The sequence below is a fragment of the Pantoea sp. B623 genome (assembly GCF_024814475.1).
GTDB lineage: Bacteria > Pseudomonadota > Gammaproteobacteria > Enterobacterales > Enterobacteriaceae > Pantoea > Pantoea ananatis.
On sequence record NZ_JANUXM010000004.1, the window covers coordinates 1,376,895 to 1,492,237 of the forward strand.

The window sequence follows — 115,343 nt, forward strand, 5'->3', positions numbered from 1 at the left end:
GCAACATTTGCTTACCGCCACGAATTTACATTGCTGCACGTCGCCCCCATATACTGTTAACAGTCGCAACGGGAGAGTCATCATGCAACGCGAAGAACAAGAACTGATTGAAAATCTGTTTAGCCGTTTGAAACAAGCTGAAAGCCAGACTGCGGCACGCGATGCTGCTGCCGAACAACTGATCAAACAACACCTGCAGGCGCAACCAGGCGCGCCCTACTATATGGCTCAGGCCATTTTGATTCAGGAAGCGGCACTTAAAAAACTGAATGAGCGGGTTCAGGAGCTGGAAAATCATCTGGCTCAGCAACAGGCTCAGCAACAGCAGCAGCCAAAAAGCAGTGGCGGGTTTTTATCCAGCCTGTTTGGCGGCGGCAGTCAGCAGGCCCAACCGGCTCAGCCATCGCCCCAGTGGAACAGCGCACCGCAACAGCCGCCGCAGCAGCCCTATGCCAGCGCACCTGCGCCCCGTGGCAGTGGATTTCTGGGCGGCGCACTGCAAACCGCCGTGGGCGTAGCAGGCGGTGTGGTCATGGCCGATATGCTGACCAGCATGTTCCACCACTCGCAGCCGGAAGAGATCGTTAACATCATTAACGAACCCCAGTCGCTGCCTCAGGTCGATGACAGCCTGAATACCTTTAATGGCGGGAACGATCAGTCGTTTCTCGATCAGGGAACAGGTGCCGACAATCAGTCCTTCCTGGATCAAAGCAACGGCTGGAGTGACACCTATGCCGACAATGGCGATCTGAATGACTTCGGCGGCAATGATTACGATGACGACGACAGTTTTGTTTGATTTAACGTTGTCGCTGTCTTAGCCAGCTGTCTAGTTCATTGGCAAACTGCTGGCGGTCCCGCGGGCTCATGGCGGCGGGACCGCCTGTCTGTACGCCGCTGGCGCGCATCGTGTCCATAAAATCACGCATCGTCAACCGCTCGCGTATGGTGGCAGGTGAATACCGTTCCCCGCGCGGATTCAGCGCCGACGCCCCTTTTTCAATCACCTCTGCGGCCAAGGGAATATCTGCCGTAATCACCAAATCGCCAGACTGCACACGCTTCACGATTTCATTATCGGCAACATCAAACCCAGCCGGCACCTGTAGCGTGCGCAACCAGGGCGATGGCGGTACGCGTAAAAATTGATTCGCAACAAAGGTGACCATGGTTTGCGTTCTGTCCGCCGCCCGGTACAGCACGTCTTTTATGACGTTTGGGCAGGCGTCCGCATCGACCCAGATAGACATTGGTGTTCCTTATTCTGGAAAATAGCGACGATGTTAACCTGTTTTGCAAAACGGGGTTAAGTAAAATTCCCCGGCTTCCGCTATGGCCAGATCTCGCGTTCAGAACGCACGTCAGCCCCCCGAATATCGTCAACGATGAAGGGAGTGCTCAACGCGCGTTCACCACAAAAACGTGCCGCCATCACTCTCTTTTGCCCTTTGGCACCGGCCGCCGTGCGTTACCGCTAACTTGTTATTAATCCTGTCTGCAGTAAGCTACAGCGTTGATAACGGTGAAAACAGGAAAGGAGACGGTGATGCTGGAAAAGAAAATCGGATTTATTGGCGGTGGCAACATGGCAAAAGCCATCATTGGCGGGCTGATAAACAGCGGGCAAATGACACCGTCAGCTATCTGGATTTACGACCGCAAACCGAGCACCAATCAGCAAATGGCCGAACAGTACGGTATTAACGCCGCGGAGAGTGCGGAAGCGCTGGCCCAGCACGTGGATATTCTGTTTGGTGCGGTCAAACCCAATGTGATCCTCAAAGTGCTGAAAGAACTGGCTAACAGCCTGAAAAAAGAGGCAGTAGTCGTTTCAATTGCCGCGGGCGTGACGCTGGATAACCTGGCTTCCGTGCTGGGGCACGATCGTAAGATCATTCGCGCAATGCCAAACACCCCTTCCCTGGTCGGTGAAGGCATGACCTCCGTTACGCCCAACGTGCTGGTTGAACAGAGCGAGACCGATGAAGTGGTCGCGATATTTGAGAGCTTTGGTCAGGCGGCGGTCGTCGATGAATACCTGATCCACTCGGTGGTTGGCGTCAGTGGTTCAGCTCCGGCTTACGTGTTTATGTTTATTGAAGCCATGGCCGATGCCGCCGTGGCGGGCGGCATGCCGCGCGCGCAGGCTTACCGGTTTGCGGCCCAGGCCGTGAAAGGCTCCGCACAGATGGTGCTGGAAACGGGTAAACATCCCGGTGAGTTGAAAGATATGGTCTGCTCGCCCGGCGGCACCACCATTGAAGCGGTGAAAGTGCTGGAAGAAAAAGGCTTCCGTTCAGCCGTGATCGAAGCCATGCAGCAGTGCATGGCGAAGTCGGACAAGCTGAGCCGCAGTTAACCGACATGTCTGGCAAACATGCCGTTTGCCAGACGGTTTTACGGGCCCATTATTGTGCAGAATGGTGGGCCTGATACCATGCCAGTGCCTGTTCCATCGTCATGGGCTCCTGCATCTTTTCGACCAGCGCGGCGGTCAGCGTGTAGAGTCCACACGAGAAAACCGCAGCCAGCCGCCCTTCCTTGCCGTAAAAGGCCATAAACGTCTTCTCTTCCAGCGATCCCACCTGCTGGTAGTCGTCCCAGTCTGTGGCATGACCAATATATTCATAGCGGGTACCATAATGCGCGGTCCAGAAAAACGGCACGCGGTCATAGTGATGAATATTTCCCAGCATATTCATTGCTGCGGTCTGGCCCTGCTGCTCTGCCACGCGAAAATGCTCGATGCGCAGCGGCCCCTGGGCGGAAGGATAGGTTGCAATATCGCCGGCTACCCAGACGTTTTCGGCCACGCGTAGCTGCTCATCCGTTTGCAGGCTGCCATCTTCAACCCGCGGCAGGTCGTGAATAAACGAGGTGGCCGGTTTAACGCCGGTAGCGAACAGCACCACATCGGCAGCGATCTGCTGACCGGTTTTTAACCGCACGCCCGTCACGTGGTTTTCGCCCTGAAGCGACGCAATCTCACCTTCCACAAATGTTACGCCGTTGGCCTGATGCAGTTGATGGAAATAACGGCCGATCGCCTCACCAAACTGTGCCGCAAACGGCAGCGCGTGACGTGCAATGACGGTCACCTCAACGTCACGGTTACGCAGCGACGAGGCCAGCTCCATGCCAATAAAGCTGTTACCGATAATCACAATCTGCTGGCTTCGATCGACGGCCGCTAGCAGGGACGCGGTATGCTGCTTGTTGCGCAGAATATGTACGCCCGCTAAATCAGCGCCAGCAATCGACGGCTTGGCAGGCTCTGCGCCCGTTGCAATTAATAATTTATCGAACTGCAACGTGCTATCGTCGGCAAACACCAGACGGTGCGCCTCATTATCAACTCGCTCAACGCGCTTTTGGATGCGCTCGACGTGATCGAGTATGTCACTGCCAAGCAGCGACGGCACATCATCGATATCCATTTTGCCTGAGGGAACAAATTTCGTCAGCGCCGTGCGGTCGTAAGGGGCTTCAGGCTCACTCTCTACCAGCACCAGGCGGCCCTTAAAGCCGTCGTGGCGTAATCGCCACAGTGCCGCACTCCCGGCCGCGCCCCCGCCCAGTACCACAAAGACCGGGGCGCTGGCACCGCTGCCCACTGGCGAAGCAGGCGACATCGCTTTAGGGTTAACCAGAATCTGGCCATTTTCGATGCGAACGGGATACTGTTTCAGGTCGGCCAGCGCCAGCGGCTCGCACATTTTACCGCTGCTCAGTTCAAACGCCGCTTTATGCCAGGGACAGATGAGCCTGTCGCCGCAGATAGCGCCCTGCTCAAGCGGCGCGCCTGCATGAGGGCATTTTGCCTGGAAAGCCTGGACGCTGTCAGCCTCACGGATGAGTAAAAACTCTGTTTCACCCAGCTTTTTTTTAACCGGCTGACGTTGCGGTAAATCCTTGAGAGCAATAACAAATTGATAGTTCACGACATGGCTCCTTTTCCAACCGTCACGGGTAAAAGCGCCGCGCCCGAACGCGCGCGGCGCAATCCCTTATAAACAGTAAGTGTGGCAAAGGATTGGAAAAGCTTGCGCCTCAATGGCGATTTTTTTCGCTAATCATCTGTTTCTTCAGTAATTAAAAGCGTGCTGCAGCGCACTGATGGCAGGCGATGAAGGGAGGCGGCCACCGAAATGGCCGGCTGAGTCTTAGCTTTTTTTGAGGCACTGACTCATAAAGGTTTTACGTGCATCACCGGTCAGCTTTTTATCTCCGGCCTGGAGATTACAGGTTTTCATTTTTATTTGTTGCGGCGACATGTCCGCAACTTTGCTGTCTTTCTTCAGGCAATCGCTCATAAATTGCTTACGCACATCGCCTTTTAACGATTGGCTGCTGGCATGTTCATTACACATCGCCATTTTTTGCTGCTGCGGCGTTTTATCTGCCGCGCTGGCGTGGCTGCTCATCATTATTCCTGCCAGGACTATCATCAGGATATTGCCTTTCATTGTTTTCACTCCGTTGTGATAAAGACAGTATTTATTCTGGCATGCCAGAAAAGAATCAGACGACTTTTGCTTTGGAATAATACAGAGATCGCACTTTTATTCTGGAGATCGGCGTGATTTCAGCTGTGGGGCCGGTGAAGTAATCGGGTGACAGCGTTTTTTAATAACGCGGCATTGTGATCGTTGTGATCCACGCCGGCATGAATCATGGCCGTATCAATGCTGTTGACGAGGGACTGATGCTGCTCAGGCGGCATCATGCGCAGCATTGCGGTGATCACGAGTTCCAGCGCTTCGATCTGCACGACCTGCTCTTTAGACGCTTCTTCTTTTTCTGCCAGCGTAATTAATAGCTCAGCAATCAGATTTTTCATGCCGGTGCCTCTTCAGCAGGGTGAGGAAAAAAATATCACCCGCCAGAATAAAAAAAAAGGAATTTTTTATTCTGTTTATCAGCACATTAAAATAACAGCGCGGGGGCGGTGTTATCTTATTCTATTTATTGTGAGCGAAACGTTTTTATTCCACTGACAAGCGAGGCGTCACCATTTTGTCATCATGGTAAGCGTCGATAAATGCCCTGTTTTTGTTGCCAGCACGTTCTGCTCTTAACTGGCAAAGCGTATCAGACGCTTCTCTGGCCACGGATTTGTCATCATGGTAAGCGTCGATAAATGCCTTGTTTTTGCTGCCAGCACGTTCTGCATTTAACTGGCAAAGCGTATCTGACACTTCTCTGGCCACGGAAAGACAGGGCAGGAAATCTTTCAGCGTCACCGCCTCTCGAAAGGTCAGATCCCGCAGTCGCATGCCACGAACCCTGCAGATTTCCTCTTCACACTACGCGTGTGTCGGGCGACGTTTCCCGAGGTAAGCACGATTTTTTTGCCTCTGCCCCGGGTTTTATCTGCGGTAATAATAAATCTATTAATCAGTTAACTACGTGCTAAAACCCTGACGTAACCTGGCGGCATTATTTGAAAATCACTCATCACATTTGAAAAATATTTCAGGTTGTTACTGACAAGACGTAACGGCAGACCTATGTTTAAAAAACCGCCAGATTCGTGCGGTACGTGGGTCGTTCTGATCAACGTAATGCGCCCGATTAAACCCTTGCCGTGCATATCGGGAGCCACTAACTCACCTGACTCTGCCTGCTGCGCATTCGCGTACCGGGCGGGCTGTCTGTTTGCGGAGATGGAGAATGAGAGTGCAATCTAACAGCGCCAGCCGTGCTATCACCGATTATTTCAACAGCCCGGACTGGAATGTCCCGCCAGAGTCGGATTTGCTGGCCGTTATTATGCGGGAACTGATGGAAGCCGGGCAGCCCACGACCAATAAAGCCGTTATCGCACGCGTGATCAATAAGCTGGAATTTGAAGGGGATGAGCAACGCCTGCAACGCTATCGTGCCCTGTTAGCCCGGCTGATGGAGGCGCGGCCCCACGAGTGAGCCGCTGTTAACCTACTTCGCCAGCCGGTACTGGTTGGCCTCGCTTACGCTGGCCCGACCGCTGCTGCGCTGAAACAGGCAAAGCTCTCGTCCCCGGCGGTTTTTCATGTGCTTCTGCGGATAGAGCCCTTCAAGCAGTAACGCGCTGTAGCCTACGCTGTCATCGTACTCGACAACCTGACCCAGTACTTTTACCTTGCTTAAGGTGCTGGCGTTGATGCACGCCTGCCGCATCACCTGCTGGCTTTTCTGCCATGCCTCCGGGCTTGAAGCCAGAGCAACCGGGCTGACCAGCAGCAAAAATAAGACTGAAATCCTCTGGAAATATTCCATGCGTTGCTCCTTCTTCGGGCTTAACCAGAAAAAAATTCCCGCCTGAGCGGGAATAAACAAGACGAGCATTGCATATTGATGTAACGAGGAAATCCTTACCCTGTTGATTGAACCGATCGATAACGGTTATCGCCTACCCACAGGGTACAGGCGTTATCTTCGCCTGACGCCATGACAACTCTATGACAATGCGCTGTTTATTTGCCACTTAACCGCAATAGACACGGCTGATATTACCGCTTTTGTCGGCCATAAAGTTCAGACGGGTGAAATTAAAGTCCATCGTTACCGCTGAATTCCACGGGATGGCACGCACTTTTTGCGTGAAACGCTGATTATCGATGGCAGACAACGGCTTGCCCACAAAGTGTTGATACTGAGATGCGCCACAGCTGTCCGCCTGCGCATCCAGCGGCACGGCGGCCTTGTCGGATTGTGTGGCCGACTGGCAGCCCGTCAGCAGTAAAAAACCGGCGGCCACCAGCGCTTTTCCATAATGATTCACGTGTTTTCTCCTCATGGACGTGTAAAACCTGACTCCGAAGAGTAACAAGCCTGTCAGCAGGTATGAACCGCTAAAATCAAACTTACCGCACAATACCAGGGATTAAATGCTAGGGAATGCGGTTATTGACAGATGAATCGCACTTGCTGGCTAAAATTACCGCGAGAAGCCTCTGATAGTATTTGCGGACTCCCCCATGACACGATGAGTTATTGAGGAAGCGCGAGTGGAACTGATCCTTTTTATTAGCTTTGCCCTCTTGTTGACCCTGATCGCGGTCAGCATCCGCTAGCCAGTCATCATGCCCTTGTTGCTGCACGTCTTGTTCTCAGGCTGCGGCGCAGGCGTCTGGCAGCCTGTTGCAACCCTCTCTGACAGTGGGTTTGCCTCCTGAATCCATGCACATCAAACCGGCATAACGCCCTGACGGCGTTGAACAAAAAATATTGTATCGTACGCTCTCTCGACAGCGATCCGACGCGTTGCTACTATGCGTTTATCATCGCTGGCTGGGTCGCCTATGAACACCAATTCCGACAGAGTGACGCTGACACTGTTTTATGTCGGCAGCTTTGTTGTCTATTACCTCGTTACCATGCTGATTACCCTGTTTCCGAATTACGGTATTCTGCGTAATGACGGTTTGCTGGTGCCTGTACTCTGCCTGTTCGAGTTTGCGGTCATCTATCCGCTGTATCGGTTCTACTGCCAGCGTCGTACGGATATTCCATTGGGCTTTTTACGCTCAGGTCAGACGTTACTTTTTATTGGCGCCCTGTTTATTTTAATGGCGGCGCAAACCCAGTACTTACAGCCTGAAGGCTGGCTGGTCGCGCAAACGCAGCAGGGACGCAGCTCGATGCTTATTCTGTTGCTCACCGCCGTCTTGCTGGCCCCGGTATTTGAAGAAGTGCTGTTTCGCGGCTTTTTGTTGCAGGGCTTTCTGCTCTGGGCACCCAACAGCCGTTTTGCCTGCATGCTACTGACCTCCCTGCTCTTTGCGCTGATGCATACGCAGTATGTTCACTGGGAAACCGTGGTAGCGCTGACGCTCTTCTCTCTGCTGCTTTGCTATGCCCGCCTGCGCAGCAATTCGCTGGCCTTGCCGGTCTTTCTTCATACGCTGAACAACCTGATTGCTATCCTGCCCGCCTGGTATTTCGCCTGACAGGCATCATTTTTTTATTGCCCCTCCGTCAATAACCTGCGAAAAATCAGCTAGTATCCTTTTTTAACCGCAGGGATGGATGGTCTGTAAGCCAATGATTACCATGCTGGATGTGGCCCGCAAGGCCGGAGTTTCTAAAGCCACCGTCTCGCGCGTGCTGGCGGGAAATCGTTACGTCAGTAAAAGTACGCAGCAAAAGGTCTATCAGGCCATTGCCGAAACCGGTTATCGCCCCAATCTGCTGGCGCGCAGCCTGGCCACGCAAAAGTCCCAAAATATTGGCTTAATTGTTACCCACTCGCTTTTTAACGGCCCCTACTTCAGCGAGCTGCTGTTTCAGGCTGCCACCCTGACCAATAACTACGGTCGCCAGTTAATTCTGGCTGATGGCAAAACCTGCGCTGACGACGAGCGCGCCGCAATTGAGTTTCTGCTCGACCTGCGCTGTGACGCGATCATTATCTATCCCCGCTTTCTGGACACCGAGGCACTGGATGCCATTATCGAGCAGCACGATATCCCAATTATGGTGGTGAATCGCCAGCTGCCGCGTCATCCGGCCCACTGTGTCTGGGCTACACATCAGCACAATACCTTTCAGGCGACGCGTTATCTGATCGCGCGCGGGCATCACGACATTGCCTTTATTCGTGGTATGACGGGTTCCCCTACCGCGGCCGCTCGCCTGGCAGGTTATGAGCAGGCCCTGGCTGAGCAGGGGCTTGCGGACAGGGCCTGCATCGTGCAGGGCGCGTGGACGCCGGCCAGTGGGATGGCGGCGGCAAAGCAGCTGCTGGACGCGGGCGTGACATTCAGCGCCCTGATGGCGAGTAACGATGACATGGCAATCGGGGCCGCGCTGGCGCTTCATGCCGCGGGAAAACGGCTGCCACAGGATGTTTCTCTGCTGGGATTTGATGATATCCGTATGGCCGAGTTTTTCCTGCCGCCGCTGACCACCGTGCATGTGCCGGTCGCAGAAATGATTCAGCACACGCTGGCGCAGCTGGTCGCCATGCTGGAAGGTCAGGAGGTGGAAGCCTTGCCGCCCTTTAGCGGCCATCTGATTGAGCGCGCCTCGGTCGCGGACGGGCCTCATAAGCGGTAAGTCGCGGCATCCCTGCCGCGCGGTCTTAGTAGTCCACCGACGCGTTCAGCGTTGCGCCGTTACTGCGAATCAGCTTCTGATACCAAAAGAAGCTTTTTTTGCGGTAGCGTGCCAGGTCCTTTAACGCTTTTTCATCGCGGTTCACATAAATAAATCCGTAACGTTTGCTGATGCCCTGATGGGTACTCACCAGATCAATAGCAGACCACGGGCAATAACCGAACAGCTCGACGCCATCGGCAATGGCCAGCTGCAGCTGAGCGATATGCTCACGCAGATAGTCGATACGGTAATCATCATGCACCTTGTTGTCGGCCGCCAGGGTATCAAACGCCCCTAAGCCATTTTCGGTAACGATGAGCGGCAAGGCATAACGTGCATAAATCTGGCGCGCGGTGATGCGAAAGCCTACCGGATCGATATACCAGCCAAACTGATTTTGCTGCAGATGCGGATTATTACAGCCCACGTAGACGGAGCGGTCGATGCCGGCCATTTGCTGATCGGCATGGGGCCGACTGTCGGGGTCATGATGTTCGCACTCTGCCCCGACGGTGGCCGAAGCATAATAGTTAAAGGCGATAAAATCGGGCTGACCGGCGGCGATGATGGCCATATCCTCATCCTCGATCGTCGGAAGCCAGCCGCGCTGTTTTAAGAAAGCCCATACCACAGGGTTGTAGCGCCCGTGAACGGCTAAATCCAGATAGAGCCAGTTACGGATTGCAGAGAAATTGTCCGCCGCCAGCACATCCTCTGGCCGCGAGCTTGCCGCATAGACGCAGGAGATATTCGGTGCCGGGCCAATTTTAGCGTCTGGCAAGCGTTCGTGGCAGGCAATCATCGCCTTTGCCTGCGCCAGCATCATGTGGTGATTTTGCTGATACAGGGTTTTCTGTGGATCGGCGGTGCCAGGCGGTAACGTCCCGATCACGTCGCCTTTCAAAATCATCATGTTCTGTTCGTTGATGGTCAGCCAGTATTTGACCTGGCTGCCATACTGCTCAAAACAGGTAATGGCAAAACGTTCAAACGCCGCTACCGTGCGGCGAGAAGACCAGCCTCCGTCCTGCTGCAGGGCCCAGGGCAGATCGAAGTGATAAAGCGTGACCAGCGGTGTAATGCCGTGCCGGCAAATCTCATCAATTAACTGCTGGTAAAAGGCCACGCCCGCCTCGTTTAACGCGCCGTCGCCTTCAGGATAAAGACGGCTCCAGGCGATGGAGAAGCGGTAGGTTTTTAGTCCCATTTCCGCCAGCAGGGCGATATCCTCTTTAAAGCGGTGGTAGTGGTCACTGCAAACGGTAAAATCCGTAATTGCCTGGCTGAACGTGGCTTTGTCGATAACCGACGGCCCTTTACCATCTGCATCCCATCCGCCCTCCACCTGATATGCCGAGGTCGAGGCGCCCCAGAGAAAACCGTCCGGAAATGCGGTCAGTGTCGAATGTTGCATAAAATCTCCTTTTTTAACGTGCGGCAAGCTCCCGACGCAGTTGAATAATTTCTTCTGCCAGCTCGCGGCAAAGCATCGCGTTCATCAGGTGATCCTGGGCGTGAACCATAATCAGGTTGACCGGGATTTTTCCGCTGCCCTCATCAGCACCGATGAGCCGGGTCTGTATCTGATGCGCCGCCTTTGCCGCCGCCGTCGCGGCGGTCAGCATGCTGTCTGCTCGTTCCCAGTTTTGCTGACGAGCTGCACGCAACGCTTCCATCGAGCAGGAGCGCGCTTCGCCCGCCTGAATAATCAGTTCGATTACCGTGCTTTCATCGATTTCCATGCATTACTCCTTTACCGGTTGTGCTGCACTCAGTTCCTGCTGCAGCAGTTGACGCTCGTACATTTTAAAAAACGGGTAGTAAATCAACGTGGCAATCGTCACCAGCACGGCAATCAGCACGATGACGCGCCAGTCCCAGCCGGTTGACCAGGCCGCACCAATTGGGGCTGGCGTGGTCCACGGTGCCAGCGAGATGACGTGGTTAATCAGATTGGTTTTAGTGGCGACCCAGGCAATGACGGCATTGACCAAGGGAGCAAGAACGAAGGGAATAAACAGAATGGGGTTCATCACGACAGGCGAGCCAAAAATAACCGGCTCGTTGATGTTGAACATACTGGGCACGATGCTGAGTTTGCCAATGGAGCGCAGATGGGCAGACTGGCTTCGCAAATAAAGTAATACCAGCCCCATGGTGGAACCGGAACCGCCAATTACGATAAAAAACTGCCAAAAGGGTTCGATAAACACATGGCTGACAGGCTCACCCGCATTCAGTGCCTGCTGGTTCAGGCCGAGATTGGTCAGCCAGAAGGCCTGCAAAATCCCGCCGACAATCACGGCACCGTGAATGCCTGCGAACCACAACAGGTGGCACAGCAAGACGGCGACCAGCACGGCGGGCAGTGAATCCGACGCGGAGATGATCGGAGAGAAGATCGCCATGATGGCCTGCGGCAGCAGCATGCCAAACTGTGCCTGTACCCACAGGCTAAGCGGAAATAAGGTAATAAAAATGGTAATGATGGGAATGAGCAGGTCAAAGGACTGACGAATTTTCGGCGGCACCTGTTCGGGTAATTTAAAGCCGATGTTGTGTTTCTGCAAAAAGTGCATCAGCTCCGTGGCAAAAAGCGCGACCAGAATGGCGGTAAAAATCCCCTCCCCGCCCAGCGATCCTACCGGCAGCATTTTGCCCGTTTGCGGTGCGGCCACGACCAGAAACGCCATCAGCGACAGGCTGGCCGCCATAAAGCCGTTCATCTTATAGCTGTTTGCCAGGTTGTAGGCGATAGCACTGGCGATATAGAGCGCCATAATGCCCATCGTCATGTTGTACGGCATCATGATTTGTTCTTCATGTGCCTTGACCATGCCGAGCCACCACTGTGCGAAGGCCCAACTGCTGTCTGCCGAAAAAGGAGGATGCGCAAACAGCAGCATGAAGGAACCCACAATCAGAAACGGCATTGAGGCAATAAATCCATCGCGGATGGCGATGACGTGGCGCTGGCTGGAGAGGCGCCCCGCCAGCGGACTGATGCGGTTTTCGATAACGCCGAATAACGATTCGCTTAAGCGGCTCATCCCTTAACTCCTGCTCAGGAAAACGAGAATAACGCTGCACAGGCAAATACAGGCCTGCGATATATTTTTCAGTTTCTTACTCATCAGGGATGAATAAGCTTAAGTGCATCACTTAATATCTTTTCACCCTTCATCATTCCGTAATCCATGCTGTTAATCACTGCGATGGGTTTACTGTGTTGTTGGGCGACAGGCTCAAAATCCGCCAGCTTATATTTAATTTGCGGCCCCAGCAGGCAGCAGTCATAGTCGGCAATAAGATCAGTAAACTCTTCAATTCCCACAGCTTTTATCTCTACCGCTATGCCTTGTTCTTTAGCGGCTTTTTCCATTTTCTGTACCACCATACTGGTGGACATTCCGGCGGCGCAGCACAGCAAAATCTTTGGCATTGTTAATTCCTCCGTGTGATGAATGATTAACGAATACACAGGGTAAAGATTTTCTGCAACCGGTTTCAGATTTGCATGTCAGAAGTGTGAGAAATATCAAAACGTACCGGCATCGCTGTTGAGCAATAAAACCTTCAACAGGCGCGATCATTTTCTGACCCTGAACATCGTCACGGCAGAGATAAAAATCGATGGGGTTGCGGCGTCAGAAATTAACGCGACGACGTGGCTGCGCGTGCTGTTAACAATAAGATTTCACTGCTGTTCAGGCGCGCAAGCCTTATAATGCGTCAGAGCAATCCGATACCGTCCAGCGTGATGAGTGCCCCGACGGCAATTAGCTATACTGGTTTTATAAAAAAGGAACACTCATCCATTTCGTGATGTGCGAACCGGGAGAAGGAGTCGGTTATGTTGATTGGTTTTGTATTGTTGGTAAGCGCCTGTGGACATGATGCCTGTGAAGCGTTGCCGGTGTCGGAGCGCATCTATCCAACGAAAGCCGCCTGTGAAGTCATGGCAAACCGCATTCATAAAGTCCGCCCAAACGTGGTGCTGCTTTGTGGTGAAGTGCATCGTTCAGATAACTGAACAGGCGCAAGGACACAAAAACAGGCAGACAACATTGCAAGGATGCCGTTTAGCGTTCAAAATATAAGCTGTTTTACACCAACACAGTCGTGAATCCCATGAAAAGTAGTCGTCCCCGCCGTCCAACTGGGCGTTGGGTTTATTACATTTTGTATGAAGGCATTCTGTGGCCCTGTCCGGTACGCTGGGAATGGGAAAGCGCCTATGGCGGTTGGCTTCCGTTCTACTATTCGCCAACATTTGAATTTGTGGCGGGCGATCCCGGCAAGGCTTACCGTATTGCGCGCAGCGACGTGCGGACTAAGCGTGGAGAAGAGATGTATGCCTGACGTGTCAGGTGGCGTTCCAGGGAAACCAGGATGCGGTAAGCAGAAAGTAGAGTAACTCCAGCAGCAGTACCACCATTAGCAGCACACCAAGCTTGTGGCGAGAAAGCCACGATTTCATGCGCATATTATCGCTGTCCCCTCATTCGACAACAGTACGTCACGCGTTACTGGCAAGACGAACCGCCTTTTCCCGTGTTTTGCAGAACCGCCTGCCCCTGCGACGATTGGATGCAGCACACGAAGATGCGCCCGCAGGCGCATCTGAATTCGGCACGATCACCGATGACATCACGACCAATTGCATCACGAAAAGTGACGCAGGATCGTCGTCAGTTGTTCAGGGTGTAGTCGAGCGTGATTTCTGCATTCAGCACCTGAGAAACCGGACAGCCTGCTTTGGCTTTATTGATGATTTCATCAAAGGTGTCGTTATCAATGCCCGGCAGAGAAACGGTGCTGGTTAAGGCGATTTTGGTGATCGCGAAACCTTCACCTTTTTTATCCAGCGAGACGTCTGCAGTGGTATCGATGCTTTCAGGCTTATGGCCAGCGTTACCCAACATCAGCGACAGCGCCATAGAGAAACAGGCCGCATGTGCCGCACCAATCAGCTCTTCTGGGTTAGTGCCTTTTTGTCCTTCAAAGCGGGTGTTAAAGCCGTAGGGCTGTTGATTCAGTACGCCGCTCTCGGTGCTGACTGTGCCTTTGCCTTTAATATCGCCTTCCCAATGCGCCGAGCCTTTCTTATGAATGGTCATGTCATTCCTCCTGTTGGTAAAGAAGGTAAGTATAGACAACGCATCTGATTTCGCAGCGGGCGACTATGCCGGACGCAGATTGGCTTCCTGCAGGAGCGCATTTGCCTGCACCAGCGAAGCCTGGGTGATATCGGCAATGCGCTTCGCGCCGGTTAAGGTCATCGCGACTTTCATCTCTTTTTCAATCAGCGTCAATAAATGCTCAACGCCGCGCTGTCCCTGTGTCGCCAGCGCATAGATAAAGGCGCGCCCCAGCAGGACGCTGTCTGCGCCCAACGCAATCATACGCACCACATCCAGTCCATTACGAATACCGCTGTCGGCAAGGATCGTGATATCGCCTTTGACCGCATCCGCAATCGCAGGTAAGGCACGCGCCGAGGACAGCACGCCGTCCAGCTGGCGTCCGCCATGGTTAGAAACCACGATACCGTCAGCGCCAAAGCGCACCGCGTCACGGGCGTCCTCAGGGTCCAGAATGCCTTTGATCACCATCGGGCCATCCCAGAAATCACGAATCCACTCCAGATCCTGCCAGGAAATGGAAGGATCAAAGTTCTTCGCCAGCCAGCCAATATAGTCCTCCAGGCCGGTAGGCTTGCCGAGATAGGTGGAGATATTCCCCAGATCGTGCGGCCTGCCCTGTAATCCTACATCCAGTGCCCACTTTGGATGGGTGATGGCCTGCCAGTATCGCCGCAGTGCGGCATTTTCACCGCTCATGCCCGAATGCGCATCGCGATAACGCGCGCCCGGCGTCGGCATGTCCACGGTAAATACCAGCGTAGAGCAGCCCGCCGCTTTGGCCCGCTCCAGCGCGTTGCGCATGAAGCCTCTGTCCCGCAGCACATAGAGCTGGAACCACATAGGGCGATTGATCTGCGGGGCAACCTCTTCAATAGGGCACACAGAGACGGTGGACAGCGTGAAAGGAATGCCTTTGCCTGCGGCGGCGCGGGCAGCCTGCACTTCGCCCCGACGAGCATACATGCCGCACAGCCCGACCGGTGCCAGCGCCACGGGCATTGACAGCGTTTCATTAAACAGGGTGGTTTCGAGACTGAGTTCGGACATGTTGCGCAGGATGCGCTGGCGCAGCGCCACCTCCGAGAGATCGGCGACGTTGCGCTGTAATGTGTGCTCCGCATAAGCCCCGCCATCCAGATAGTGAAACAGGAAAGGCGGCAAAATACGTTGTGCAGCGGCGCGGTAGTCACTGGCGGCAGAAATGATCATCAGTGTGTCTCCTTGTGGTTGTCCAGGTGATGGCCTGGTAAACGCGTAATACGCGCCTGTCTGGCTTCATCTTCATCAAGCGTTTTCATCGTGGTATGAACAAAACCAAGATGATCCATCGCCGCTAAGCGGGCGGCCTCGGCATCACCCAGTAAAATGGCGTCAAGCATTGCCCTGTGCTGAACGGTGAGGCGGTCGAAAATCGCCGGGCTGGTGTACATCAACCTGCGGCTGTGCAACATCGAGGACTGCAGCAAATCAAAAAATCCGCGCATGGTTTGTAGCAGCACCACGTTATGCGAGGCTTCCGCGATAGCGAGGTGAAAGCGCAGATCGGCCTGACCGGCCAGATGGGGATCGTCGCTCTCCTTTAACGCCAGCGTGGCGTCAAAAGCGTACTGCAGTCGTTCCTTATCTGACTCTGTTGCCCGAAGTGCCGCATGCCATGCGGTGCTGGCTTCAATCGCGTGGCGCGCTTCCAGAATGTCATAGCGGTAATCCGGATCGTTGGCCAACAGCTGACGAATCGGCTCAACAATGCGCTGTTCAGACCAGGGCTCCTGGGGCTGACGCAGCCAGGTGCCGTCGCCGCGTCGGCTCGTCAATATTCCGCTGCTGATAAGCTGCTGAATAGCTTCGCGCAGCGACGAGCGCGAGACGCCAAGCGCCGCAGCCAACTGGCGCTCGGCAGGCAAACGCATGCCGGGCTCAAGCTGATGGTCGCGAATATACTGTTGGAGCCGAACCCGCAGCGGATCGGCGGACGGCAGTAAGTTTGGTGTCATGGGATCATCCAGGGAAAAACGTAAGCCTGAAGCGTGGTAATGATGCCCACCAGGCAGGTAAATATCAGGCTGTGCTTGACGGTAAAACGGAACAGATCCGACTCCCTGCCTACCAGCCCGACGGCGGCACAGGCAATGGCTATCGACTGCGGCGAGATCATCTTACCGGTCACGCCCCCGGTGGTATTTGCCGCCACCAGCAGGATATCGGAAACGCCGATCTGCTGCGCGGTCGTCGCCTGCAAGGCGGCAAACAGGGCATTCGATGACGTATCCGAGCCGGTCAGAAACACGCCGAGCCAGCCCAGGAAAGGCGAGAAGAAGGTAAACGCATGGCCGGTGTGGGCCAATGCCAGCGCCAGCGTGGCAGAGAGGCCGGAGTAGTTAGAGATAAAAGCAAACGCCAACACCATCCCGATGGAGTAGATGGGCAACATGAGCTCTTTCAGGGTTTCTGCAAAGGTCACTACCGCAGTCCGGGGCTTCATCTTCAGGAAGATGATAGCCACGAGGGCGGCAACCAGAATAGCCGTACCGGTTGCCGAGAGCAGGTCGAGTTTAAAAATGGCCGGCCAGCTACTGGGCTGCGCGACCACCGGCGGCATTCTGGTTACCCAGCCATCAAGGCCGGGCACAGGGAGGCTGAGCACCGATTCCGCTAAGGCCCCGCCTTTTGCGAACAGCGCTTTAAAAGGTGGAATGCTCCATAACGTGACGGTTGCCGTCAGAAACAGGAACGGCATCCAGGCGCGCACCACCTGCCCTGTCGTGTATTTTTGCCGGTTCACAGGCTGGCCCGCGTGCGGGCTTTCTGTTTCGCTGAAGCGAAAGATGCGCACCGGCTGCCAGACGCGCAAAAACAGCGTCAGCGAAATGAGTGAGGCGAGCGAGGAGATAATATCGGGCAGCTCCGGCCCCAGAAAGTTGGAGCTGAGGAACTGGGCAATCGCGAACGATCCCCCCGCCACAATCACGGCGGGCCAGGTTTCTTTGACACCGCGCCAGCCATCCATAATCGCCATGATCCAGAACAGCACGACGATCGTCAGTAGCGGAAGCTGACGGCCTGCCATCTGACCGATGGCAAAGCTGTCCAGCCCGGTCACCTGGCCCGCCACAACTATCGGGATCCCCATCGCGCCAAACGCCACGGGCGCAGTATTGACGATCAGGCACAAGCCTGCGGCATAGAGCGGATTAAAACCGAGCCCCACCAGCAGCGCGGCCGTGATGGCGACCGGCGCGCCGAAACCTGCCGCACCTTCTAAAAAGGCGCCAAAAGAGAACCCCACAATCAACATCTGTAAGCGCTGATCGGGCGTGATCGATAAGATGGAAGCGCGGATGATGTCGAACTGACCTGTCTTAACCGAGATCTTATAAACAAAAACCGCCGCCACGATGATCCAGGCGATGGGCCACAGGCCGTACATAAAACCGTAAACCGTTGACGCCAGCGCCTGCTGTAGCGGCATGCGATACAGCAACAGCGCGACCAGCAGCGCAAGGACGACCGTGAGCGTGGCGGCCTGATAGCCTTTCATCTTTAACCTGATTAACGCAAAGAAGAAAAACAGAACAGGAAGCAAAGCAATCAGGCTGGAGAGCCAGATATTGTTGAGCGGATCGTAATTTTGCTGCCAGATCTGCATGCCATGATCTCCATAAGAGGATGAAAGCGATGCGCGATCGACAAACCCAGGTGGCGCATCTGTCACTTCAGCCGCGCCGATTGGTCCTACCAATCTGGTAATCAGCGCTTGCTTGCTACAGATACTTAACCCGCTGTTAACTCTAGGCAACAGTTACTGCACTATTTTTAACGTTATGTGAGCCGCTGAAAACGTTTTGCTGGTTTGGTAGGACCAATTACCGTTCAGGAAAAGCCTGTTTGTAGCTTTCTGGATGAAAACGCAGGTTCAGGCCGATCAGCATGACCGTTACGCTCCCCTGCAACAGCCAGATAGAGGAAAAGTGGCCCGTAAGTTCATGCAATTGCCCGGCAAGAAACGGCATACTGCCCGCGATAATAAAGCCGACGCCCTGCATGAATGCCACCAGACGCGCCCCGGCCTGAGGATGCGCCAGGTGGTCCAGCGCCAGCACCAGGGCAAGGGGAAATGCGCCGCCCAGGCCAACGCCTGCAATCCCTGCCCACAGCCAGGCTGGGTAGAGCGGTGCCACCAGCAGGCCTGTTAATCCGCAGAGCTGGAGTGCCAGCGTCAGCAGAAGCAGCGGTCGCCTGTCCGCCCCCCGCACCAGCAGGGGAAACACCAGGGCACCGGCAACCTGACAGGCAATCATCACGCCCAGCAGGCCGCCGCCCGCCTGCGCGCTCCAGCCCTGTTGATGATAAAAATCCGGCAGCCAGGCCACACAGATGGCGTAGCCGCCGTTTACTAACCCAAAGCTCAGCGCCAGCATCCATGCGCGCGTATTGCGCCAGACCGAGGGCATAACGGCTGATGTCTGCCGGGACGGGGACACCGTAGGAATCCTCCACCACAGCATGACGGCCAGCAGCGCAGGCACACTCCAGCTGCTGAGCGCACCCTGCCAGCCCAGGTGCGCACTGATCCACGGCGTCATCGCCGCGCCCAGCCCACCGCCGCCCATTAGCGCCGCCGCCCAAAGCCCGGTGATCATGGCGCTGCGCTGCGTAAAGCGCTGACGGATCAACCCCGGCATGGCCATTTGTACAATCCCGATGCCGATACCGCCAGGAACCGTGCTCCACACCAGCCAGGCGCCTTGCGCGATAAAAAACCGGCTGGCCAGCGCCAGTACTAACAGCGCCAGCCCGCTACACAGCATCCTACGTAGCGGGATACGTTGCAGCAGCGGCGCGCTCACTAAGGCTATTGCCCCCATCATCATCATGGGAATCGCGGGCAGAAGTGAGGCCGCCAGCGAAGATAATCCAATACTTTCCCGTAGCTGCTCCAGCAGTGGACTAACGGATGTCATCAGTGGCCGCATGTTCAGTCCGGCCAGTATCAGGGCGGCAATCATCAAAAAAGGGTCTTTTTTCATAGGGGATCCTGGAATTAAACGTTGTCAGCCTGACAGCAGCGATTACTATTTGGAAATGAAATAACAGGATGACAGGCAGTGGAAAAATGAATCGCCAGCCCATGTTTACGCCCCAACAGCTGTTGAGCTTTGTTGCCGTATGCGAAACCACCAGCTTTACCCGCGCCGCCGAACGGGTTCACCTGTCGCAATCGACGGTCAGCCAACAGGTGCGGCGGCTGGAAGAGATGGTCGGTAAAACGCTGCTGGCACGCTCGTCCCACCTGGTGCAGATCACGGAAGAAGGCGAAAAACTGCTGGGCTATGCCCGCCGGATCATTGCCCTGAACGGTGAAGCCCACGATGTACTGAGCGATAAGTGGCGCGATGGCATCCTGCGCCTTGGCGTTCCGGAAGACTTCGCCGCCCCCACAGCGGGACTGCTGGCGCGGTTCAGCCGCGAACATCCGCACCTGCGGCTGGATGTCATGAGCGGAATGCAGGTGGAACTGCGGCGCGCCTGGCAACGGGAAGAGCTGGATATCATGCTGATCAAGCAGCCTTACGGTGAGCGCCCACTGGCTTCGCGCCCGGAGCCGCTGCTGTGGCTGGACAGCGCCGCGCATCCCTGCTTCGAGCAGTCGCCGGTTCCGCTGGTGTTGTTTCCGCAACTGGGGCTGTACCGGGAGGAGATCTGCCAGACGCTGGATTTACTTGGTCGCAGCTGGCGGATTGGGTACAGCAGTGCCAGCCTGGTGGCACTCTCCGCCGCCAGCGCCCAGGGCTTAGGGATAACGCTGCTGCCGGCCAGCTGTCGCTTACCTTCGCATCGGGTTCTGGATAGCCAACAGGGTTTACCGGTGATTGATACGTTTGAGCTGGCGCTGTTTTGTCGTCAGCCCGAAGATGTGCTGCAGCGCCAGCTGGCGGATGCCCTGGCCGACTTCGCCGGTCTGAACTGGCAGTGATTTTTTAAATAGCAGGCAGTGGAAAACAACCCAGCAGAGAAAGCCGCAGTTTGTCAGATTAAAGACTCACTCACTTTCGCAGGAGTCGCTGATGCAGACCGCTTTACCTACCAGCCGCCGCCGCTTTCTCCGCCAGGGGGTTCGCCTGACCGCCGCCAGCAGTATGATCATGGCCGGAATGACCGCCCCGGGTATGGCCGCCAACCGCAGCGCACCGCCCGCGTCCTCTGGCAAAGCTTTGCCGCAAACCGATCACTACGTTTTACGTAATGTAGTGCTTGAAGAGGGCTTCGGACGTGACGGTGACGAGATTGTTGAGACGAAAACGGCGCGCTACGACATCACACTTCGCGATGGTCGATTTCATCAGATCAGTCCGGCCGGACAAGGTGACCGTTCACTGCCGTTTTGGGATGCGCAAGGTGCGCTGCTGCTGCCGTCTACGCAGGATATGCACATCCATCTCGACAAAACCTTTTACGGCGGCCCCTGGCAGGCACCGCGGCCGCGTAAAGGCAAAACGATTATGGACATGATTGCCCGCGAACAGGTGCTGATTCCACAGCTGCTGCCCACCTCTCAGGCCCGGGCCGAAGGGCTTATCGCCCTGCTGAACGCCATGGGCACGACCCGGGCGCGCAGCCATTGTAATATCGATCCGGTCAGCGGCCTGCAAAGCCTGGAACATCTGCAGGCCGCGCTGGCAAACCATCCCGATTTCCCCTGTGAGATTGTCGCCTTCCCCCAGCATGGATTGCTGCATTCTCAGGTTGATGGGCTGATGCGCGAGGCCATGCAATCTGGCGTGCAGTACGTTGGCGGACTCGATCCCACCCATGTGGATGGCGCGATGGAAAAATCCCTGGATGCCATGTTCCAGATTGCGCTCGACTACCAGCGCGGTGTCGATATCCATCTGCATGAAACCTCTGCTGCTGGCGTGCAGGCGATTCGCTACATGATTAAGACCGTGCAGAATAATCCCTCGTTACGCGGTAAGGTCACCCTCAGTCATGGTTTTGCGCTGGCAACCCTACAGGGCGCAGAGCTGGACAAGATGATTGCCGATCTGGCCGAGCAGCAGTTCAGCATTGCCTCCACGCTGCCCATCGGCAAGCTGACCATGCCCGTGCCACAGTTGCAGGCGGCAGGGGTAAACGTCATGACGGGCACCGACAGCGTGATCGATCACTGGTCGCCATTTGGCACCGGCAGCATGCTGGAAAAGGCCAATTTATATGCCCAGCTGTACGGGGGATCGGATGAATTCTCTTTAAGCCGCGCGCTGGCGATTGCGACTGATGGCGTGCTTCCGCTTTCTGCCAGCGGCGAACGCCAGTGGCCGCGCATCGGCGACAGCGCCAACATGATGCTGGTTGAGGCCAGTTGTTCGGCGGAAGCGGTGGCACGGATTTCTCCCGTGATAGCGAGTTTCTCGCGGGGTAAACCGCAGTTTGTGCGACAGCAGGTTTAACGCAGATGCGCCTCACTTTACGCAACGGCGCTAAAGTGAGGCGCGGACATCTCAGGCACAGCGATGTTAAGCCCGGCCAGCCTCCCTCTTTTTCGACATTAACTCCATCGCCAGCGCATAGAGCGGCGCGCCGTCAGGGGCAACAGGATCGTCTTCTGCATAACATCCGATCATAGAGGCAACTTTATCTGCCGATAAGGTTTCGCCATAAAGATGGAGCGTCAGGACAGCACGACCAACGATTTTTAGTACGTCTTCATGCAAGATCTGCGGGATATTATTCAATGAAAAAACCCTCTGCCAGTGGTTATATCGATCTATGTCGCTCAATATAAAGGAGTTACTCAATGATTTTTACAGGGGCTGAAGCCAATACTTTTACATTACTAATGCTATTTACCCTGTAAAAAAAACGGGCTTCACCGGTTAACTCAATATTCGCTCTTATAAACAAAAGATTATGAATTTATTAACGTTGTCAGACGGTTATCGGACCCGATCCTGGCGAATGTATTCCGCTGTCATTCATTAAAATAATCCACCTAACGCACATCATCTTCAGTTTATTCTTAAAAAAACTCGCGTGAAATGGATATTATTTATTCATAAGGTTAACGTTGCCGTTGCGCACGCTTTCTGACAGACTTGCGCACGCAATGATGCCCCCCACTTTTAGCCGCAGAGGCCGCACCCGTGACCGCTTTTTCCTCGCTTAATTCTCTTCCCGACAGCCAGCTCGATAACCTGCGCGAAATGGGCTATACCAGCATGACTCCGGTTCAGGCCGCCACGCTGCCCGCGATTTTAGACGGACGCGACGTGCGTGCGCAGGCCAAAACCGGCAGCGGTAAAACCGCCGCATTTGGCATTGGGTTGCTGCAGCATATCGACAGCGCTCACTTTCAGACGCAGGCGCTGATTTTATGCCCGACCCGGGAACTGGCCGATCAGGTCAGTAACGTCCTGCGGCAGTTAGCCCGCTTCACGCGCAACATTAAAATCTTAACCTTATGTGGCGGCCAGCCTATGAGCGCCCAGCGCGATTCGCTGGTGCATGCGCCTCATATCGTGGTCGGCACACCGGGCCGTATTCTGGATCACATTAAGCGTGAGACGCTGAAGCTGGAGAGCCTGCGTACGCTTGTACTGGACGAAGCCGATCGCATGCTGGAAATGGGCTTCCGCGACGATATGGAAACGATTATCGCTGCCACGCCAGCATCACGTCAGACGCTGCTGTTCTCCGCGACCTGGCCGGAAGGCATTGCCGCCCTGAGCCAGCGCTTTCAGCGTGAGGCGCTGAGCGTGGTCACGGAAGAAGTGAGTGAACTCCCTGCTATCGAGCAGCAGTTTATTGAAGCCAGCCACGGTGAAAAGCTGTCACTGTTGATCAGTCTGCTCAGCGAACGCCAGCCCTCTTCCTGCGTGGTGTTCTGTAATACCAAGCGGGAGTGCGATGATATTGCGGCTGCGCTCAATGCACGCGATATCAGCGCCCTGCCCCTGCATGGCGATCTGGAACAACGCGATCGCGAACGGGTGCTGATCCGTTTTGCCAACGGCAGCGGCCGCGTATTAGTCGCAACCGATGTTGCGGCCCGTGGGCTGGACATCAAGTTACTGTCGCTGGTGGTAAACTATCAGCTGGCCTGGGATCCGGAAGTGCACCTGCATCGCATTGGCCGCACCGCGCGCGCTGGCGAACAGGGCGCAGCGGTGAGCTTTGTCGCTGCAGACGAAATGGCACGCGCTCATGCTCTTGAAGACTTCCTGCAACAGAAGCTGCCCTGGGTTGCGGCCAGTTCGTTAAAGAAAAGCAGTAAAGCGTTACCGGCCGCCATGATGACGCTCTGCATTGATGGCGGGCGTAAAGCCAAAATCCGCCCCGGCGATATCCTGGGGGCACTGACGGGCGAGGCGGGTTACCGGGCTGACCAAATCGGTAAAATCGATCTCACCGCGACTCATGCATATGTGGCGATAGAAGCGGCCCAGGCTAAGCAGGCCCTGGTCAAGCTCAAGCAGGGCAAAATTAAAGGCAAGACCTGCCGCGCAGTCCTGTTAAAAGATTAAAAAAAGGGCGAGACTCACTCTCGCCCACGCTTTTATGGCTCATCTATCCGCGTCACGTGCAGCGTTGTTTTATCGCCTTTCCCCTGCACCTTGCCACTCACTCGCACTTTGTCATTAGCGGTATAGGTTTTACCACCGAACGTTTTTTCCGGCGCAATGAGGGTCACATGGCCGGTATCGTCACGAAACTGATAATTATCGCCCTTTAATTTTTTAACGATATAGCCTTCCAGCGTGACGTAACCGCCCTGGCGGAAGTCACGGATCTGATCGATGTGGGTTTGCCCGGTATCTTCCGATCCTTTGTAGCCCGCATCCTGTTTGCTCTGCGGCGGCGGCGTATCGCCTGTCTTAAAACCACCTTGCTCTGCATATGCACCAGACGTTGCCATGGCTAACAAGGCGGCCAGTAATACTTTTTTCATCTCGTACTCCTTTAAGGGAAGGTGTCCATGTTGAATAGTCACTGTTAAGCCTGGCACAAGAATATGCTGCCGTTAGATTTTCCCCTCTCACCTTTTTGCACTTGCTGCCGATAACTTCATCACAACCCTTTTCACCTGCTGCGCTGATGCTGAGGCAACAATGGATAATTTTCAGAAAGAGATCGACGAGAGAGCAAATCTCGCGTTATCGAACAAATTTGAGCTGCTGCTGTTTCGCCTGGGCTCTGACCAGTTAAAAGGTAAATCAGAGCTGTTTGGTATCAACGTATTTAAACTGCGTGAAATTGTACCGATGCCGCCGATTACCAAAGCCGCAGGCATGCGCTCGCCGTTGCTCGGCATGGCCAGTATCCGCGGACAGTTTATTCCGGTGATTGATTTACCGGCTGTCGCAGGCTGTGTTCCAGAAACGGGACTTAACCTGCTGCTGGTGACCGAGTACGCGCGAAACACCCAGGCGTTTGCCGTCGAGTCTGTCGAAAACATCGTGCGCCTTAACTGGAGCCAAGTGCATACCGCTGAAGCCGGGATCGGTGGCCGTAATATCACCAGTATCGCCTGCCTTGATGACGATGAACAAAAAAGCAATCTGGCCATGGTGCTGGACGTTGAGCAAATTTTGTATGACATCATCCCGTCTGTGCGCGGCGTTGAGCCGGAAGCCCCGAAAGAGCGTCAGTTCAAAATGAAGCCGGGTTCAGTGGCGATTGTGGCGGAAGATTCTAAAGTTGCCCGTCAACTGCTGGAGCAAGGCCTGAAGAGCATGGGTATTCCCGCCATCATGTGCAACACCGGCCTGGAAGCATGGGAAAAAATCAAAGAGATGCATCAGCAGGCTCAGGCCCAGGGTGAATCCATTCACGACAAGATTGCGCTGGTGTTAACCGATCTGGAAATGCCAGAAATGGACGGCTTTACGCTGACACGTAACATCAAGCGCGATACGACGCTGCGCCATATTCCTGTGGTGATCCACTCCTCGCTTTCTGGCAGTGCAAACGAAGATCACGTGCGCAAAGTCGGTGCCGATGGCTATGTGGCGAAGTTCGAACTGAACGAACTGTCTGACGTGATTTTTAAAGCAATGGAAGCCGCGAGCTAAGACGTAACGGGCAGCTTATCCCTGCCCAGTGAGGCTTGATATCCACCACTCGAGAATATAAGAATGCATAGTGAAACGCTTCCCGTCATTCGTAAGTCACTGTTTCGTGGGCGTGTCCGTCAGCTGAGCTGGATTGCAGCGATCGCTTTCTGCCTGCTGTTCTGGGGCGGCGTGCTTGCCCTGATGGTTTAGTCAATAGCAGCGGGAACGTTGCCGGAAGGGAAACAAAAAAGGCTGCCAGTGGCAGCCTTTTATTACGGTAAATGCAACAACGCTATAGAACTCTTTAGCCTTTTCAGAGCGCCTGAGGCTGGCTCTGAGCTGCAATCCTTGTCGCGTTAATTTGAACAACGACCGTTTTGCAAAAAATGCATTTCGCTCCATGCGGGTTGGCTCTTGTCACATCGAAATGTGATGTACGGTACTGCGAGCCACTACAGTGAGGACATTTAAAACGCGTAATTTTCAGTCCTTAGAGACCAACAACGTTCGCAGCAGCTGGGCCTTTGGCACCATTTTCTACTGTAAACTCAACTTGTTGACCTTCATCTAATGAACGGAAATCTGTGCCCTGAATTGCAGAGAAATGTACGAATACATCTTTGCTGCCGTCCTGAGGAGAGATGAAACCGAAGCCTTTCTCAGCGTTGAACCATTTAACGGTACCGCGGATTTTGTTAGACATGTTTAATTCCTTAATAATAGAGCCTTCCGGCGTAATGGCCTGAGAACAGATTTTAATCAGAACGTAAGAGAAGACTCAAAAAGAAGGAATGTCTCGCGACAGGCTTAGAGATGAGAACTGCTTTGGTTACTTACTTTGATAGTGTCTGTTAATCAAACCGACGATTCATTAGGTCATATCCTGCTGATGCATGCAAGGGTTATTTTAAAATAGTTGCGAGTGGGCCAGATGAACGTCATGCGCAGAAATCTGGCCCGTTCATGTGTTACGGTTTGCGAATATGCACGTGGTGCCCCTGCTCGCCTGCCGCCAGATCGTCGCGCAAAGTAAGAGCCGGTATCCTGTAATCGCCGTCGTTTTGCCGATAATAGGCGACAGGTTCGGTCACAAACAGATTATCCAGACGCTCGCCCAGCTCTGCACACAGTGCTGCAAAGCGCGCGCTGTCGGTGCGGCCGGTGCGATAAAGCGTAAAAGGCGGCAGCACGTCAAAACCGGGATAAAACAAGATGCCATGCTGAATGGGGAACAGAATGTCATCGATATGGCCGTTGATGCCGCGTGGGCTGTAGTGGGATTCCCATCCGCCCATCGTGACAACCAGCATCGCACGCTTCCCTGCCAGCGTTCCTTCGCCATAGCGGTCGCCCCAGTGCGTATCTGAGTGCTCCCCCACGCCATAGGCAAAGCCGCAGGCGTAAACACGATCGATCCAGCCTTTCATGATTGCCGGCATGGAAAACCACCAGAGCGGAAACTGTAAAATCACCGCATCGGCCCACAACAGTTTTTCCTGTTCCTGCACAATATCTTCACTCTGGAAGCCGCCTTCAAAAGCCTGGGTGGATTCTAAAGAGGGATCAAAGCGTTCTGCATTCTGGCGATGCTGCGTGTCTGCCGACGAGACGCGCGCCTCCCAGTTCATGGCATAGAGATCGGAAACGCGCACCTGATGACCCAACTGCTCCAGGTGGCTGACGGAGAAACGCGCCAGCGCGCCGTTAAGGGAATGGGGTTCAGGGTGGGCAACAACGATTAACACATTCATAAAATCACCTGCTTTGATGGGAATCTGAGATGTAGCCTGCATCCGAATGTGCTATCAGTAAAAGTAAATGAATGGATATTCACTATAGGCAAGACTGATACCATGAAACCCGATCTCAACCTGTTAATGACTCTAAATGTGCTGTTACAGGAAAACAGCGTGAGCCGGACCGCGCAGCGGCTAAATCTTTCTCAGCCTTCTGTCAGTGCCCGGCTTGAGCGCCTGCGTGAGTGGTTTAACGATCCCCTGCTGATTCCGGTATCTCATGGCATGCGCCCCACCGCGCGCGCCGAGGCGTTACGCCTTTCGCTTGAGCAACTAAGCGGCATGATCGATGAGGTGGTTGCTGCGCCAGGCCCGTTTATCCCTGCCGACGCCGTTCAAGAGTGGCGCGTAGCGGCCACGGATTACGGCGCACAGACGGCACTGGTTCCCCTGATGGCAGCATTACGTCAGGAAGCACCGGGCACCCGGCTCGCCATTCTGGATATGAAACCCGCGTTGATCGCGCAGCAGCTGGAAAAAGGCACGGTCGATCTGGTGCTTCATTTGCGTGACGGCGTGCCAGACGGGCTGCATATCCGCCCGCTATTTGAGGAGCGTTATGTGGTGGCAGGACGTCAGGGTCATCCCGCCCTGCATCCTGATATCACCGCTGAAGCGCTTTGCGCGCTGGAACATGTAGTGGTATCGCCCGACGGCGGCGGCTTTCGCGGTGTGACGGATAGCGTGCTGGAAGCCAGAGGGTTGAGCCGGAAAGTGGTGCTCTCCGTGCCCCACTTTTTGCTGATGGGCAGCGTGCTGAGCACCAGCGATTTGGTGGCGTTGATGCCGGAGAGAGTGGCGGCGATGATGCCAGGATTAATGACCGTGAAGCCCACGATGGCGATTCCGGGCTTTGAACTGGTGATGCTGTGGCATGAGCGATCGCACCGGGATTTGGGGCATCGGTGGTTGAGGGAAAGGGTGGTGGGGAGGTTTCAGGGTGGAGGTCACAAGTCATGACAAAGCCGCAGAAGCGAAGCGCTGGCTGACCTGGTAACAGGCAAAAAATCCCAGCAGCCGGGCTGGGATTGCTTACTTTAACGTAGCCAAAATGGGATATCACCAGACGATAAAGCATCATATTCTTCTACCGCTCGATCTCGATGCCCCATAAAATCTGGCATATCAGTCACAACTATTTTTACTGGTTTATAAACATTCCAGTCTTCATAAAACCCTTTCGCAGATTTTATGCAATACTCAATACCATCAAAATATTTTAAAAACCTTTCCTCAACGTCTTTTGGTAAAAGGACTCGTAATTTTTTTATTAATGATTGAGTTTTATCCAAGTCCTTAAGGTGAACATATCTAAGATAAAGTTGCTCCAGTAAATACCCATCTTCTTTATCAAGAACATTTTTATTTAAAATAGAAATAAATTCAATCATATCTGAAGGATAGCCAAGTTCAACTATAGAACTGCCACCATAAAACCCTATGTGTTTCATAAGAATTACCTTTTGAATTCAATTGCAGCTGGATCAATAGCACCATTAGATTTTTGGACAATTCCTTTAATAATTGCTCTCTCTTGCTCTAATGACACACTTTGTCCACGCACATCGATAATAACCCTCTGCTGCATTCCTGCAGGTAGATTCTCAGCACGTTGGATCGCTTGCTTAGACACATTACTAATCAGACCGCTCTGATTATTCGTAATATTATAGTTTTTCACTTCAACACTACAAACATTTCCCTGACACCAATCAGGGCGAACCCCACCTTTTGTCCCATATGGGACTTCTTTACCATCTTTGAAGCTGACTTGTTCGCGCCATCCATTGCCAAGATCTTTACCTACATCAATTTCTGATTGCCTGTGGCTGGGCCGTGAAGCCGTTGCTATCTCATCGCTGGCTTTGTTAACCAGCTTGGACGCTTCAGCAACATCACCACTGGTAAGCGCTTTCTCTGCCGCTTTCAGCATACCCGCGGCAACACGCTCTCCCGGTATCAGGGAAGCGGCCACGTAGAGATAATCCAGTGCTGACTGTGCTTCCGCTGCACTTTTTATCGTACCCACCACCGGCACAAAATCTGCACCCGTTGACGCCACATCTTTCAACGCTTCACGCCGTTCCGTGTACATCTTCACCGAGCAGGCTTCGGCGCTCATTCCGACGCAGTTTGCCTTCTTATAGCGCTCGTTTTCAGCCTCAACGTAATCAACCGCCTTCTGCTCCACCGTCTTGCCTTCAGACTGCGCCTGCGCAATATCTCCCAGCGCATTATTCTCAACCGCATTTTTCCCCGCCTGAGCGCCCGCTATGGCTCCTGACGCACTGCCATTTGCCAGACCGCCAGCAAGCCCCGCTGCCAGCGTTCCGAGTGCGCTGATAGTTTGCTTCTGCTCCTCGCTCAAATCCGTCCGCGCGATACCCGGATACATCTCCTGAGCGATAAACTCGCCCAGCGCTGCGCCACTGGCACCGGACAGCGCACTGTTGCCCTGCGCCTGTGCAATGACGGCGCCTACAACCGCATGTGCCATCAGATTTGCTGCGGTATTCACCACCGGCTTGCCGTCAGGGCCTGTTGTGGTGGTATTTTTGTGGATCAGTTCGGCGAGGTAAGGGGCGGATGCGCCAGCCAGTGCCGATTTAAAATCTCCGCCTGCCAGTCCCTGCACTGCTGCGGTGGCCGCCTGAATCCCCCGCTGTAATGAACTTCCGGTACCGGAGTCAGCGATTGCTTTTTTGTACTCAGTTGTGGCTTTAAGGCTCTCAATGTAGGCATTACGTACTTTTTCAGAGGCGCTTTCAGGTGCGGGGCCTTTTACCTTCTGGGCTTCCTTCAGCGCACAAATCTCGCCCTGCGTACGTGCAATATCCGCCACCTGACTGCCAATCTCGCCAATCATCTGCGCGGTCTGCAGTCGCTGCTGTTCTTTCTCTTTGTTAAAGATCGGGCTGATGCTGTCGTTGGCATGTGCCGTGTCACGACTCAGCGTGGCGGTATGCCGGAAGATCTCTAAAGATGAATGGTCCGGTTTGCCGGGGTACTTACAAGACGACGCCGGGCGGGCATCAACTGCTTTCAGCGGAGGCCGCAGGCCGACTTACTCCGGAGTTTGCTTACCGACGATGACGCGGCCGACGCCGCCAGGGACGGCGGCCACGCCCGATGCCACACGCGGCGGCGCACGCCATAATGCAGATTAGACGCATACAAGCGCACGGGAAGGGTTATGTGGTGTTCTGAGGCTGACCGCGAGAGTGCGTATAATCTCCCGCATTATGTTTAATGGCTGTAAGCCGAGAACCCAGTTGACAGAGGAGTGATAAGGCCAGTCCCGGCGCACTGCCATTTACCCCGCGCACTCCGCACCTGATGAAGGCAGATCGCGGCAAGGAAGCCGCGCTCTGCCATCCACCGAACCAAAGATCGGGATTTCTCTAACTTTTAAATACAGAAGATCCTTTTTCTAAATAATTTTCCCACCCGCTCATTAAATGATTAATATTTTCTATTTGAGAGTGTGTTGATGGATCATATCCATCAGAAGGAGGCATGTATTTAATAAAGCTTTCTATTTCATATGGATAATCAAAATCAGCATAAATAACTTCAACTTCAGCTAATGGATCGTCAAAACTATTACGATTATTCCAAAGCCAACTCAGAACAATAAATAGCCACTTTTTTTTGATTTTTGGATCATCTTTCTGCTCAGATTCCGAACATAACTCCTTTAGAAAAGGAGCAATGTGATTTGTTTCATCAGGCATAACGAATGACAATTCGAGTTCAGGACTAGTATAACTTCCTGTTAATACATTCTTTTCTGCCTTCTTTATTGGTACGTCTGAGGTAATGAGGTTATTTTCATAACCCCACCTTACATCACACCATGAAAGGTGAAAATTTTTATCAATAAAATCAAAAGGTATTGGATATAAATTCATGTCATTTTACCTTCGGCAATCGTTGGTTAGGAGCACCGGTAATACTGCCACCTTCAATAAATCTTTGGTGTGTGACGTTTCCTTTATTATCATAGATGTATTCAAATATACCTTTCTTCTCATTAAAAGAACCTTCCGCTTGCAGTAATTTCCTTTCTATACCATCACCGCCTTTGATAGTGAAAACTTTTCCATCCATCAATTGTTCGCGGCTCAGGTAACTTGCACCTCTATGAGTAGGATCTGGTTTTAGCCCACTGCCAATTCGGTCTGCTTCCAGTATTTTATTAATAACCGAAGATTTTAATGCTGTATCCACTATACCAGTGGTTTTTGCGACAACCTTCTCCGTCAGTACCGCGCCACCTTTCACCACCCCGGCACCGCCAGCCAGCAACCCGGCTATATCGGTGACCAGCTTGCCACCTTCAACACCGGCATTAAACGAGCCGCTGGCCCCGGCTTTCTGGTACTCTGCTTCCATCCGGTCAATGCGATCTATATAAGACTGCTTCACCGCATCCGAGACGTTACCCAGCACATCACCGCTGTTAAACAGCGTCTTCAGTGCTTCGTAAGTTTCGACCGGACTGCTGGCCGTTTTCACGATACTGTCCACAGCATCATATAGCCCTGCCGGAACCCCGGCGACCATACCCGCCGCAAAGCTGCCATCCTGACCTAAGTCAATCGCTGTCCATTTCGCCTGCGCTCCGGCTTTGCAGGCCACAGTCTGACATTCCGCGATTTCTTTATCTTTCTGCGCCTGCTGTTTCTGGCTCAGATAGTTATTCTCAACCGTAACCTTCCCGGCCTGAGCAGCAGCAACCATATCTGCAGCCCCACTCCCCACCAGACCGCCAGACAGACCCGCTGCCAGTGTTGCCAGCGCCGAGACGGTTTCTTTCTCCCTGTCATTCATTTCGTACGGCTTCTTGCCGTAGATTTCACTCGCCAGCATGCCGGTCAGCTCGCCTGTCACCGCCCCTGCGGCTCCTGCTGCGATATTTTTGTCCTGCGCGGCCGCAAGCGCCGCATTGACAACCGCATGCGCCATTAACCGGCTGGCCGGGTCTAAATCTGAATGTCCAATCAGGTTAGCAATATAGGGGGCTGCGCCACCGGCAGCGGCGGCGCGGATATCACCCGAAGCCAGTCCCTGTACGGCAGCCGTTGCGGCTGTGACAATGCGCTGCACGCTCCCGCCAACGGCGTAAGGGGAAGCACTGAGCGCTTTATCGTAATAGCTCTGCCAGGCCTGTTTGCTGATTTGCTCACTGGTCGGCGTCTTACCCGGATTCGCTTCTTCCCAGTCCTTTTTAGCCTGCTGCAGCTTTTCCGGACTGACCTGCTTCATGTCATTATTTGCAGCACGCGTCGCTTCAATTGCGCCCTGCGTTTTGACAATATCGCCTACCTGACTGCCAATCTCGCCAATCATCTGCGCGGTCTGCAGTCGCTGCTGTTCTTTCTCTTTGTTAAAGATCGGGCTGATGATGTCGTTGGCATGCGCCGTGTCACGACTCAGCGTGGCGGTATGCCGGAAGATCTCTAAAGGTGAATGGTCCGGTTTGCCGGGGTACTTACACTTGGGCTGGATTTGTTAACTCTTACAGATTAGGGAAAACTTTGGAAACAGAAGTATTTGAGTAAGTTCCATCATTGGAATTACTATTTCTTCCCATAAGCTTACCACCAATCCCTCCACCAGCCATACTAACTCCCCCCGTCCGAATCAATAACTCCCTGTTTTTAATTTGATTCACTGATCGGCATTACGGATAAGATCGGAATTTATATTTATCTCATAAGAGTAATTCTGGATAATCTATCATTCTGATTAAATTGTAGATGAAGCGTATACCCCTCATTTTCATATCTTATCCAACGGTCAATATGACCCATAAGTGGATCTATTTTTCCACCACCTGAATCTAAGGGGTGGCCTAGTATTTGCATAGCCTCATCCTCCGAACTATCAGTGGATAATGGTAACTCCCCTTTATATTCAGAAAAACTCTCATCCTTAGTTGTGTAAAAAGTAATTTGATCTATTACTTCACCTTCCAATAAGAATAAAACACCAGATTGTAAAAAAGAATAATATTTCCTGTCACCTAAAACACTCTCCTCGATATTAGGCAACTCATGAAAATCACTTGAAATATTAACAAACTTAACATCGAATTTTGAGCGACCTAACAAATTAACAAATTCATCCCATATCAACATTATTTTGTTACTCCTGTTTGAGAATTTCTTTTCTTGATTTCCATTATTGCGTCATCGACGATTTTAGGATCATATCCTCGATCCAGCATGTTTTTTCTATGTACTTCTGTATCGCGACATTCTGCACCACAAAGATCTATTGCGTCTTGTTTTATTTGGGACGGCGTATTTTTACCACCATAAGTGCGGCCTGCCTGATGTACATCTTTAGGTACTTCAATAGCTGTTGCATTATTATATAGATTTTTTTCCTCGGTTGGAGTTAACTTTCTTCCCAACTCATTTTCTTTTGCCTGACGAATAGCAGCAAATGACGGAATATGATCATGCTCTAATCCATCGCCAACGACTGAGCGATCTTTAAGTTCTTTATATGACCCAACATCTAAAGGTTTAACTGCCTGAATCTCTTCGCTGGCCTTATTAATCAGCTTCGATGCTTCAGCCACGTCGCCATTCTTCAACGCTGCTTCAGCGGCCTTAATAATTTTTCCAGCTGCATCACCTGCCCCTGGGATGATACCAATTACGGCTGCGAGATAATCCGCCGCCGACTGCGCTTCCGCAAAACTCTTTATATCACCCACGATAGGCACGAAGTCCGCACCCAGCGATACTGTTTCTTTCAGCGCTTCACGCCGCTCTTGGTACATTTTCACCGAGCAGGCCTCGGCGCTCATGCCACCGCAGTTGGCCTTTTTATAGCGATCGTTTTCGGCTTCAACCTGCTCATTGGCTTTCTGCTCAAGCGTTTTACCTTCAGACTGCGCCTGCGCGATATCAGCAAGAGAGTTATTTTCAACCGCATTTTTCCCCGCCTGAGCGCCCGCTATGGCTCCTGACGCACTGCCATTTGCCAGACCGCCAGCAAGCCCCGCTGCCAGCGTTCCGAGTGCGCTGATAGTTTGCTTCTGCTCCTCGCTCAAATCCGTCCGCGCGATACCCGGATACATCTCCTGAGCGATAAACTCGCCCAGCGCTGCGCCACTGGCACCGGACAGCGCACTGTTGCCCTGCGCCTGTGCAATGACGGCGCCTACAACCGCATGTGCCATCAGATTTGCTGCGGTATTCACCACCGGCTTGCCGTCAGGGCCTGTTGTGGTGGTATTTTTGTGGATCAGTTCGGCGAGGTAAGGGGCGGATGCGCCAGCCAGTGCCGCTTTAAAATCTCCGCCAGCCAGTCCCTGAACAGCCGCAGTTGCCGCCTGGATCCCCTGCTGTAATGAACTTCCTGTGCCGGAGTCAGAGTCAGCGATTGCTTTTTTGTACTCAGGGGTCGCTTTAAGGCTCTCTATGTAGGCATTGCGTGCTTTTTCAGATGCGCCTTCGGGTGGGGGGCCCTTTACCTCCTGGGCTTTCTTCAGCGCATAAATCTCGCCCTGCGTACGAGCGATATCTGCCACCTGACTGCCAATCTCGCCAATCATCTGCGCGGTCTGCAGCCGTTGCTGTTCTTTCTCTTTGTTAAAGATCGGGCTGATGCTGTCGTTGGCATGCGCCGTGTCACGACTCAGCGTGGCGGTATCCTGCTTCTGATTAGCCTGATCGCGCACCACTATCGTACCGTTAGCCACTGCTGACTGGGTAGTCCCTTCAGCATGCCCTTTTCCACCTGCGCCTGCCAGCATGGTGTTAGCCATATTCCCGGCAAACTGACCGCCGAAGCTGGCACCCGAGCTCATGCCAATGCCCTGATGCTCGGTTTTGTAGTCGGCCTCGTTATGCAGATTGGTAAAGCCCAGTGTACCGGTATCCAGACGGTTTTTATCCGCATCGGCCTGACTGGCGATGACCGCACCGTTAAGTTGTGTATGGTTGCCCACCGTGACATCAAAGCCGCCATTGCCAGCATAAAGACCGCTTTGCTCCTTCACGCTGTCGAAATTGCTGTGCATCTTGTCCTGGCTGGCGTTGATATACCCGGACCCGGTCATTGAGCCAAAGGTAAAACTGCCGCCTGCACCAAAACTGGACTGCTTAGAATCGTATTTGTCGCTGTCCTGCAGGCTGGTAATGGTCAGATCCCGACCCACATCCGCCTTCACGCTGTTGCCATTGACCTGAGCGCCACTCAATGTGGTATCGCGACCGCTGCTGATGGCAACCTTGCCGCCGCTGTCCAGGGTCGTTTCGCTCCAGACCGTGCCGTTGCCTTTCTCATTGCCCTTAGCGCCATTGACGCTGGCAAAGACGCTTAATCCCGCACTGCCTGCCCCAACGCCGAAGCTGACACCAATGCCGCCCCCGCTGCTGCTGTTTTTACCTGTGGTTTGCTGGGTGTTTGCCGCACCGGTTAGGGTGATGTCGTTTGCCGCCTGTAACGTCGTATCGCCGCCTGCTTTCAGCTGACTACCAGAAATCACCAGATTGCCGCTGTCTCGCCCCTGGCCTTTGCCCGTGGCATTGATACTCAGATTACGGCCTGCATTGATCGTTGAGCCGTTAACCGTGTCTGACTGCTGATGCTGCTCCGATTTCGACTGCTGGGTAGAAAGTGAAATACTGATGCCAATGCCGTTATTAGGATCACCCTGTACCTGAGCAAGCTGACTGGCCTGATTCGCCTGCACGCCAGACAAGACTGCCTTGGTCGCCTGAAGCGCGGCCAGACGACCATCGCTCTGCTGTTTGGCTGACTGCGCCGCAGCGACTGCACTGTTCACGGCTTCCGCTACCGCACCAGACAGCGCCAGCGTTAAACCACTGGTACGTTGCTCCGTTCTTTCATCGTGGGTACGCAGATCGTGTCCTGGCGTAACAGTCACGCTATCACCCTGGAGCGCCATATTACCGCCCGCCACCAAATCGGCACCGTTAACCTGCAACTGCTTGCCAGCGGTAATTGAAACATTCCCTTTAGTACTGCCGACGGTACTGATGCTCTGGCTTTGCGTTGTTCCTTTATCGCGCATCTCCTGCAGTGATTTACTGCTACCGATGCTGATACCAATGCCGCCCGTTCCCATCAGGCCGCTCTTTTTCGTTTCCGAAAAACGCCATGTGGAATCGGTATTAGTTGCGGCAGCAATATCGACATTGTTACCGGCATCCAGTGCCACATTGCCATCACCAACGACCTGAGAACCTTTTACCAGCAGGTCATTACCTGCTTTAACGGAGACATTGTTGCCGCTCAGCAAGGTGCCTTTTTCATTTGTGGCACTGTCTTCCTGAATGGTGTGCGTGGTCTTTTTACTCAGGAAGCCTTTTTTAGTTTTGGTTTCTTCTTTGTAGTAATAATCGCTTTCGGTCGCCGTATTCAGGTTAACGTCGCGCCCGGCCTGCAGGGCGATATCCTGTTTTGCCGTCACATCGGTTGCTTCGGTATTGATATCTCGACCGGCAGCCATTGTCGTACTGCCACCACTGGCAATTTCCGTGCCCTGCTGGCGCACGGTTTCACTAATAACGGTTTTTTTGTCGCCCCTTTCGCTGTAGCCAGAACCGGTGGTGTCGGCATTCAGGTTGATATCACGGCCCGCTTTCAGCGCGGCATTGCCTGTGGCGGCGATGGCGGCGGCCTGACTGTTGATATCCTGACCGGCAGCCAGGCTGAGATTACCGCCGCTGCTGACAGAGGTACGATCCAGACCGGTTGAATGGGATTCCTGGTTGCCATTTCTGCTGTTCTGGCTGTTAGTAGCACTGTTGAGGTTCAGATCATTGCCCGCTTGTAGCGAAGCATCATTTGTAGCGTTAAGGTTACTGGCGGTGACGTTTAAATCGTGACCGGACGTAACAGACAAGTTATGGCCCGCCGAAATCTGGCTGGCTGTGTTTGTAACTTTTTGAGTACTGCTGTTTTGGAAACCGAAGCCATTAATCGCATAGCCTGATATTTCCTGATTATTCGTTATGGCGATATCATGCCAGGCGTTCATTAACAGATCGCCACTCGCGTTTAGACTGGCACCTTTAATATTAATATCTTTGCCGGATTTAAGGCTAAGGCTGTCCAGCGATGTAATAGTCGCTGTAGGACCAACGAATGTTTGGGTTGCCGAAACGGTATTTCGTTTGCCTGCGGAACCATTTACCTGCCACAACGTTGTCGCGGTCGTGTTGTTTATATCGCCATTGACGCTCTCAAGCGCAACCTTTTGACCGCTAATGCTTGAACTGACGTTATTAATATTATTTATCGCGGTCAGCTGCAGATTTTCGCCCGCATAAAGCATGCCTGCATTGAGGTTATTCACGCTGTTCTGACTACTAACCGTCAGGTTATTTTTTGCGGTAACAGTACTGCCGCTGTTGGTAATATCACCGCCGGAAAGCGTCACGTTATTCCCTGCAATTACGCTGCCGTCATGCATTTCCACGTCTTTGGATGATAAATAGACTTTCGGCACCATCACCGTCTCACCATTTATCGTTGTGGCTTCCCACCAGACCATACTTTTATCAAGTGAGGCCACCTGCTGCGCAGACAATGACACGCCAAACTGCAACCCTAGCGCACGCTGCGCAGATGCCGCGTTATCCATTAAATAGCGCATCTGATCCAGTTCAGAACCAATGCCATTCAGATAACGGCTGCCGGTCTGATTCAACACAACATTACTGACATAGCGCGTATCAAAGGCCGCATCACCAAGGAAACGGTAATCATAGTTTGGCTTGAGGTTCAGACGATCTAGCAGGTAAGACGACCCCAGGAACGTGGTTTTATCGGTATAAAGCTGACGGCTTTCCTGCGGTACCTGTCCCGGCTGCCTGCCAAGCAATGCGTTAAGATCGCCAAACAGGCTGTTATCCAGTTGTCCCAGACCGTTAAGTTTTGGATTGAGAGTGATTAAATAGGGACTTTTGCTGTTACCAAAAACAAAATAGCCATTATCGCCAGACGGAATCGGATAGGCACTGGTATCTACACTGGCTGGCTTATAACTACGTAGATTTGCCGAACTGACTGAAGGATCGGAAATCAGTCTACCTGACTGACTTAAATCGGCGCGGCTGAAGTTGCCTGATGCATGAGTAACGAGCGAGGCCTTATCAGGTGTGCTGTTATCCAGTGAACTATCACCATTGACCTGCTGCAGGGCCCCCTGAAGCTGATCGCGCCACTGCGGAGAGTTAACGGTTACCTTGTCGGTTCCGGCGATTTGCTGACGCTGTTGCCCCCCTGCTTGGCTCAGTGAGGCTAGTCCTCTTATGCCTGGCGCTGAAATCGTATTCCCAGACCAGCCTGCGTTTGAGGTTGTATTGGTGTTACTGATGTTACTGATGAAGTTTGCATTAACATTTCCGCCAGCTTGGATAACTGAGCGCAATGGTATACCAGTGGTTACAGTTACGTATTCTGGGGTGCCAGAGAGCGTATACCTAATTTCACTTGATAAAGAGTTTCTCCAGCTAAAAAAACCACGTTCTTGTGGAAAGTTAAAAGTTCTTTCTGCTATCCTCGTCCCGGGACTGAGTAAATAATTTGAGTACTCACTCGTGGTACTTCCTTGCCATGATGAATTATTAAGCACCCCACCAGTAATAGAAATATTATTTCTTGCCAAAAGGTTACTTGCAAAGTTGTCTAGTGCATTCGAGTTAATATTTAAATTTCTATTAGCGTTAATTAGACCGGCGCTACCATTGGATGAGGCTGTTACTATAGTCTGACTAATAAGGAATCTTTTAGTTTTTGCTTTTTCAGTAGGAGCAAGATAACGCTCCGTGCCTTGCATATCATTTTTGCCGCCCGTGATTTGAATTATTTCATCCTTTTCTCCAATTTCTCCATTCTCAACTGACAAAGCCGAAAGAGGCAGAAGGAAGGAACCACTTTCAGCTCCTTCAGGAAGACCAGTACCTCTGATGGTTGAAATGCTGGTTGATAACCCATCCCGCGTATTCAACAAATGCCCGGTATTGATATTAATATCCCCACCCTGCGTCTCAATCGTCCCAGAGGTGTTGATCACTTCCCCGTTGGCATTGCCCGCGCCATCGCGCTGCATCCACAGGCTGTTGCCCGCCAGAATATCGCCACGCTGATTACGAATGCTGTTAGCAAATAAATAGAGATTCTGCCCGGCGTAAAGCAGCGCCGTGTTGACCAGGCTGCCTGGCGTGCTGATGGTCAGGTTACCGAGCGTGCCGGTAAAACCGTCCAGGGTGACATCGCTACGGCTGTTCAGGGTAACGTTGCCGCCGCCCTGCAGGCTGCCAGCACCGTTCATGGCGATGCGGTTGCCTGTCAGGCTACTGTCAGCGCCGCCGGTGGTGATCTGGCCGTTGTTGGTCAGGTCGCCGCCCGCATTGAGTGTCACGCCCTGGCCCTGCATTGTGCTCTGGTTTTCCAGCGAGCCGTTGCTGTTGAGCGTCAGCCGGTTGCCCGCTGCCAGCGTGTTATGACTGACGAAGCTGTTCGCCAGATTCACTAGCACATCGCCCAGCGCAACGACCTGGCCGAACTGGTCAAAGCCGTTACTCACCAGCGTCAAACCGCCGCCGCTGAACAGCCGTCCCGATCCGGTCAGGTTGACCTGCGCGGCATTCACGTTCAGTTGTCCGGTGCCGAGCACGGTGCCGCTGTTACCGAGATTCTGATAATTAACGGCCAGGTTGCCGCCCTGCGCCATGCCCTGGTTCTGGAAATTGGTGCCGTTCAGGGTGCCCTGTTGATCGGCAAGCAGCGTACCGTTGTTAGTTAAGCCGGACGCGTTCAGCGTGAGCTGTCCGGCCTGCAGCCAGCCATTATTCACCAGTTGCGGTGTGGTAAAGGTCAACGCGCCGCCAGCCAGTAATCTGCCATTGTTGGTCGCTGAGTTGGTGGCGTTGACTGTGCCACCAGCGCCCTGAATCAGACCATAGTTATAGAGATCTGGTGCGGTCAGCGTCAGCGCGTTCTGAGAAACAAGGGTGCCATTCGCGGCGTTGGTGAGATGCCCGGTGGCGCTGAGCAGCAGGTTATTGTCACCCTGCAGGCGGCCCGCGTTATCTAACGCACCGGTGTTAATCTGAAGATCGCTCCCCTGAATACGGCCCAGATTATTCAGCGATGCCGACTGCAGGCTGATTTTTCCGGCACTGAGCAGATTCTTGTCCTGCTGCTGTGTCAGCGCGCCGTTGAGCTGCACGCTAAGGCTGTCCGCGCCGGTAATTTCCCCGTTATTGTTTAGCGTGTCGCCTTTCAGGGTGAGGTTTTTAGCCACCCATTGCCCCTGATTCGCCAGCGTCAGCGCCTGTAAGGCTGCGGTGCCGTTGGCAGAGATCTTGCTGCCTGCGGCGGCATCCAGCCTGTCGCTCAGGGTAAGTTGCAGGCCATCGGCACTCTGAATCGCTCCACCGTTGGCCAGTTTTGCCGCATTCAGCAGGATCTGTTGCCCCTGCCACGATCCGTTGTTGGTGACGTTATCGGCCGTAATCGTTAACGCGCCCTGCGTGAGAAGCTGTCCTCCCGCGTTATTCACAAGTTCACGCGTCGGAGCGCTCTGCGCCAGCAGCATTCTGAACCGCTGCGGGGCCGGTCCGAGCGTCAGGGATTTCATACCGATAAGGTTGCCCTGGTTGGTAACGCTGGCGGGAGTAACCGACAGCGTATCGCCCTGAATGGCGCCACTGTTGTTCAGCGAACCGCCGTTAAGCGTCATGGCTTTTTCGGCGAGGACAGAGCCGGTATTCACCAGATTTTGCGCACTGAGTTGTGCACCGCCCTGACTGAGGAGTGATCCTCCGTTATTAATATCGTTATCGATCGCGGCGGTAAGCTCGCCGGTGCTCAGCAGCGAGCCCTGGTTTTGCCAACTGCCGGCAGTGATCTGAGCATTACCGCCCTGCAGGGTGCCGCCGGTATTTAGCGTCGCTGCGCCCAACAGTAGATCGCCACCACTTAACGCTCTGCCTGTTGAAGACTGGGTGAGATCGCCAGTACTAAGCGCGTCCAGTGAAGTACTGCCCTGCCACAGGCCGCTGTTATTCAGCGATCCGGCACGCAGCGTCAGCCCGCTTGCCATGATTTTGCCACTGTTAGTCAGGCTCTCGGCATTCAGGCTGGCGTTGCCGCCCGTAATCAGGTTGCCGCTGTTATCCAGCAGCCCCGTGGTTTGCCCGTCCAGTGCACCAGTGCCATTGAGGGTACCGGTGTTTTTTAAGCTGCCGAAACGGTAACTGAGCTGGCTGCCCTGCCAGGTTCCGGCGTTACGGGCGTCCGTACCCTGTAACGTCAGTGCGCCACCAGTAATCAGTTGGCCGCCCGCAAGGTTATCCAGCTGACGGAACCCTGCCGTCAGCGCGTTATCGCCCTGTAGCAGCCCCTGATTTTGTAATGTATCGCCCGTTATCTGCAATTGCTGGCCTGCAACGCTACCGGCGTTAGTCAGTGACTGCGCCTGGACCTGCGCCAGCTGACGCGCAAGCAGCTTGCCGTTTACGCCATTATTCAGCGTGCCGGTCAGCGCGGTATTCAACGCGTCCGCATTCACCTGGCCGTTATTGGTAAAATCACCGCCGTTGACGCTGAAGGTGCCCGCCACCTGTAACAGCCCATCATTTACCAACTGGACAGGTGCCAGGCTCAGTCCGCTTCCGCTGACAAGCCGACCGTTCGCCAGGTTAGCAATTTGCGCGCTGGTTATCGCCAGTGCGCTGTTGCCCTGTAGCAGGCCAGCATTACTGAGCTGGGGAGCCTGAATAGTTAGCTGATCCGCAGCAAGCGTGCCCGCATTGGTGACGTTGCCAGCCTGCAGGTTCATTGCCTGCTGGGCCGTCAGGGTGCCACCGTTGTTAAGCTCCCCAGCCACAGAGGCGGTGATATTTTTTGTGGCCTGCGCACTGCCGCTGTTTTGCCAGCTTTGTGCTGTGACAGCCAGATTATCGCCCTGCAGCTGTCCCTGGTTGTTCAGAGAGGAGGCCGTAATGTCAGCGTTGCCCGCCGTCTGCAACTGGCCCGTCGCCTGATTGCTCAGACTGCCGCCTTTCAACGTCAGCGCCGTATCGCCCTGAATCAGTCCGCTGTTGATTAAATCGCCCTGAAAGGCCAGCACTTTTGCCAGTAACCAGCCGCTGTTGTCTGTGGTATTTCCCTGCAGATCGACGCTTTGCTGACCCATTATCTTGCCGCTGTTGGTCAGGGTTTTCGCCTTCAGCGTGGCATCGCCTGCACTGAGCGCATTGCCGCTGTTTTGCCAGTTGCCCACTGTCAGAGCCAGTTTATCTGCCTGAATTAATCCCGCGTTATTCAGGTCACCGCCGTTAAGCGTCAGTTGCCCTGAGGTCAGTAGTTCGCCGCCCTGTCGGTTATTCGTCGTGTCCGCATTCAGGTTCAGGCTGCTGGCGCCCTGAATTCTGCCTGCGTTATTTAACGTAGCGGCCGTGAGCTCAGACTGATTCGCGGCAATCTGCCCACCGTTAGTAAGCTGGTCGTTTGTCAGTTGCAGTGAGCCTGTCGCCAGCAGTTTGCCATCTGTGAGGTTGGTCAGTTGACCGTTGTCAGAATGAAGCGTGCTGGCGTTGATTTCGCCATCGTTGACGAGACTGTTGCCGCTCAGGTGCAGTGCACCCCCCGTGCTCAGCAGCCCGCTGTTGCTGAAGTCAGGCAGGTTGAGCGTCAAATCGCCCGCCGTCGCAATACTGCCCTTTTTTAAGTTAGTCAGATGCTGGCTTAACAACGTCAGATTCTGCGTACCCTGCAACAGACCGCTGTTGGTGATGGCATCGCTGTTGAGCGTCAGCTGCGGTGCCGTCAGCGAACCACTGTTATTTAGCGTCATCGTCTCCAGCGTGAGTGCATCAGCACCCTGCAGCGTACCGCTGTTATTTAGTGCATCACTCTTGAGCCGGATCGCATTGCCCTGCAAGGCGCCCTGGTTAGTCACGTTGTTGCTGACCGTGGACAGTTGCCCTTTTGCTGACAACGATCCTGTGTTACCGATCGTGAAAGCATTCAGAGAAAGATTATTCCCCGCCGTAAACTGCCCGGCATTATCAAACTGACCGGCCGGGTCCAGGCTTAAGCCGCCGGTGAAGTCTGGCTGCGCGTTGAACGAGATGTTATTGGTGGCATTGAGTGCACTGCCGTTGTCGAGCGACAGGCTGGTCGCGGCAAGGTTGATGCTGTCACCGGCCACGATCTTGCCGCTGTTGATTTGCAGACGCTTGCCGCCCTGCAATGCAATAGTGCGATCGCTCCCCAGGCTCCCATCGTGCAGACTGATAGTGTTTTGTGCGGTTATCGTCGCCGGGCCAGCGGATTTATGTTCCCCGCTCAGCTCTACGCTTTGCGCACTGGCGGTCAGTGCCCCGCTGCTGAGGCTGTTATGCACCGCCAGTTTACCGTTCGCATCCAGGGTGATATCGCCCTGTCTGGCCAGTAAGTTACCCAGATTAACGCCGACGCCTTTTTCGCTCGACACCAGATGAATGCGGTTGGCGTACATGCCGCCCAGTGCGCTGGTATCGACCGCCACGCCGGGCGCAGGCCCTTCGCCGTTAATGGGCGTTATCGATCCATCCTGCCCGACGCGGTTTGCTCCCAGCGTCACGGTGAGATCTTTGGCGTGAATCCCGGCATTGATTTCCGTTGCACGTGCCACAATCGATACTGCATCGGCTTTACTGCCGTCCAGTCCCTGGCCCTCAATGGTAATGGTGCCTTTACTGACCTCCAGCGCGGCCAGGTTGCCGTTGGCATCAAACTGCGGTTTACCAGTGGTCAGCGTCACGTTGGGCGTATTGATAAAGCCACAGCCGTTACAGGTAATGCCGTAGGGGTTAGCCACCATAACGTTGGCGGCTTTACCGGCCACTTCGGTATAGCCCTGCAGCTGTGAACGATTAGCCCCCACCACTTCGTTAATAATGGCGCGCGCTTCCTGGCCGGCTTTAAGGTTGGGGTTGTTCTGGATCAGCCCGCCAAGCTGGGTCTGCGTGAGCTGGCCAGTGGCGTTGTTGAGGATAAGGCCCTGTTGCCCCACGTTATATTGATCGTACTGGTTATGAGAAACACCCGCCTGATTCGGCGTTGCAATATTGACCACGGGCACGCCATTGCCTGCCGCATCCATCCTGGTGCCTGGCGTGACTGGCGTGATTTCTGCGGCCATCACGGGCAGCATCGGTTGCACCGCCACCAGATAGCAGATGAGATAGCTGAGGGCGCGACGGGCAGGGGAAACAGGCTGACGATCGTCCATAATCAGTTCCTCTTTTTAGAATACCAGCCCGACGCGGGCGTAAATGCTGACGTGATCCGGCTGTAAATAGCCGGGATAGCTGAGCGGAATGCCGACGGTATATTGGGTATAAAAATGTTGATTGCGGGTGCCAAGCCCCACGGCACCGCCCCAGAGCGTGCCGGTAAACTGTGGGTTTTGCGGATCGCTTCTCAGCCAGCCGCCATCTACCGCCGCCAGTGCCGTGACTTCACCCAGCCCCGGTAACGTAAACAGGCTGTAATCCAGCTCATTGCGTAAGTAACCGCCTACATCGCCCGACAGGTATTGCTCTTTGAAGCCACGCACAGAGCTGTCGCCGCCCAGCGTGAGTCGTTCGCTACCGTAAAGGTGATCGGGTGACCACTGTCCGTAAAGGCTGCTTAGCCACCACAGCTTGTTGGTGAGCGGTTTTTGATAGCTGGCGCTGATGCTCCATTTACGAAACTCTGCTTTCGGCAGGTTACCGTTTTTGCCTTCATCGCTTTCGGCATCAAACCACGGCATACCACGGCTAAACGATGGGTTAAGCGTGGCGACGCCACCGGCAATTTTCTGAGTGTGGTTCAGGCCAAACTGCAGGCTGGTTAATTTGCGGCTACTGCTTACCAGAGGCGCATCGTTGAGCCAGTTATGGCTGGAATAGTGATTCAGGCCAATCTGCACGCCCGTTTTGATATCGCCGTTGCGAAATAAAACCCAGGAGCCGTTAAGACGATGTGCAATATTGTCGCCGTTGCTGAACCACGTGAAATCGTTATTGATAAAATGGCTGTGGTAGTTGCTCCAGCTGTAGCTGTAATCCAGCAGGCCATAACCATAAGGCACGCTGACGCCGGCCTGTAAGTTCTGCGCATCGCGCCAGTGGCTAAATGCGCTACTGCGCCCGCCACTGACAAACCAGCGATCCGCCAGCCCCAAAAGATTATTTCCGGTCAGAGAGGCGTTAAGCTGGCCCAGGCCGGTGCTGCGCTGCCCGCTGTTATCAAAACCCAAGGTCGCGCTGAGGGGAAATTCAGGTTTTGCTGTCAGATTAACAATAGAATAACCCGGTTTAGGTGACGGCTGAATTTCGATTTGAACAGGTACCGTGCGTACGCGATTAATCTGCTCCATGCCCTGCTCAATATCGCGCAGGTTCAGGATTTTTCCTTCCAGCCCCGGAAATACCATGCGCAACAGGCGTGGATGTTTACCGTCCAGAATAATGGTGTCCAGTTTGCCTTCCAGCACGGGAATAATTAGCTGGCCAGAAGAGAGATCCTGTTCTGTTAAAAAAGCCCGGCTGGTAATATAGCCCCTTTGCATATACCAGTCGGAAATGGTATGCACCAGCGCATTAATTTGCGTTAAGTTCAGGCAATGATTGACGTAAGCAGATGTAAGCGCGGCCTGCTGACGCTCAGAAAGCAAGGTCGCATTACGGATGACAATCTGATGGACAGGAAAGCAGCGGCCGGTCGCACCGGTGCGCGGCGCCGGTTCAGGCTGAGGGGACAGCGCCTGCCAGAGTGCATCACGCTGCTGCTGGTCCTGTTGCAGGCGTTGCTGTTGCTGATTCTGGAGATAATCGCGATCGCCTGGCGTCAACGGCGCAGCCAGTGCGCTTACCGTGATAAGCGCGGCGCTCAACGCCAGCCACTTCCCTGTCTTTGCTCTCATAGGTAAGCCCAATGAAAAGAAATGTAAGTTTTTTGTAAAGCAGTGAAAGCATAATATCACCTAAACTATTGGAAAATTCCTGATAAAAGTAAAAGACGACAGCTTGATATATATTTTATTTAATCACTCACTGTTTCCCGCCTTAACCCAAATATGATTTTAAAAATATTCCCTTAACTAAAATGCACTCCCTTGAGAATTTCCCGAATAAAAATAAACATGAAATCCCAAGGTAGTCCCTGGCGGAAGCCCATTTGTGGGACGCGCTTTATTTATGTTTTCTGATTGAAATATCGGGTAATTATTGGATAAAAATGCGTCAAAATGAGAGGAGGTTTGTCGAAAGGTTAAGGGAACAAAAAGAGATTTAACTGAAATTTTGTGTCAGGGCCAAATAAATTAAAGCCCCTGAAACAGATACCAGAGGCTAATGAACACCAGCGTTATGCGCAACTCACGCGCTGTGCAGCGGGATCAATCAATAGCCTGTCCTCTGGCTGAATGATATCCAGCACTGCGCCCTGCTGACAGATAAAGGCAATACCGGCCTGCTGAGCAATGATTGCGGCATGTGACAGCGTGCTGCCCTCCCGCAGGCAAATGCCTTTTACCAGTTGCGCATCCAGATTAACGACCGCTGACGGAAAGATATCGTCTGCCACGATAATGGCGGGCACGTCTGGTGTCGGCAGCCTGATGTCGCGCCCTTTCAGATGACACAGAGTACGATACAGTATGTCTTCGATATCAATAAACCGCGCCTGCAAATAAGCATCATCCAGGTGCTGATATTGCTGGCTTAATTCCATTAGCACCTGATACCAGGCTGATTCAGCGCAACACGAGTCATTACGGATGACCTCACAGGCAGCGTCAAACAGGTCGGGATCGTCCAGCAACGTGTGATGGCCTGAGAAAATAGCCGCCACCGAAGCACCATATTTCTTCTCTGCCAGGGCAGCCAGCGCATTCAGGTCATTGAGCGTATCTACTATCGCCTGCTGCAGCCGCCGCTCTTCCTGCCCGACATCGCTGCAAGGGTGCCTGGCAGGCTGCGCCAGCGGCAGGGGATAAAACACCGCTTTACCCTGTACCTTCTCGACGGTGGACGCCGATGTTTTTAACGCCATCGACTCGGGATGTTCGCCAAAATCTTCCGCCGCAAGGGATTCAAATGCCGCCAGGGCACGCTCAGCATCGGGCCCACTCGCCGACAAGGTAACGGCGTCATGACAGCGAACCTGAAGCAGAGCAATCTGGTTGAGGCTGTCTGGCTTCACGCACTGCCCCTGTTTCTCTAACACCAAATCAGCGTTCATTCCCGCCAGTGCCGCGACCAGCCGCGAAGCAGGACGAACGTGCAGACCGTGGTGGTTCCTGATGGTGACCGTAACCGAACGCGCGTCAGAATCGGGCGCTTGCGCGGGCAGCGAAGCGGCGTGCGCGGGAGGCGTTATCCCTAACTGGGCCTGTTTCGCCGCCAGCGCATTCATGGCAACGTCAATGACTGTGTCGATGTCCGCCCCCGCCGCCGCGCTAACGGTGGCCGCCAGCGTGCCTTCCACCAGCGGTGCTGCACACAGGCGCACTTTTTCAGCAATGACCGGATCGAGCAGATCAAGTGCCGTCTCAGCACTGAGCAGGGCACTTCCCATATCCATCATGACCAGCACATGATCGGTATCCGCGACAGCCTCAATCGCCTCCATCACTTTTATCGGATCCGTGCCGATGGGATGATCAGGATCGTCAATGCCGGCGGCGACCGCGATCCTGCAGTTATCGCCGGTTAACATTTGCCGGGCCAGCATTTCCACGCCCTCGCCTAACATTGCACTGTGTGACACGATCACCAGGTTTACCATTCCTCTCTCCTTACTCCCTGGCGGCGGCGGCCAGCATTTGCATCATGAACATGACCGAGGTTGCACCGGGATCCTGATGACCGATACTGCGCTCACCCAGATAGCTGGCGCGCCCTTTGCGGGCCTGCATGGTGATGGTTGACTGGGCGGCTGACTCCGCCTGTTGGCAGGCGGCATCAAGAGCGGCGTTGAGTGAGACATTCTGCTCACTGGACTGACGCAGTGACGCCACGACCGCGAGCCAGACGTCGCACATGGTTTTATCGCCAGGCTCGGCTTTACCGCGGTTAATGACCCCTTCCGCCCCTTCACGAATCATCTGATACAGCTCTTCCAGCGTCAGGCTCTGATGCGCCTGGGTAACCTGAGCCGCACGAATAAAGAACGTACCAAACAGCGGCCCGCTGGCTCCGCCTACGTTTGAGAGCAGCATCATACCGGTATTTTTAAGAATAAAGCCGATATCTTTATCTTCGACAGAGGGCAGCTTCTCGACAACTTTACTGAATCCCCGATGCATATTTAACCCGTGATCGGCATCGCCGATTTCACGATCCAGTCCGGTCAAAAAATCACTTTCACGGGTAAAAACTTCACCACAGCGGTAAAGCCAGCTCACAATTTGGGCGCGGGTCAGTGACATATCGAACTCCTTATTGGCCCCAGTTCAGGGCTGGTGTATGGACCGGCGCATCCCACAGCGCCAGGGAATCATCGTCCACGCTCAGCAACGTGATGGAAAAGCCCACCATATCCAGTGAAGTGCAGTAACTGCCTACCAGACTGCGCTCAAGGGTGATCCCCTGCTCTTCACAACGCTGCGCCAGGCGGTTGTACACGCCATATAATTCTGATAGCGGCGTCGCGCCCAGGTTATTGACCAGCGCAATGACTCTGTCGCCGCGTGTTAAAGCCTGCTTGGTGTGCTGCACTTCTTGCCAGCTACCGCTATCGACATCCCAGTGACGCAGCGGGCGGCTGTAGGTGCCATTTTCCAGCAGGGTTTCAAACATCTCATCGACCGTGTTATCCAGTGAAGTAAAGGTGCGGCGATCGATACCCGGCTCGCCATGAATCCCGACACCAAACTCCATTTCATTGTCCTGAAGTTCAAACGAGCGCTTTCCTGCAGCGGGAACGGTACAGGCGCCCAGCGCGATGCCAATAGAGTGACCACAGTTATTCAGCTTACGTCCCAGCGCAGCGCAGGCTTCAAGGGAATCGCCCCGCTCTGCGGCAGCGCCAACCAGTTTTTCAATCAGCACGGTATTCGCCACGCCACGACGTCCAGCCGTGTACAGGCTGTCTTTTACGGCGACATCATCATCCACGACTATCGTCGTGACCTTCACGCCGCTTTCGTGCAGCAGTTCGGTTGCCGTTTCAAAGTTGAGGATATCGCCAGTGTAGTTTTTAATGATCATCAGTACGCCCTCACCGCCGTCAATTTTCATGGCGCACTCAAACATTTTGTCTGGCGTGGGTGAGGTAAAGATTTCGCCGGGGCAGGCGCCAGACAGCATGCCATGACCAATAAAACCGCAGTGCATCGGCTCATGGCCGCTGCCGCCGCCCGAAAGTAGCGCAACCTTTCCCACTACAGGCGCATCGGCTCGCGTCATGCAGACGGGATCCTGATGAAGCGTCAGTTCAGGATGGGCTTTTGCCAATCCTGCCAGTTGTTCACTCAATACATCTTCCACACGGTTAATCAGCTTTTTCATTCTTTATGCTCCGTTGGATGCGGTTAGCTGTCACTCTGCCTGAGGCAAAGACAACCCGATTACGGGGGGAACGGTGACGGCGGCAGACCGCTCATCGACGCACTGATTCTCATGGAGTCGACGAGAAAAAAAATGTCAGGATGAAGAGTTTCATAACGGAACATCGTGAGGTTTTTTATGTTCCATAATGAAACATATCACGCGTCTGTTGGGTAAAAATGAGAGGCAAAGCAAGTCATGACAGCGGAAGCGATAAATAAAGGCCGTTGAGCAGGCAGGTTTTTTAGCGGCAGACAGCATCGCGCGTCATGTAGTCAGGAAAATCGTCGCCACATTTTGCCGTTTTACACTGCTGGAGACGATCGCGATCGCAACATAGCTTTCAAACCTGGTTTATTGTTCCAGTATGAAACGTGCGGAGCGGTAAGGTGTTCCATATCAGAACGTTGGCCGCAAAACTTTTTCACCTCCATGTCGCGCGTAAAGTGAAACGCGACGTCGGCCATCATTCGGCTTTCACTGCAAGTCGAGCCAGAGAGATGCCAGCGTTCACTATGCGAACATGTTCTTACTTGAGGGTGAAAGGAATGCCAAAAATTATCCAGTCTCCAGCGAAATATATTCAGGGCCCCAATGCCGCCATGTCCTTCGGCCAGTACGCAAAGAACCTGGCCGATCGTTTTTTTGTGATTGCCGATGACTTTGTAATGAACATGGCGGGCGATAAGGTGTTGAGCGGCCTTGCTGAACATGACGTCACCTGTCATGCAGAACGTTTTAGCGGGGAATGTTGCCGGACTGAAATCAACCGGCTGATGACGTTAGCAGAACAAAACGGCTGCCGCGGCGTCATCGGATTAGGGGGCGGTAAAACGCTGGATACGGCCAAGGCGATTGCGTGGTATCTCAAACTGCCAGTGGTGGTTATCCCCACCATCGCCTCCACTGACGCGCCCACCAGCGCATTGTCTGTGATTTATACCGAAACCGGTGAGTTTGCAGAGTACCTGATCTATCCCAAAAACCCCGATATGGTCGTGATGGATACTACGATCATTGCCAAAGCACCGGTACGTTTACTGGTCGCGGGAATGGGCGATGCCCTGTCCACCTGGTTTGAAGCCAAAGCCTGTTACGATTCTGGCGCAACCAGCATGGCAGGCGGCAAGTCGACGGCCGCAGCGTTAAGCCTGGCGCGGCTGTGCTATGAAACGCTCCTGGCGGAAGGCGAAAAGGCTCGCTTTGCGGCTCAGGCAGGCGTGGTAACAGATGCGCTGGAACGTATCGTTGAGGCCAACACTTACCTCAGCGGGATTGGCTTTGAAAGCAGTGGTCTTGCCGCCGCGCATGCCATTCATAATGCGTTTACCGTACTGGAAGAGTGCCATCACCTTTATCACGGTGAAAAGGTCGCGTTTGGTACGTTATCCCAGTTAATTTTGCAGAACAGCCCGACAGAAGAGATCGAAACCGTGCTGGCGTTCTGCCAGAAAGTAGGATTGCCTGTCACCCTGGGGCAAATGGGCGTGAAACAGGATATCGAGAAAAAAATTCAGGCGGTTGCCGAGGCGGCCTGTGTGGAAGGCGAAACCATCCACAATATGCCGTTCCCGGTCACACCAGACAGCGTTTATGCGGCGATTATCACTGCCGATCTGCTAGGACAGCAGTGGCTGTCGCGTTAATCTGTCACAGGTAAACCGCTGGCCCGAGTCTCCGGGCAACGACTTCCCCCTGGCTGCGCTGCTGGGGGGATCCTATGGTCTTTCAGCGGAAATGGATATGACAGTGTTCGCGCCCGAGAGCGATAAACACGTTTCAGCGGTGATAGCTCAGTCATGGCACCGCTGCAGTAAATACATGCAGCGGGATAACTGGCAAGCACCGCATCAGGCACAGGGATTAACTTACGCGTCGATTTGCCGCCGCAAAACCGCCCTGCTCACCATTGGCCAGGCCACGCTTGAGGATGCGTGGGAATATATGGCGAACCGCCCTTGTGCGCTGTTTATTCTTGATGAATCCGCCTGTATCTTAAACCGTTGTGGCGATGCACAGACGCTGCTGGATCTTGAGAAATTAGGCCTGCAGGAGGGAAGTTACTGTGCGGAAAGTATCATCGGTACCTGCGCCCTGTCGCTGGCCGCGCTTGAAGGCCAGCCATTAAAAACCAGCCGGGAACAGCATTTCAAACGGGCTCTTCATACCTGGTCTTTCTGCTCTACACCCATATTCGATAATCACGGTCGTTTATTTGGCTCTATCGCGTTGGCCTGTCTTTATCAGGATCAGGCGCCCTCCGATCTCTCGCTTACGCTTTCTGTTGCCCGGGAAATAGGCAATTCACTGTTAACAGACAATTTGTTAGCCGATTCCAACCGCCATCTGAACCAGCTTTATGGCCTGCTGGAGAGCATGGACGACGGCGTCATGGCGTGGAATGAGCAAGGCGTCCTGCAGTTCCTGAATGCTCAGGCAGCCCGGCAGTTGCACCTTGATGCCTTAACCAGTCAGGGAAAGAATATCGCTGACCTGATCACGCTGCCGGCTCTGCTGCGCCGGGCGATTAAGCAGGTAGAGGGATTAAAACATGTGGAAGTCACCTTCGAGAGCCAGCATCAGTTTGTTGATGCGGTGATTACCCTGAAACCCATTGTTGAAGTTCAGGGCAACAGCTTTATTTTACTGCTCCATCCGGTTGAGCAGGTCCGTCAACTCATGACCAGCCAACTGGGTAAAGTCAGTCACACCTTTGAACAGATGCCAGAAGAGGATGCCGACACGCGTCGTTTAATACATTTTGGTCGTCAGGCAGCCAAAGGCAGCTTTCCTGTCTTACTGTGCGGGGAAGAAGGGGTAGGTAAAGAGTTGCTGAGTCAGGCAATTCATAATGAAAGTGACCGGGCAAGCGGCCCTTACATTGCGGTTAACTGTCAGCTTTATGCCGACAATACACAGGGAGAGGATTTTACAGGCAGTGCACCCGGCGAGGATAGAGATGGCCGTTTAAGCCGTCTGGAACTGGCCAGCGGCGGCACGTTGTTTCTGGAAAAGATTGAATATCTGACACCCGGACAGCAATCTGTCCTGCTTCAGGTCATCAAGCAAGGCGTGCTGACTCGCCTTGATGCGCGGCGGCTGATCCCCGTTGATATTAAAGTGATTGCCACGACTACCGTTAATCTGGCCCATCTTGTGGAACAGAATCGTTTTAGCCGTCAGCTTTATTACGCATTACATTCCTTTGAGATTGCCATTCCGCCCTTGCGCGCGCGGCGTAACAGCATTCCCTATTTAATTAATCACCGCCTACGCAGGCTGGAAAAACGTTTTTCCTCGCGCTTTAAAGTTGATGACGAGGTGATGACGCAATTAATGGGTTATGGATGGCCCGGTAATGACTTTGAATTAAACAGCGTGATTGAAAATATTGCTATCAGTAGTGAACATGGCCATATCCGATGGAATAACCTACCAGAATCGCTTTTATCTGAGCAACCTGACAATGCCGCAAACGCCTCTCTGCTGCCGGATAATCTGTCATTTAGCGCGATTGAAAAAGAAGCGATCCTCCAGGCTGCCCGCATGACTCAGGGCAAAGTACAGGCGATGTCTGATCTGCTACACATCGGCCGCACCACGTTGTGGCGAAAAATAAAACGATACGCGATTGATGTAAGGCAGTTTAAACCCAAATAACGGTGTTCACTGCCTGTATTATGGGTTCAGCCAGACGCTGAGTGCTGTTCTGGCTGTCATTCCCTTTCTACATCACGATACTCGGCACGATGATCGCAAGGAATATCAGTACAATCGAGGAGTGCTTAACCCAGTAATAGACTGTCCTGTTCCGTTTTTTTAAATTCTGTCCAGCATCGCGAATCGCATTGACGTATTTAAAAATGCGGTTGATGAAACCCGTTTTGTCATTTTCGTCATTGGGTGAGGCTGCTGCCGACATCAGGGTACTGCCTACCCAGTGATTAATGGCCTGTGCCCAGCGCCACTTCATAGGACGCTCAATATCGCAGAATAAAATGATACGCGTTTGCTCACTTTCATTCTGTGCCCAGTGCACGTAGGTTTCATCAAAAATAACCGCCTGCCCGTCGCGCCAGCTGTGACGTTGTCGATCCACCTCAATAAAGCAGCGGTCATCGTTGGGCGTCACAAGGCCGAGGTGATAGCGCACCGATCCGGCATAGGGATCGCGGTGTTTACCTAAATGACTGCCCGCCGGCAGCTCTGCAAACATCGCCGCTTTGACTGAGGGGATTTTACTGACCAGAGCCGTGGTGACCGGGCAGAGCTGCTGGGCAGACGGATGTGCGTCGCTATACCATTTAAGGTAAAACCGTTTCCAGCCACGCTTAAAAAAGGTATTAAACCCTGCATCATTATGGCTTTTGGCCGCTTTGATATGATCCTGAAGACGTATCGCCTCTTCGCGAATGACCTGCCAGTTATCGGTCAACTCGCGAAGCTCTGGAAATTCCTCTGCCGGAAAATAGGGCTGTTTCGCTGGCAATCTTGAAAAGCCTGTCATGAACATATTAACAGGTGCCATAAAGGTCGAGTGATCAAACAACTGACGCGAGAACTTTTGTTTTTCTACACCGCGCGAGTGTGCATAGATTACGCTTATAATAAAAATACCAATAATGATGGCAGCCACCATACAACGTGTTCCTTATGTTGCAAGAATGGATGGTTTCTTGCGGAGATTTAATGGAAGAATAATTTTTAGTATTAAATTGCAAAATTTTTTGTCAAGTAGTGCGCTTTCAGGTGTTACTCCCGCAACCTGAGTTGACGTCGTTTAACAATCGTTTAAATAACAAAGACTGGCATCAATGCGTTGCACGAATATATGCGGCAGGCATTCAGATCCCGATAAAACCAAAGAGCGGCGGAAGAGACAGGTACTGCGCTTAAAGCAAAAAAAAGCGAGGCCGAAGCCTCGCGTAGGATTGCCAACGTTAATCGTAATAAGGGACTTTACGATCGGTACCGTTAATATTGATGAGCACAAAACCCGTCGGTGTTGTTTTATTGGTCGGCGACCCCGCCGCCGTGGCGAGGGTTACCACGCCTTTTTCATTGGCACCCACGCCCGCGACGCCATTATGTAACCCAAAGCGTGCGGCAGGCTTAAGCGTACCCACTTTCGATACGTCATCCACCAGGGACAGGTCACTCTGAAACAGGGAACAGGAACCCGTATCAAAGCGCGTCGGACCGGTGGTTTTGAGGTTAAACATGGTTTCACCACTGTTGGCTCGCAGCTTAACCCAGATACCGGCATAGGTGGTTCCCACACGGTTATAGCGAATGTCCATCACCGCAGGCTGCCCCATATGGCAGGCATCTGCCCAGACCGTATCCAGCCGCTGCAGGTTGATCCAGGTCTTGCCCGTGCCGGGCATATTGACGGGCGAGCCTGCCGTACCTGAAGGCGTGGTGTTATCCGCTTTACCGATCAACTCAATGACCCACTGTTGATTGGGCGCCGGGAAAAATACCTGCCCAAGACGATACCAGTTATCCGTCTCCGTATTGTTCACCACCTTATAGCCACTAAAGTACCCGGCCCGCAGCGAACCGCTCATGAAAGTGCCGAAGTTCTCGTCACGTCGATAGCCATACTCGAAGGTAGAAAGCCACTTGCCTGCCACAAGGTCCTGGCTGAGCTTTGAACCTGACTGCAGGTTAATATGACGCATTACCACGCGGGCGTTGTTCAGTATTAATGGCGTACTGCAGTTCTCGACGTTGAGAGTATCGATGGTCCAGCCGCCATCAGACAGATCGCCGGGATTGCGCGTATGTTCAATCCAGACGTTACGCATAATCGCCTGCGTCATACGCGGCATATACAGCGTGGCATCACCATAGCCCGTCTGGAAATTCGCATTGCATAACTCAACGGCCGTAGAGTGATCCCAGACGCCTTTGGGGGAACCTGACCAGCCGATATCGAAAACGCGCGAGTAGGTGGTATTGGTATAGATTTGCTCAAACTTACTGTCGAGCGTGTCCTGCAGCTTAAAGATGGTTCCACCGCTGCGCTGCCCGCGAAAACAGCTGATATTAACGATTTGCCCTGCCATACAACTGTTTTCAAAAAACGGCTGAACATTGCTGCACATTTCAGGGGTAATGGTGGCCGTGTTGGTGACGGTATCCGCCGTGGCCTGTCCGTCCCAGGTAATCCCACGAATGGTGGTGCGCCGTGCCTGAACTTTGAACAGGGTATTGGCACTTTTATCTGACACGATGGTGGTGCCGGGCAGAGAACCTAGCGCCAGATCGTCCCCGGCCAGGCCAAAGAACGGGATTTCTGCATTGCTCAGATCCATGGGCATAATCAGAAAACGCCCGCCCGGGAAACGTACCGGCAATCCCTTCATGTTCTGGCTGTAAGTTTGTGACCAGCCGAGAATACGTTTAAACGCATCGGTGTCATCCGTGACGCCATCGCCCTTGGCCCCAAAATGCAGGATGTTCACTTCTCGCGGATCGTTGATTGAACGCTTCCAGTAGAAGCCGTTTCCTATGGCTACCGTACCGCCATCATCTTTTAAAATCGTGGTGCCGGTAAACCCCACAAAATCGCCGCCGCCACGAAAGCTGGAATCTTTATCGTAGTAGCGTTTCAGTACGGCAATTTCACCTGGTTTTGACGGCATGGTCGTACGAAGCTCAGCAAATGAGTTAACTTCAATCATGATATCCTCCTCAGGATAATAGGCTGTAAATCAGAAGGTTAAAGAATCTTCGGCAGCGGAATGACCACACAGGACATCCCATAAATCGTTATGGCTGTTAATGGCGCGCACGGTGCGAATGTCGGCCTTATTGGCGTCATCGCCATGGGTATAAATCGGGGAAAAGAGGATGCAGGCTGAATCGCGATAAATGATGGGCTCAGGGTTGGTGATATTTGGACTGCTGCAGCTTGTCGCGAGCAGCAGCGTCATCAAGATTAAGGTTATCAGTCGCCACACGCTTCGCCTCCTCACTATTGCGTTGCTGTTGATGAGTAACATTCGCCATGCGATTTGCCTCTTGCCTGGCGCTGTCAGCTTCCGACCGGGCTTGCTGTTGCACCTTGCCGATTTTCTTACCTCCGACGTAGCTGGCAACGACGGCGATGATCAGTGCACCCATCGCCGCCAGCCCGTGCCAGCCGCTGGTAAACAGAGAAAAAAACGTCATGATGCCTCCTCTTTGCTCTGGCGCTTTTCATTCAGCAGGTTTTTCTGGCGAACAAATTGCGCAATGACGCCCATCGCCACCATAAAGGCGCCAATGAGACCAAGGTAATTGTGGGGAAGGATGCTCTTCACATCGTCAGGCAGCGTTTGCCACGCACTGAGGGCAGACGACGGAAATGACTGGACCCAGGCGCTGAGCATTGACCCCAGCGAAGCCAGCCATACAGACCAGGTTTTAAATAACAATTTGGCATGGGAAACGAACTGCAACGTGGTGAAACGCTGCATCAGCAGCAAAATAATGATGACGGTCAGCACGGCAATGATGAAAAATAACCATCTCATAGCAGCCCCCGGTAGATGTCATAGTTACCGCTACGCATGACTTCAGCATGACGCCTGACGCGCCCGGGGGTTTGCCGGGCCCAGAGACTGTTGAGCATGGCATCGCCCGCCTCCGTAAAATGCTCACGCGTGATGGCACTGAGCATATTTTTAAACTGCAAAACTCCGTCAACGCCCAGTTGGTATGCCATGCTCATCAACACATCGGTTCGTGCGTCATTGCACTTTGCCAGCGCCTGCTTCAGGGGAGCGCGACTTTGCATATCCGTGATTTTGTTTTCCAGAATGCACTGTTTCCACACATCGCCCACCCGACGCGGCACCCGCAGCACATAGTTACTTAATGACGCCCCTTTTGGTCCGATACGAATCCCTCCGGCAACCGTAGGAAACCCCAGTGAATCGAGATAGGGCATTTCGGCGTAACCTTCTTCGAAATTCAGTATTGCAATAATCTGGCTCATAGAAACTCCTCAGTGATGATGCAGGCAGCCCATCCACCATGAAAAAACATAAAGCAAACTGATTAGTGCCAGCGATAAACGCAGCGGCAGAACGGTTAAAAATGCAGCAGCACTAACGTTTTGCCTAAAAATCAGGCACAGGAAGGGAGGATGGCGCGGCCTGCTACAGGCAGTGGATCGGTGACGGTCGTCGCGTTCAGCGAACCGCGTAAAGGTGAACATGGGGCAGACAGCAGTTATCAAAACCTGAAATCTCTTTGCTTCTCCGCTGTGGCGCGCTTACCGCGCGGTCAACCACAGAAGTAACCTGCCGCTGACAAATTTGTTCAGCGCGTCGCAAAGGTCGGGGTTCGGGTGGGTAGTTAAGCGCATCGTCGATGCTTTGTTTGAGACGGTTGAGAGGTTGACGCCGCTGATGACGGCGGGTACGTGCGTTGCCGATGAAAACGCTTTTGCCATAGTGAATTATCGCCATAACTCCTCCTGTGAATGAGTCTTTGGCGATAGGGTGGCTGGCGAGTGTTTTGGGTCTGAAGAACAGGCTCGAATGTCGCTGAAAGCTGTTCGCAGGCGCACCTCCCGGCTGAATAATCAGTCAGGTGGAAGGGTCAGCAAAAGGGAACAGGCGGCATCTGACGACGCTGCATTAGGCGCATCCACCCCATCCCAAAGCTCATTAGCTTTTGGGGGGGTTGATTCGCGCTTGTGCAGCGCCTCAATTGTTTAAGAGCGTTTCATCCATGAGGTAACACGTTGTTTCATCCATGTTCAAATTATTAACAGGTTCTTATGCTTTATCAAATACCACTAGTTAATTTATTTTTAACTGAAAGTTAACTTTTTGAATTTAGGCCGATTATTTTTTTACAGAATATGCGGGCAGGCCTGCTGGATGGCCTATCCCAGAATATGATACTGCCGGGCCTGACTCATAATGACTTTAGCCAGTACGTTTAAACTCCCGACATCGTCTCTGTCGAGATACCAGGTTTCGTAACGTTTGTTGTCCGATATGACGGCAATTCTTTTGTGTTGCAGCTGCAGACGCTTGAGATACAGCTGCTCATCCAACGTAAAAATGTAGATACCGTCTCCGTCAAAATTCTGAACGCTTATGTCAACAAACAGCTGATCGCGCGGGCCAAAGGTATCGGACATGGCATCGCTGTTTATGGCAATGAGCCGGATATGGTCGGCAGGACGGCCGCTGAACAGAACCCGGGCCTCATCCTGATCGTATTCAATGGCCTGAATGATTTTGACAAAATCATCGCCTACCGCTGACTTTTGCCCTAAATCAAAACTGTTCACGCGAAAGGTGTTTTTTGGGCCGGGAAATGCGTGAAGGGGATAGGATTCCGGAGGCTGATCCATACCGTGTTGCAGCCACTCAACCCTGACGCCCAGTAACTGGCTGAGCGCGAGTAAATTGCCATTATCGGGTACGGACTGCGCGTTGAACCATTTCCACACGCCCGGTGCTGAAATCTTGCAACCCTGGCGTTGTAACGCACAGGCGACCTGTTTATTGCGTCCGTGTCCAGTAATGCCCGCACTTTCGCAGGCTGCAATCAGCCTGGCGGTGAAAGCTTGTCTGGTACTTTCTTTTTTAACCATTAGTTAATAATTGACCGTGAAAGAGGCGCTGAATGTTCTTTTCATTTTTGCTACCAGTTCATTTTATATTACCGTCAGTTTACTACCTAACAGCATGACTTAGCATTTCTGATTATTTGTCACCCTATCACCGCACAGCGAACCACAAAATGCGTCGGCAAGCCGCGTGCAGTCTCACTTTTCAGTCATTCTTTGTAAAAAAAGGCCAGGCTACTGAATCGTCCTGGTCGATCAATATCATTCTGACGGCTTAAAAACGCATCAAAAAACGCAAGACTCTACCATTGAGTGGCGCGGAAAAAGCAGCATAAAAAAAACGGGAGCCTGAACAGGCCCCCGTTTTATTTTAAAAAATGCAGTTATGCACGCAGGGTGTCATCACCCCAGGCAATCCATTTGTAGGTGGTCAGCGCTTCAAGCCCCATAGGGCCGCGGGCGTGCAGTTTTTGCGTACTGACGGCAACTTCTGCGCCCAGACCGAACTGTGCGCCGTCGGTAAAACGTGTACTGGCGTTCACGTACACCGCAGAAGAGTCCACCTGCTTCACAAAGCGGGCCGCATTCTTGGTGCTACGCGTCAGGATAGCGTCGGAATGTTGGGTGCCATGCATACGGATATGCGCAATCGCCTCATCCATATCAGCGACCAGTTTGACGTTCAGATCGAGCGACAGCCACTCATCGTCATAGTCGCCCGCTTTCACGGCCGTTACGCTGGCAGGCCCCTGTTGCAGCCGCGTCAGAACATTGGCATCAGCATGTAAGGGGATATTTTCTTCGGCCATGCGCGCAGTAAAAGCCGGTAGAAAACGATCGGCAATCGCGGCGTCAATCAACAGCGTTTCAAGCGAATTACAGGCGCTCGGACGCTGTTTTTTGGCATTGACGATGATGTCCAGTGCAGGGGCAATGTCCATGGTGTCATCGATATAAATATGGCAAACCCCGATTCCACCGGTGATCACCGGGATAGTAGAATTTTCCCGGCAGAGCTTATGCAGGCCGGCCCCCCCGCGCGGGATCAGCATATCCACATACCGATCCAGTTTGAGTAGCTGATTGACTAACTCACGATCCGGATTCTCGATCGCCTGAATCGCCGCCGCGGGTAAACCGTGCTGCTGAAGGGCAGTCTGAATCACCCGCACCGTCGCTGCATTGGTGCGCCACGTTTCTTTCCCGCCGCGCAGAATCGCGGCGTTGCCGGTTTTCAGGCACAGGCTGGCGACGTCCACGGTAACGTTTGGACGCGCTTCATAAATAACCCCCACCACGCCAAGCGGTACGCGACGGCGCTCAATGCGCAGCCCACTGTCCAGCTGGCCGCCATCGATCACCTGCCCGACCGGATCGGCTAACTGGCAGACCTGGCGGACATCTTTGGCAATCGCGCTGAGGCGCGCCGGCGTTAAGGTCAGACGATCGAGCAACGCGGCGCTCATACCGTTCTGTCGCGCCTCGGACAGATCCTGCTCATTCGCCGTTAAAATAATCTCACTTTCTGCTTCAAGTCGGTCAGCAATCGTGAGCAAAACCTGATTTTTTTCGGCTGCGGACAGGTCCGCCATCGCCCAGGCTGCGGCACGCGCCGCCTTTCCCATTTCTTCAAGCATATCTGTTCCTTAGCTGACGATCATATCGTCACGATGTACCGCAACCGGCCCGTACTCATAGCCCAGAATTTCGCTTATCTGTTGACTATGATGCCCTGCGATCATGCGCATCGCGTCGCTGTTATAGCGCGAAACGCCGTGGGCGATATCGCGCCCCTGCAGGCTGCGGATACGGATGACTTCTCCACGGGAGAAATTGCCCTGAATCTCGCGGATACCTTTTGGCAGCAGTGAGCTGCCGCGCTCGATAATGGCGGCAAGCGCGCCGTCGTCCACGGTAATTTCGCCTGCTGGCGGGGCACCAAAAATCCAGCGTTTGCGGTTTTCAAGCGGCGTTTGCTGCGCATGAAACAGGGTGCCCACCGGCTTGCCCGCAATGACATCGCTAATGACGCCGCTGCGGCTGCCTGCAGCAATAATCACATCGATACCGGCGCGGCAGGCAACGTCTGCGGCCTGCAGTTTGGTCGACATTCCGCCCGTTCCCAGTCCGGACACGCTGTCGCCCGCTAAGGCGCGCAACGCATCATCGATAATATGCACATCGCTGATTAATTCCGCCTCTGGGTTATGACGCGGATCGGCAGTAAACAGCCCCGGCTGGTCGGTCAGTAAGAGCAGCTTGTCTGCCCCACCCAGCATGGCTGCCAGCGCAGACAGGTTGTCATTGTCACCCACTTTGATTTCAGCGGTGGCAACCGCGTCATTTTCATTGATGACGGGCACGATGTGGTTATCCAGCAAGGCACGCAAAGTATCGCGCGCATTAAGAAAGCGTTCACGATCCTCCATATCGGCGCGAGTCAGTAACATCTGACCGATATGAATGCCGTAGATGGAAAACAGCTGTTCCCACAGTTGAATAAGACGACTTTGCCCCACGGCAGCTAACAGCTGCTTTGAGGCGATGGTAGGCGGCAGTTCGGGGTACCCCAGATGCTCACGACCGGCCGCCATCGCGCCGGAGGTCACAATCACAATACGATGGCCGGCGGCGTGCTGTTGCGCGCACTGACGCACTAATTCCACCATGTGCGCTCTGTTTAACCGACGCGATCCGCCGGTAAGAACGCTGGTACCCAATTTGACCACAAGGGTCTGACTGCCACTCATGTTGTCCTGCCGTAAAAAATTTCTGTGAACCGACTTTTTAACAGGTGCAGTGAGGGAAGCCAACAGCCAGTAAGGGAAAAACTGCAAATTTCGCAGAGCGTCAATTAGACCAAAAGTTCCCTGTTAACAACAAAACATCAAAATTGTCATAAAAAGTTCATCGTTGATCGGTAAAAAGTCCGTGTTTTACAAACTTTTTCATTGATGCCTCAAAAGTTTTCTTGTTGTAACAAGGCGGCAACTGAATGCCCCCCGGCCTGTTCACTGAGCATCCGGAGAATAAAGGCAGCCATGCCTGTAACAGGAAGACGTTGAGGACAAAAAAATTTTACTCATTGGGATTGATAGCAAATGAAGAAAAGTACACTGGCAATCGTGGTATCTGCTCTGGCCCTGACCTCTGCTGCGCAGGCCGCTGAAGTTTATAACAAAGATGGTAACAAGCTGGATTTCTACGGCAAGGTTAAAGCCGAGCATTACTTCAGCGACAATGCCGGTGCTAACGGCGATAAATCTTACGTGCGTATTGGTTTTAAAGGCCAGACGCAGATTAACGATATGATGACCGGCTACGGCCAGTGGGAATATGAGTACAAGGCAAATAACTCTGAAGGCAGTGATGCTAACCAGAACAACAAAACTCGTCTGGGCTTTGCCGGTCTGAAATTCTCTCAGTACGGTTCATTTGACTACGGCCGCAACTACGGCGTGCTGTATGACGTTGAGTCTCTGACTGACGTCTTCCCGGAATTTGGTGGTGACGGCACGGCACGTACCGACAACTTTATGGCACAGCGCGCTACTGGCGTAGCGACCTACCGTAACACCAACTTCTTTGGTCTGGTGGACGGTCTTAAGTTTGCTCTTCAGTATCAGGGTAAAAATGACTCGACTTCTGCAAACAGCCGTACAGATACCTCCCGCCAGAACGGCGATGGTTTTGGTGCATCACTGGGCTATACCATTCCTGATTCTGGTGTAAGCGTATTAGGTGCGATCACTTCATCTGATCGTACCAATGCCCAGGTCGCGGGAACCTATGGTCGCGGCGATAAAGCCACATCATGGGGTACTGGTTTAAAATATGATGCCAACAGCGTTTATCTTGCGGCGATCTATACAGAAACCCGTAACATGACGCCAATTTCAGTTCCAGGCAGCTTCAGCAATACTACAGGTACAGTAGGTGGTTTCGCCAACAAAGCTGACAACCTGGAACTGGTTGCGCAGTATCAGTTTGACTTCGGCCTGCGCCCATCCATTGGCTACGTGCAGACCAAAGGCAAAGATATCGAAAACGGTATCGGCAATGCTGACCTGGTTAAATATATCGACGTGGGCGCGACCTACTACTTCAACAAAAACATGTCGACCTTTGTTGATTACAAAATCAACCAACTGGATAAAGACAACAAGCTGGCGCTTAACAACGATGACGTTGTTGCTGTCGGCCTGACCTACCAGTTCTGATGAATCTGAGTCTTGCCTGGCGAGAGGGACTGTCGAGGGAATGACGGCCCGCGCTATGGAGAGGCTTAGTGCTTTACCCTCAATGTGAATGTGTCTATTAAAAGGGCGAGTTGCAAAACTCGCCCTTTCCTTTTCCTGTCGCCCCATGACCCTGTCTGCCTGCAGATACTCTGGCTGCCTGAGGCGGGTACAAAAAAGGCCCTCGCAGGGGCCTGATGTCAGGCGCTGAGTTTTACCGGTTTTTCATCAAAATCACTGGCAGGCACCAGATCCAGTTCAAACTCTTTCAGCATCTCTTTTAGACGGCCGTGGAAATTACGTAACGTTTCTTCCACGCGGGCGTTGTTATCTTTGCCCTTGATCGTAGCGACAGACCAGTCGCCTTCTTTGTCAAACAGACCAATGTGATAAACGTAGGTAAAGTGATCGGCGTGCGCTTCCAACTCCATCCACCAGCCCCAGAACTCACGCAGTTCGGGCGCAGGTTTTACATTCACGCAGGCAGCCAGGCAGTCGAAGAAAAAACGGTTTTCACTACACTTTCCATCACGGATGTAAGGTCCTAGTTCCGTGAAGCGTTTAAGCAGGCGACTGCGGGGATGGCCACTCGGTAACGTCATGCTAATTCTCCATAAGGACAGGCTTTATATTCCGAACCGTAGCAGCCATGCTGCTCTGTCTTTCGACGATCCGAATGATTCCAGCTAGTAGTTGTAGCAAACACGGCAAATTTTGCCAGCTATCTTTGCAAACGTTGTGCCAGCCAGTCGCTGATTTCATTAAGTGCCTTATCAAAACTGGCGATCACCGGTTTTACCGGAATTAACAAGGCCTTACCCTGCGACGAGGAGTTAGCGATTAATTTGCTTTCCTCTTCCGGGCTGAAGAGATCGTTTGTCCAGTAGGCGGACAACATTGGTGTTGCGGTTCTGCGCCCCAGCAAGCCCTGATTTTTCAGGGAATAGCTAAGCAGTTCCGCCCGCAATGCGCTGTCCGTGGTGCCCGTCATGCCGAGTCGGCTGGCAAGCATATCCATATACATATCCGGCACTTTGTTCTGCAGAGGAGCCTGCGTCAGCATACTGTGTACGATCGGTCCCAGACAGGCCACGGCTTTAAGCCGCTGTGATTCGAGATAGGCCAGACGGACCGCCACATTGGCACCAAAGCGAAAGCCCAACGCGGCAACGCGTGTGTGATCGATCCAGGGGACAGAGGTCAGGTCACGCAGGACCTGCTGATGCAGAAAGCTGGTATCCTGGCTGAGCTTCCACTTCATCGAATTGCCCACGGAAGGCATATCCAGCGTGAGCATGGCAATGCCACGCGGTGCCAGATAGTCATGGAACAGACGATAATGATCGGTTTGTAGCGAATCCAGCGCGCCGCAAAACATGACGGTGGGATAAGGCGCGTCCACGCCGGACGGCATATGCAAAAAGCCGCTTACCGGGCTGCCGCCCTGAATCGGAAAGGTGAGCGTTTTAAGCTCTCCGGGTAGCCGTTGGGTTGCCTCTTCATAAGCGCGGCTGGCCAGCGTCTGCGCCTGATCGGCCAGCTCATCGCCTTTTATATAAGGATACGCCGCCACGCTGTAGAGATGCGACGCATGTAACCAGTCGTGACCAGCCCGATCGTGTTCGTCTGTGTTCGCGTCAAGTGCCCGCTGCTGCCAGATGCCCGCCTGCCTGCTCCACTCGTAGTTCCAGTTACCGTTACGGTAACCGATGACCGTATCCAGCAGCGCCGAATTGGTGTGCTCAACATCGCTGATGGCGATTCGCGCCAGCACCTCGCTAATCTCCTGGGAGGGCAAACCACGCCAGGCCCACATCAGCTTATTAAGCATCCGGTACCAGCCACGCTGGCTGTCCCCATCCAGCGCAGAATGCACCTCATGTGTGGCGTGACGACGCAGTCGCACCAGGGTCGAGGTTTCAGGGTGTTTAAAACGAGGCTTGAACAGCTCAACGCTCAGGTTTTTGCCAGGCATATTACCTCTCTGACAGCATTAACAGCGGTAAGTAAGTGTACTGTACCGCAAAACAACTCGCGAGGCGCAGAAAGCACAACGCCCGGAAAACCGGGCGTTGTTTGTGTTACATCAATCAGCTTTTAACAATCGGCGGAATATAGACCACGCCCATGTCCCATGGCTGCTCAATCCAGGTGTTCTGAGGGATATCAACGATATAATCGTCTACCAGCTCACGACCCGCAGGCTTAGCAAAAATGGTGCAGAAACGGGCTTTTGGGTACATTTCGCGAATGGCCTGTGCGGTGCCGCCGGTATCAACCAGGTCGTCAATCACGATAAAGCCTTCGCCATCGCCTTCTGCGCGCTTTAACACTTTCATTTCGCGCTGGTGATCGTGATCGTAGCTGGAAATACAAACGGTATCGACATAGCGAATACCCAGTTCACGTGCCAGCAGCGAAGCCGGTACCAGACCGCCGCGGCTGACTGCAATGATGCCTTTCCACTGTTCAACAGGAAGCAGGCGTTGAGCCAGTTTACGGGCATGAATCTGCAGCATGTCCCAGGTAACGACGTATTTTTCGCTCATAAATAGGTATCCCAGCCAGTCAGTGTGGCTTAAAAAATGTGCAACGGGGAAAAGGTTGCGCGAGATTATAAGGACATGACGCGCTAAAAACCAGCACCTGGCTTCTGGTTGCGGCTTTTTAACGCGTTGAATATCACACCGGGTGAGAAACAGTGATATTCTCGCCCTATCTCGTCGGTATACTGACGGCGATCTTTCACTGGAACTTCGCAATGTCCGGCCTGGCCGGCGCACTGACACAGGAGACTTGTCGTGTCTGAATTGTCTCAACTCTCTCCACAGCCACTGTGGGATTTTTTCGCTAAGATCTGCTCTATTCCGCATCCTTCTTTTCATGAAGAAGCACTGGCAAGCTATATCGTTGGCTGGGCTAAAGAACAAGGTTTCTGGTGTGAGCGCGATCAGGTAGGCAATATTCTGATCCGTAAACCAGCCACCCCGGGGATGGAAAAGCGCACCCCGGTGGTGCTGCAGGCTCACCTTGATATGGTGCCGCAGAAAAACAACGATACCGTTCACGACTTCACCAAAGATCCTATCCAGCCTTATGTTGATGGCGAATGGGTGAAAGCGCGCGGCACGACGCTGGGTGCCGATAACGGCATTGGCATGGCGTCTGCGCTGGCCGTCCTGGCGGACAGCAGCCTGACTCACGGCCCGCTGGAAGTCTTGTTGACCATGACCGAAGAAACCGGCATGGATGGCGCGTTTGGCTTACAGCCAGGCTGGTTGCAGGCCGATATTCTGATCAACACCGATTCGGAAGAAGAAGGTGAGATCTACATGGGTTGCGCAGGCGGTATCGACTTTATCACCACGCTCCCCCTGACTCGTGAAGCCGTTCCGGCTGGTAGCGAAACCCTGAAGCTTACGCTGAAAGGTTTGCGTGGCGGCCACTCCGGCGCAGATATTCATATGGGCCTGGGGAATGCCAACAAGTTACTGGCTCGTTTCCTTGCCGCCCATGCCGCAGAGCTGGATTTACGTCTGGTGACGTTCACCGGGGGAACGCTGCGTAACGCGATTCCACGTGAAGCCTTTGCGACCGTGTCTGTTGACAGCAGCAAAGTGGACAACCTGAAATCGGCAGCCGCCAGCTTCCTGGCTGCGTTGCAAAATGAACACGGCGTGAAAGAGAAAAACATCGCCTTTGTCAGCGAGCCGGTTGCCCATCAGGGTGATGCGCTGACGACAGAGAGCCGCGATCGCTTTCTGAATTTGCTGAACAGCACGCCAAACGGCGTGATCCGTAACTCTGACGTTGCCAAAGGCGTGGTTGAAACCTCACTGAACGTCGGCGTGGTCACGATGGAGGCAGATAAAGCAGAAATTAACTGCCTGATTCGTTCGCTGATCGATACCGGCCGCGATTACGTTGTGCAGATGTTAACCTCACTGGGTCAGCTGGCAGGCGCGCAAACGAAGCCGAAAGGCGGCTACCCTGGCTGGCAGCCAGATGCAGATTCGCCCATTATGGCACTGACCCGTGAAACCTACATGGCACTGTTCAACAAGACGCCTAACATTCAGGTTATTCACGCAGGCCTGGAATGTGGTCTGTTCAAAAAGCCTTATCCTGACATGGATATGGTTTCAATTGGCCCAACGATCACCGGTCCCCACTCACCCGATGAGCAGGTGCACATCGAGAGCGTCGGTCTTTACTGGAAACTGCTGACGACGCTGCTGAACGTGGTGCCCGAAAAGTAATTCCAGCGCGATAACGTCTCTGAGGGTTTATGTTCATCATAAACCCTTTTTTATTGCCCCTTTTGGCCCCCTCCCTCGCTACCCGGCACTGACTTAGCATGCGCTTTCGCTATCGCTCGCTAAAACAGCTAAATGCGTTTATTCCACCCGCAAATTGACATTTTCTGTTGCACCGCCGATGCAATAATGCGCATTAGCCAAACTGCCTCCGGCCACGGCATCATGCCTTTTGTGTGACGGAGAGGCCTTCTTCACTGCGCAATGAGAGGGTGCATGAATACGTTATTGCTTACCAAACAGGAAGTCCGTCAGCTCATCAGCACCGACGACGTCATTGAGGCCGTAGAAGAAGCCTACAAAGCGTTCAACAGCAACCTGGTGGAACAGCCGGATTATATTGGCCTGCATCTCCCCGAAGCGGGAGGGGAAATCGACTTCAAAACCAGTTATTACAAAACCAGTGAACTGATTTCGATGAAGGCTTCCTCCGGTCCTTTTCCCCAGAATCCGGTGGAATATGGCCTGCCGGGCGGCATGGGAACGGTAATTTTATTTGATGCCCGTAGCTGTGCGCTGTGCTGCGTCATGGACGGCAGCCTGATTACCGGCCTGCGAACCGGCGCCTCGGGTGCCGTTTCTGTGAAGGCGCTGGCGCGCGCCGGGGCAAAAAAAATTGCGATGATAGGCACCGGCAATCAGGCCAGGATGCAGATCAGCGCCATTGTCAGGGTAATGCAAATTGAGGAGATTCATGCGTGGAGCCGAACGCCAGCAACCCGTATTGCCTTTAAAAAGGATATTGAAAGCGCGTTTGGCATTCCGGTGATTGTGGCTGAGAGCTGTCAGGCGGCGGTGGAGCAAGCCGATATTGTCATTACCACCACCCGAGGCAAAGGGCCGCTGGTCGAAGCCAGTTGGATCAAGCCCGGCACCCATATCATCGCCATCGGCACCGACCAGCGCGGCAAGCAGGAGTTCGATCCGCAGATTTTCAGCCGGGCAAAAATCGTTGTCGATTCCCTGACCCAGTGCACGCAGAAAGGGGAAACCTGGCACGCGCTGGACAGAAACATCATCAGTGAAAACGCGATTCATGCTGAGATAGGTGAAATCTTGCTGGGCAATAAACCGGGCAGAGAGAACGAGGCGGAAATTACCTTTTTTGACTCCACCGGACTGTCCATCCAGGACAACACGACCGCCGGTAAAATTTACCGCAAAGCGATTGAAAAAGGCGTCGGAACCCGTTTTGCGTTTTTTGAATAATTTTTCGTCCAGACGAAGGTAACCGCTATGACGCGTCAGTATCCTACCCTGCAAGATATTCACGAAGCGCAACAGCGCATTGCCGCCCATATTCGTCACACACCCTTGCTGCGCGCTGAGAAAATTGAAAAACAGGTGGGCTGCCAGCTCTATCTCAAACCGGAAACGCTGCAAATTACCGGCGCGTTTAAAATTCGCGGTGCGTTAAATAAAGTGCTTTCCCTGCCCGTTGAAGCCTTTGCCCACGGCATTATTTCAAGTTCATCAGGCAATCATGCGCAGGGCCTGTCGTATGCGGCCAGCATGCTGGGCGTGAAAGTGGTTCTGGTGTTGCCGGTAACGACGCCGAAAATCAAAATCGAGAACACCCGGGCCCTGGGTGCGGAGATTATTCTCTTCGATGGCGACAACGCCTCGCGCTGGAAAAAAGTCTATGAGATTGCCGAGCTCAACAACTATGCGGTGGTGCATGGCTTTGAAGATCCGATGGTTATGGCCGGTCAGGGCACGATCGGCTGCGAAATACTGAATGATTTACCGGATGTGGATACCGTGATCGTTCCGCTGGGCGGTGGCGGGCTTCTTTCCGGTGTCGCCACGGCCATCAAAGAATCTCGCCCCGCTGTCAGGGTCATTGGGGCTGAGCCAGCCCTGACGCCGAAATATTATCAAAGCCGGATCAACCAGCAGCCCACCTCCCTTCCGCTGCTCAACACCATCGCTGACGGCTTAAGAATTAGCGTACCGGGACGTAATCCCTACCCCATTATCGAGAGGTACGTCGACGAGATTATTGTGGTAGATGAAGAACATATTATTCAGGGCATGCGCGTGCTTGCGAGGGATGCAAAATTGATTGCGGAACCGGCCGCCGCAATCGGTCTCGGTGCGCTACTGGCGGGATCGGTTAGCCTGCAACCCGACGAGAAAGTGTGTGTGCTGCTCACTGGGGGAAACTGGGATCTGGCCGACTTAGCCGAGGTCTACGCATTCAAATAACCTGCCCTGCCCCCGTTTTAGAGATTAACCGGGTCACGTTGGCCTTCAGCATCCCAGCGCGCGCATTCTTTACTGATGAGTGAAAGCGCGTCACAGCGTTCCTGGTGCCTGCGCAGCATAATCCGCTGGAGTAAGCCCACTTCCTGCCGCTAAATCACCAACTTACTGCGCTTCCCCAGCTTTAGCCGCCATTATGTCCAGATGTCTGGATGGCTAATAAGTTTCTGTGCTAACTTATGCGCTTTCGGCTGTTGCCGTGCCTGATGCTTCAGGAAAAAATGTGGTCAGTGACTTTAATGGAGATCCCTGCAATGCGTGCTTTAAATCGCCTTGAGATGCGTAACATCTCCATCGATTTTGGCGGATTTGCCGCGTTAACGTCGGTGGATTTTCAGAGTGAAGGCCACTCGGTTCATGCTCTGACCGGGGCCAATGGTGCTGGTAAGTCTACGCTGATGGCGGTGCTCTCGGGCGCCCACAGTCACTACAGCGGCGAGATTCTGCTGGACGGTAAACCGGTGTCGATTCGCAGCCCGCGAGACGCAAAGCAGTTGGGCATTCACCTTGTACAGCAGGAGGTGGATGTGGCGCTGGTGCCGCAATTAAGCGTCGCCGAAAATATTCTGCTGGATCAGTTGGCCGAGCCCGGCCACGGCTTTCGCTGGGGCGATATTCGTCGCCAGGCGCGCCAACTGCTGGCCCAACTGGATGCCAGCATAGATGTTAAACGCCCGGTAGAGCGCTGCTCGCTGGCGGAGAAGCAGCAAATTCTGCTGGCGAGAGCCCTGTCGCATCACTGCCGCTTTCTGATCCTCGATGAACCTACTGCGCCGCTAGACCAGCACGAGAGCGAACGCCTGTTCGCCGTGGTCCGTCGCCTGCAGACCAGCGGCATTGGCGTGGTGTTTATTTCTCACCGCATCCACGAGCTGAAAGCCATTTGCGATCGCCTGACGGTGCTGCGCGATGGACGGCTGATCGAAAGCGCCCCGATGGCTTCGCTGAGCGGTGAGCAGATTGTTGAAAAAATGCTGGGGCATCCGTTAACCGATATTTATCCCCCGCGTCGCCCCTTTCAGCCGCAGTCCGTGCTCATGGCGGTGGAGGGCTTGCATGATGAACACCTGCTACAGGATATCTCGCTGCGCCTGCACAAAGGCGAGATTCTGGGCATTGCCGGTCTGGCCGGTGCAGGGAAAACCGAACTCTGCAAGGCGCTGTTCGGTGCCAGTAAGAGCCGTGTTTCAGGCGGTGAACTGCACGGCAAACGCTGGAAACCGCGATCGCCACACGACGCGGTGCAACAGCGCATGGCGCTGGTGCCAGAAGAGCGTCGCAAAGAAGGCATTTTCATTGATGAATCGGTGGCGATGAACCTGAGTATCAGCGCAGACGACAGTTTTTCCCGCTGGAGCCTGTTTGGTCATCGTCAGGCCTGGCGCTGGGCAGAGGAGGTTATCCGTCGTCTCAGCGTGCGTACGACAGGCCCGGCGCAGCAGTTGCGTCGTCTCTCAGGCGGTAATCAGCAAAAAGTGGCGATAGGCAAGTGGTTACGCAACAACGCCGACGTACTGATTTTTGATGAACCCACGAAAGGCGTGGACGTTAAAGCCAAAACGGAGCTGTTCACGCTGATTAGCAACCTTGCCCATGAAGGCAAAGGCATTATTTACGCCTCTGGCGAATTTTCTGAACTGGTCGGCTTATGCGACCGTATTTGTGTGCTCTGGGATGGACGTATTGTGGCGGAGTTAGAGGGACGGCAAGCCACAGAAGAGACACTTTTGCTCTATTCCACCGGAGGAACCCCTGCGTGAGCAGTAAAGACTTATCCCTGAATGCAGCGTCTTCCTCGCTGCGCCATCAACTGTTCGATTTCATGTACAAGTGGGGCATGCTGCTGACGGTAGTGATATTGATCGCAGCCTTTGGTCTGGCATCCGACAGTTTTCTGGAGCCGAACAATATCATTAATATCCTGCGATCCATCGCCATCGTGACCGTCATTGCGGTGGGCGTTTCCGTGTCGCTCACCGTGGGCGGCTTCGATCTTTCCGTTGGTTCGACCGCCTCACTGGCAAACGCCCTGGTGATTTCGTTATTCGTCTGGTACGGCTTTGATACGACGGCGGCTATCGCAATTACGCTGGCCCTTTGTACGCTGGTCGGCCTGTTCAACGCCTTCCTGATCGTGGTGCTGCGTATTCCCGACATGCTGGCAACACTCGCCACCCTGTTTGTGATTCAGGGCGTGGCAATGACCTACAGCTTTGGTGGCTCGATTACGGAAAATATGGTGTTGCCCAGCGGCGACATGGCTGAGGGCACAATTCCGGCAACCTTTAACCTGCTGGGCCAGGTGCCCACCATCGTCATTATCATGTTGGTTGTCACGGTCGTTGCACAGCTGGCGCTATCCCTGACAAAGCACGGTCGCCGCATGTACGCGTTGGGCGGTAATCCCGAAGCCGCCAGACTTTCGGGTATTCGTACCACGCGTTATCGCGTACTGGCCTATGTTATCGCCTCATTGTTAGCGGGGCTGGGCGGTATTCTGCTGGCCTCACGCATTGGATCGTCGCAGGTGAATGCGGGCAGCGGTTATCTGATGGATGCCGTCGCTGCGGCCTGGATCGGCTTATCCCTTGCCGGTTCAGGTAAACCGAATGCGCTGGGTACGCTACTTGGTGCCGTTATTCTTGGCGTGCTGCAAAACGGTCTGGTGATGTTATCCGTGCCCTATTACGCCATGGACATTATTAAAGGGCTGGTGCTGGCTTTAGCACTGGCTATCACGTACGTTCAGCGCCGCTGAGGCGCGTTCCCCTTACTGGAGTTAAGAATAATGAAAAAGATAACACTCTCGCTGCTGGCATTAAGCCTGCTAAACGCCAGCGCAGCGTTTGCCGACACCGTTACGCCCGTTCCTGCCGCTATCGCTAACCATGAAGGGCCGATCCGTATTGCGGTTATCCGTAACCTTGGCTCAGACGACAACACCACGCAGTTTGTTGCGGGGGCGATTCAACAAGGCCGCCAGTTGGGCTTTAAAGTCAGTACGTTTCTCAGCAACGGCGACGATGCGCGCTTTCAGGATTTCGTGAATCAGGCCATCAGCCAGAAATACGACGGTATTGTTCTGTCACATGGCAAAGCGCCATACGCCAGCGCGCTGGTAAAACGCATTGCGGACGCTGGTATTAAAGTCTCGGTATTTGATACACCGGTGGATACTCCGATTCCGGGCGTTACGGTGACAGCTCAGGATGATGCTTCTCTGGCTCAACTGTCTCTGGGACAGTTAATCAAAGATTTCAACGGTAAAGCCAACATCGTTAAATTATGGGTAGCGGGTTTCCCACCGATGGAACGTCGTCAGGTGGTTTATGAAAAACTGCTGAAAGAGAACCCGGGCATTCATCAACTTGAGTCGATTGGCGCGGTATCAACGGATGTTCAGGGCGACACCGCCAATAAAGTGGGCGCTATTCTGGCGAAATACCCCAAAGGCAAGATCGATGCCATCTGGGGCGCGTGGGATGCGTTCAGCCAGGGCGCTTATAAAGCGCTGCAGGAGAATGGCCGTACAGAGATCAAACTGTACAGCATTGATGTCTCCAATCAGGATTTGCAGCTGATGCGTCAGAAAGGCAGCCCGTGGGTACAGACCGTCGCGGTCGATCCTAAAACCATCGGAGCCGTAAATATGCGCCTGGTGGCGAACAAGATTGCCGGTGAAACCACCCCAGCGACGTATGAATTCAAAGCCGCGTCGATTTCTCAGCAGGCGCTCAACAGCCATCCAGGTGCGGTGAACGTGGCATCGCTGAACAAGATTATTCCAGGCTGGGGCAGTAATGAGGATTTCGTCCAGCCGTGGTTTGCGACGCTGGAAGCGAAATATAAGAAGTAGGTGTTCGTCGCCGAACAGGGGTGGTTAAGGCTTGCCGTCTGAGCGGCGTCCAGTCACAAAGCGCCGAGAAGGTTTCGCTCGCCAGGCGGCAGGCAGTTTCAGCTCGCCCCGTGCGGGCGACCGACAAGGGGCCGCCAGTCGCCGCGGCCCCTTGACCCCGGGCTCCCGTCCTGCCCACCCGCCGCTGCGCGGTCCCTTCGCTGCTTCAGGATTTCTGCCGGACCGCCAGGACGCGCCATCCCTGGCGCGGCCTGACTTTCGCCGACGTCCTGTCGGCTCATCCGGAAATCCTGCATCCGCTCAGCGAGTGGGAAGGCCGGCCCACTCCACCGCTTTGATACCTGTGCCAAAACTACTTTCCGCGTCGCTTCAGATGACAGAAAAGCATCACAGCTTATTGCTGTTCATTTTTTCATTTTCGTCAGGCTTTCCTGTCTTCAGTTCTGATTGCGCATGTGCACAACAAACAGGCAAAGCAGGCCTTTGGGAAAGATACTCGCCCTCACAGGCGAGGGTTTGCTCGAGGCATCCGCCGCGCTGAGGAGAGCGCGAAGGCCAGGACGGCGCGGCACGGAAGCCGCGACGAGGACGGCTGCGCCAGGGATGGCGCATCCGGACGGTCCGTCAGGCCGCAGTGAATGACGAAGGAACAGCGGCGGCTGCCGGACGCCGGGATTGTTAAGGGGCTGGCGCAAGCCCCTTAACCCGGCCGCCTGCACAGACAGGCTGAAACTCCCCGACGCCTGGCGGGCGGAATATTCTCGGAGCAAAACCGTGGATTTACCACCTGGCAGGCCCCAGGCAAAACCACACCAAACAAAGAACAAAATCCCACAGGCGGGGGTTTTCCTGAGGCATCCGCCGCGCTGAGGAGAGAACGAAGGCCAGGACGGCGCGGCACGGAAGCCGCGACGAGGACGGCTGCGCCAGGGATGGCGCATCCGGACGGTCCGTCAGGCCGCAGTGAATGACGAAGGAACAGCGGCGGCTGCCGGACGCCGGGATTGTTAAGGGGCTGGCGCAAGCCCCTTAACCCGACCGCCTGCCTGGACAGGCTGAAACTCCCCACCGCCTGGCGGGCGGAATCTGCACGGAGCAAAACCGTAAATACCCGCAGGCAGGCAAAGTATGCGCCAGCCTTAAGGGCAAACTCATTAAAGAAAAACCCTCCAGGCAAAGCCGCACCAAAAAAAGAACAAAATCCCACAGGCGGGGGTTTTCCGGAGGCATCCGCCGCGCTGAGGAGAGAGCGAAGGCCAGGACGGCGCGGCAGGGAAGCCGCGACGAGGACGGCTGCGCCAGGGAGGGCGCATCCGGACGGTCCGTCAGGCCGCAGCAAACGACGAAGGAACAGCGGCGGCTGCCGGACGCCGGGATTGTTAAGGGGCTGGCGCGAGCCCCTTAACCCGACCGCCTGCACGGGCAGGCTGAAACTCCCTGCCGCCTGGCGGGCGGAACATACTCAGAGCAAACCCCATCCCCGCCAACGGCGGAACTCCCCCTATATGCCCAGCAACAGCTGCCGCTCCAGCTGCGGATCCACCAGCGTCACATGCAATCCCACCAGCCGCACACCGCGACCCGCCCGGCGCTCATCCCAGGTTTTACGCGCCACGGCAATCATGTCTTCTTTATTTAGCACCGGCCAGACATGCTCCTGAGTCGTCTGCTGGAAATCACTGAACTTCAGCTTCACGCCCTGGCGCGCAATATGCTTATCGGGGCGAATCTGCGTCAGGCGCCGATCAAGCTCGGCATAGAGGTAATCAATGATTTCCAGGCAGCGCTCCCAGCTGTCGATATCGTCAGCCAGCGTACGCTCAACGCCTAATGATTTCCGTTCGCGTTCCACCACCACACCGCGTTCATCAATACCGTGGCTGCGCTCCCATAATATCCGGCCAAACTTACCAAAACGTTTTAGCAGCAGTGCCAAATCGGCATTTTGCACGTCGGCGCAGGTGTGCAGGCCCATCTCTTCCAACTTTTTTGCCGAGACTTTCCCCACGCCGGGGATTTTTGCCAAGGGTAACGCCAGCAAAAAGTCAGACATCTGCGCAGGCGTGATGACGTACTGACCATCCGGCTTATTTAAATCAGAGGCGATCTTGGCAAGGAACTTGATCGGTGCGATGCCCGCCGAGGCGGTGAGCTGCGTTTCGCGAAAAATAGTGGCGCGGATCTCCTGGGCGATCAACGTGGCAGAGCCCTGGCAGTGCGTACTGTCGGTAACGTCCAGATAGGCTTCATCCAGCGACAGCGGCTCAATAAGGGAGGTAAAACGGGAAAAGATGGCGCGAATCTGGCTGGAGGCTTCTTTATAGACTTCATAGCGCCCGGGCAATAAACGCAGATGGGGGCAAAGCTTTAATGCCATACCGGTCGGCATCGCACTGCGCACGCCATATTTACGTGCCGGATAGTTAGCGGTACTGATCACGCCGCGGCGATCGCGGCTGCCGCCAATGGCCATGGGAATATCACGTAATGAAGGGTCATCACGCATTTCCACTGCTGCAAAAAAGCAGTCCATATCGACATGAATGATCTTACGCATCGCCCCTCCAGTACTGGATAAGTATACAGTCAGAAGAGACTTGTGCAATATTTCTTGCAGTTGCTAACAAACTTTACAAATTTTCAGCGCTATTCCATCAAAGAAATGGACATTTTGCTCTGCGCTGTATTGCTAAAAAAACACACAATGTTTAATGTTGCGCTGCGGTAGCGGAAAGTTCCGATAATGCAAACAGAGGCGCACTTACCGCGCCATTGTTCTTCTTCACTTCAAGGTATACACAGCATGGGCAAAATCGCACTTCTGTTTGCGATGATTTTACTGCCAGCCCTCAGCATGGCAATGACTCCTGAGCCGGTTCAGCAACTGGCCCCGGTCAGTAAAGAATTAAAGAAACAGCTAATTGGTACACCGGTTTATATTCAGATCTTTAAGGAAGAGCGTACGCTTGAGCTATACGGCAAAATTGGTAATGAGTACCGTTTGCTGGATACCTACCGCATCTGCAACTTTTCTGGCGGCCTTGGCCCTAAACGTCGTGAAGGCGATTTTAAAAGCCCGGAAGGTTTTTACAGCGTAAAAATGAATCAGCTGAAGCCAGACAGCCGTTTTTACCGCGCGATTAATATTGGCTTTCCCAACCAATATGACCGCGATCAGGGCTACAGCGGTAACTACCTGATGATTCATGGCGACTGCAAGTCTATCGGCTGCTATGCCATGACCAATGCTTACATGGATCAGATTTTCACTTATGTGAATGCCGCATTACGCAATGGCCAGCAGGAAGTGAATATTGCCATTTATCCGTTTCGCATGACGGAGAGCAATATGCAGCGTCATCGCTATTCCACCTATGCGGATTTCTGGAAGCAGCTTCAGCCCGGCTATGCCTATTTTGCGCAATATCATCAGCCGCCAACGGTGAATGTTGCCAGCGGCAGATATGTGATGAACAGCAGCCCGGTCATCACACAACCCGAAGCGGCCTCACAGTCGTTCCTGGCGCTCTCCAAGGTAAAATAAAGCCCATTCGCCTGGCACTATCCGGTGCCAGGTTTCATTCCCCGTTAACGGCTGTGTCGCAATGACAGTGACCACATCGTTCGCGCCGGTATGTTTCTGGAAATCAATTTCCACATCCTGATCAAGTAGCTGCGCCCGGCCAAAAGGGGCTCGGCGGGTAATCCAGAACAGATTGGTGGAGCAGAACGCCATTAAGTAGCGACCATCCGACAGCAGCATGTTAAACACGCCCTTCTGCCGCAGTTCACCCGCCAGTTCGCCGATATAGCGAAAGACCGCAGGCCAGTTACCTGGCGTACGCGGATAGCGCGTGGCCAGCTTGTGCAGGATCCAGCAGAATGCCTTTTCACTGTCGGTTTCACCAACCGGACGAAAGGTTCCGGTCTCCAGTTGCCTGTAGCCTTTAAGCTGCCCGTTATGCGCATAGGTCCAGTTTCGTCCCCACAGTTCCCGCGTAAACGGATGGGTGTTTTCCAGAGAGACCGGCCCACGATTCGCCTGGCGAATATGCGCCACGACGGAATGGGACTTGATCGGGTATTCCTGCACCAGACGCGCAATGGGGGAATTAAAACTCGGCAAGGGATCTTTAAAGGTGCGGCAACCTTTATCTTCGTAAAACGTAATACCCCAGCCGTCTTTATGCGGCCCTGTTCCGCCGCCGCGCTGCACTAATCCGGTAAAACTGAAACAAATGTCGGTGGGAACATTGGCGCTCATCCCGAGCAATTCGCACATAGCAACCGCCTTATGTCAAAACGCCTCCTGCCGCTCAGGAGGCCAGTCGTGCTGTTACCTGACCATCTCTTTTTCAATCAGCAGCATCAGGATATGAATCACTTTAATATGGATCTCCTGAATGCGATCGGCATAGCCAAAATGCGGCACACGGATTTCAATGTCCGCGCTGCCAGCCATCTTACCGCCATCTTTACCCGTCAGAGTGATCACTTTCATCCCCTGCGCACGCGCAGCCTCAACGGCCTTGATGATGTTGGCCGAGTTTCCTGACGTCGAGATCCCGAGCAGCACGTCGCCTGAACGCCCTACCGCTTCAACGTAACGGGAAAAGACGTGGTCATAGCCGAAGTCATTGCTCACGCAGGAAAGGTGGCTGACGTCTGAAATGGCAATAGCCGGATATCCAGGACGATTTTCACGGTAGCGGCCCGTGAGTTCTTCAGCAAAGTGCATCGCATCACAGTGAGAACCACCGTTGCCGCAGGAAAGCACTTTGCCGCCCGCTTTGAAGCTGTCAGCCAACATCACCGCCGCCCGTTGGATGGTGTGAATGTTCGCGTCGTCACTCAGAAAGTGATTCAACGTCTCTGCCGCTTCATTGAGCTCTGAACGAATAATGTCCTGATACATAGACTTGTCCTTTGTAGGGGAGGTTAATCGCAGCAAGTTTAACGGAATGGTTGACCTGCGCAAAGCACCACAGGGTCAGATAGCCGTGTGCCCGCCGTTTTTTTCACGTTCGTTATTTTCATTACGGGCGCTGTTTCGCTGATTTTGTGAGTCAGGTTGTAATTGCGATGTAAACAAATTGATAAATGCCAGCAGGTGATTTAAACCTCTCTTTATAACAGGTCAGACCTCTTACTACTTAACGGAGCACTTCATTATGATGGTTGTCTCGATTCTTGCGACAGTGGTGCTAATTGGCGCCCTGTTTTATCACCGCATCTCTCTGTCACTCAGTAGCGCAATCCTGCTGCTGTGGACCGCTGCGATGGCGGTGGCCCACCTGTGGACGCCGTGGCTGCTGTTGCCGCTGGCGATCATCCTGCTGCCGCTGAACCTGACCAGCCTGCGCCGCAAACTGTTTTCCAAACCGGTGCTGCAGCGCTTTCAGCAGGTCATGCCGCCGATGTCTCGTACGGAAAAAGAGGCGATTGACGCGGGCACAACCTGGTGGGAAGGCGATCTGTTTCAGGGCAAACCTGACTGGCAGAAACTGCACAATTACCCGCAACCGCGCCTGACGCCGGAAGAACAGGCCTTTATTGATGGCCCGGTGGAAGAAGCCTGCCGCATGGCGAATGATTTCCAGATCACCCATGAACTGGCGGATATGCCGCCAGAGTTGTGGGCCTATCTGAAAGAGCACCGCTTCTTCGCCATGATCATTAAAAAAGAGTACGGCGGACTGGCATTCTCCGCCTATGCCCAGGCACGCGTGTTGCAAAAACTGTCGGGCGTATCGGGTATTCTGGCGATTACCGTGGGGGTGCCTAACTCACTGGGTCCGGGCGAACTGCTGCAACATTACGGAACGGAAAAACAGAAAGACCATTATTTGCCGCGTCTGGCGCGGGGCGACGAGATTCCCTGTTTCGCCCTTACCAGCCCGGAAGCGGGTTCCGATGCCGGGGCAATCCCCGATACCGGCGTCGTTTGCATGGGCGAATGGCAGGGCCAGCAGGTGCTGGGCATGCGACTGACCTGGAACAAGCGCTATATCACGTTAGCCCCAATCGCCACCGTACTGGGTCTGGCCTTTAAGCTCTCCGACCCCGAGCACCTGCTGGGCGAGAAAGAGGAACTGGGCATTACCTGTGCCCTGATCCCAACCAGCACGCCGGGCGTGGAAATCGGTCATCGCCACTTCCCGCTCAACGTACCGTTCCAGAATGGTCCAACCCGTGGGAAAGACATTTTTGTCCCCATTGATTTCATCATTGGCGGCCCGGAAATGGCCGGTCAGGGCTGGCGGATGCTGGTGGAATGTCTGTCCGTCGGCCGTGGCATCACGCTGCCGTCAAACTCAACCGGTAGCCTGAAAACGGTGGCACTGGCGACCGGCGCCTATGCGCACATCCGTCGTCAGTTCAAGCTGTCTATCGGTAAAATGGAAGGTATTGAAGAGCCGCTGGCGCGCATCGCAGGTAATGCCTATGTAATGGACGCGGCCGCTACGCTAATCACCACCGGGATTATGCAGGGTGAAAAACCCGCGGTGCTGTCAGCCATCGTCAAATATCACTGTACCCATCGCGCTCAACAGTCAATCATCGATGCGATGGATATCGCGGGTGGTAAGGGCATCATGCTGGGTGACAGCAACTTCCTGGCGCGTGCCTATCAGGGTGCGCCCATCGCTATCACCGTGGAAGGCGCGAACATTCTGACCCGCAGCATGATTATCTTTGGTCAGGGGGCAATTCGTTGCCATCCTTATGTCCTGCAGGAAATGGCCGCCGCCGCCAGCAACGATGTTGCCGCCTTCGATAAGGCGCTGTTTAGCCATATTGGTCACGTTGGCAGCAACGCGACGCGCAGCCTGTGGCTGGGCCTGCTGGGCGGTCGCACCAGCGCCGCGCCAACCCGCGATGTAACGCGTCGATATTATCAGCACATGAACCGCATTAGTGCCAACCTGGCCTTGCTGTCAGATGTCTCTATGGCGGTCTTAGGCGGCAGCCTGAAACGTCGCGAACGGATGTCTGCTCGCCTGGGTGATGTGCTGAGTCAGCTCTACCTGGCGTCTGCCACTCTGAAACGCTATGACGATGAAGGACGCCACGAAGCCGATTTACCGCTGGTGCACTGGGGCGTGCAGGATGCACTGAATAAAGCAGAGAAAGCCATGGACGATCTGCTGAGTAACTTCCCGAACCGCCTGGTGGCTGGCGTTATTCGACTGATGGTGTTTGCCGGTGGTCAGCACTGCCCTGCACCGTCCGATCGTCTTGATCACAAACTGGCAAAAATGCTGCAGGTGCCTTCGGCGACGCGTACGCGTTTAGGTCGTGGTCAGTATCTTGCGCCGAGCCAGCATAATCCTGCAGGTCAGTTAGAGCAGGCATTGCAGGACGTGATGGCGGCGGAAGTGATTCACGACCGCCTGTGCAAGCAGCATAAAAAACACTTCTCATTCACCCGACTGGATGCGCTGGCTAAACAGGCGTTGGAACAGGGCTGGATTGACGACAAAGAAGCTGAAGTGCTGAAACGCGCCGAGCAGAGCCGTCTGCGTTCCATTAACGTGGATGAGTTTGAGGCTGATGCGCTGGCCGTGCCGGCAAAGCAGGATGTCTCAAAACCCGCCCGCCCCAGTGAGGCGGCATAAACAATCAGGCCGACATCATGTCGGCCTTTTTTTATCCTGCCTGACGAATGCGGGCAATCAATGCCTCGACATCGTCCACGTGCCCGGCGGCCAGAATCAGGGTGCGGCCTAAGGTAATCGCATTGCGAATACAATCGGTGCGCATTTCATCATCTCGAATCAGCTTCATGTCCGCCACGTGCGACATGCCCACCGTTCGACGGATCAACTCCGTTCCACAAAAGCCAATTGTATCCGCCCAGACTTTGCGCAGAAACGCCTGTGCATAACCCGGATACGCCATGGCCACATCCTGGGTGTGACTTTCTGCCAGCGCCAGGAAGCGCGTCGCAAAGGTATTCCAGACATCACGCACGTCGCTAAGGCGCTGCTCACGGGCATCAACGGCTTCGCGGGGAGGCAACAGGCCCGGTAAACCACAGTAGTTGATCAGCAGGTTACCCAGCGCGGTGCCCACGTCAAAGCCGATGGGTCCAAAATAACCAAACTCGGCATCAATCGCTTTTAAGCTGCCGTCAGCCACAAAAATCGAGCCGCTGTGGATATCCCCATGCAGTAACGCCTCGGCATGGCTGAAGAAAACGTGTTTGAGCCCGGCCACAGCAATACGCAACGCGTCGTCAGTGCGGAGGGATGCGACCAGCGGCTCCAGCGCGTCAGGATAGCTATTGCGCTCGTGGTCAGTGTAGGGATCGTTAAAGAACAGATCTTCGGTGATCTCGCACAGCTCAGGGTTGATAAAGCGCGCCACCTCGGCTTTCTTGTGATGCGGGTGCAGAATAAAGTCTGAGGTGTGAAACAGCGTTTGCGCCAGATATTCGCCGAGCTGACGCGGCGCTTCAGGGTAGTAGGCGCCTTTCACCAGCTCACTGCGCCAGATGCGGTGGCTGGAAAGATCTTCCATCACCATCACCGCCAGATCCGCATCGTAATGCGTAACCTTAACCGTGTGCTGGGGGCAATATTTGTAGTGCTCAACCAGCGTTTGCGCTTCGATACGCGCACGATCCAGGGTTAACGGCCACGATTCGCCGACGCAGCGAACATAGGGCAGCGCCTGTTTGACTACCACGCGGCTTTTACCCTGGTTGTCGTAAATTTTAAAGACCAGATTGAGGTTACCATCGCCAATCTCTTCCGCGCTGCTTAGAACAGAAGGATCATCCATGCCGCCAAACGTTTTGGCATATTCCACAGCATCGGCTGCAGTGAACGTACGGTATTGCGACATTGACCTTTCCTCATCAACAAACGCCGGTGCAAGCCGGACCTGATTAATCTTTCGTAATAAGCCGTTCAGACGTCTATACATCCGTTAAGCATGTTGGCACAATATCCGCTATTAACGCAACATGGATTTCACCAACAATGCAGACATTCCAAACTACCAGCTTACAGGTTCGTAACAACCAGCTCTGGATACTGGATCAGCAGGCCCTGCCCCAGCAAAAGAACTGGCTGCCTGCCCATTCGGTCGCGCAGTTGGTTGAACATATTCATGCGCTGCGGGTGCGCGGTGCGCCGTTAATTGGCCTGTCTGCATCCCTGCTGCTGGCACTGCTGGCGGAACAGGGTGAAACGCGCGAGCAGCTGGCACAGTCGCTGGAAATATTGCGGGCCGCCCGCCCGACCGCGGTCAACCTGATGAATAACCTCGATCGTATGAAACAGGCGCTGGAGCAGCCAGACAGGGTGACGAGCCTGGCAGAAGAAGCCTTGCGGCTGGTGCAGGAGGATAAACAGCTCTGCGATCGCATCGCCGAAGCCGGAAACTCGCTGGTCAAACCCGGCAGCCAGCTGTTAACCCACTGCAATACGGGCGGCCTGGCGACCGCAGGCGTCGGCACAGCCCTGGGCGTTATCGCGCGCGCGCATCAAGAGGGCAAGGTCCGAAATGTTTGGGTCGATGAAACTCGTCCCCTGTTGCAGGGCGGGCGCTTAACCGCCTGGGAACTCGGCGAACTCGGCGTACCTTACCAGTTGATCACCGATTCGATGGCCGCCAGCCTGATGGCTGCGGGCAACGTGGACGCTATCTGGGTGGGTGCGGACCGCATCGCGGCCAATGGTGACGTAGCGAACAAAATCGGCACCTACAGCCTGGCGGTGTTAGCGCACTATCACGGTATTCCGTTCTACGTTGCGGCCCCGCATACCACGCTGGATCGGCTCTGCCCGACGGGCGCGGCCATTCCTATTGAACAGCGTGCCGCCAGTGAAGTCACCGGTGTGTCCGGAAGCTTCGGCAGCGTGCAGTGGGCTCCTGAAGAAGCGCAGGTCTACAATCCCGCCTTTGATGTTACGCCTGCCGCGCTGATCAGCGGTTGGGTGCTGGATACCGGCGTGATCGCACCAGCTCAGGTTGCCGCTGGCATCTTCCAGCCACAGTAAGCGGACGGGCGGCTTACGGAATCAGCCGCCCGCAGAATGCGCCGTGATTACGCAAGGCGCGGATAGGCATCGGCAATCTTGTCGCCGGTGAAATTGGCGATCCAGCCTTCCTGATTATCAAAAATGCGAATCGCGGTGAAGTGCGGGGACGATCCCATATCAAACCAGTGCGGCGTGCCGGCGGGCACCGAGATCAGATCGTTCTTTTCGCACAGGATCTGCAAAATTTCACCGTCCAGATGCAGACAAAACAGCCCCGCACCCTCGACAAAGAAGCGCACTTCATCTTCGCCGTGCGTGTGTTCCGACAGAAACTTCTGGCGCAGAACGTCCTTCTGCGGGTTATCGGCACGCATGCTAATCACGTCCCAGCTCTGATAGCCTTTTTCGGCCACCAGCCGGTCGATGGCATGCTGATAGGCGTTGATGACCGTTTCCGCATCCGGGTTTTCGCCCAGATCGCGGTCGGCCTGCCAGCGTTCAAAACGGACGTCTTTGGCATTCAGCCGCGCGCGAATCGCCTCAGCATCGGTGCTGTGCCATATCGGCTGGCTGGGATCGCTATCGCTAAAAATGGTCAGTGCACTCATCTCAAATCGACTCCGGGTTAATCTGGGAAAAATCGGCGACCTGACGATGATGGCTGTCATCATCTGCCGCGTCACGAATCAGCTGCAGCGTGTGCCAGCCGGCCTGCTCTGCTGCGTCCAGCTCCTGATGAATATCAGAAAGAAACAGCAGTTGTTCGGCGGGCAAGCCCGTTTGCGCAGCGATGTTCTGATACGACGTCTTCTCACGCTTGGCGCCCACGTGGGTATCAAAATAGCCGCTGAACAAACCAGTAATATCACCTTCGTCGCTGTAGCCAAATAACAATTTCTGCGCGGCAACCGAGCCAGAGGAATATATATATAATTTAATGCCTTGCACGTGCCAGGCCTTAAGCGCGGGCAGCACATCAGGATAAAGGTGCCCGGTAAAGCGACCGCTCAGGTAGCCCTCGCGCCAAATCATTCCCTGCAGCGCCTTCAGGCCGGTCGATTTGCGATCCGCATCCATGTAAGAAAACAGAATAGCGATGACCTCGTTTGTATCGGCATCGGGTTGCCCCGCTTCGGTACGCACGGCGTTTAGCGCCTGTTGCACCTCAGTCTGCGTCTGATTCTTGCGAACATAATCAGCCAGATGCGCTCGGGCATAGGGAAACAGAACGTTATGTACAAAGCGGATATCGCTGGTGGTCCCTTCAATATCGGTAACAATGGCCTTTATCATGCTTTCTCCAGCAGGCGACGTTGGCGCTCGCATTCAAATAAAAATTCCAGACCTTCAAGATGACGACGGGCTTCAGCGACATCTTTGCCCCAGCAGGTCAGGCCGTGTCCGCGCAGCAGAAAGCCATAGCGCAGGGGAAAACGGGCGGCATAATCCTCGATCTCTGACGCCAGCGCCGCCACATCCTGACTGTTGTCGAACAGGGGAATCGCCACGGTAGCATCGTGGGTCGTTTGCCCGCTCAGCGACTTTTGCATCTCATAGCCGTAGAGCAGCACGGCGGCGCCCTGCTCAACCCGCGACAGCACCGTGGAATTGACCGTATGCGTGTGCAGTACCGCGCCCGCCTCCGGGAACAGACGGTAAATCAGCGTGTGCAGCGCGGTTTCTGCCGAAGGCCTGCGGCCCGAGGGGGCCAGATTAGTGGCAATGTGGACCTGAATAAAATCATCCCGCGTCAGGCTGCCTTTGTCTTTGCCCGACTCACTCAGCAGGCAAACATGTGCATCCTGGCGCACCGACATATTGCCACCGGTGGCCGGTGCCCAGCCCTTCGCGCCTATCCAGTGACAGGCTTGCACCAGCTGATCTACTGCAGAAGAATCGGACATCATCGTTCCTTTTAGCCGTCTAAGCGTCTTGATTGCCAAATACTAGCATCCTGTTTATAGTGGCATCAACTAAGGGTTTTTCCGCTACCGTTTTTGCGCGTAAGGCTACCTAATCATGACGCAGTCCAACCTGACGCCCGAGAGCAAGCTGCCTGCACTCGGCACCACCATATTCACGCAAATGAGCACGCTGGCACAGCAGCATAATGCGATTAATCTTTCTCAGGGATTTCCGGATTTTGATGGTCCGTCTTACCTGCAGGAAAGGCTGGCTTACCACGTCAGTCAGGGCGCGAATCAGTACGCACCCATGACCGGCGCACAGCCGCTTCGCGAAGCCATTGCGGATAAAACCGCCGCGATCTATGGCTATCGGCCCGATGTGAACAGCGATATCACCGTGACGGCAGGGGCTACTGAAGCCCTGTATGCCGCCATCACCGCCCTGGTGCGGCCCGGTGACGAGGTCATCTGTTTCGATCCCAGTTACGACAGCTATGCGCCCGCGGTACAGCTGGCGGGCGGCACACTGAAACGCCTCACCTTGCAGCCACCGTTGTTCACGGTTGACTGGCCTGCGTTCTCCGCGCTGCTAAGCGACAAAACCCGCCTGGTCATCTTAAACACGCCGCATAATCCCTCGGCCAGCGTCTGGCATCACGCGGACTATGCCGCGTTATGGCAGGCTGTCGCCGACCGGGAAATCTACGTGCTGAGCGATGAAGTCTATGAACACATCTGCTTTGCACAGGACGGTCATGCCAGCGTGCTGGCGCATCCTGAGCTGCGTCAACGTGCGGTGGCGGTGTCATCCTTTGGCAAAACCTTTCATATGACGGGCTGGAAAGTCGGTTACTGCGTAGCACCGGCGGCCATTAGCGCCGAGATCCGTAAGATCCATCAGTACCTGACGTTTTCAGTCAACACGCCTGCGCAACTGGCGATTGCCGATATGCTGCGCCAGCATCCCGAACACTATCGTGAACTGCCCGAGTTTTATCGCGCGCGCCGTGACCGACTGATACAGGCCTTGCGCAGCAGTCGTTTTCACCTGTTGCCCTGTGAAGGCACCTACTTCCTGCTGGCGGACTACAGTGCCATTTCGGACCTGGACGATGTCAGTTTTTGCCAGTGGCTGACGCGTGAAGTTGGCGTAGCCGCCATTCCGCTGTCGGTATTCTGCGAGGCGCCTTTCCCGCACAAACTGATTCGGCTGTGCTTTGCAAAACAGGAAGCCACACTTGATGCGGCAGCGGAGCGGTTATGTCGACTTTAGCGATAACGCTGCTACAGGAGCCACTGACGTGGATGGATGGTGAGGCCAACCTGCGCCATTTCGATCGGATCTTAGCCGACCTCACGCAACGGGATGTCATTATTCTGCCCGAAATGTTCACCACCGGTTTTGCCATGGAGGCCGCACAGCAGGCCTTGCCGCAGGCGCAGGTCGTGGAATGGTTACAGCACCATGCTAAGCGCACCAATGCGCTGGTGGGCGGGAGCGCCGCCGTTCATACCGCTGAGGGCGCCATGAACCGTTTTCTGCTGGTTGAGCCGGACGGCACGCTGCACCAGTATGACAAACGTCATCTGTTTCGCATGGCCGATGAACAGCAGCATTATGTTGCGGGCAAGGCGCGTACGGTGATTCCGTGGCGCGGCTGGCGTATTCTGCCGCAAATCTGTTACGACCTGCGCTTTCCGGTGTTCTCACGCAATCAAAATGACTACGATCTGGCGCTGTATGTCGCCAACTGGCCTGCAGCGCGCGCCCTTCACTGGCAGGCCCTGCTGCTGGCTCGCGCTATCGAAAATCAGGCATATGTAGCAGGCTGCAACCGTGTGGGCAGCGATGGTAATCAGCATCAGTACAGTGGGGACAGTCGAATTATTTCTCCGCAGGGGGAGATTCTGGCGGCGGGCGAGCCGTTCAAAGCCGGTCAGGTTGAGGCGTCGCTGTCGCTAGCCGAGTTGCAGGCTTATCGCGAGCGGTTTCCGGCATGGCGCGATGCGGATGGCTTTACGTTGGCAGAATAAAATCGCCCCTGGCCAGGCCGGGGGCGATTCAGGCGTTTACTGCAGGTCGAAACGGTCCAGGTTCATCACTTTCGTCCAGGCCGCCACGAAGTCGGTAACAAACTTCTGTTTTGCATCGCTGCTGGCATAAACTTCGGCCAGAGCGCGCAGGATGGCGTTGGAACCGAACACCAGATCGGCGCGCGTCGCGCTGTACTTCACTTCTCCGCTCTGGCGATCGCGGCCTTCGAAGATCTCTTCACTGCCGTCGGTCGCACGCCATGCGGTGCGCATATCCAGCAGATTCACAAAGAAATCATTACTCAGCACGCCCACGCGGTCGGTGAACACGCCGTGATGGCTGCCGTCAAAGTTGGTGCCCAGCACACGCAGGCCACCCAGCAGGACGGTGAGCTCTGGGGCACTCAGCGTCAGTTGCTGCGCCTTATCCAGCAACAGGGTTTCAGTGGATGATCCCCCCTGTACGCGACGATAGTTACGGAAACCATCTGCCAGCGGTTGGAGTACGTTAAAGGATTCTACATCAGTTTGATCCTGACGAGCATCCACGCGGCCAGGGGTAAAAGGCACCTGTGCACTGACGCCGGCTGCGGCTGCGGCCATTTCGATGCCGACGCTGCCCGCCAGGACAATGACGTCAGCTAATGAAGCTTTACCGGATTCCTGCTGGATCTGCTGCAGTTTCGGTAACACATCGTTAATGACGCTGGCGTTCACCGCCCAGCTGTTCTGGGGCGCCAGCGCCAGACGGGCACCGTTTGCGCCGCCGCGTTTGTCGCCACCACGGAAGGTTGAAGCCGAAGCCCAGGCCGCCGAAACCAGCTGGCTTACCGTCAAACCTGATGCAGCGATTTTCGCCTTCAGTTCGCTGATATCATCGGCCGTCGGCTGATGCGTTGGCTGCGGTAACGGATCCTGCCACAGTAAATCTTCCTTTGGCACTTCCGGACCGATGTAACGCGCTTTTGGCCCCATATCGCGGTGGGTCAGCTTAAACCAGGCGCGGGCAAAGGCTTCGTTAAAGGACTGCGGATCGTTCAGGAAGCGGCGAGAAATCTTCTCGAACTCGGGGTCGAAACGTAACGTCAGATCCGTCACCAGCATGGTCGGTTTGCGCTTTTTCGCAGGATCGAACGGATCCGGAATAATGTCGTCAGCGTTGACCGCTTCATACTGAATCGCACCCGCCGGGCTGTGCGTTTTTACCCACTCATATTTGAACAGGTTCTCAAAGAAGTAGTTGCTCCACTGGGTTGGCGTTTGCGTCCAGACGACTTCAAGGCCGGAGGTAATCGCATCTGCACCCACACCGCTGCCGTGGCTGTTGTTCCAGCCAAAGCCCTGTGCTTCGATAGGTGAGGCTTCAGGATCGACGCCCACGTGACTCGCGGCGGCGGCACCATGGGTTTTGCCCAAAGTATGTCCACCCGCAATCAGCGCCACGATCTCTTCGTCGTTCATGCCCATGTTGCCGAATGTCGCGCGAATCGCTGGCGCGGCAGAAGCCGGATCGCCGCTGGCTTCAGGCCCCTCTGGGTTCACGTAGATCAGCCCCATTTCGGTCGCGCCCAGCGGTGCGTTAGCCAGGCTTTCCGGATGGCGATGGGCCAGCCACTCGGTTTCGTTGCCCCAATCCACGTCCATATCCGGTTCCCAGACGTCTTCACGACCGGCACCAAAACCAAAGGTACGGAAACCTGAATTTTCCAGCGAAACGTTGCCGGCGAGGATGTAGAGATCGGCCCAGGAAATTTTCTGACCGTATTTTTGTTTTACCGGCCACAGCAGGCGGCGGGCTTTATCAAGGCTGACGTTATCTGGCCAGGAGTTCAGTGGGGCGAAACGCTGTTGACCCCGGCCTGAGCCACCGCGCCCGTCAACGGTGCGGTACGTACCGGCACTGTGCCACGCCATACGAATAAACAGGCCAATGTAGGTGCCCCAGTCGGCTGGCCACCAGGATTGGGAGTCGGTGAGCAACGCCCGGATGTCGGCTTTCAGTGCGGAGTAGTCCAGCGTGCTGAACGCTTCGCGGTAGTTGAAGTTTTCGCCGAGGGGATTAGAACGGTTGGAGTGCTGGTTTAGCAGATCCACGCGCAACATGTTTGGCCACCAGTCGCGATTGCTGGTACCACTGCCGGCTCCACGAGCCAGAACGCTTTCTTCTTCCGATTTACCGTGATGAAAGGGACATTTACCTGAAGCGGCTACATCATTATCTTTTGGCGTGCTCATTATCGGCTCCGTTGCCTTCACATTATTGACCTTAAGATAACCCTGGCGTTAGCAGGAATATAGTCGGATGGGCCGAAGGTATTGATAGCCGATAGCTCTCAAGCGCAGCGGAAAAACGCTGCGCCTGATGCACCTGTTAACTGCCGCGATAGGTAGACCAGCTCCAGGGCGAGATTAAAAATGGCAGATGATAATGGCTGGCGCTTTCCGTCAGCACAAAATCAATTTGCGCACTGACGTACAACGTTTCTCGTCCGCCTGCGCGGAAGTATTCGCCAATCGCGGCCGTCAGGCGGTACTGTCCCGGCGCAAGCGGCTCGGGTGTCAGATCCTTCAGGCGACCATCGTTATCCGTGATGCCCCGGGCACAGGTTACCCACCCTTGTGCCCCGTGCTGTTCCAGCAACATGGCTACGCCTGGCGCGGGTTTACCCAGCGCGGTATCCAGAATATGGGTGCTGATAGTGCTCATGAAAAACTCTCCTTAAGGCGCAGCAGGGTGATTTCCCGCAGTTGTTCCAGAGATTCCTGGCGCTCGCTTTCCGGGCTGTTGTCCAGCCGCCGTGTAAGTTCATCAAGCATATTCTGTGCGCTGCGCCCTTTCGCCCGGATCAAAAAGACCCGGTTAAAGCGCGCCTCATAAGCCTGGTTGCCCTGCACCATCGCCTGCTGTAACGCATCGTCTGCCTGTTGCATGGCCGCTTGTTCGCTGCGTGATAACCGTTTTTCCTTCTCGTCGCCCTGTGCCTTTTCCCCGATGCGCGGATGAGCTGAAAGCGCCTGATTCAGATCGTCTTCCTGCCAGGCCTGGGCCAGCCGTTGTGCCTCAGCCAGCAGGGCCTCAACGCTGTGAAACGGGCGGGCCGCCGCCAGCGCCTGCTGCCAGCGAGGAATCGCGACGCAGTGCGAGAGCGCAAGCTGAGCGGCGGCTTGCGGTAGCTGGTTAAAGGTGCCTAAATCCATCTTAATGCTGCTCCGCAAGGTGACATATCGTCTGCAAATAGGCCTGAATCGCGGGAGCGACATCGGCTTCATTGACCGATTCGGCCGGATGGTGGCTGATACCGCGATGGTTACGCACAAACAGCATGCCTACCGGCCAGCGTTCTGCGATTGCGATAGCATCATGGCCTGCGCCACTGGGCAGGGCCAGGCTGCGCCCCTGTACGGTTTCAACCGCGTGGCTCAACGCCTGTTGCAATCCGGCATCGCAGGCCGTCGCCGCAATGCGGTAATACTCATGAGATTCGAAGGTTAATCCCCGACGCAGCGCAATGGCTTCCGCCTGGGTCAGCAAGGCGGACAGCAGCGCTTCAAGCGGTGCGTCCTCGGGTCCGCGCACATCCAGCGACAGATTCACCTCGCCCGGAATGACGTTGACCGCGCCCGGTGCGCAGTTGAGCGTGCCTACCGTTGCCACTAACTGCCCCGGCTGTTCGCGCGTCGTGTGTTCAATAAACACCATCCATTCCGCCGCGGCCGCCAGGGCATCTTTACGATGCTTCATCGGCACCGTACCGGCATGGCCCGCCTCGCCCGTAAAGCAGCAGTTCAGACGACGGGCACCGTTGATCGCCGTGACCACCCCGAGCGCGAGATCTTCCTGCTCCAGGCAAGGTCCCTGCTCAATGTGCAGCTCCAGATAGGCCACGATATCGCTGACGTTGCGCGCGGCACGCTGGATCTGACTGGCATCCAGCCCCACGTCGCTCATCGCCTGGGAAACCGTGATGCCGTTGCCGTCAGGATGTGTCGGCCAGCTGTCAGGCCAGGTGCCGGTAATGCCGCGACTGCCCAGCAACGTGATGCCAAAGCGCGTGCCCTCTTCATCCCCGAAGCCGATGACTTCAATGGCCAGCGGCAATCGACGCTGGCGATCGTGCAGCCACTGGACGGTTTCAATGGCGCTCAGCACGCCCAGCATCCCGTCATAGCGGCCGGCGTTGCGTACCGTGTCCAGATGCGAACCCAATAACAGTGCGGGAGCGCCGGGCTGCGCGGCCTCATAGCGACCGCAGATATTGCCCACCTCATCCTGCCAGACCGTCATACCGGCAGCCTGCATCCATTCGCCCACGCGCGCATTGGCCCGCAGGTGCTCTGGCGACAGGTAAACCCGTGTCAGGCCCTGATCGCTTTCACTGATCTCAGCCAGCGCGTCACAGCGCGCCATCACGCGCCGAGCGGCAATCTGAGCCTCGCTGGCATTCATCATCATGCATGGCTCCCATAGTGGTTCCATGCCGCCTGCGAACCGGCCCCCTGTGGCGTACGATAACCGACATGGGACAGGACCATTTCCAGCGCCGCCAGCGTTTGCATCACGCAGTCTTTACGCGCGTTATAACCCATAGTGCCGATGCGCCACACTTTGCCATGCAGCGGGCCAAAGGACGTGCCGATCTCAATACCAAAATCCTCCAGCATGAGCTTACGCACTTCATCGCCATTGACGCCCTGGGGAATCACCACGCCCAGGACATTGCTCATCTTGTTACTGAGATCGCCAAAGGTTTCCAGCCCCATTCCCTGAATGCCTTTCAGCATCGCCTCGCCGTGAAGCTGGTGGCGGGCAATGCCGTTGTCCAGCCCTTCCTGCAGAATCAGACGCGCACACTCACGCGCGCCGAACAGGGCGCTGGTGGCTTCAGTATGGTGATTGAGCCGTTCCGGGCCCCAGTAGTCCATGATCATGCCGAGATCGAAATAGTTGGAGTAGATCATCTCGTCGTCACCATCCTGATGCGCGTCGGTGCGGATCCCCTGCTCCACGCATTTGCGCTTGCGGACTATCGCCGCCATCTCATCGCTTAACGTGATCGGGGAGGTTCCGGACGGGCCGCCCAGGCATTTCTGCATGCCCGCGGAGACCGCATCCAGCCCCCATGCATCGGTTTCCAGCGCATTGCCCGCCAGCGACGCCGTCGCATCGGTATAGAACAGCACGCCATATTTTTTGCAGATGGCACCCAACTCAGCCAGCGGCTGCAGCATGGTGGTCGAGGTATCGCCCTGCACGGTCAGCAACAGGCGCGGTTTGACTTTTTTGATGGCGTCTTCAATCTGGTCTGGCGTAAAGACCTCGCCCCATGGCACGTCAATCGTGTGCACATCGGCACGGCAGCGGCGGGCAATTTCACACAGCAGATGACCAAAACGGCCAAAGACCGGCACCAGCACTTTATCGCCGGGGCGAATCGCCGACAGCAGAATTGCCTCAATACCAGCGCGTGAGGTGCCGTCAATCAGTAACGTCCAGCGGTTTTCCGTGCGAAACACGCCACGATACAGCGCCATCACCTCATTCATATAGTGCGTCATCGCCGGATCGTATTGCCCGAGCAGCTGGCTCGACATCGCACGCAGCACGCGCGGATCGGCATTGATAGGGCCAGGTCCCATTAACAGACGCTGAGGAGGATTAATTTGCGGAAATTGAGAGATATCCATAGTGAATTCCTTGTTAAGCACTCAAAGACGCACAGAGGAAATAAACTGCTTTAGCTCCGCCGTCTGTGGAGAAGCGAACAGCGTTTTACTGTCGCCCTGCTCCCAGACGCGCCCCTGATGCATAAAGACCACACGATCGCCCACGTCGCGGGCGAAGTTCATTTCATGGGTGACGAGAATCAACGTCATGCCCTCGGCGGCAAGCTGTTCCAGCACTTTTAGCACTTCACCGACCAGCTCAGGATCCAGTGCAGAGGTAATCTCATCACACAGTAAGACGCGGGGTTCCATCGCCAGCGCGCGGGCAATGGCAACGCGCTGCTGCTGACCACCAGACAGGCTGGAAGGGTAATAATCCAGCCGCTCGCCCAGCCCCACTTTCTCCAGCATGCGCGCCGCCAGTTCGCGGCACTCCGCCTGGCTTTTTTTCAGCACCCGACGCGGCGCCAGCATGACGTTTTCCAGCGCCGTCATATGCGGGAACAGATTGAAGTTCTGAAACACCATGCCGACTGAGCGGCTGATTTCCCGCGCCTGGGAATCACGGTCGGTAATCGTCATACCGCCGAGTTTAATGCTGCCATCCTGATAGCCTTCCAGCCCGTTCATGCAGCGCAACAGCGTACTTTTGCCTGAACCGCTGCGCCCGATAATGGAGATCACTTCTCCCATATCGATATCCAGATCCACGCCTTTGAGAACGTGGTTGGTGCCGTAATACTTCTGCACCTGATTAATGGTGATGAGCGGCATTAAATTTTTTCTCCAGATACTGGCTGTAACGCGACAGCGGATAACACAGCAGGAAATAGCCCAGTGCCACCAGCCCAAAGACTTTAAAGGGCTGATAGGTCACGTTATTCAGAATGGTGCCGGCCTTGGTCAGCTCGACGAACCCGATAATGGATGCCAGCGCCGTGCCTTTGATCACCTGCACCGCAAATCCCACCGTGGGGGCAATGGCAATGCGAATCGCCTGGGGTGCGATGACCCGCGTCAGCGTCTGACCAAAATCAAGCCCGAGGCAGCGTGATGCTTCCCACTGGCCCTTGGGCAGGGCCTGAATACTGCCATGCCAGATACCCAGCAGAAACGCGCTGGTATAAAAGGTCAGCGCCAGCGAGGCGGCGGTCCAGGGCGCGACGTCGATACCGAACAGTCCGACGCCAAAGAAAGCCAGAAACAGCTGCATCAGCAGCGGCGTGCCCTGGAACAGTTCGGTATAGGCACGGATCACGCGCGTCAACCATTTACGCTTTAACAGGCGTAAAAACAGCAGCGGCAGCGTGACCAGCGTGCCGCCTAAAAAGGCCACCAGCGACAGCGCGATGGTCCAGCGAGCCGCCAGCAGCAGATTGCGCAGGATGTCCCAGTCAGTAAAGGTTGTCATCATGCCTGCACCCCCAGCCATTTGCGGCCAATCGCCAGCAGCAGCTGACGCATCACAATCGACAACGCCAGGTAAATCAGCGTGGTCACCGAGTAGACTTCAAAACTCAAAAAGGTGCGCGACTGAATCAGGTTGGCGGCGAAGGTCAGTTCCTCGTAGGAGACCTGCGAAACCACCGACGATCCCAGCATGACAATGATGCACTGGCTCACCAGCGCCGGATAAATCCGCTGCAGCGACGGCGGCAAAACCACGCGTAAAAACGTCTGGCTGCGCGTCAACCCCAGAACCCGACCGGCTTCCCACTGCCCTTTTGGCGTGACCTGAATACCGGCACGGATAATTTCCGTACTGTAAGCCCCCAGGTTAACCAGCATGGCCAGCAGCGCGGCTTCACCCGCCGTGAGTTTCAGCCCCAGGTTCGGCAAGCCGAACACAATAAAGAACAGCTGCACCACAAACGGCGTGTTGCGTATCAGTTCAACATAGAGGCCCCACAGGCGGCTTAACCAACTGGGTTTACCACTGCGCAGCGCCGCGCCGAGGATACCGATACTGACGCCCCCGACCGTTGCCAGCACGGTTAACTGGATCGTTACCCACAGGCCGGAGAGCAACTCCGGCCAGTACGGCCACAATGCAGGGAAATTAAGTTGCCCGGTCATTGCTCCGTCCTTATGCGCCCAGGTTGGCTGGCAGCGGCGCTTTCAGCCACTCTTCGGACATTTTATTCAGCGTGCCGTCTTTAATGCCCTGCTCGATCAGCGTATTCACTTTGTCTTTCAGCGCCGGCTCGTCTTTCTTCAATCCGATATAGCACGGAGAGTCTTTCAGCATAAATTGCGCAACAGGGGCTTTTGCCGGGTTCTGACGCGTAATGGCCGCGACCACAAGGTTACCCGTTGCCACGTACTGCACCTGGCCGGAGAGGTAAGCGGATAAGGTGGTGTTGTTATCTTCATAACGTTTCACCTGCGCATCCTTAGGGGCTACCTCACTCAGTACCATGTCCTCTACCGCACCGCGGGTGACGCCAACAGATTTACCGCTCAGTGCTGCGGCATCCTTCAGATGATCGCCTTTAGGACCGAAAACGCCCAGGAAGAACGGCGCATAGGCCCGGCTAAAGTCGATCACCTTTTCGCGTTCCGGGTTTTTCCCCATGCTGGAGATCACCAGGTCAACTTTGTCCGTTTGCAAGTAAGGTACGCGGTTCGCGCTGGTGACCGGCACCAGCTGCAACTTAAGTTTCATCTGCTTAGCCAGATACTTCGCCATGTCGATGTCATAGCCCTGGGGTTGCAGATCGGTTCCCACTGAGCCAAACGGCGGGAAATCCTGCGGTACCGCAACCCGCAGCACGCCGCGTTTCTGGATATCCTGCAGTTGATCGGCCAACACGTTGCCCGCCTGCACCATCAATACTGCCGCTGCTGCGACCGCCATCAGAACTTTTTTCATTATGCACCCCGGTGAGATTATGTGAAACAAAAGATTCTTATTGAAGGCATTCTGCAACTAATGTGCCAACGCGGACGCACGCTGAAAAAAGCGACTTAATGGCTGCTAAGCGCTATTTATAGCGATACAGAGGCATCAGACGTTGCCCCGCAGGACGTTCCAAAACGGGGCAAAGCACCAAAACGGTGCCTGTTAACGGTGCTCCAGCTCGTCAAGCTGGTGATAAAGATCGGCAATATGGTGAATGCGCTGGCGTCCGTCTGACAGCAGTTCATGCAGCAAGGCATTGGCAAGCAGGTTGATCAGGCTCATGGCCGACGCGTAACTGTCAAACGCTGACACGCTGTCCAGCGGTGCGCAAAACTGCCAGCGCGCCAGGGCGATAACGCTCTGCGCCTGAGGCTCGCACAGCGCCAGCACGGGAATAGCGGCGCTTTGCAACTGCTGCATCAGCGGCTGGATAATGGGGGTGCGCCGCCGGAAGGCGATAACCACGACCATATCCTCAGGCGTTATATCCACCAGGTCCTCGGCCAGCGTCTGTCCCGGCTGGGGCAGGATATGCACCTGCGAACGCGTCTGTATCAGCTGTTGGCGCAGGTGCAGCGCCACCGGATAGGCATTGCGCATGCCGACAATGTAGATACGTTTCGCCTGAGCCAGTTGAGCGATCACCTCAGTAAACTGCCGGGCATCAATGCTGTTTACCCACTGTGTCAGGTTGGCCATCTCCTGCTTGTAATGGCGCGACAGTAAGGTATTGCCCTGTACGGCATCGCGGTTATCCGTTAGCGGCATCCCGCTCTGGCGCAGGGTACGCAGCTCATCGCGCATATCTTTGTACTTGTCATAACCGAGCCGTTTAAACAGCCGGCTGACGGTCGCTTTTGACACGCCGCTCAGGCGCGCCAGCTCAGCGCTGTTATAGCTAATCAGATCGTCGAAGTGGTCAAAGATAAAGTCGGCAATGCGCTGCTCCTGCGGCGAAAGCTGTGGGTAATGGGTTTTGAGCCGTTCATCAAGCTGTTTCATTCAGGTCCTGTAACTTTTGTTTCAACCGCGGGGTTTAACAGAAGCTAGCATAATTTGGGCCAGATAAACCGGTTCCGATCCTTAGCGGCGATAAAAACTGGAACGGCTCTTGCTTAGTTATTGGTTCTGTACCCTGAATAACACAATGAGAAGAGCATGATTCAGAGCAATATGGCCCCGCTGGGCATGGCGGTAACGCCTCATCATCTGGCCAGTGAAAGTGCGCTGGCGGTGCTGCGTGAAGGCGGCAATGCGATTGAGGCCATGGTGGCCGCTGCTGCGACTATTGCCGTCGTCTATCCGCATATGAACGGCCTGGGCGGGGACGGTTTCTGGCTGATAATGCCGGGTAAGGGCGACCCCATTGCTATCGACGCCAGCGGCAGAGCGGGTTCTCTTGCAAATATCGACTTCTATCAGGGTGAAACGCAAATTCCACATCGCGGGCCAAAAGCCGCATTAACGGTGGCGGGCACGGTGAGCGGCTGGCATGAGGCATTGGCGCTGTCAGCCGAGCTCGGCGGCACGCCCCTGCCCCTGGCACGATTACTGCGTGACGCGGTGCGTTACGCGGCAGACGGCATTCCGGTCACGGCCTCGCAGGCCGCGGCCACCCGCAGCAAGCGCGAAGAGCTCCAGCATCAGCCCGGCTTTTCCGCCCTGTTTTTGCCGGACGGGGATGTTCCGGCGGAAGGCAGTCGTTTCACCCAACCCGATCTGGCGCGCACGCTCAGCCTGTTAAGTGAAGAAGGGCTGGAAAGCTTTTATCGCGGCACGCTGGCGCACCATCTGGCAGGCGAGATGGTCAACCTGGGCATTCCCGTTACCCTGGCCGATTTACAGCAGCAGCGGGCCAGTCGGGTCAAGCCGTTGCATGTCAGACATAGTGAAGGCGATATCTGGAATATCACACCGCCGACGCAGGGGCTGGTTTCTCTGGCGATCCTGGGCATTACCGATCATCTGGATATGGCGAATGCCGATGAAGCACAAACCATTCACCGCATCGTTGAGGCGACAAAAAAAGCGTTTGCTTTACGCGATCGGCACATCACCGATCCCCGTCATGTGGTGGACGATCTGCAGGCGCTGCTCGACAGCGATCTGCTCACAACGATCGCCAGCCAGATTGATGATAACCGCGCCGCGCCATGGGGAACCGGACGAGGCCCCGGCGATACCGTCTGGATGGGCGTCATGGACAGCAGCGGCCTTTCCGTCTCTTTTATCCAGAGCATTTATCATGAATTTGGCAGTGGCGTGGTGATGCCCGGCACCGGGATCGTCTGGCAAAACCGCGGAGCGGCTTTCAGCCTCGATCCCGATCACCTGCTGGCACTCGCCCCGGGTAAACAACCTTTCCACACGCTGAACCCTGCCGCGGCGCGCCTGAAAGACGGCCGGACGATGGTATATGGATCCATGGGCGGTGACGGACAGCCCCAGACCCAGGCTGCCATTTTTACCCGCCATGTGATCCAGCGCCTGCCGCTGCAACAGGCGGTCAGCGCACCCCGCTGGCTTTTGGGGCGAACGTGGGGACAGACCTCGGATTCCCTCAAGCTGGAGAGTCGCTTCGCGCCAGAAACGCTGGAGCGGTTACGTCAGTTAGGCCATGAGGTGGAGTCACTTCCGCCATTCAGTGAAGTCGTCGGCCATGCAGGTGCGATTGTTCGTCACAACAACGGTATGTTCGAAGGCGCAAGCGATCCGCGTAGCAACGGCAGCGCCGCCGGTTTTTGACAGGAGTACGTTATGAATCACATTGAGTGGGCAACCTATATCGCCCAAATGGAACACATTCTTCATCTGGAGCTGGACGACGCACGCCGTGCAGCCCTGCTGGTCCAGATGACGCGCATTGCCGATATGGCGGCCCCGCTGATGGCTTATCCGCTGGACGATCGTCTTGAAGTTGCAGGAGTGTACAACGCATGAGGCTGAGCGAGGTTTCCATTCAGGCACTTCAGCAGAAGATTCAGCAGGGAGAGATCAGTGCGCGTGAAGTGGCGGAGCAGACGCTGACCGCGATTGAGAAACAGAATCCGCAGCTTAATGCCTGGACGGATATCACTTCAACGCGAATGTTGCAGGAAGCGGATGCGATTGATAAACAGCGCCTGCGCGGTGAGATGTTACCGCCGCTGGCGGGCATTCCCTATGCGGTAAAAAACCTGTTTGATGTGCAGGGTTACTCAACCCTGGCTGGGGCTGAATTATTTCGTCAGCGCCCGGCAGCCAACCGTGACGCCTTTGCCATCACCCAACTGCAACAGGCCGGTGCCCTGCTTTCTGGCATGGTGAATATGGATGCCTATGCCTACGGTTTTACCACTGAAAACAGCCACTATGGCGCCACGCGCAATCCGCATGATCTGGCGCGGATCGCCGGGGGATCCTCCGGCGGTTCAGCGGCAGCCGTGGCGGCCGGACTGGTGCCTTTCTCGCTGGGCACGGATACCAATGGATCGATACGCGTGCCGGCTTCCCTGTGCGGCATCTTTGGCCTGAAGCCAACCTTTGGTCGCCTGTCCCGCAGCGGTAGCCATCCGTTTGTCGCCAGTCTGGATCACATCGGTCCCTTTGCCCGCCGCGTTGACGATCTGGCGCAGGTTTACGATCTCCTGCAGGGTAAAGACAGCATGGATGCCTTTCAGGCCGATCGGCCTCAGGCACCCACGCGGCCTCAGTTGGAACGGGGGGCACAGGATTTGCGCTGTGCGGTTCTGGGCGGCTTCTTTTCGACGTGGTGTGATCATGATGCCCGTAACGCGCAGATTCAAATCGCGACCGCGTTGCAGGCTAGTGAGGAAGTGATTATGGCGGAAGCCGAACTGGCCCGCTCAGCCGCCTTTATTATGACCGCGTCAGAAGGCGGCAATCACTATCTGCCGGCGCTGCGTCAGCAACCTGAACGGTTCGAACCTCATTCCCGTGAGCGCCTGCTGGCGGGCGCGATGCTGCCGGGTGCGTGGTATGTGCAGGCGCAACGCTTCCGCCGTCATTTCCAACAGCAAATACTGCCGTTATTTGATCGGTTTGATGTCCTGATCGCCCCCGCCACCCCTTGCAGCGCGCCGCTGATAGATCAGGAAACTATTGCCATCAACGGGCAGAACTTGCCGACCAAGGCCAGCATGGGCATGTTAACCCAGCCGATCTCTTTTCTCGGCCTGCCCGTCTGTACTGTTCCACTGGCCACGGCAAGCGGCTTGCCGATTGGCGTGCAGCTTATCGGTGCGCCGTTTAACGAACAGGCGGTATTACGAGCCGCCTTTGCCCTTGAACAACAAGGTCTGACATTTTCGCCTACCTGTATGGCTGGAGCCTGATGAATACTGAAGAGATTAACCACCCCGACGTGCTGGATGCCGTAACCGCCGCCTTTTACCGTTACGAACAGGCGCTGACGGGCAACGATATTGCCGTTCTGGATGAGCTGTTCTGGCACGATGCCAGAACGGTGCGGCTGGGTGCCGGAGAGAATTTATACGGCATTGATGAGATTCGCGCTTTCCGTGCCGCCCGTCCTTCGGCGGGGCTGGATCGCACCTTACAGAACACGGTGATCACCACCTTTGGCGATGCCTTTGCCGTGTGCAGTACCGAATTCACCCGTGCAGGCACGGAGAAAATTGGCCGTCAGCAACAAACCTGGGTGAAATTCCCCTCAGGCTGGCGCATCGTCGCGGCCCAGGTCAGTCTGATGAGTTAAACCGAACCATTGCGCCAGAGGCAAGGATGCCTCACCTTCATGCTGGTCGATCATCGCCCCGGTGACCAGTGCAGGCCCCTCAGGAAAGTGAGGCAGCATCCCCGGCTGGCTTTCCGGCGGGACCGTGCTCTGCCGCGCGTTCCCGCAGCCAGGCAATCATCTCTTCACTTCCCTCCTGGCTGGTTGTCCGCGCAGGCCAGGCAAGATAATAGGGTTTACTGAGCGGCAGACATAAGGAATCGATCGCCACCAACTCACCCCGGGCCAGTTCCCCGGCAATCATGTGACGTTGCCCTAACAGCATCCCCGCGCCTGCCACCGCCGCATCAATCGCCAGTGAGGTCAGATTAAACGTCAGGCCGGGCTGCGCCACGGGCTCAGGGAGTCCTTTTGCCTCAAACCACGCAGGCCAGTCCGGCAGAAAACGTCCCTCTTTCCCCCAGTCGAGATGAATCAACGGAGCCTGGTTTAATCTGTCTGCGGCAGCAAAGGTATTGATCAGCGCGGGGCTGGCGACCGGAAAAACCTCATCATGGAACAGATACTGTTTGTTCAGCCTGGGATAGGCCTCTTCCCCAAAGCAAATAACAAAATCAGCCGGGGTTTTACTGAAGTCCACGTCGGCGTGCGTGCCATGAAGAGAGAGGCCGACATGCGGGCAGCGCGCTCGCCAGTCAGACAAATGCGGCAGGACCCATTTTGATGCCAGTGCGGGAAGCGCATACAGCGTAAGCTGAGCGGCGGTATCTTTTCGCCCGATATTCCGTTGGCCAAGCTGCAGTATATCGAAGGCTTCCGACACGTAGCGGAGATACTGCCTGCCCATCTCAGTCAGCATGACACCATGCTGAGTCCGTAAAAACAGGACGCAGCCAAGGTGATCTTCCAGCTGACGAATCTGCTGGCTCACCGCGGCTGGCGTCAAGGCCAACTGCGCTGCCGCCTTTGTCAGGCTGCCGGTTTCCGCAGCGACCTTAAATGACTGAATAACGTTAATTTTAGGCAGGCGCAACGACGGCGTGGGCATTAAGGCTTCCTTATCAGGGTCTTAAATATTTATTGGTATTCAGTACAATCGGGCCTCGTTACAGTGATGACTAAATAATCACGCGTAGGAAATAAACGATGTCTGAATCTCTGGTACGCACTGACTTACATCCTCTGTCCAGTCACGCCTGGCGTCAACAGTGTCGGACGCAACTTCATCAGCAGGGCGCGCTGGTGCTGCGCAATTTTTTACAGCCCGCCGCCTTAGCGGCCATCGTCGCAGAAGGCGATGCGCAACGCCACCGTGCTTACCATACCCAAAGTAAGCATAACGTCTACCTGATGAAAACGGACCCTGCGTTTAGCGATACGCATCCCAGGAACCGCGAAGTCAGTAGCACTAAGGGCTGTATTACTGATGACGTCATCGCGCTGGATTCTCCGCTGCGTCAGCTCTACGACGATGCACTTTTTCAGTCTTTTTTGTGTGAGGTGCTTGATGAAGAGGCGTTGTATCCCTACGCCGATCCTTTGTCGTCCATTAACCTTCACTATGCCTCGCACGGGAAAGAGCTGGGATGGCATTTCGATAACTCGTCGTTTGCCATCACGTTACTGGTGCAGAAACCAACCGGCGGCGGGCGGTTTCAGTATGTGAAAGATCTGCGGGATGCCGATGCGGGCGAGATGAATTATCCGGGCGTGGCCGACGTGCTGGATGAACAGCAGCCCGTCGAAGAGCTGGCAATTGAAGCCGGTGACCTGGTACTGTTTCGCGGACGTAATTCCCTGCATCGCGTGACGCCTACCGAAGGCGACGTGACCCGGATGCTGGCGGTGCTGGCTTACAATACCGCGCCCGGCATCGCCTTGTCTGAGACGGCCCGGATGACATTTTACGGTCGGTTGTAAACGGCACCGGCGAGCGGATGGGCTCAGGCCACACGGGGCGTTCCGCCCTGCGTGGCTTAACCGGCCGCGTGCATCCACTGGCGCAGATTTTTTAACATCGTCATACAGCGTTCAAGCTGTTCAACACTGACAAACTCATCTGCTTTGTGTCCCTGTTCCATACTTCCCGGCCCACAAACCAGGGTCGCTATTCCCATCTCGTTAAATAACCCGCCTTCGGTGCCAAAGGCCACCGTGGTGAAGTCGTCTTGCCCACTCCACTGCGCCAGCCAGCGGGCAAAGTCGGTCTGCGGATCCGTCAGCAAGCCGGGATAGTCGCTCAGCGGCTGAAAGACAATGTGACATACCGGATCAATGCGCTGCATTTCAGGCATCAGCTCAGCTTCGGCGAAGTGGCGCACACTGTCATACAGGTTCTGGACATCCGTATCGGGCAGCGTTCGCCACTCCACATCAAACTGGCAGGTTTCAGGCACAATATTGAGTGCTGTTCCGCCCTGAATCGTGCCCACCTGCAGCGTGCTGTAGGGCGGTTCGAACCGTTCATCACGTTGCTGCCTGAGCGCCGCTTCCTGATGCAACAGATGCGCAATTAGCCGCCCGGCATAGTGAATCGCGTTGACGCCCTGGTGCGTATAGGCGGAATGGCAGGCAAGGCCCTGTACCCGGCAGCGCACCGCCCGCTTTCCCTTATGTCCGTAAACCGGCTGCATGCCGGTCGGCTCACCCACGATACACATCGCAGGCTTTGCCGCTGAGGCATTGAGCATCGCCACCAGCGAGCGCACGCCCAAGCAGCCGACCTCTTCGTCATAGGAAAAAGCAAGATGTAAGGGCATGCGGAGGGGCTGTTGCAGAAAGTCATCCAGCGACGCCAGCACGCAGGCAATAAAGCCTTTCATGTCGGCGCTTCCCCGCCCATAACATCGCCCGTCACGCTCCGTCAGGGCGAAAGGCGGAACGGACCAGTTTTGTCCCTCAACCGGCACCACGTCCGTGTGCCCTGACAGCATGACCCCGCCCTCGCCGTCCGGCCCCAGACGCGCATACAGATTGGCTTTTTTACCGCTCTCATCAAGCAGCCACTGCGTCGTCACGCCTCTGTCAGTCAGGTAGTCGTCAATAAACTGAATCAGGGCCAGATTTGACGCCCGACTGGTTGTGTCAACGGCCAGCAGTGAGGCCAGAATCGCCCTTAAACGATCATTCATCGCCGGGCACGCCATAGGAGGGAGCCTCACGCGGATCCAACGCGCGCGTGACATAGGCTTCCATCTGCGGTTCATAGGCAAGCCACAGTTGCGTCAGTTGTCCAACAGGATCGCCCTCTGTCCAGTCGATGCGCAGATCCACCAATGGCCAGGTGTAGTCATCCACCAGTTTGAGCGCGGCAGAATGTAACGGTCCGGCTTCTCCGCCCGCCGCTACACCGGCCTGAAGGGCCGCAAGCAGCCTGCTGGCCAGTTCACCGGAGGCCGCAGCAAAAGCCGCACACATTGCTGCCGTCACGCCTTTGTCCGCCAACATATTACCTGCGGCGATACAGTTTTTTCCTTCAGCCACGCTCCAGATCCCCAGGGTTTGGCTGCCACTGAAAAACGCCGTATTCCCCTGGATATCGATTGCGGCGACCTGACGGTAGTCACTGAATCTGTCTTCAGCCAGCGCCAGCTTGAGCGCCACATCGAGCGCGCGGCCCTGATCCAGATACACCAGAATCTGCTGCCCCAGAGAAGGCAACGTAATGTTCTGGCTGGATACGGCCCCCACGCCAGCCTGCAGCCAGGGGCAACGCGCGCCCACGGCGATGCTGGATGAACTGATGGCGATGCCAAGTTGACCGGTTTCTTCACAACGTGCCGTTACCGATAAGGTCATTGGGTCGCTCCACCTTTCCAGTCATCCGGAATCACCGCAATGACATCTATTTCCATCAGCCACTGCGGCTGCGCCAGGGCTGAAATCACCAGACCGGTCGAGACGGGGAAAACGCCTTTGAGCCATTTTCCCACTTCACGGTACACCGGCTCGCGATAGCGCGGATCGATAATATAGGTGGTGGTTTTGACGATATGCGACAAGTCGCTTCCTGCCTCTTCCAGCAGTTGCTTCACATTTTTCATCGCCTGCGCCGCCTGTGCAGCCGGATCGCCCAGACCAATCAGATTGCCGTCGAAGTCAGTGCCGACCTGGCCCCGCAGATACACCGTGTTACCTGCACGCACGGCCTGGCAGAGATCGTTGTCCAGCGTTTGATTGGGATAGGTTTCTTTGGTGTTAAACATCCGAATACGTGTATGGGTTGGCATAAAGACAGTCTCCTGGTTCAGTTTTCTGAAGCGGCACGGTAATCCTGATACTGGCGCTGGATAGCAATATGGTCGGCGACATATTTTGCGTCATGCCACACGCCCCAGATAAACGAGGACCCCCGGCGCGACTGCCAGGGAAGCCCGAGAAAATAGAGCCCGGACTCGGTGGAAACGCCGCGTTGATGAACGGGTCTGCGCTTCTCGTCAAAGGCGTTAACCTTCAGCCAGCTGTAATCGGTGGCATAGCCCGTTGCCCAGATGAGGGTGGTGATCCCTGCGCGGACGAGATTGAGCGACTGCACAGGATGCGAGACGCTTTCCGGATCGGGCAGAAACGCGCGCGCGGCCGGATCCTCGGGCAAATCGAGGCCATGCCGTTTTACCCAGGCATCTGCCGCGTCAAGCAGGGATAAATAGTTTTCATCACCCGAGGCGATGTTTTGCGCCAGATCGGGCTTAAAGGTCACGACATCACCGGAAAAGCGCTCCGTTAACCCGACCAGGTTGATGCCCTGTTCCGCCAGCCTGCGAAAGTCAACGGTGTGGCCGCCTCGCGCGCCGCTGACCGCAATGGTGACGTGCTCTTTACCCGGTTGACTGGCAGCAGCATCCCACAGGCCGAGCACACCTAACCACCAGCAAAAATCCCGGTTGCGATAACGGCGCGGCGGCCGATCGTGCGGCCCAACAGAGAGCCAGACGTCTTTTCCTGCACGCTGCAGCTCATCGGCAATCTGCACCCCTGACGAGCCCGCGCCGATCACCAGCACGCCGCCTTCAGGCAGTTGTTGCGGGTTGCGATAGTCTGCTGAATGCAATTGAGTGAATCCCGCATCCGTGGGCGCAATCGCGGGGATAATGGGCTTCTGAAAGGGGCCTGTGGCAACGACCACGCGTTGAGCGACGAGCGGGCCTTCAGAGGTGAGGACATCGAACCCGCTGCGCCCGGCACGGGGCGCCACGCTGATGACCTCGACGCCGGTCTTGACAGGGGCTTTAATGTGTTGCGCATAGGCTTCAAAATAGTCCGCGATCTGTTCTTTAGGCACAAAGCTGTCGGGATCTTGCCCCGAAAACGTCATGCCGGGAAACCGGTCGTGCCAGGCCGGGCCGTTGGCGACCAGCGAATCCCATCGGCGGGTCCGCCATGCCTCAGCAATACGTTTTTTTTCCAACACGCAATGCGGAATGCCGAGCCGCCCCAGATGCTCGCTCATGGCGATACCGGCCTGTCCTGCCCCAATCACCAGGGTGTCTGTTTCTTGCTCTGTTATTGTCATTCCACCATCCTCAAGCCCGCCGTTTCAATGACGTGTTCCTGACACGCGATAGCGCCAAGACTATTTGAGGCAAGTGAATGGGTAAAATATTATAAAGCTAATATCTGAATAAGAAATTAATAAGCAAAGGATGTGCAGCCGATTATTATGGCCACCCAACGATTACAACGCGGAATGACTCAACACCGTGGTCAAAAATACTTTTCCTTTTCTTACCGAACTGCACGATAAATGCACCCTGCTTTTCACGCCGTCGGCCCTAATGCACTATTCTGGCAATAGTCCATAAAAAGTTTTGTTGGGCGCGTCGGTTCATTATGACTTAACCAGGCCATGATTAACGTCGAGGCTTCCATCTCATCTTCAATATCAATCTGCGCAAGTTTTTCACCGTCATAAGTCATATCCGTGTAAGGCCGGGTGACCAGCACGGAAAAGCCTAATCCCTGCCCCACCATGCACCGTACCATTTCGATGGAGGGCGAACTGTAGGCAACCTGCGGGTGATAACCTTTGCTTTTGAAAATATTGATGAAGTAATTCCTGCTGGGTACAGCATCCAGTAAAATCATGGGTTCCTGACTCAGCTCACGCAACGTGACGAGGGATTTTTGCGCCAGCGGATGCTTTACTGGCAAGAGCGCATAGGGTTTATGCGGCGCGTTCAACGCCGCTTTTTGTATCGTGTTATCCAGCTCAAGATCGTACAGGAAAGCCAGGTCGAAACGTCCGCGATGGAGCCCGTGCATCAGTTCATGCTGCTCGCCATCGTAAAGTTCAATGGTGATGCCGGGATAACGCTTTTTGAAGCCCGCAATCAGTTTTGGCATGTACAGCGGTGCCGCAGATTCGAAGCAACCTATTGCAATCGTTCCTGAAATCAGCGTGTTATCTGCACGTGAATTTTGCTCAAACTCATGTGTCAGGCGTAACAGCTCCTGGGCTTTTTCATAAAAACGGCGGCCACCGGGCGTCAGAGAAACCCCTTGAGCATGATGACGGATCAACAGCTGCTGATCGAAGGCGTCTTCCAGATTTTTAATGGAGACAGAGATAGAGGGCTGTGCGATATGCAGCTGGCGCGAAGCTTCAGCAATGCTTTCTGTCTCTACGACGGCGACAAAATACCTGAGCTGTTTAAGTGTAAAGCGACTCATAGCGTTACCTCTGTTTTTTATGGCTAACCGGAAGCCTTGCTTCGTTTTCGACTAAGTAGCGCTGCAAATGCTGTGCCACATCACGTTCAGTTAGCCTGCGTGCCCTTTATTCAAAAATACCGCCCGCCTGTTTTTTTAGCGGCAACCGATCGCGACGCTCAAAAAAAGAAATTGCACCAATAACTCTCACGTTGCGTCTTAATGATCAGCGCCCTGCCCTAAATAAGCGCAAAAAGGGAAGCAATACGCTAATTATTCCCCTGTGATATTAAAAAACACGTCATTTAAAAAGGCAGATAGCCATTGGATAGTTTTTTTAAAATCAGAACCAAAGAAATTACTAATTGCTATCGTTCCCGTCATGCCGCCATAGTGAATTACAGAATTAAATGACTAACCCTCTTCTGTTTAATGTGAGCAAGCCCATGACATTTAACTGGAACTATATGTTCAGTCTGTTTAGCGACGCTAACTTTTGGCTGGCGACCTGGACCGTCATCAAACTGAGCCTGCTGACCTGGGGAATGAGCATTATCGCGGGATTTATTCTGGCGCTGGCCAAGCAGTCGCGCCATCCCTTGTTGACGCTGCCTGCCCGATTTTATATCTGGCTCTTTCGCAGCCTGCCCTTACTGGTTCTGCTGATCTTTGTTTACAACCTGCCTCAGGCAGTGCCCGCCACGTCGGCGATATTGAGCGATCCGTTTTGGGCCGGGTTTATTGCGCTGACCATTTGTGAGAGCGCCTACATCGCGGAGATTCACCGCGGTGGGCTGCTGTCAATTCCCAGGGGCCAGAGCGAGGCTGCCCGGGCACTGGGACTACGCTATGCCGGTATTCAGTGGCGCATTATTATTCCGCAGGCTCTGCGTGTGGCCTTGCCAGCGCTGGCGAACGAATACATCGCGATCGTGAAGCTGACGTCGCTGGTCTCTGTTATCTCACTTACCGAAATTTTGATGGTCGGCCAGCGGCTTTACTCGCAGAACTTTCTGGTCATGGAAACCATGGCTGCCGTGGCCTTCTATTACGTGCTGATCGTCACCGTCTTTGATTTCCTGTTAAAGCAGCTGGAGCGCTATCTTGACGTCACGCAGCGTCAGCCTTCCGGCAAACCCGATGCGCAACTGTTCGACCTCGCACAACGCACGGCAGTGAGCCCGGTTCGTCAGGCAGTGCACGACAGCGGGCCAGCGTTGCAGGCCCTGCGTCTTCACAAGGCTTACAACAATGTTGAAGTACTGGGCGCAGTGAACCTGCAGATCCACGCTGGTGAGGTGGTCTCGGTGATCGGGCCTTCAGGCTCGGGAAAAACCACGCTGATTCGCCTGCTCAACGGCCTGGAGCAGATCGATAACGGTGAGATTCGTATTAACGGAAAACCTTTTATTCACCTTCGTCAGCAGGGAGAACAACGTAAGCCACGCTTCATTGAGCATACCGAGCACCGCCTCAACATTGGGATGGTTTTTCAGAGCTTCAACTTGTTCAGCCACCTCAACGTTATGGATAACCTGATGCTGGCACCGCGCTATCACAAGCTCGCGCCCACCCAGGCCTTAAAGCAGCAGGCCGCCGCGCTGCTTTTCAAAGTCGGCATGCTCGAACATGCGTGGAAATACCCTCATCAGCTCTCCGGTGGTCAGCAGCAACGCGTGGCTATCGCACGCGCCTTAATGATGCGCCCCCAAATCATGCTGTTCGACGAACCCACGTCAGCGCTGGACCCTGAAAAAGTGAATGAAGTCCTTCAGGTGATTGAAGCCCTGGCAAGCGAGGGCATCACCATGGTGATCGTGACCCATGAGATGAACTTTGCCTTCAAAGTTTCTGACCGAATTGTCTTTATGGAAAAAGGACGCGTGGTCTGTGACGACGCACCCCAGGCGCTGCGCGATGGCCAGCATCCGCGCGTGGAAGCATTTCTGAAGGATGTCTCGCTGGCGTAACGATGTATTCAACACGAGGGCACGACCATGATTGAACAGTGGCAGGTAGATCAGTATCACCAGCAGGGATTTCTGGTAGTTGAACATGTCCTGACAAGCGAGGAAATCGCCGCGCTGCAGCACGATTTTGACCAGTGGGTTGAGGAAAGCCGCAGCCAGAGTGCCCCATGGGGCAATACTCAGGATGGCCGTTCGCGTTTCGACATTGAGAGCGATCACAGTGCCGACCATCCTTCTTTGCGTCGCGTGAGCTCACCAAACGACATCTCTGCCGCCTATCGCCATGCGGCACTGCAGTCACGAATGGCGCAGATTGCCGGGCAGTTAATTGGTGGCAGCGGCGCACGCTATCATCACAGCAAGATCAACTCGAAGCTGCCCCATACCGCAACGAAAGTGGAATGGCATCAGGATTTCCTGTTCACCCCGCACAGCAACGACGATATCGTGACCGCGCTGCTGATGGTCAGCGAGGTCACGCCGGAAAATGGTCCGCTGAACGTGGTGCCGGGCAGCCATCGGGGACCACTGTATTCGCACTGGCAGGACGGGCGTTTTACCGGGGCCGTCGAGCCTGCGGTGGTGAAAGAGCAGTGTCAGCAGCCCAGCGCCTGCTTTGGTCCCTCCGGGTCCGTGTGCTTTATGCACACAAGGCTGCTGCACGCCTCCAGCCCCAATGAAACCGAGTGGCCGCGCACGCTGTTTATCGCCGTGTACGCGGCGGAAGACGCGCTGCCTTTCGGTGAAAACCCCTTGCCCAGCCCGGATGCCGGAACGCTGGTTTATGGTGACGAAAGCGGCATGGTCCGCAGCACCCCAAATGAACTTCGCCTGCCGCAGAAACCGCGCGGAGCCTCGTTCTTTGTTCAGCAGGCAGGTCAAGATCTTGCCAACGTCTGATTGCGCCTAACAGAGAGATAATAATGATGAAAACATATGTATTAAGTCTGCTTGCCGCAGGCGCTGTCCTGGCGTCATTTAACGCCTCAGCCTTTTTACAACCAGGTAAAATCATCGCCGGATCGGATATGACCTTCTTTCCGTATGAATACATGAAGGATAATAAACCCGCTGGCTTTGACATTGAGTTTCTTGATGGCCTGGCAAAAGTGATGGGCCGTCAGGCCGTGAATATTGATACCCGTTTTCCTAACCTGATCACCGGTTTACAGAGTAACCGGTTCGATATCACTAACTCGTCGATGTATATCACCGCCGATCGCATGAAAGTGATCGACATGATTCCCTACCTGAAAAGCGGCGAGGCTATCCTGTCGCTGAAGGGAAGTGATTATCAACCCAAGACGCCTGAAGAATTCTGCGGCCATAAAATTGGATCGATGGGCGCCACCTCCTGGCTACAGCAGTTGCATAAACTGTCTGACGATTACTGTGTGAAAAACGGTAAGCCCCCTATCGCGATCAGCGAATATGCGACCGATCCTCAGACGACTCAGGCGATGCTTTCCCATGCGGTGGAAGCGCAGATCACCGATGCCGCGGTGGCGCGTGGCGTTGTCCAGAAGCTGGGCGACCGCATCCAGATATCTTCCACGACGCTCATCTATCCCGTATTAAACGGTTTCGGCGTGAAGAAGGACAATACGGAGGTGAAACAGGCCCTGGTTGCGGCGCTGGAAGCCTACAGTAAAACGCCAGAGTATGCCGCACTGCTCAAAAAATACCATTTTGAAGCGCCGACGGCGGACGATCTCAAGACCTTGATGCCTAAGCCTTAATCTCAAACGCGTGCCGGGCACGCGTTCATTTTCAGGAGGTAATATGGCGCTTTCTTTCGAAGAACAAACGCGTATCGATCTGGCGGCAGCCTTCCGCATTATTGCCCACCTGGGCATGCATGAGGCGGTAGCGAATCATTTCAGTGCCGCTGTCTCACCGGATGGTAAGCAGTTTCTGATGAACCCAAAGTGGAAACACTTTTCACGCCTTCGCGCCAGCGATTTACTGCTGCTCAATGCTGAGGATGCATCCTGTGCAGAGTGGGATGATGTTGATGCCACCGCATGGTCCATTCATGGGCAAATTCATCAGCGGCTGCCAGAAACCCGGGTCGTGATGCATCTGCATCCGGTTTACACCACCAGCGTTGCCTGCCTGGCGCAGCCGCACATTCCGCCTGTCGATCAAAACAGCGCGCGCTACTTCAACCGCATCGCGGTAGATACGTTATACGGTGGCATGGCCGATACGAAAGAGGAAGGCGCACGTCTGGCCAGCCTGCTGACCGATAAGCGTCGTCTGTTAATGGGCAATCACGGCGTCATGGTTACCGCCCAGACCATTGGCGAGGCCTTTGATGACATCTGGACGCTAGAGCGCGCCTGCCAGATTTTGGTTACCGCCTGGTCTACCGGGCAACCCTTGAAAGTCCTGAGCGATGAGGTCGCGGAAAAAACGGCCCGCGACTGGGAAGGTATTCCCGACTTCTCTCTGCGGCATTTCGAGGAGATGAAGCAGTTGATGATTGAGGCCGATCCCGCCCTGTGCGACTGAGCGCTTCCACGCACGGCTGTCACGCAGGTGACAGCAACAGAGAGAGCACGTGGCGACAGCCTTTTGCCGCCACGCGCTTGCCGCCCGGAAGCGATTACGCTTCTGAAGCGGGATGCGTTTTTATCCAGTGCTCGGCAATCTGCTGCCGGGTACAGATCCACACATCCTTATGCTGCTGAATGTGGTCAAGGAAGTTTTGTAGCGCGCGGAATTTTCCCGGGCGCCCTAACAGGCGGCAGTGCATCCCCACCGACATCATTTTGGGCGCGGTCTCACCTTCTTCATACAGCACGTCGAACGTATCGCGCAAATATGTGAAGAACTGCTCTGCGGTGTTAAAGCCCTGGGGCGATGCAAAGCGCATATCGTTACATTCGAGCGTATAGGGAATGATCAGATGCGGTTTTACCGTACCATCCTGACAGGTAACCTGCGTCCAGAAGGGCAGATCGTCGCCATAATAGTCGCTGTCGTAACTGAATCCGCCCTGTTCGACCACCAGACGACGCGTATTCGGGCTGTCGCGTCCGGTGTACCAGCCCGTCGGCGCCTGACCAAACAGATCCGTTAACACATCCACCGCCTGCTGCATGTGCTGACGCTCGGTTTTAGCATCGATGCCCTGATAGTGGATCCAGCGCCAGCCGTGACTGACCACGTCGTACTTCGCCTGTTTAATGGCGTCTACGATTTCCGGATGACGCGCCAGGGCCATCGCCACACCGAACACGGTGAGGGGCAATCCCCGTTTCTGAAACTCGTTATGAATGCGCCAGAAACCGGCTCGGGAACCGTATTCATACAGCGATTCCATCGACATGTGACGATCGGGATAGCTGGCGGCACCAATGATGTCAGACAGGAACTGCTCTGAACCCGTGTCGCCATGTAATACGCTGTTCTCGGCCCCCTCCTCGTAGTTGAGCACAAACTGCACCGCCACCCGCGCTTTTTTGGGCCACGCCGCATGAGGAGGATTCGCGCCGTAACCGATTAGATCGCGCGGGTAATTTTTATTGAAGCTGTAGGTTTTCTTATCCTGGCTTTCAGTCATAACTTGCATCCTGTCGGTGAACGGGAACATCTGCTTAGTTTAGGTGCTGAAAGGCACCCGAGAGGGGTTTATGTAAAGGATAAGCCAAATCGCCCTGTTTGCTGGTGCCAAATCCCAGCGCCACCAGCGATTCCACCATTTTTACCGCTGCACTGACGCCATCAATCACCGGCATCTCCAGCTCCTGTGTGAGCGACGCCGCCAACGTTGCCATGCCGCCGCAGCCTAAAACAATCGCCCCACAGCCATCTTCCCGTTTTGCCTGGATACAGCGCTGGCGCACTTTCTCCTGTGCCAGCCCGCTGCCATCCTCCAGCGCCAGCACGGGTAAATCGATAGCATGTAAGGCCGCACAATGGTGGGTAAAGCCATACTGCTGAAGTAAATGTCGTGCGATGACCAGCGTGCGCGGCAACGTGGTGACGATCGAGAAACGCGTTGCCACCAGTGTGGCCGTATGCATGGCCGCTTCTGCGATGCCGATGACCGGACCGCTGGCCAGTTCACGTGCCGCCAGCAGTCCCGGATCGCCAAAACAGGCAATCACGTGGCCACTGACGCCCTGTGCTCTGCCAAGTTTCACCTGCTCCAGTACGCCTATCGCCGCAATCGCCTCATCGAAATGCCCTTCAATGGAGGGCACGCCCTGCGAAGGGCACACGGCGAGGATGTCCGTACCCGGCGCGGCAACGGCGCGGGCTGCCCGACCGATGGTTTCCGTCATCGCCTGGCTGGTATTAGGATTAATAACCTGAATCAGGCTCATGATACGGCTCCTTTGTGACCCGAAAATAGTCGGGTGAAATCGGGCAAGGTTTCGCCGCCGCGTTCGAAATGCAGGCTGGAAACAATGTGTTCAAAGTGGTGCTGCAGTGAGTCAGTGAGCGGCACCAAGGCCTTTTCACGTAGCAGCTGTAACAAACGATCGTGATCATCACAGCGACAACCGCGTTGCCACGGCGCGCCCCACGCGGCAATCACCAGAGACGATCGCTGCGCCAGGCGCGTAACAAGATCGGTTAACACCTGATTGCCGGAAATCGCCTGCAGCTGAATATGAAATGCCGCCGAGAGACGAATCGCCGCAGGGCCATCGTGATGTTCGATGGCCGCCTTTTCCTGGGCGACCAGCGCAGCCAGCCCGGCAAGGTGAGGCGGCTGCATATGTTCCAGCACAGCGGGAAGGTTGGCGCACTCGAGTAAACTGCGGGTACGAAAAATATCACGGGCTTCATCAACGCCGGGCGTAGCAACATGTGCACCACGTTTGGGCGTAAGCGTAACCATTTGCACCGCAGCAAGGCGCTGCAACACTTTACGGATGCCCGTGCGGCTGACGCCAAAGACCTCTGAAAGCGCCTCTTCCGGCAATTTGCTGCCGGGCGGCAGTTGGTGTTCAACAATGGCGTTCATTAACGCCTGATAGATAGGTTCATCTTTATCATGCAGATCGGCCGCCGTTCTCTGGCCCTTTTCACTCTTCATTACCTGCTCCGGTAAACAGCGTTGCGTCACTTATCGTATACGTTAAAAATAAATTTTGTATACAAAAAACAAATTTGGCCTGGATCCTGCAAAGTCATTTCACAAGGTTATTTTATTCATGTCTTTGAGAGGAGCAGGTTTCATGCCAAATCATTCAACGGTGAGTAGCACATCGGCCTCTGAAGCCGGGAAAGCATACAGTCCAAAGCTATGTAATGAAGACCTGGCGCCTACGCGCCATCAAAACTGGTCCTGGTACAACATCTTTTCTTTCTGGATGTCGGACGTACACAGCATGGGCGGCTATGTGGTAGCGGCGAGCTTCTTCACGTTGGGCCTGGCGAGCTGGCAGGTGTTGCTCTGCCTGTTGGCGGGGATCTGCATTGTTCAGCTCTGCGCCAACCTGGTCGCTAAACCGAGCCAGATGGCCGGTGTGCCTTATGCGGTTATTTGTCGTCAGGCATTCGGTGTTTTTGGGGCTAATATTCCGGCGGTGATCCGCGGCCTGATTGCATTTGCCTGGTACGGTATTCAGACCTGGCTGGCGGCAAACGCGCT

The 115,343-nt window shown here is 54.7% G+C and carries 106 protein-coding genes (1 of these 106 only partly in view); 37 read left to right on the forward strand and 69 right to left on the reverse strand.

Going from position 1 to position 115,343, the window contains the following annotated elements; all coding sequences use genetic code 11:
* Positions 1-82 precede the first annotated feature (82 nt).
* Positions 83-802 (forward strand): DUF2076 domain-containing protein, encoded by a 720-nt coding sequence (locus NXS97_RS08365; protein ID WP_022622675.1) that lies wholly within the window; start codon positions 83-85, stop codon positions 800-802.
* A 1-nt stretch (position 803) separates the two neighbouring features.
* On the opposite strand, the gene NXS97_RS08370 is transcribed toward NXS97_RS08365, so the two are convergent.
* The gene (locus NXS97_RS08370; protein WP_013024834.1) at positions 804-1,253 is read right to left on the reverse strand and encodes a YaiI/YqxD family protein; all 450 of its coding nucleotides are present in this window, start codon (positions 1,251-1,253) and stop codon (positions 804-806) included.
* 296 nt (positions 1,254-1,549) lie between these two features.
* On the opposite strand from NXS97_RS08370, the gene proC reads away from it, so the two are divergent.
* Entirely contained in the window at positions 1,550-2,362 is an 813-nt protein-coding gene (proC, locus tag NXS97_RS08375) for a pyrroline-5-carboxylate reductase (RefSeq protein WP_014593045.1), read from the forward strand.
* Positions 2,363-2,411: 49 nt separating this feature from the next.
* Here the strand turns inward: proC and NXS97_RS08380 are convergent, their stop codons facing one another.
* The 4 genes from NXS97_RS08380 to NXS97_RS08395 all read right to left on the reverse strand — a co-directional run bounded on the left by NXS97_RS08380 (position 2,412) and on the right by NXS97_RS08395 (position 5,279).
* Positions 2,412-3,944, reverse strand: coding sequence for an FAD-dependent oxidoreductase (locus NXS97_RS08380; RefSeq protein ID WP_089517549.1), 1,533 nt, complete (start codon positions 3,942-3,944; stop codon positions 2,412-2,414).
* Between the two features lie 222 nt (positions 3,945-4,166).
* Complete coding sequence (locus NXS97_RS08385; RefSeq protein WP_014606464.1) at positions 4,167-4,469, reverse strand: PsiF family protein; 303 nt, start codon at positions 4,467-4,469, stop codon at positions 4,167-4,169.
* Between the two features lie 119 nt (positions 4,470-4,588).
* Positions 4,589-4,843 (reverse strand): anti-adapter protein IraP, encoded by a 255-nt coding sequence (iraP, locus tag NXS97_RS08390; protein ID WP_014593043.1) that lies wholly within the window; start codon positions 4,841-4,843, stop codon positions 4,589-4,591.
* Between the two features lie 145 nt (positions 4,844-4,988).
* Entirely contained in the window at positions 4,989-5,279 is a 291-nt protein-coding gene (locus tag NXS97_RS08395) for a hypothetical protein (RefSeq protein WP_116219497.1), read from the reverse strand.
* 397 nt (positions 5,280-5,676) lie between these two features.
* On the opposite strand from NXS97_RS08395, the gene NXS97_RS08400 reads away from it, so the two are divergent.
* Positions 5,677-5,928: a biofilm development regulator YmgB/AriR family protein gene (locus tag NXS97_RS08400; protein ID WP_014606466.1), complete on the forward strand. Its 252-nt coding sequence runs from the start codon at positions 5,677-5,679 to the stop codon at positions 5,926-5,928.
* Between the two features lie 12 nt (positions 5,929-5,940).
* Here the strand turns inward: NXS97_RS08400 and NXS97_RS08405 are convergent, their stop codons facing one another.
* Both NXS97_RS08405 and NXS97_RS08410 read right to left on the reverse strand, forming a co-directional pair.
* Positions 5,941-6,261 (reverse strand): hypothetical protein, encoded by a 321-nt coding sequence (locus NXS97_RS08405; protein ID WP_015700863.1) that lies wholly within the window; start codon positions 6,259-6,261, stop codon positions 5,941-5,943.
* A 208-nt stretch (positions 6,262-6,469) separates the two neighbouring features.
* Positions 6,470-6,766: an I78 family peptidase inhibitor gene (locus tag NXS97_RS08410; protein WP_014606468.1), complete on the reverse strand. Its 297-nt coding sequence runs from the start codon at positions 6,764-6,766 to the stop codon at positions 6,470-6,472.
* Between the two features lie 520 nt (positions 6,767-7,286).
* Between NXS97_RS08410 and NXS97_RS08415 the strand changes: the two genes are divergently transcribed.
* Together NXS97_RS08415 and NXS97_RS08420 are read left to right on the forward strand one after the other, a co-directional pair.
* Positions 7,287-7,934, forward strand: coding sequence for a CPBP family intramembrane glutamic endopeptidase (locus tag NXS97_RS08415; protein WP_014606469.1), 648 nt, complete (start codon positions 7,287-7,289; stop codon positions 7,932-7,934).
* Positions 7,935-8,028: 94 nt separating this feature from the next.
* Entirely contained in the window at positions 8,029-9,042 is a 1,014-nt protein-coding gene (locus tag NXS97_RS08420; RefSeq protein WP_022622681.1) for a LacI family DNA-binding transcriptional regulator, read from the forward strand.
* Positions 9,043-9,067: 25 nt separating this feature from the next.
* Here the strand turns inward: NXS97_RS08420 and NXS97_RS08425 are convergent, their stop codons facing one another.
* From NXS97_RS08425 to NXS97_RS08440, 4 genes are all read right to left on the reverse strand, one after another.
* Complete coding sequence (locus NXS97_RS08425; RefSeq protein ID WP_072136482.1) at positions 9,068-10,498, reverse strand: glycoside hydrolase family 1 protein; 1,431 nt, start codon at positions 10,496-10,498, stop codon at positions 9,068-9,070.
* A gap of 13 nt (positions 10,499-10,511) precedes the next feature.
* Complete coding sequence (locus NXS97_RS08430; RefSeq protein ID WP_013024822.1) at positions 10,512-10,826, reverse strand: PTS lactose/cellobiose transporter subunit IIA; 315 nt, start codon at positions 10,824-10,826, stop codon at positions 10,512-10,514.
* Positions 10,827-10,829: 3 nt separating this feature from the next.
* Positions 10,830-12,134 (reverse strand): PTS cellobiose transporter subunit IIC, encoded by a 1,305-nt coding sequence (locus NXS97_RS08435; RefSeq protein ID WP_014606472.1) that lies wholly within the window; start codon positions 12,132-12,134, stop codon positions 10,830-10,832.
* A gap of 83 nt (positions 12,135-12,217) precedes the next feature.
* Positions 12,218-12,526 (reverse strand): PTS sugar transporter subunit IIB, encoded by a 309-nt coding sequence (locus NXS97_RS08440; RefSeq protein WP_015700865.1) that lies wholly within the window; start codon positions 12,524-12,526, stop codon positions 12,218-12,220.
* 411 nt (positions 12,527-12,937) lie between these two features.
* Here NXS97_RS08440 and NXS97_RS08445 point away from each other — a divergent pair, with 411 nt between their 5' ends.
* Both NXS97_RS08445 and NXS97_RS08450 read left to right on the forward strand, forming a co-directional pair.
* On the forward strand, positions 12,938-13,117 hold the full coding sequence (locus NXS97_RS08445; protein WP_013024819.1) for a hypothetical protein: 180 nt from the start codon (positions 12,938-12,940) through the stop codon (positions 13,115-13,117).
* A gap of 98 nt (positions 13,118-13,215) precedes the next feature.
* A complete protein-coding gene (locus NXS97_RS08450) occupies positions 13,216-13,446 on the forward strand; it encodes a hypothetical protein (protein WP_014606474.1) in 231 nt (76 codons plus the stop codon).
* Positions 13,447-13,775: 329 nt separating this feature from the next.
* Here NXS97_RS08450 and NXS97_RS08455 read toward each other — a convergent pair whose 3' ends face one another.
* The 5 genes from NXS97_RS08455 to NXS97_RS08475 form a co-directional block, all read right to left on the reverse strand.
* On the reverse strand, positions 13,776-14,204 hold the full coding sequence (locus NXS97_RS08455; protein WP_014606475.1) for an OsmC family protein: 429 nt from the start codon (positions 14,202-14,204) through the stop codon (positions 13,776-13,778).
* Positions 14,205-14,267: 63 nt separating this feature from the next.
* Positions 14,268-15,440, reverse strand: a complete 1,173-nt coding sequence (gene lldD, locus NXS97_RS08460) for an FMN-dependent L-lactate dehydrogenase LldD (protein WP_013024816.1) — start codon at positions 15,438-15,440, stop codon at positions 14,268-14,270.
* Positions 15,440-16,225, reverse strand: a complete 786-nt coding sequence (gene lldR / locus NXS97_RS08465; protein WP_116219495.1) for a transcriptional regulator LldR — start codon at positions 16,223-16,225, stop codon at positions 15,440-15,442. The genes lldD and lldR overlap by 1 nt, the downstream gene beginning before the upstream one ends.
* Positions 16,222-17,877, reverse strand: coding sequence for an L-lactate permease (lldP, locus tag NXS97_RS08470; RefSeq protein WP_116219494.1), 1,656 nt, complete (start codon positions 17,875-17,877; stop codon positions 16,222-16,224). The genes lldR and lldP overlap by 4 nt, the downstream gene beginning before the upstream one ends.
* A 217-nt stretch (positions 17,878-18,094) precedes the next feature.
* The gene (locus NXS97_RS08475; protein WP_014593037.1) at positions 18,095-19,258 is read right to left on the reverse strand and encodes a cyanate transporter; all 1,164 of its coding nucleotides are present in this window, start codon (positions 19,256-19,258) and stop codon (positions 18,095-18,097) included.
* A gap of 86 nt (positions 19,259-19,344) precedes the next feature.
* Here NXS97_RS08475 and NXS97_RS08480 point away from each other — a divergent pair, with 86 nt between their 5' ends.
* Positions 19,345-20,205 (forward strand): LysR family transcriptional regulator, encoded by an 861-nt coding sequence (locus NXS97_RS08480; protein WP_041930717.1) that lies wholly within the window; start codon positions 19,345-19,347, stop codon positions 20,203-20,205.
* A 91-nt stretch (positions 20,206-20,296) separates the two neighbouring features.
* Positions 20,297-21,679 (forward strand): amidohydrolase, encoded by a 1,383-nt coding sequence (locus NXS97_RS08485; RefSeq protein WP_014593035.1) that lies wholly within the window; start codon positions 20,297-20,299, stop codon positions 21,677-21,679.
* 66 nt (positions 21,680-21,745) lie between these two features.
* Here NXS97_RS08485 and NXS97_RS08490 read toward each other — a convergent pair whose 3' ends face one another.
* Positions 21,746-21,964, reverse strand: coding sequence for a hypothetical protein (locus NXS97_RS08490; RefSeq protein WP_014606481.1), 219 nt, complete (start codon positions 21,962-21,964; stop codon positions 21,746-21,748).
* A 408-nt stretch (positions 21,965-22,372) separates the two neighbouring features.
* Here NXS97_RS08490 and dbpA point away from each other — a divergent pair, with 408 nt between their 5' ends.
* Positions 22,373-23,752, forward strand: coding sequence for an ATP-dependent RNA helicase DbpA (gene dbpA / locus NXS97_RS08495; protein WP_028724050.1), 1,380 nt, complete (start codon positions 22,373-22,375; stop codon positions 23,750-23,752).
* Between the two features lie 32 nt (positions 23,753-23,784).
* Here the strand turns inward: dbpA and NXS97_RS08500 are convergent, their stop codons facing one another.
* Positions 23,785-24,177: a YgiW/YdeI family stress tolerance OB fold protein gene (locus NXS97_RS08500; protein ID WP_015700873.1), complete on the reverse strand. Its 393-nt coding sequence runs from the start codon at positions 24,175-24,177 to the stop codon at positions 23,785-23,787.
* 160 nt (positions 24,178-24,337) lie between these two features.
* Between NXS97_RS08500 and NXS97_RS08505 the strand changes: the two genes are divergently transcribed.
* Both NXS97_RS08505 and NXS97_RS08510 read left to right on the forward strand, forming a co-directional pair.
* Positions 24,338-25,300 carry a chemotaxis protein gene (locus tag NXS97_RS08505; RefSeq protein ID WP_013024807.1) on the forward strand — a complete coding sequence of 321 codons (963 nt, stop codon included), beginning with the start codon at positions 24,338-24,340 and terminating at the stop codon, positions 25,298-25,300.
* A 63-nt stretch (positions 25,301-25,363) separates the two neighbouring features.
* Positions 25,364-25,492, forward strand: coding sequence for a hypothetical protein (locus tag NXS97_RS08510; protein WP_019106665.1), 129 nt, complete (start codon positions 25,364-25,366; stop codon positions 25,490-25,492).
* 103 nt (positions 25,493-25,595) lie between these two features.
* Here NXS97_RS08510 and NXS97_RS08515 read toward each other — a convergent pair whose 3' ends face one another.
* From NXS97_RS08515 to NXS97_RS08525, 3 genes are all read right to left on the reverse strand, one after another.
* Positions 25,596-25,769: a cold-shock protein gene (locus NXS97_RS08515; RefSeq protein ID WP_085980249.1), complete on the reverse strand. Its 174-nt coding sequence runs from the start codon at positions 25,767-25,769 to the stop codon at positions 25,596-25,598.
* Between the two features lie 3 nt (positions 25,770-25,772).
* On the reverse strand, positions 25,773-25,985 hold the full coding sequence (cspA, locus tag NXS97_RS08520) for an RNA chaperone/antiterminator CspA (protein WP_009091867.1): 213 nt from the start codon (positions 25,983-25,985) through the stop codon (positions 25,773-25,775).
* A 265-nt stretch (positions 25,986-26,250) separates the two neighbouring features.
* Positions 26,251-27,033, reverse strand: coding sequence for an NAD(P)H-dependent oxidoreductase (locus NXS97_RS08525; RefSeq protein WP_181901401.1), 783 nt, complete (start codon positions 27,031-27,033; stop codon positions 26,251-26,253).
* 102 nt (positions 27,034-27,135) lie between these two features.
* On the opposite strand from NXS97_RS08525, the gene NXS97_RS08530 reads away from it, so the two are divergent.
* A complete protein-coding gene (locus NXS97_RS08530) occupies positions 27,136-28,038 on the forward strand; it encodes a LysR family transcriptional regulator (RefSeq protein WP_104933201.1) in 903 nt (300 codons plus the stop codon).
* 77 nt (positions 28,039-28,115) lie between these two features.
* On the opposite strand, the gene NXS97_RS08535 is transcribed toward NXS97_RS08530, so the two are convergent.
* The 10 genes from NXS97_RS08535 to dhaK form a co-directional block, all read right to left on the reverse strand.
* A complete protein-coding gene (locus tag NXS97_RS08535) occupies positions 28,116-28,529 on the reverse strand; it encodes a hypothetical protein (RefSeq protein ID WP_028714867.1) in 414 nt (137 codons plus the stop codon).
* 5 nt (positions 28,530-28,534) lie between these two features.
* Positions 28,535-29,944 (reverse strand): VENN motif pre-toxin domain-containing protein, encoded by a 1,410-nt coding sequence (locus NXS97_RS08540; RefSeq protein WP_275235440.1) that lies wholly within the window; start codon positions 29,942-29,944, stop codon positions 28,535-28,537.
* A 535-nt stretch (positions 29,945-30,479) separates the two neighbouring features.
* Positions 30,480-30,989, reverse strand: coding sequence for a DUF2247 family protein (locus NXS97_RS08545; protein WP_014593030.1), 510 nt, complete (start codon positions 30,987-30,989; stop codon positions 30,480-30,482).
* Position 30,990: 1 nt separating this feature from the next.
* Positions 30,991-32,430, reverse strand: coding sequence for a VENN motif pre-toxin domain-containing protein (locus NXS97_RS08550; RefSeq protein ID WP_014593029.1), 1,440 nt, complete (start codon positions 32,428-32,430; stop codon positions 30,991-30,993).
* A gap of 359 nt (positions 32,431-32,789) precedes the next feature.
* A complete protein-coding gene (locus tag NXS97_RS08555; protein WP_041930716.1) occupies positions 32,790-33,221 on the reverse strand; it encodes a hypothetical protein in 432 nt (143 codons plus the stop codon).
* A complete protein-coding gene (locus NXS97_RS08560; protein ID WP_259231967.1) occupies positions 33,221-44,356 on the reverse strand; it encodes a hemagglutinin repeat-containing protein in 11,136 nt (3,711 codons plus the stop codon). Before NXS97_RS08560 ends, NXS97_RS08555 begins: the two co-directional genes overlap by 1 nt.
* Before the next feature lie 15 nt (positions 44,357-44,371).
* Positions 44,372-46,036 carry a ShlB/FhaC/HecB family hemolysin secretion/activation protein gene (locus NXS97_RS08565; RefSeq protein ID WP_116219491.1) on the reverse strand — a complete coding sequence of 555 codons (1,665 nt, stop codon included), beginning with the start codon at positions 46,034-46,036 and terminating at the stop codon, positions 44,372-44,374.
* A 443-nt stretch (positions 46,037-46,479) separates the two neighbouring features.
* Positions 46,480-47,901 (reverse strand): dihydroxyacetone kinase phosphoryl donor subunit DhaM, encoded by a 1,422-nt coding sequence (gene dhaM / locus NXS97_RS08570; RefSeq protein ID WP_116219490.1) that lies wholly within the window; start codon positions 47,899-47,901, stop codon positions 46,480-46,482.
* Positions 47,902-47,911: 10 nt separating this feature from the next.
* Positions 47,912-48,544: a dihydroxyacetone kinase subunit DhaL gene (gene dhaL, locus NXS97_RS08575; protein WP_116219489.1), complete on the reverse strand. Its 633-nt coding sequence runs from the start codon at positions 48,542-48,544 to the stop codon at positions 47,912-47,914.
* A 10-nt stretch (positions 48,545-48,554) separates the two neighbouring features.
* Complete coding sequence (dhaK, locus tag NXS97_RS08580) at positions 48,555-49,625, reverse strand: dihydroxyacetone kinase subunit DhaK (protein WP_104933197.1); 1,071 nt, start codon at positions 49,623-49,625, stop codon at positions 48,555-48,557.
* Between the two features lie 587 nt (positions 49,626-50,212).
* Here dhaK and NXS97_RS08585 point away from each other — a divergent pair.
* Positions 50,213-51,310 (forward strand): glycerol dehydrogenase, encoded by a 1,098-nt coding sequence (locus tag NXS97_RS08585; protein WP_014606491.1) that lies wholly within the window; start codon positions 50,213-50,215, stop codon positions 51,308-51,310.
* A 97-nt stretch (positions 51,311-51,407) separates the two neighbouring features.
* Positions 51,408-53,324, forward strand: coding sequence for a dihydroxyacetone kinase operon transcriptional regulator DhaR (dhaR, locus tag NXS97_RS08590; protein WP_028714859.1), 1,917 nt, complete (start codon positions 51,408-51,410; stop codon positions 53,322-53,324).
* A gap of 67 nt (positions 53,325-53,391) precedes the next feature.
* On the opposite strand, the gene lpxO is transcribed toward dhaR, so the two are convergent.
* From lpxO to proB, 9 genes are all read right to left on the reverse strand, one after another.
* A complete protein-coding gene (gene lpxO / locus NXS97_RS08595) occupies positions 53,392-54,303 on the reverse strand; it encodes a lipid A hydroxylase LpxO (RefSeq protein ID WP_014593021.1) in 912 nt (303 codons plus the stop codon).
* Positions 54,304-54,604: 301 nt separating this feature from the next.
* Positions 54,605-56,353: a glycosyl hydrolase family 28-related protein gene (locus tag NXS97_RS08600; protein ID WP_014593017.1), complete on the reverse strand. Its 1,749-nt coding sequence runs from the start codon at positions 56,351-56,353 to the stop codon at positions 54,605-54,607.
* Positions 56,354-56,552: 199 nt separating this feature from the next.
* On the reverse strand, positions 56,553-56,843 hold the full coding sequence (locus NXS97_RS08605) for a hypothetical protein (protein ID WP_013024790.1): 291 nt from the start codon (positions 56,841-56,843) through the stop codon (positions 56,553-56,555).
* Positions 56,840-57,187 carry a hypothetical protein gene (locus NXS97_RS08610; protein WP_013024789.1) on the reverse strand — a complete coding sequence of 116 codons (348 nt, stop codon included), beginning with the start codon at positions 57,185-57,187 and terminating at the stop codon, positions 56,840-56,842. Before NXS97_RS08610 ends, NXS97_RS08605 begins: the two co-directional genes overlap by 4 nt.
* Positions 57,184-57,651: a hypothetical protein gene (locus tag NXS97_RS08615; protein WP_013024788.1), complete on the reverse strand. Its 468-nt coding sequence runs from the start codon at positions 57,649-57,651 to the stop codon at positions 57,184-57,186. The genes NXS97_RS08610 and NXS97_RS08615 overlap by 4 nt, the downstream gene beginning before the upstream one ends.
* Before the next feature lie 196 nt (positions 57,652-57,847).
* Positions 57,848-58,126, reverse strand: a complete 279-nt coding sequence (locus tag NXS97_RS08620) for a hypothetical protein (RefSeq protein WP_013024787.1) — start codon at positions 58,124-58,126, stop codon at positions 57,848-57,850.
* 422 nt (positions 58,127-58,548) lie between these two features.
* Positions 58,549-59,268, reverse strand: coding sequence for an XRE family transcriptional regulator (locus tag NXS97_RS08625; RefSeq protein WP_028714857.1), 720 nt, complete (start codon positions 59,266-59,268; stop codon positions 58,549-58,551).
* 359 nt (positions 59,269-59,627) lie between these two features.
* Positions 59,628-60,881 carry a glutamate-5-semialdehyde dehydrogenase gene (proA, locus tag NXS97_RS08630; protein WP_116219488.1) on the reverse strand — a complete coding sequence of 418 codons (1,254 nt, stop codon included), beginning with the start codon at positions 60,879-60,881 and terminating at the stop codon, positions 59,628-59,630.
* A 9-nt stretch (positions 60,882-60,890) separates the two neighbouring features.
* On the reverse strand, positions 60,891-61,994 hold the full coding sequence (proB, locus tag NXS97_RS08635; protein WP_024471994.1) for a glutamate 5-kinase: 1,104 nt from the start codon (positions 61,992-61,994) through the stop codon (positions 60,891-60,893).
* A 351-nt stretch (positions 61,995-62,345) separates the two neighbouring features.
* Between proB and ompC the strand changes: the two genes are divergently transcribed.
* Positions 62,346-63,464: a porin OmpC gene (gene ompC, locus NXS97_RS08640; RefSeq protein ID WP_015700888.1), complete on the forward strand. Its 1,119-nt coding sequence runs from the start codon at positions 62,346-62,348 to the stop codon at positions 63,462-63,464.
* Positions 63,465-63,682: 218 nt separating this feature from the next.
* On the opposite strand, the gene crl is transcribed toward ompC, so the two are convergent.
* The 3 genes from crl to gpt all read right to left on the reverse strand — a co-directional run bounded on the left by crl (position 63,683) and on the right by gpt (position 66,031).
* Complete coding sequence (crl, locus tag NXS97_RS08645; RefSeq protein ID WP_015700889.1) at positions 63,683-64,084, reverse strand: sigma factor-binding protein Crl; 402 nt, start codon at positions 64,082-64,084, stop codon at positions 63,683-63,685.
* Between the two features lie 119 nt (positions 64,085-64,203).
* Positions 64,204-65,457, reverse strand: coding sequence for an esterase FrsA (gene frsA / locus NXS97_RS08650; protein WP_014593013.1), 1,254 nt, complete (start codon positions 65,455-65,457; stop codon positions 64,204-64,206).
* Between the two features lie 115 nt (positions 65,458-65,572).
* On the reverse strand, positions 65,573-66,031 hold the full coding sequence (gene gpt, locus NXS97_RS08655; RefSeq protein WP_014606498.1) for a xanthine phosphoribosyltransferase: 459 nt from the start codon (positions 66,029-66,031) through the stop codon (positions 65,573-65,575).
* A 252-nt stretch (positions 66,032-66,283) separates the two neighbouring features.
* Between gpt and pepD the strand changes: the two genes are divergently transcribed.
* The 6 genes from pepD (at position 66,284) to NXS97_RS08685 (ending at position 73,919) form a co-directional block, all read left to right on the forward strand.
* Entirely contained in the window at positions 66,284-67,741 is a 1,458-nt protein-coding gene (gene pepD / locus NXS97_RS08660; protein ID WP_013024779.1) for a beta-Ala-His dipeptidase, read from the forward strand.
* A 273-nt stretch (positions 67,742-68,014) separates the two neighbouring features.
* Positions 68,015-69,007, forward strand: a complete 993-nt coding sequence (locus NXS97_RS08665; protein ID WP_014606500.1) for an ornithine cyclodeaminase family protein — start codon at positions 68,015-68,017, stop codon at positions 69,005-69,007.
* A gap of 27 nt (positions 69,008-69,034) precedes the next feature.
* Positions 69,035-70,006: a threonine/serine dehydratase gene (locus NXS97_RS08670; protein WP_013024776.1), complete on the forward strand. Its 972-nt coding sequence runs from the start codon at positions 69,035-69,037 to the stop codon at positions 70,004-70,006.
* Positions 70,007-70,317: 311 nt separating this feature from the next.
* Positions 70,318-71,823, forward strand: a complete 1,506-nt coding sequence (locus NXS97_RS08675) for a sugar ABC transporter ATP-binding protein (RefSeq protein ID WP_116219780.1) — start codon at positions 70,318-70,320, stop codon at positions 71,821-71,823.
* Complete coding sequence (locus tag NXS97_RS08680) at positions 71,820-72,821, forward strand: ABC transporter permease (RefSeq protein ID WP_116219487.1); 1,002 nt, start codon at positions 71,820-71,822, stop codon at positions 72,819-72,821. Before NXS97_RS08675 ends, NXS97_RS08680 begins: the two co-directional genes overlap by 4 nt.
* A 30-nt stretch (positions 72,822-72,851) precedes the next feature.
* The gene (locus NXS97_RS08685; RefSeq protein WP_014593006.1) at positions 72,852-73,919 is read left to right on the forward strand and encodes a sugar ABC transporter substrate-binding protein; all 1,068 of its coding nucleotides are present in this window, start codon (positions 72,852-72,854) and stop codon (positions 73,917-73,919) included.
* A gap of 1,501 nt (positions 73,920-75,420) precedes the next feature.
* On the opposite strand, the gene dinB is transcribed toward NXS97_RS08685, so the two are convergent.
* Complete coding sequence (gene dinB, locus NXS97_RS08690) at positions 75,421-76,476, reverse strand: DNA polymerase IV (RefSeq protein ID WP_014593005.1); 1,056 nt, start codon at positions 76,474-76,476, stop codon at positions 75,421-75,423.
* Positions 76,477-76,722: 246 nt separating this feature from the next.
* Here dinB and dpaA point away from each other — a divergent pair, with 246 nt between their 5' ends.
* Positions 76,723-77,463, forward strand: a complete 741-nt coding sequence (gene dpaA, locus NXS97_RS08695; protein ID WP_014606503.1) for a peptidoglycan meso-diaminopimelic acid protein amidase — start codon at positions 76,723-76,725, stop codon at positions 77,461-77,463.
* Here dpaA and NXS97_RS08700 read toward each other — a convergent pair.
* Both NXS97_RS08700 and lpcA read right to left on the reverse strand, forming a co-directional pair.
* Positions 77,428-78,201: a class II glutamine amidotransferase gene (locus NXS97_RS08700; RefSeq protein WP_013024770.1), complete on the reverse strand. Its 774-nt coding sequence runs from the start codon at positions 78,199-78,201 to the stop codon at positions 77,428-77,430. The genes dpaA and NXS97_RS08700 overlap by 36 nt on opposite strands.
* A 54-nt stretch (positions 78,202-78,255) precedes the next feature.
* A complete protein-coding gene (lpcA, locus tag NXS97_RS08705) occupies positions 78,256-78,834 on the reverse strand; it encodes a D-sedoheptulose 7-phosphate isomerase (RefSeq protein WP_014593004.1) in 579 nt (192 codons plus the stop codon).
* A gap of 256 nt (positions 78,835-79,090) precedes the next feature.
* Here lpcA and fadE point away from each other — a divergent pair, with 256 nt between their 5' ends.
* Positions 79,091-81,538: an acyl-CoA dehydrogenase FadE gene (gene fadE, locus NXS97_RS08710; protein WP_072137832.1), complete on the forward strand. Its 2,448-nt coding sequence runs from the start codon at positions 79,091-79,093 to the stop codon at positions 81,536-81,538.
* 31 nt (positions 81,539-81,569) lie between these two features.
* Here fadE and mtnK read toward each other — a convergent pair whose 3' ends face one another.
* Positions 81,570-82,769, reverse strand: coding sequence for an S-methyl-5-thioribose kinase (gene mtnK, locus NXS97_RS08715; RefSeq protein ID WP_014606506.1), 1,200 nt, complete (start codon positions 82,767-82,769; stop codon positions 81,570-81,572).
* A gap of 137 nt (positions 82,770-82,906) precedes the next feature.
* Here mtnK and mtnA point away from each other — a divergent pair, with 137 nt between their 5' ends.
* Positions 82,907-83,929, forward strand: coding sequence for an S-methyl-5-thioribose-1-phosphate isomerase (gene mtnA, locus NXS97_RS08720; RefSeq protein ID WP_019106335.1), 1,023 nt, complete (start codon positions 82,907-82,909; stop codon positions 83,927-83,929).
* Positions 83,930-83,976: 47 nt separating this feature from the next.
* On the opposite strand, the gene NXS97_RS08725 is transcribed toward mtnA, so the two are convergent.
* The 3 genes from NXS97_RS08725 to NXS97_RS08735 are packed head-to-tail and all read right to left on the reverse strand — an operon-like array spanning position 83,977 to position 85,815.
* The gene (locus tag NXS97_RS08725; RefSeq protein WP_014606507.1) at positions 83,977-84,519 is read right to left on the reverse strand and encodes an acireductone dioxygenase; all 543 of its coding nucleotides are present in this window, start codon (positions 84,517-84,519) and stop codon (positions 83,977-83,979) included.
* A 1-nt stretch (position 84,520) separates the two neighbouring features.
* The gene (gene mtnC, locus NXS97_RS08730; RefSeq protein WP_013024764.1) at positions 84,521-85,204 is read right to left on the reverse strand and encodes an acireductone synthase; all 684 of its coding nucleotides are present in this window, start codon (positions 85,202-85,204) and stop codon (positions 84,521-84,523) included.
* Positions 85,201-85,815 (reverse strand): methylthioribulose 1-phosphate dehydratase, encoded by a 615-nt coding sequence (locus NXS97_RS08735; protein ID WP_116219485.1) that lies wholly within the window; start codon positions 85,813-85,815, stop codon positions 85,201-85,203. The genes mtnC and NXS97_RS08735 overlap by 4 nt, the downstream gene beginning before the upstream one ends.
* 115 nt (positions 85,816-85,930) lie before the next feature.
* Here NXS97_RS08735 and NXS97_RS08740 point away from each other — a divergent pair, with 115 nt between their 5' ends.
* The gene (locus tag NXS97_RS08740; RefSeq protein ID WP_014593000.1) at positions 85,931-87,091 is read left to right on the forward strand and encodes a pyridoxal phosphate-dependent aminotransferase; all 1,161 of its coding nucleotides are present in this window, start codon (positions 85,931-85,933) and stop codon (positions 87,089-87,091) included.
* Positions 87,079-87,852 (forward strand): amidohydrolase, encoded by a 774-nt coding sequence (locus tag NXS97_RS08745; RefSeq protein WP_104933185.1) that lies wholly within the window; start codon positions 87,079-87,081, stop codon positions 87,850-87,852. Before NXS97_RS08740 ends, NXS97_RS08745 begins: the two co-directional genes overlap by 13 nt.
* 36 nt (positions 87,853-87,888) lie before the next feature.
* On the opposite strand, the gene katG is transcribed toward NXS97_RS08745, so the two are convergent.
* The 10 genes from katG to hpxU all read right to left on the reverse strand — a co-directional run bounded on the left by katG (position 87,889) and on the right by hpxU (position 97,420).
* Positions 87,889-90,087, reverse strand: a complete 2,199-nt coding sequence (katG, locus tag NXS97_RS08750; RefSeq protein WP_014592998.1) for a catalase/peroxidase HPI — start codon at positions 90,085-90,087, stop codon at positions 87,889-87,891.
* Positions 90,088-90,223: 136 nt separating this feature from the next.
* Positions 90,224-90,559, reverse strand: a complete 336-nt coding sequence (gene uraH / locus NXS97_RS08755) for a hydroxyisourate hydrolase (RefSeq protein ID WP_013024759.1) — start codon at positions 90,557-90,559, stop codon at positions 90,224-90,226.
* Positions 90,556-91,050: a 2-oxo-4-hydroxy-4-carboxy-5-ureidoimidazoline decarboxylase gene (gene uraD, locus NXS97_RS08760; protein ID WP_022622714.1), complete on the reverse strand. Its 495-nt coding sequence runs from the start codon at positions 91,048-91,050 to the stop codon at positions 90,556-90,558. Before uraD ends, uraH begins: the two co-directional genes overlap by 4 nt.
* 1 nt (position 91,051) lies before the next feature.
* Positions 91,052-92,305, reverse strand: a complete 1,254-nt coding sequence (hpxK, locus tag NXS97_RS08765) for an allantoate amidohydrolase (protein WP_072404168.1) — start codon at positions 92,303-92,305, stop codon at positions 91,052-91,054.
* Positions 92,302-93,537, reverse strand: a complete 1,236-nt coding sequence (locus tag NXS97_RS08770; protein WP_014592995.1) for an alanine--glyoxylate aminotransferase family protein — start codon at positions 93,535-93,537, stop codon at positions 92,302-92,304. The genes hpxK and NXS97_RS08770 overlap by 4 nt, the downstream gene beginning before the upstream one ends.
* Before the next feature lie 21 nt (positions 93,538-93,558).
* Positions 93,559-94,290 (reverse strand): amino acid ABC transporter ATP-binding protein, encoded by a 732-nt coding sequence (locus tag NXS97_RS08775; protein WP_014592994.1) that lies wholly within the window; start codon positions 94,288-94,290, stop codon positions 93,559-93,561.
* Positions 94,271-94,927, reverse strand: a complete 657-nt coding sequence (locus NXS97_RS08780; protein ID WP_310504059.1) for an amino acid ABC transporter permease — start codon at positions 94,925-94,927, stop codon at positions 94,271-94,273. The genes NXS97_RS08775 and NXS97_RS08780 overlap by 20 nt, the downstream gene beginning before the upstream one ends.
* Complete coding sequence (locus tag NXS97_RS08785) at positions 94,927-95,592, reverse strand: amino acid ABC transporter permease (RefSeq protein WP_019106331.1); 666 nt, start codon at positions 95,590-95,592, stop codon at positions 94,927-94,929. The genes NXS97_RS08780 and NXS97_RS08785 overlap by 1 nt, the downstream gene beginning before the upstream one ends.
* A gap of 10 nt (positions 95,593-95,602) precedes the next feature.
* Positions 95,603-96,388 (reverse strand): transporter substrate-binding domain-containing protein, encoded by a 786-nt coding sequence (locus NXS97_RS08790; protein ID WP_014592993.1) that lies wholly within the window; start codon positions 96,386-96,388, stop codon positions 95,603-95,605.
* Between the two features lie 192 nt (positions 96,389-96,580).
* A complete protein-coding gene (gene hpxU / locus NXS97_RS08795; protein WP_116219484.1) occupies positions 96,581-97,420 on the reverse strand; it encodes a MurR/RpiR family transcriptional regulator HpxU in 840 nt (279 codons plus the stop codon).
* Positions 97,421-97,576: 156 nt separating this feature from the next.
* Between hpxU and NXS97_RS08800 the strand changes: the two genes are divergently transcribed.
* The 4 genes from NXS97_RS08800 to hpxZ are packed head-to-tail and all read left to right on the forward strand — an operon-like array spanning position 97,577 to position 101,135.
* Positions 97,577-99,163, forward strand: a complete 1,587-nt coding sequence (locus NXS97_RS08800) for a gamma-glutamyltransferase family protein (protein WP_014592991.1) — start codon at positions 97,577-97,579, stop codon at positions 99,161-99,163.
* A 12-nt stretch (positions 99,164-99,175) separates the two neighbouring features.
* Positions 99,176-99,358: an oxalurate catabolism protein HpxX gene (gene hpxX / locus NXS97_RS08805; RefSeq protein WP_013024749.1), complete on the forward strand. Its 183-nt coding sequence runs from the start codon at positions 99,176-99,178 to the stop codon at positions 99,356-99,358.
* Positions 99,355-100,752 carry an AtzE family amidohydrolase gene (locus tag NXS97_RS08810; RefSeq protein WP_014592990.1) on the forward strand — a complete coding sequence of 466 codons (1,398 nt, stop codon included), beginning with the start codon at positions 99,355-99,357 and terminating at the stop codon, positions 100,750-100,752. The genes hpxX and NXS97_RS08810 overlap by 4 nt, the downstream gene beginning before the upstream one ends.
* Positions 100,752-101,135 carry an oxalurate catabolism protein HpxZ gene (hpxZ, locus tag NXS97_RS08815; protein WP_110015519.1) on the forward strand — a complete coding sequence of 128 codons (384 nt, stop codon included), beginning with the start codon at positions 100,752-100,754 and terminating at the stop codon, positions 101,133-101,135. Before NXS97_RS08810 ends, hpxZ begins: the two co-directional genes overlap by 1 nt.
* A gap of 79 nt (positions 101,136-101,214) precedes the next feature.
* Here the strand turns inward: hpxZ and NXS97_RS08820 are convergent, their stop codons facing one another.
* On the reverse strand, positions 101,215-102,162 hold the full coding sequence (locus NXS97_RS08820) for a LysR substrate-binding domain-containing protein (RefSeq protein ID WP_064373249.1): 948 nt from the start codon (positions 102,160-102,162) through the stop codon (positions 101,215-101,217).
* Positions 102,163-102,260: 98 nt separating this feature from the next.
* On the opposite strand from NXS97_RS08820, the gene NXS97_RS08825 reads away from it, so the two are divergent.
* Positions 102,261-103,034, forward strand: a complete 774-nt coding sequence (locus tag NXS97_RS08825) for a 2OG-Fe(II) oxygenase family protein (protein WP_024471622.1) — start codon at positions 102,261-102,263, stop codon at positions 103,032-103,034.
* Between the two features lie 56 nt (positions 103,035-103,090).
* Here NXS97_RS08825 and argE read toward each other — a convergent pair whose 3' ends face one another.
* The 5 genes from argE to NXS97_RS08850 all read right to left on the reverse strand — a co-directional run bounded on the left by argE (position 103,091) and on the right by NXS97_RS08850 (position 107,783).
* The gene (gene argE / locus NXS97_RS08830; RefSeq protein WP_072138588.1) at positions 103,091-104,260 is read right to left on the reverse strand and encodes an acetylornithine deacetylase; all 1,170 of its coding nucleotides are present in this window, start codon (positions 104,258-104,260) and stop codon (positions 103,091-103,093) included.
* Positions 104,238-104,912 carry a DUF1028 domain-containing protein gene (locus NXS97_RS08835; RefSeq protein WP_014606524.1) on the reverse strand — a complete coding sequence of 225 codons (675 nt, stop codon included), beginning with the start codon at positions 104,910-104,912 and terminating at the stop codon, positions 104,238-104,240. The genes argE and NXS97_RS08835 overlap by 23 nt, the downstream gene beginning before the upstream one ends.
* Entirely contained in the window at positions 104,909-105,343 is a 435-nt protein-coding gene (locus NXS97_RS08840) for a RidA family protein (protein ID WP_013024742.1), read from the reverse strand. The genes NXS97_RS08835 and NXS97_RS08840 overlap by 4 nt, the downstream gene beginning before the upstream one ends.
* A gap of 17 nt (positions 105,344-105,360) precedes the next feature.
* Complete coding sequence (locus NXS97_RS08845; protein ID WP_014606525.1) at positions 105,361-106,626, reverse strand: NAD(P)/FAD-dependent oxidoreductase; 1,266 nt, start codon at positions 106,624-106,626, stop codon at positions 105,361-105,363.
* 245 nt (positions 106,627-106,871) lie between these two features.
* Entirely contained in the window at positions 106,872-107,783 is a 912-nt protein-coding gene (locus NXS97_RS08850) for a LysR substrate-binding domain-containing protein (RefSeq protein WP_015700906.1), read from the reverse strand.
* Positions 107,784-108,208: 425 nt separating this feature from the next.
* On the opposite strand from NXS97_RS08850, the gene NXS97_RS08855 reads away from it, so the two are divergent.
* Genes NXS97_RS08855 through NXS97_RS08870 form a run of 4 tightly spaced genes read left to right on the forward strand, consistent with a single transcriptional unit; the run spans position 108,209 to position 112,246 of the window.
* A complete protein-coding gene (locus tag NXS97_RS08855; RefSeq protein WP_014606526.1) occupies positions 108,209-109,732 on the forward strand; it encodes an amino acid ABC transporter permease/ATP-binding protein in 1,524 nt (507 codons plus the stop codon).
* Between the two features lie 27 nt (positions 109,733-109,759).
* Positions 109,760-110,632, forward strand: coding sequence for a phytanoyl-CoA dioxygenase family protein (locus NXS97_RS08860; RefSeq protein ID WP_013024737.1), 873 nt, complete (start codon positions 109,760-109,762; stop codon positions 110,630-110,632).
* A gap of 23 nt (positions 110,633-110,655) precedes the next feature.
* Entirely contained in the window at positions 110,656-111,471 is an 816-nt protein-coding gene (locus NXS97_RS08865) for an ABC transporter substrate-binding protein (RefSeq protein ID WP_015700907.1), read from the forward strand.
* Positions 111,472-111,514: 43 nt separating this feature from the next.
* Positions 111,515-112,246 carry a class II aldolase and adducin N-terminal domain-containing protein gene (locus NXS97_RS08870; protein ID WP_014592986.1) on the forward strand — a complete coding sequence of 244 codons (732 nt, stop codon included), beginning with the start codon at positions 111,515-111,517 and terminating at the stop codon, positions 112,244-112,246.
* 94 nt (positions 112,247-112,340) lie between these two features.
* On the opposite strand, the gene puuE is transcribed toward NXS97_RS08870, so the two are convergent.
* Genes puuE through NXS97_RS08885 form a run of 3 tightly spaced genes read right to left on the reverse strand, consistent with a single transcriptional unit; the run spans position 112,341 to position 114,785 of the window.
* On the reverse strand, positions 112,341-113,300 hold the full coding sequence (puuE, locus tag NXS97_RS08875) for an allantoinase PuuE (protein WP_014606528.1): 960 nt from the start codon (positions 113,298-113,300) through the stop codon (positions 112,341-112,343).
* A 34-nt stretch (positions 113,301-113,334) separates the two neighbouring features.
* Positions 113,335-114,066 (reverse strand): allantoin racemase, encoded by a 732-nt coding sequence (gene hpxA / locus NXS97_RS08880; RefSeq protein ID WP_013024733.1) that lies wholly within the window; start codon positions 114,064-114,066, stop codon positions 113,335-113,337.
* Entirely contained in the window at positions 114,063-114,785 is a 723-nt protein-coding gene (locus tag NXS97_RS08885) for a GntR family transcriptional regulator (RefSeq protein WP_014592984.1), read from the reverse strand. Before NXS97_RS08885 ends, hpxA begins: the two co-directional genes overlap by 4 nt.
* A gap of 142 nt (positions 114,786-114,927) precedes the next feature.
* On the opposite strand from NXS97_RS08885, the gene NXS97_RS08890 reads away from it, so the two are divergent.
* Positions 114,928-115,343, forward strand: partial view of an NCS1 family nucleobase:cation symporter-1 gene (locus NXS97_RS08890; protein WP_259231981.1) — the 5' end (the start) only. 1,084 nt of this gene lie beyond the right edge of the window; only the first 416 of its 1,500 coding nucleotides appear in the window; the start codon lies at positions 114,928-114,930; its stop codon lies off the right edge, out of view.

Excerpts from the sequence above, each read along its gene's own strand:
- NXS97_RS08415 (WP_014606469.1), top strand. The coding sequence starts at position 7,287 with ATGAACACCAATTCCGACAGAGTGACGCTGACACTGTTTTATGTCGGC.
- NXS97_RS08545 (WP_014593030.1), bottom strand. The coding sequence starts at position 30,989 with ATGAATTTATATCCAATACCTTTTGATTTTATTGATAAAAATTTTCAC.
- dhaM (WP_116219490.1), bottom strand. The coding sequence starts at position 47,901 with ATGGTAAACCTGGTGATCGTGTCACACAGTGCAATGTTAGGCGAGGGC.
- mtnK (WP_014606506.1), bottom strand. The coding sequence starts at position 82,769 with ATGTCGCAATACCGTACGTTCACTGCAGCCGATGCTGTGGAATATGCC.
- NXS97_RS08790 (WP_014592993.1), bottom strand. The coding sequence starts at position 96,388 with ATGAAAAAAGTTCTGATGGCGGTCGCAGCAGCGGCAGTATTGATGGTG.
- NXS97_RS08425 (WP_072136482.1), bottom strand. The coding sequence starts at position 10,498 with ATGCAACATTCGACACTGACCGCATTTCCGGACGGTTTTCTCTGGGGC.
- proC (WP_014593045.1), top strand. The coding sequence starts at position 1,550 with ATGCTGGAAAAGAAAATCGGATTTATTGGCGGTGGCAACATGGCAAAA.
- NXS97_RS08540 (WP_275235440.1), bottom strand. The coding sequence starts at position 29,944 with ATGATTGGCGAGATTGGCAGTCAGGTGGCGGATATTGCACGTACGCAG.
- NXS97_RS08455 (WP_014606475.1), bottom strand. The coding sequence starts at position 14,204 with ATGACCATTCATAAGAAAGGCTCGGCGCATTGGGAAGGCGATATTAAA.
- NXS97_RS08500 (WP_015700873.1), bottom strand. The coding sequence starts at position 24,177 with ATGAAAAAAGTATTACTGGCCGCCTTGTTAGCCATGGCAACGTCTGGT.
- NXS97_RS08665 (WP_014606500.1), top strand. The coding sequence starts at position 68,015 with ATGAATACGTTATTGCTTACCAAACAGGAAGTCCGTCAGCTCATCAGC.
- NXS97_RS08555 (WP_041930716.1), bottom strand. The coding sequence starts at position 33,221 with ATGTTGATATGGGATGAATTTGTTAATTTGTTAGGTCGCTCAAAATTC.
- NXS97_RS08485 (WP_014593035.1), top strand. The coding sequence starts at position 20,297 with ATGCAGACCGCTTTACCTACCAGCCGCCGCCGCTTTCTCCGCCAGGGG.
- hpxA (WP_013024733.1), bottom strand. The coding sequence starts at position 114,066 with ATGAGCCTGATTCAGGTTATTAATCCTAATACCAGCCAGGCGATGACG.
- NXS97_RS08780 (WP_310504059.1), bottom strand. The coding sequence starts at position 94,927 with ATGACAACCTTTACTGACTGGGACATCCTGCGCAATCTGCTGCTGGCG.
- NXS97_RS08370 (WP_013024834.1), bottom strand. The coding sequence starts at position 1,253 with ATGTCTATCTGGGTCGATGCGGACGCCTGCCCAAACGTCATAAAAGAC.
- NXS97_RS08850 (WP_015700906.1), bottom strand. The coding sequence starts at position 107,783 with ATGAGTCGCTTTACACTTAAACAGCTCAGGTATTTTGTCGCCGTCGTA.
- NXS97_RS08440 (WP_015700865.1), bottom strand. The coding sequence starts at position 12,526 with ATGCCAAAGATTTTGCTGTGCTGCGCCGCCGGAATGTCCACCAGTATG.
- NXS97_RS08810 (WP_014592990.1), top strand. The coding sequence starts at position 99,355 with ATGAGGCTGAGCGAGGTTTCCATTCAGGCACTTCAGCAGAAGATTCAG.
- NXS97_RS08845 (WP_014606525.1), bottom strand. The coding sequence starts at position 106,626 with ATGACAATAACAGAGCAAGAAACAGACACCCTGGTGATTGGGGCAGGA.
- NXS97_RS08860 (WP_013024737.1), top strand. The coding sequence starts at position 109,760 with ATGATTGAACAGTGGCAGGTAGATCAGTATCACCAGCAGGGATTTCTG.
- NXS97_RS08480 (WP_041930717.1), top strand. The coding sequence starts at position 19,345 with ATGAATCGCCAGCCCATGTTTACGCCCCAACAGCTGTTGAGCTTTGTT.
- dhaL (WP_116219489.1), bottom strand. The coding sequence starts at position 48,544 with ATGTCACTGACCCGCGCCCAAATTGTGAGCTGGCTTTACCGCTGTGGT.
- NXS97_RS08725 (WP_014606507.1), bottom strand. The coding sequence starts at position 84,519 with ATGAGTGCACTGACCATTTTTAGCGATAGCGATCCCAGCCAGCCGATA.
- lpxO (WP_014593021.1), bottom strand. The coding sequence starts at position 54,303 with ATGGTGGCTGCCATCATTATTGGTATTTTTATTATAAGCGTAATCTAT.
- NXS97_RS08770 (WP_014592995.1), bottom strand. The coding sequence starts at position 93,537 with ATGGATATCTCTCAATTTCCGCAAATTAATCCTCCTCAGCGTCTGTTA.
- argE (WP_072138588.1), bottom strand. The coding sequence starts at position 104,260 with ATGGCGTGCCCGGCGATGAATGATCGTTTAAGGGCGATTCTGGCCTCA.
- NXS97_RS08675 (WP_116219780.1), top strand. The coding sequence starts at position 70,318 with ATGCGTGCTTTAAATCGCCTTGAGATGCGTAACATCTCCATCGATTTT.
- proB (WP_024471994.1), bottom strand. The coding sequence starts at position 61,994 with ATGAGTGGCAGTCAGACCCTTGTGGTCAAATTGGGTACCAGCGTTCTT.
- NXS97_RS08670 (WP_013024776.1), top strand. The coding sequence starts at position 69,035 with ATGACGCGTCAGTATCCTACCCTGCAAGATATTCACGAAGCGCAACAG.
- NXS97_RS08385 (WP_014606464.1), bottom strand. The coding sequence starts at position 4,469 with ATGAAAGGCAATATCCTGATGATAGTCCTGGCAGGAATAATGATGAGC.
- lpcA (WP_014593004.1), bottom strand. The coding sequence starts at position 78,834 with ATGTATCAGGACATTATTCGTTCAGAGCTCAATGAAGCGGCAGAGACG.
- frsA (WP_014593013.1), bottom strand. The coding sequence starts at position 65,457 with ATGCCTGGCAAAAACCTGAGCGTTGAGCTGTTCAAGCCTCGTTTTAAA.
- crl (WP_015700889.1), bottom strand. The coding sequence starts at position 64,084 with ATGACGTTACCGAGTGGCCATCCCCGCAGTCGCCTGCTTAAACGCTTC.
- NXS97_RS08840 (WP_013024742.1), bottom strand. The coding sequence starts at position 105,343 with ATGCCAACCCATACACGTATTCGGATGTTTAACACCAAAGAAACCTAT.
- dinB (WP_014593005.1), bottom strand. The coding sequence starts at position 76,476 with ATGCGTAAGATCATTCATGTCGATATGGACTGCTTTTTTGCAGCAGTG.
- lldR (WP_116219495.1), bottom strand. The coding sequence starts at position 16,225 with ATGACACCAAACTTACTGCCGTCCGCCGATCCGCTGCGGGTTCGGCTC.
- NXS97_RS08785 (WP_019106331.1), bottom strand. The coding sequence starts at position 95,592 with ATGACCGGGCAACTTAATTTCCCTGCATTGTGGCCGTACTGGCCGGAG.
- lldD (WP_013024816.1), bottom strand. The coding sequence starts at position 15,440 with ATGATCATTTCTGCCGCCAGTGACTACCGCGCCGCTGCACAACGTATT.
- NXS97_RS08825 (WP_024471622.1), top strand. The coding sequence starts at position 102,261 with ATGTCTGAATCTCTGGTACGCACTGACTTACATCCTCTGTCCAGTCAC.
- NXS97_RS08560 (WP_259231967.1), bottom strand. The coding sequence starts at position 44,356 with ATGGACGATCGTCAGCCTGTTTCCCCTGCCCGTCGCGCCCTCAGCTAT.
- NXS97_RS08620 (WP_013024787.1), bottom strand. The coding sequence starts at position 58,126 with ATGGCGATAATTCACTATGGCAAAAGCGTTTTCATCGGCAACGCACGT.
- NXS97_RS08775 (WP_014592994.1), bottom strand. The coding sequence starts at position 94,290 with ATGCCGCTCATCACCATTAATCAGGTGCAGAAGTATTACGGCACCAAC.
- NXS97_RS08855 (WP_014606526.1), top strand. The coding sequence starts at position 108,209 with ATGACATTTAACTGGAACTATATGTTCAGTCTGTTTAGCGACGCTAAC.
- katG (WP_014592998.1), bottom strand. The coding sequence starts at position 90,087 with ATGAGCACGCCAAAAGATAATGATGTAGCCGCTTCAGGTAAATGTCCC.
- NXS97_RS08445 (WP_013024819.1), top strand. The coding sequence starts at position 12,938 with ATGTTGATTGGTTTTGTATTGTTGGTAAGCGCCTGTGGACATGATGCC.
- NXS97_RS08740 (WP_014593000.1), top strand. The coding sequence starts at position 85,931 with ATGACGCAGTCCAACCTGACGCCCGAGAGCAAGCTGCCTGCACTCGGC.
- NXS97_RS08865 (WP_015700907.1), top strand. The coding sequence starts at position 110,656 with ATGATGAAAACATATGTATTAAGTCTGCTTGCCGCAGGCGCTGTCCTG.
- fadE (WP_072137832.1), top strand. The coding sequence starts at position 79,091 with ATGATGGTTGTCTCGATTCTTGCGACAGTGGTGCTAATTGGCGCCCTG.
- mtnA (WP_019106335.1), top strand. The coding sequence starts at position 82,907 with ATGCAGACATTCCAAACTACCAGCTTACAGGTTCGTAACAACCAGCTC.
- ompC (WP_015700888.1), top strand. The coding sequence starts at position 62,346 with ATGAAGAAAAGTACACTGGCAATCGTGGTATCTGCTCTGGCCCTGACC.
- NXS97_RS08605 (WP_013024790.1), bottom strand. The coding sequence starts at position 56,843 with ATGACGTTTTTTTCTCTGTTTACCAGCGGCTGGCACGGGCTGGCGGCG.
- NXS97_RS08615 (WP_013024788.1), bottom strand. The coding sequence starts at position 57,651 with ATGAGCCAGATTATTGCAATACTGAATTTCGAAGAAGGTTACGCCGAA.
- NXS97_RS08435 (WP_014606472.1), bottom strand. The coding sequence starts at position 12,134 with ATGAGCCGCTTAAGCGAATCGTTATTCGGCGTTATCGAAAACCGCATC.
- NXS97_RS08800 (WP_014592991.1), top strand. The coding sequence starts at position 97,577 with ATGATTCAGAGCAATATGGCCCCGCTGGGCATGGCGGTAACGCCTCAT.
- NXS97_RS08585 (WP_014606491.1), top strand. The coding sequence starts at position 50,213 with ATGCCAAAAATTATCCAGTCTCCAGCGAAATATATTCAGGGCCCCAAT.
- mtnC (WP_013024764.1), bottom strand. The coding sequence starts at position 85,204 with ATGATAAAGGCCATTGTTACCGATATTGAAGGGACCACCAGCGATATC.
- NXS97_RS08610 (WP_013024789.1), bottom strand. The coding sequence starts at position 57,187 with ATGAGATGGTTATTTTTCATCATTGCCGTGCTGACCGTCATCATTATT.
- NXS97_RS08700 (WP_013024770.1), bottom strand. The coding sequence starts at position 78,201 with ATGTGCGAATTGCTCGGGATGAGCGCCAATGTTCCCACCGACATTTGT.
- cspA (WP_009091867.1), bottom strand. The coding sequence starts at position 25,985 with ATGTCTAACAAAATCCGCGGTACCGTTAAATGGTTCAACGCTGAGAAA.
- NXS97_RS08420 (WP_022622681.1), top strand. The coding sequence starts at position 8,029 with ATGATTACCATGCTGGATGTGGCCCGCAAGGCCGGAGTTTCTAAAGCC.
- NXS97_RS08510 (WP_019106665.1), top strand. The coding sequence starts at position 25,364 with ATGCATAGTGAAACGCTTCCCGTCATTCGTAAGTCACTGTTTCGTGGG.
- dhaR (WP_028714859.1), top strand. The coding sequence starts at position 51,408 with ATGACAGTGTTCGCGCCCGAGAGCGATAAACACGTTTCAGCGGTGATA.
- NXS97_RS08870 (WP_014592986.1), top strand. The coding sequence starts at position 111,515 with ATGGCGCTTTCTTTCGAAGAACAAACGCGTATCGATCTGGCGGCAGCC.
- lldP (WP_116219494.1), bottom strand. The coding sequence starts at position 17,877 with ATGCAGATCTGGCAGCAAAATTACGATCCGCTCAACAATATCTGGCTC.
- NXS97_RS08530 (WP_104933201.1), top strand. The coding sequence starts at position 27,136 with ATGAAACCCGATCTCAACCTGTTAATGACTCTAAATGTGCTGTTACAG.
- NXS97_RS08625 (WP_028714857.1), bottom strand. The coding sequence starts at position 59,268 with ATGGTTAAAAAAGAAAGTACCAGACAAGCTTTCACCGCCAGGCTGATT.
- NXS97_RS08430 (WP_013024822.1), bottom strand. The coding sequence starts at position 10,826 with ATGGAAATCGATGAAAGCACGGTAATCGAACTGATTATTCAGGCGGGC.
- uraH (WP_013024759.1), bottom strand. The coding sequence starts at position 90,559 with ATGAGCACTATCAGCACCCATATTCTGGATACCGCGCTGGGTAAACCC.
- puuE (WP_014606528.1), bottom strand. The coding sequence starts at position 113,300 with ATGACTGAAAGCCAGGATAAGAAAACCTACAGCTTCAATAAAAATTAC.
- NXS97_RS08735 (WP_116219485.1), bottom strand. The coding sequence starts at position 85,815 with ATGTCCGATTCTTCTGCAGTAGATCAGCTGGTGCAAGCCTGTCACTGG.
- NXS97_RS08565 (WP_116219491.1), bottom strand. The coding sequence starts at position 46,036 with ATGAGAGCAAAGACAGGGAAGTGGCTGGCGTTGAGCGCCGCGCTTATC.
- proA (WP_116219488.1), bottom strand. The coding sequence starts at position 60,881 with ATGCTTGAAGAAATGGGAAAGGCGGCGCGTGCCGCAGCCTGGGCGATG.
- NXS97_RS08820 (WP_064373249.1), bottom strand. The coding sequence starts at position 102,162 with ATGCCCACGCCGTCGTTGCGCCTGCCTAAAATTAACGTTATTCAGTCA.
- NXS97_RS08405 (WP_015700863.1), bottom strand. The coding sequence starts at position 6,261 with ATGGAATATTTCCAGAGGATTTCAGTCTTATTTTTGCTGCTGGTCAGC.
- NXS97_RS08395 (WP_116219497.1), bottom strand. The coding sequence starts at position 5,279 with ATGCGACTGCGGGATCTGACCTTTCGAGAGGCGGTGACGCTGAAAGAT.
- hpxZ (WP_110015519.1), top strand. The coding sequence starts at position 100,752 with ATGAATACTGAAGAGATTAACCACCCCGACGTGCTGGATGCCGTAACC.
- NXS97_RS08525 (WP_181901401.1), bottom strand. The coding sequence starts at position 27,033 with ATGAATGTGTTAATCGTTGTTGCCCACCCTGAACCCCATTCCCTTAAC.
- NXS97_RS08475 (WP_014593037.1), bottom strand. The coding sequence starts at position 19,258 with ATGAAAAAAGACCCTTTTTTGATGATTGCCGCCCTGATACTGGCCGGA.
- NXS97_RS08885 (WP_014592984.1), bottom strand. The coding sequence starts at position 114,785 with ATGAAGAGTGAAAAGGGCCAGAGAACGGCGGCCGATCTGCATGATAAA.
- hpxK (WP_072404168.1), bottom strand. The coding sequence starts at position 92,305 with ATGATGATGAATGCCAGCGAGGCTCAGATTGCCGCTCGGCGCGTGATG.
- hpxX (WP_013024749.1), top strand. The coding sequence starts at position 99,176 with ATGAATCACATTGAGTGGGCAACCTATATCGCCCAAATGGAACACATT.
- dhaK (WP_104933197.1), bottom strand. The coding sequence starts at position 49,625 with ATGAAAAAGCTGATTAACCGTGTGGAAGATGTATTGAGTGAACAACTG.
- NXS97_RS08505 (WP_013024807.1), top strand. The coding sequence starts at position 24,338 with ATGGATAATTTTCAGAAAGAGATCGACGAGAGAGCAAATCTCGCGTTA.
- NXS97_RS08835 (WP_014606524.1), bottom strand. The coding sequence starts at position 104,912 with ATGACCTTATCGGTAACGGCACGTTGTGAAGAAACCGGTCAACTTGGC.
- NXS97_RS08745 (WP_104933185.1), top strand. The coding sequence starts at position 87,079 with ATGTCGACTTTAGCGATAACGCTGCTACAGGAGCCACTGACGTGGATG.
- NXS97_RS08550 (WP_014593029.1), bottom strand. The coding sequence starts at position 32,430 with ATGATTGGCGAGATTGGCAGTCAGGTAGGCGATATTGTCAAAACGCAG.
- NXS97_RS08365 (WP_022622675.1), top strand. The coding sequence starts at position 83 with ATGCAACGCGAAGAACAAGAACTGATTGAAAATCTGTTTAGCCGTTTG.
- NXS97_RS08400 (WP_014606466.1), top strand. The coding sequence starts at position 5,677 with ATGAGAGTGCAATCTAACAGCGCCAGCCGTGCTATCACCGATTATTTC.
- gpt (WP_014606498.1), bottom strand. The coding sequence starts at position 66,031 with ATGAGCGAAAAATACGTCGTTACCTGGGACATGCTGCAGATTCATGCC.
- NXS97_RS08535 (WP_028714867.1), bottom strand. The coding sequence starts at position 28,529 with ATGAAACACATAGGGTTTTATGGTGGCAGTTCTATAGTTGAACTTGGC.
- iraP (WP_014593043.1), bottom strand. The coding sequence starts at position 4,843 with ATGAAAAATCTGATTGCTGAGCTATTAATTACGCTGGCAGAAAAAGAA.
- hpxU (WP_116219484.1), bottom strand. The coding sequence starts at position 97,420 with ATGAAACAGCTTGATGAACGGCTCAAAACCCATTACCCACAGCTTTCG.
- NXS97_RS08685 (WP_014593006.1), top strand. The coding sequence starts at position 72,852 with ATGAAAAAGATAACACTCTCGCTGCTGGCATTAAGCCTGCTAAACGCC.
- NXS97_RS08600 (WP_014593017.1), bottom strand. The coding sequence starts at position 56,353 with ATGATTGAAGTTAACTCATTTGCTGAGCTTCGTACGACCATGCCGTCA.
- dpaA (WP_014606503.1), top strand. The coding sequence starts at position 76,723 with ATGGGCAAAATCGCACTTCTGTTTGCGATGATTTTACTGCCAGCCCTC.
- uraD (WP_022622714.1), bottom strand. The coding sequence starts at position 91,050 with ATGGATTTAGGCACCTTTAACCAGCTACCGCAAGCCGCCGCTCAGCTT.
- NXS97_RS08450 (WP_014606474.1), top strand. The coding sequence starts at position 13,216 with ATGAAAAGTAGTCGTCCCCGCCGTCCAACTGGGCGTTGGGTTTATTAC.